Annotated in this window: 90 protein-coding genes and 6 pseudogenes (1 of these 96 cut by a window edge); 35 read left to right on the plus strand and 61 right to left on the minus strand. The window is 65.6% G+C overall.

Annotated elements, in window-relative coordinates:
• The 20 genes from AC1Q5S_RS09655 to AC1Q5S_RS09750 form a co-directional block, all read right to left on the minus strand.
• On the minus strand, positions 1-435 hold the 5' end (the start) of the coding sequence (locus AC1Q5S_RS09655; protein ID WP_492238725.1) for a hydrogenase maturation protein. 1,314 nt of this gene lie to the left of the window's left edge; only the first 435 of its 1,749 coding nucleotides appear in the window; it begins with the start codon at positions 433-435; its stop codon lies off the left edge, out of view.
• A gap of 12 nt (positions 436-447) precedes the next feature.
• Entirely contained in the window at positions 448-762 is a 315-nt protein-coding gene (locus tag AC1Q5S_RS09660) for a hypothetical protein (protein WP_492238726.1), read from the minus strand.
• Positions 763-797: 35 nt separating this feature from the next.
• Complete coding sequence (gene hypE / locus AC1Q5S_RS09665; protein WP_492238727.1) at positions 798-1,853, minus strand: hydrogenase expression/formation protein HypE; 1,056 nt, start codon at positions 1,851-1,853, stop codon at positions 798-800.
• An 82-nt stretch (positions 1,854-1,935) separates the two neighbouring features.
• The gene (hypD, locus tag AC1Q5S_RS09670) at positions 1,936-3,078 is read right to left on the minus strand and encodes a hydrogenase formation protein HypD (protein WP_492238728.1); all 1,143 of its coding nucleotides are present in this window, start codon (positions 3,076-3,078) and stop codon (positions 1,936-1,938) included.
• Positions 3,075-3,320: a HypC/HybG/HupF family hydrogenase formation chaperone gene (locus AC1Q5S_RS09675; protein WP_492238729.1), complete on the minus strand. Its 246-nt coding sequence runs from the start codon at positions 3,318-3,320 to the stop codon at positions 3,075-3,077. Before AC1Q5S_RS09675 ends, hypD begins: the two co-directional genes overlap by 4 nt.
• Entirely contained in the window at positions 3,311-4,492 is a 1,182-nt protein-coding gene (locus AC1Q5S_RS09680; protein ID WP_492238730.1) for a Kae1-like domain-containing protein, read from the minus strand. Before AC1Q5S_RS09680 ends, AC1Q5S_RS09675 begins: the two co-directional genes overlap by 10 nt.
• Before the next feature lie 16 nt (positions 4,493-4,508).
• Entirely contained in the window at positions 4,509-5,567 is a 1,059-nt protein-coding gene (hypB, locus tag AC1Q5S_RS09685) for a hydrogenase nickel incorporation protein HypB (protein ID WP_492238731.1), read from the minus strand.
• A 13-nt stretch (positions 5,568-5,580) separates the two neighbouring features.
• Positions 5,581-5,928: a hydrogenase maturation nickel metallochaperone HypA gene (hypA, locus tag AC1Q5S_RS09690; RefSeq protein ID WP_492238732.1), complete on the minus strand. Its 348-nt coding sequence runs from the start codon at positions 5,926-5,928 to the stop codon at positions 5,581-5,583.
• Positions 5,921-7,123 carry a hypothetical protein gene (locus AC1Q5S_RS09695; RefSeq protein ID WP_492238733.1) on the minus strand — a complete coding sequence of 401 codons (1,203 nt, stop codon included), beginning with the start codon at positions 7,121-7,123 and terminating at the stop codon, positions 5,921-5,923. The genes hypA and AC1Q5S_RS09695 overlap by 8 nt, the downstream gene beginning before the upstream one ends.
• Entirely contained in the window at positions 7,120-7,779 is a 660-nt protein-coding gene (gene hybE / locus AC1Q5S_RS09700; RefSeq protein WP_492238734.1) for a [NiFe]-hydrogenase assembly chaperone HybE, read from the minus strand. Before hybE ends, AC1Q5S_RS09695 begins: the two co-directional genes overlap by 4 nt.
• A 12-nt stretch (positions 7,780-7,791) precedes the next feature.
• Positions 7,792-8,028, minus strand: coding sequence for a rubredoxin (locus AC1Q5S_RS09705; RefSeq protein WP_492238735.1), 237 nt, complete (start codon positions 8,026-8,028; stop codon positions 7,792-7,794).
• Positions 8,025-8,897 carry a hydrogenase expression/formation protein gene (locus tag AC1Q5S_RS09710; protein WP_492238736.1) on the minus strand — a complete coding sequence of 291 codons (873 nt, stop codon included), beginning with the start codon at positions 8,895-8,897 and terminating at the stop codon, positions 8,025-8,027. The genes AC1Q5S_RS09705 and AC1Q5S_RS09710 overlap by 4 nt, the downstream gene beginning before the upstream one ends.
• Before the next feature lie 13 nt (positions 8,898-8,910).
• Complete coding sequence (locus AC1Q5S_RS09715) at positions 8,911-9,414, minus strand: hydrogenase (protein WP_492238737.1); 504 nt, start codon at positions 9,412-9,414, stop codon at positions 8,911-8,913.
• On the minus strand, positions 9,411-9,743 hold the full coding sequence (locus AC1Q5S_RS09720) for a HypC/HybG/HupF family hydrogenase formation chaperone (RefSeq protein ID WP_492238738.1): 333 nt from the start codon (positions 9,741-9,743) through the stop codon (positions 9,411-9,413). The genes AC1Q5S_RS09715 and AC1Q5S_RS09720 overlap by 4 nt, the downstream gene beginning before the upstream one ends.
• Positions 9,744-9,757: 14 nt before the next feature.
• The gene (locus AC1Q5S_RS09725; RefSeq protein ID WP_492238739.1) at positions 9,758-10,426 is read right to left on the minus strand and encodes a HyaD/HybD family hydrogenase maturation endopeptidase; all 669 of its coding nucleotides are present in this window, start codon (positions 10,424-10,426) and stop codon (positions 9,758-9,760) included.
• A 24-nt stretch (positions 10,427-10,450) separates the two neighbouring features.
• A complete protein-coding gene (locus tag AC1Q5S_RS09730; protein ID WP_492238740.1) occupies positions 10,451-10,801 on the minus strand; it encodes a HigA family addiction module antitoxin in 351 nt (116 codons plus the stop codon).
• Between the two features lie 5 nt (positions 10,802-10,806).
• Positions 10,807-11,550, minus strand: coding sequence for a Ni/Fe-hydrogenase, b-type cytochrome subunit (gene cybH, locus AC1Q5S_RS09735; RefSeq protein ID WP_492238741.1), 744 nt, complete (start codon positions 11,548-11,550; stop codon positions 10,807-10,809).
• 36 nt (positions 11,551-11,586) lie between these two features.
• A complete protein-coding gene (locus tag AC1Q5S_RS09740) occupies positions 11,587-12,177 on the minus strand; it encodes a HupE/UreJ family protein (protein ID WP_492238742.1) in 591 nt (196 codons plus the stop codon).
• Between the two features lie 65 nt (positions 12,178-12,242).
• Entirely contained in the window at positions 12,243-14,099 is a 1,857-nt protein-coding gene (locus tag AC1Q5S_RS09745) for a nickel-dependent hydrogenase large subunit (RefSeq protein WP_492238743.1), read from the minus strand.
• 29 nt (positions 14,100-14,128) lie between these two features.
• Positions 14,129-15,223 carry a hydrogenase small subunit gene (locus AC1Q5S_RS09750; protein ID WP_492238810.1) on the minus strand — a complete coding sequence of 365 codons (1,095 nt, stop codon included), beginning with the start codon at positions 15,221-15,223 and terminating at the stop codon, positions 14,129-14,131.
• Between the two features lie 796 nt (positions 15,224-16,019).
• Here AC1Q5S_RS09750 and AC1Q5S_RS09755 point away from each other — a divergent pair.
• Complete coding sequence (locus AC1Q5S_RS09755) at positions 16,020-17,357, plus strand: sensor histidine kinase (RefSeq protein WP_492238811.1); 1,338 nt, start codon at positions 16,020-16,022, stop codon at positions 17,355-17,357.
• 332 nt (positions 17,358-17,689) lie between these two features.
• On the opposite strand, the gene rpiA is transcribed toward AC1Q5S_RS09755, so the two are convergent.
• From rpiA to AC1Q5S_RS09865, 22 genes and pseudogenes are all read right to left on the minus strand, one after another.
• Positions 17,690-18,349: a ribose-5-phosphate isomerase RpiA gene (rpiA, locus tag AC1Q5S_RS09760; protein ID WP_492238744.1), complete on the minus strand. Its 660-nt coding sequence runs from the start codon at positions 18,347-18,349 to the stop codon at positions 17,690-17,692.
• Positions 18,346-19,137 (minus strand): triose-phosphate isomerase, encoded by a 792-nt coding sequence (gene tpiA / locus AC1Q5S_RS09765; protein WP_492238745.1) that lies wholly within the window; start codon positions 19,135-19,137, stop codon positions 18,346-18,348. Before tpiA ends, rpiA begins: the two co-directional genes overlap by 4 nt.
• Positions 19,130-20,125 (minus strand): cytochrome d ubiquinol oxidase subunit II, encoded by a 996-nt coding sequence (locus tag AC1Q5S_RS09770; protein ID WP_492238746.1) that lies wholly within the window; start codon positions 20,123-20,125, stop codon positions 19,130-19,132. The genes tpiA and AC1Q5S_RS09770 overlap by 8 nt, the downstream gene beginning before the upstream one ends.
• On the minus strand, positions 20,122-21,507 hold the full coding sequence (locus AC1Q5S_RS09775; protein ID WP_492238747.1) for a cytochrome ubiquinol oxidase subunit I: 1,386 nt from the start codon (positions 21,505-21,507) through the stop codon (positions 20,122-20,124). The genes AC1Q5S_RS09770 and AC1Q5S_RS09775 overlap by 4 nt, the downstream gene beginning before the upstream one ends.
• A gap of 40 nt (positions 21,508-21,547) precedes the next feature.
• Positions 21,548-22,966, minus strand: coding sequence for a pyruvate kinase (gene pyk, locus AC1Q5S_RS09780; RefSeq protein ID WP_492238748.1), 1,419 nt, complete (start codon positions 22,964-22,966; stop codon positions 21,548-21,550).
• A gap of 18 nt (positions 22,967-22,984) precedes the next feature.
• Complete coding sequence (gene fba / locus AC1Q5S_RS09785; RefSeq protein WP_492238749.1) at positions 22,985-24,022, minus strand: class II fructose-bisphosphate aldolase; 1,038 nt, start codon at positions 24,020-24,022, stop codon at positions 22,985-22,987.
• Between the two features lie 74 nt (positions 24,023-24,096).
• A complete protein-coding gene (locus AC1Q5S_RS09790) occupies positions 24,097-24,897 on the minus strand; it encodes an HAD-IA family hydrolase (RefSeq protein ID WP_492238750.1) in 801 nt (266 codons plus the stop codon).
• A gap of 37 nt (positions 24,898-24,934) precedes the next feature.
• Positions 24,935-25,954, minus strand: a complete 1,020-nt coding sequence (gene gap / locus AC1Q5S_RS09795; protein WP_492238751.1) for a type I glyceraldehyde-3-phosphate dehydrogenase — start codon at positions 25,952-25,954, stop codon at positions 24,935-24,937.
• 135 nt (positions 25,955-26,089) lie between these two features.
• Positions 26,090-27,282: pseudogene (locus tag AC1Q5S_RS09800) on the minus strand (phosphoglycerate kinase).
• Positions 27,279-27,653, minus strand: a pseudogene (locus AC1Q5S_RS09805) (type I glyceraldehyde-3-phosphate dehydrogenase); the annotation flags it as partial. The pseudogenes AC1Q5S_RS09805 and AC1Q5S_RS09800, both read right to left, overlap by 4 nt.
• 242 nt (positions 27,654-27,895) lie before the next feature.
• Positions 27,896-28,585 carry a ribulose-phosphate 3-epimerase gene (gene rpe, locus AC1Q5S_RS09810; protein WP_492238752.1) on the minus strand — a complete coding sequence of 230 codons (690 nt, stop codon included), beginning with the start codon at positions 28,583-28,585 and terminating at the stop codon, positions 27,896-27,898.
• A gap of 20 nt (positions 28,586-28,605) precedes the next feature.
• Entirely contained in the window at positions 28,606-29,673 is a 1,068-nt protein-coding gene (gene fba, locus AC1Q5S_RS09815; protein ID WP_492238753.1) for a class II fructose-bisphosphate aldolase, read from the minus strand.
• Positions 29,674-29,703: 30 nt separating this feature from the next.
• Positions 29,704-30,897, minus strand: a complete 1,194-nt coding sequence (locus AC1Q5S_RS09820) for a phosphoglycerate kinase (RefSeq protein WP_492238754.1) — start codon at positions 30,895-30,897, stop codon at positions 29,704-29,706.
• A gap of 19 nt (positions 30,898-30,916) precedes the next feature.
• The gene (gene gap, locus AC1Q5S_RS09825; protein ID WP_492238755.1) at positions 30,917-31,918 is read right to left on the minus strand and encodes a type I glyceraldehyde-3-phosphate dehydrogenase; all 1,002 of its coding nucleotides are present in this window, start codon (positions 31,916-31,918) and stop codon (positions 30,917-30,919) included.
• Between the two features lie 12 nt (positions 31,919-31,930).
• The gene (gene gph, locus AC1Q5S_RS09830) at positions 31,931-32,626 is read right to left on the minus strand and encodes a phosphoglycolate phosphatase (protein WP_492238756.1); all 696 of its coding nucleotides are present in this window, start codon (positions 32,624-32,626) and stop codon (positions 31,931-31,933) included.
• 8 nt (positions 32,627-32,634) lie between these two features.
• On the minus strand, positions 32,635-34,707 hold the full coding sequence (gene tkt / locus AC1Q5S_RS09835) for a transketolase (protein WP_492238757.1): 2,073 nt from the start codon (positions 34,705-34,707) through the stop codon (positions 32,635-32,637).
• 22 nt (positions 34,708-34,729) lie between these two features.
• The gene (locus AC1Q5S_RS09840) at positions 34,730-35,614 is read right to left on the minus strand and encodes a phosphoribulokinase (protein ID WP_492238758.1); all 885 of its coding nucleotides are present in this window, start codon (positions 35,612-35,614) and stop codon (positions 34,730-34,732) included.
• A 31-nt stretch (positions 35,615-35,645) separates the two neighbouring features.
• A complete protein-coding gene (locus AC1Q5S_RS09845) occupies positions 35,646-36,740 on the minus strand; it encodes a class 1 fructose-bisphosphatase (protein WP_492238759.1) in 1,095 nt (364 codons plus the stop codon).
• A gap of 27 nt (positions 36,741-36,767) precedes the next feature.
• Positions 36,768-37,496 (minus strand): HAD-IA family hydrolase, encoded by a 729-nt coding sequence (locus AC1Q5S_RS09850; protein WP_492238760.1) that lies wholly within the window; start codon positions 37,494-37,496, stop codon positions 36,768-36,770.
• A complete protein-coding gene (cbbX, locus tag AC1Q5S_RS09855; protein ID WP_492238761.1) occupies positions 37,493-38,446 on the minus strand; it encodes a CbbX protein in 954 nt (317 codons plus the stop codon). The genes AC1Q5S_RS09850 and cbbX overlap by 4 nt, the downstream gene beginning before the upstream one ends.
• A gap of 20 nt (positions 38,447-38,466) precedes the next feature.
• Positions 38,467-38,907, minus strand: coding sequence for a ribulose bisphosphate carboxylase small subunit (locus tag AC1Q5S_RS09860; RefSeq protein ID WP_492238762.1), 441 nt, complete (start codon positions 38,905-38,907; stop codon positions 38,467-38,469).
• Positions 38,908-38,921: 14 nt separating this feature from the next.
• On the minus strand, positions 38,922-40,376 hold the full coding sequence (locus AC1Q5S_RS09865; RefSeq protein WP_492238812.1) for a form I ribulose bisphosphate carboxylase large subunit: 1,455 nt from the start codon (positions 40,374-40,376) through the stop codon (positions 38,922-38,924).
• A gap of 134 nt (positions 40,377-40,510) precedes the next feature.
• On the opposite strand from AC1Q5S_RS09865, the gene AC1Q5S_RS09870 reads away from it, so the two are divergent.
• The 3 genes from AC1Q5S_RS09870 to AC1Q5S_RS09880 all read left to right on the plus strand — a co-directional run bounded on the left by AC1Q5S_RS09870 (position 40,511) and on the right by AC1Q5S_RS09880 (position 44,257).
• Positions 40,511-41,440, plus strand: coding sequence for a LysR family transcriptional regulator (locus AC1Q5S_RS09870; RefSeq protein ID WP_492238763.1), 930 nt, complete (start codon positions 40,511-40,513; stop codon positions 41,438-41,440).
• Between the two features lie 172 nt (positions 41,441-41,612).
• Positions 41,613-42,424 (plus strand): IS5 family transposase gene (locus AC1Q5S_RS09875; RefSeq protein ID WP_492238764.1). Its coding sequence is split into 2 segments (ribosomal slippage): positions 41,613-41,943 and positions 41,943-42,424, totalling 813 coding nucleotides; the frame shifts between segments, so codons are not numbered across the junction.
• Positions 42,425-42,568: 144 nt separating this feature from the next.
• A complete protein-coding gene (locus AC1Q5S_RS09880; protein ID WP_492238765.1) occupies positions 42,569-44,257 on the plus strand; it encodes an IS1634 family transposase in 1,689 nt (562 codons plus the stop codon).
• A gap of 73 nt (positions 44,258-44,330) precedes the next feature.
• Here AC1Q5S_RS09880 and AC1Q5S_RS09885 read toward each other — a convergent pair whose 3' ends face one another.
• Entirely contained in the window at positions 44,331-45,164 is an 834-nt protein-coding gene (locus AC1Q5S_RS09885; RefSeq protein ID WP_492238766.1) for an ATP-binding protein, read from the minus strand.
• A gap of 418 nt (positions 45,165-45,582) precedes the next feature.
• Between AC1Q5S_RS09885 and AC1Q5S_RS09890 the strand changes: the two are divergent.
• Positions 45,583-46,314: pseudogene (locus AC1Q5S_RS09890) on the plus strand (IS110 family RNA-guided transposase); the annotation flags it as partial.
• Between the two features lie 173 nt (positions 46,315-46,487).
• On the opposite strand, the gene AC1Q5S_RS09895 reads toward AC1Q5S_RS09890, so the two are convergent.
• From AC1Q5S_RS09895 to hypF, 3 genes are all read right to left on the minus strand, one after another.
• A complete protein-coding gene (locus AC1Q5S_RS09895) occupies positions 46,488-47,510 on the minus strand; it encodes a hypothetical protein (RefSeq protein WP_492238767.1) in 1,023 nt (340 codons plus the stop codon).
• A gap of 144 nt (positions 47,511-47,654) precedes the next feature.
• Positions 47,655-47,936 carry a HypC/HybG/HupF family hydrogenase formation chaperone gene (locus AC1Q5S_RS09900; RefSeq protein WP_492238768.1) on the minus strand — a complete coding sequence of 94 codons (282 nt, stop codon included), beginning with the start codon at positions 47,934-47,936 and terminating at the stop codon, positions 47,655-47,657.
• Positions 47,937-47,954: 18 nt separating this feature from the next.
• Positions 47,955-50,297 carry a carbamoyltransferase HypF gene (hypF, locus tag AC1Q5S_RS09905; RefSeq protein ID WP_492238769.1) on the minus strand — a complete coding sequence of 781 codons (2,343 nt, stop codon included), beginning with the start codon at positions 50,295-50,297 and terminating at the stop codon, positions 47,955-47,957.
• 156 nt (positions 50,298-50,453) lie between these two features.
• Between hypF and AC1Q5S_RS09910 the strand changes: the two genes are divergently transcribed.
• Entirely contained in the window at positions 50,454-50,873 is a 420-nt protein-coding gene (locus AC1Q5S_RS09910) for a MerR family transcriptional regulator (RefSeq protein ID WP_492238770.1), read from the plus strand.
• Here AC1Q5S_RS09910 and AC1Q5S_RS09915 read toward each other — a convergent pair.
• The 3 genes from AC1Q5S_RS09915 to AC1Q5S_RS09925 are packed head-to-tail and all read right to left on the minus strand — an operon-like array spanning position 50,870 to position 54,303.
• Complete coding sequence (locus AC1Q5S_RS09915; protein ID WP_492238771.1) at positions 50,870-51,682, minus strand: ABC transporter permease; 813 nt, start codon at positions 51,680-51,682, stop codon at positions 50,870-50,872. The genes AC1Q5S_RS09910 and AC1Q5S_RS09915 overlap by 4 nt on opposite strands.
• The gene (locus tag AC1Q5S_RS09920) at positions 51,679-52,650 is read right to left on the minus strand and encodes an ABC transporter permease (protein WP_492238772.1); all 972 of its coding nucleotides are present in this window, start codon (positions 52,648-52,650) and stop codon (positions 51,679-51,681) included. The genes AC1Q5S_RS09915 and AC1Q5S_RS09920 overlap by 4 nt, the downstream gene beginning before the upstream one ends.
• 9 nt (positions 52,651-52,659) lie before the next feature.
• On the minus strand, positions 52,660-54,303 hold the full coding sequence (locus AC1Q5S_RS09925) for an ABC transporter substrate-binding protein (RefSeq protein ID WP_492238773.1): 1,644 nt from the start codon (positions 54,301-54,303) through the stop codon (positions 52,660-52,662).
• Positions 54,304-54,413: 110 nt separating this feature from the next.
• Here AC1Q5S_RS09925 and AC1Q5S_RS09930 point away from each other — a divergent pair, with 110 nt between their 5' ends.
• From AC1Q5S_RS09930 to AC1Q5S_RS09980, 11 genes are all read left to right on the plus strand, one after another.
• Positions 54,414-55,664 (plus strand): NADH-quinone oxidoreductase subunit B family protein, encoded by a 1,251-nt coding sequence (locus AC1Q5S_RS09930; RefSeq protein WP_492238774.1) that lies wholly within the window; start codon positions 54,414-54,416, stop codon positions 55,662-55,664.
• Complete coding sequence (locus AC1Q5S_RS09935) at positions 55,661-55,957, plus strand: hypothetical protein (RefSeq protein WP_492238775.1); 297 nt, start codon at positions 55,661-55,663, stop codon at positions 55,955-55,957. The genes AC1Q5S_RS09930 and AC1Q5S_RS09935 overlap by 4 nt, the downstream gene beginning before the upstream one ends.
• 15 nt (positions 55,958-55,972) lie before the next feature.
• Positions 55,973-56,302 (plus strand): hypothetical protein, encoded by a 330-nt coding sequence (locus AC1Q5S_RS09940; protein ID WP_492238776.1) that lies wholly within the window; start codon positions 55,973-55,975, stop codon positions 56,300-56,302.
• Positions 56,303-56,313: 11 nt separating this feature from the next.
• Positions 56,314-56,601 carry a hypothetical protein gene (locus AC1Q5S_RS09945; protein WP_492238777.1) on the plus strand — a complete coding sequence of 96 codons (288 nt, stop codon included), beginning with the start codon at positions 56,314-56,316 and terminating at the stop codon, positions 56,599-56,601.
• A gap of 1 nt (position 56,602) precedes the next feature.
• A complete protein-coding gene (locus tag AC1Q5S_RS09950) occupies positions 56,603-56,923 on the plus strand; it encodes a hypothetical protein (RefSeq protein WP_492238778.1) in 321 nt (106 codons plus the stop codon).
• Positions 56,920-57,192 carry a hypothetical protein gene (locus tag AC1Q5S_RS09955; RefSeq protein WP_492238779.1) on the plus strand — a complete coding sequence of 91 codons (273 nt, stop codon included), beginning with the start codon at positions 56,920-56,922 and terminating at the stop codon, positions 57,190-57,192. Before AC1Q5S_RS09950 ends, AC1Q5S_RS09955 begins: the two co-directional genes overlap by 4 nt.
• 45 nt (positions 57,193-57,237) lie before the next feature.
• The gene (locus tag AC1Q5S_RS09960; protein ID WP_492238780.1) at positions 57,238-59,115 is read left to right on the plus strand and encodes a nickel-dependent hydrogenase large subunit; all 1,878 of its coding nucleotides are present in this window, start codon (positions 57,238-57,240) and stop codon (positions 59,113-59,115) included.
• Between the two features lie 21 nt (positions 59,116-59,136).
• Positions 59,137-59,817, plus strand: coding sequence for a hypothetical protein (locus AC1Q5S_RS09965; protein ID WP_492238781.1), 681 nt, complete (start codon positions 59,137-59,139; stop codon positions 59,815-59,817).
• Complete coding sequence (locus AC1Q5S_RS09970; protein WP_492238782.1) at positions 59,814-60,194, plus strand: hypothetical protein; 381 nt, start codon at positions 59,814-59,816, stop codon at positions 60,192-60,194. The genes AC1Q5S_RS09965 and AC1Q5S_RS09970 overlap by 4 nt, the downstream gene beginning before the upstream one ends.
• An 87-nt stretch (positions 60,195-60,281) precedes the next feature.
• Positions 60,282-60,959: a Rieske (2Fe-2S) protein gene (locus tag AC1Q5S_RS09975; protein ID WP_492238783.1), complete on the plus strand. Its 678-nt coding sequence runs from the start codon at positions 60,282-60,284 to the stop codon at positions 60,957-60,959.
• A 6-nt stretch (positions 60,960-60,965) separates the two neighbouring features.
• Complete coding sequence (locus AC1Q5S_RS09980; protein ID WP_492238784.1) at positions 60,966-61,529, plus strand: hydrogenase maturation protease; 564 nt, start codon at positions 60,966-60,968, stop codon at positions 61,527-61,529.
• Positions 61,530-61,978: 449 nt separating this feature from the next.
• On the opposite strand, the pseudogene AC1Q5S_RS09985 reads toward AC1Q5S_RS09980, so the two are convergent.
• The 3 genes and pseudogenes from AC1Q5S_RS09985 to AC1Q5S_RS09995 form a co-directional block, all read right to left on the minus strand.
• Positions 61,979-62,215: pseudogene (locus AC1Q5S_RS09985) on the minus strand (transposase domain-containing protein); the annotation flags it as partial.
• A complete protein-coding gene (locus AC1Q5S_RS09990; RefSeq protein WP_492238813.1) occupies positions 62,206-62,331 on the minus strand; it encodes a hypothetical protein in 126 nt (41 codons plus the stop codon). The pseudogene AC1Q5S_RS09985 and the gene AC1Q5S_RS09990, both read right to left, overlap by 10 nt.
• Positions 62,332-62,342: 11 nt before the next feature.
• Positions 62,343-62,834: pseudogene (locus AC1Q5S_RS09995) on the minus strand (IS91 family transposase); the annotation flags it as partial.
• Positions 62,835-62,890: 56 nt separating this feature from the next.
• On the opposite strand from AC1Q5S_RS09995, the gene AC1Q5S_RS10000 reads away from it, so the two are divergent.
• Positions 62,891-63,702 (plus strand): IS5 family transposase gene (locus tag AC1Q5S_RS10000; RefSeq protein WP_492238764.1). Its coding sequence is split into 2 segments (ribosomal slippage): positions 62,891-63,221 and positions 63,221-63,702, totalling 813 coding nucleotides; the frame shifts between segments, so codons are not numbered across the junction.
• Positions 63,703-63,815: 113 nt separating this feature from the next.
• Here the strand turns inward: AC1Q5S_RS10000 and AC1Q5S_RS10005 are convergent.
• The 7 genes from AC1Q5S_RS10005 to AC1Q5S_RS10035 form a co-directional block, all read right to left on the minus strand.
• On the minus strand, positions 63,816-64,805 hold the full coding sequence (locus tag AC1Q5S_RS10005; protein ID WP_492238785.1) for a tyrosine-type recombinase/integrase: 990 nt from the start codon (positions 64,803-64,805) through the stop codon (positions 63,816-63,818).
• Positions 64,802-65,653: a tyrosine-type recombinase/integrase gene (locus tag AC1Q5S_RS10010; protein ID WP_492238786.1), complete on the minus strand. Its 852-nt coding sequence runs from the start codon at positions 65,651-65,653 to the stop codon at positions 64,802-64,804. The genes AC1Q5S_RS10005 and AC1Q5S_RS10010 overlap by 4 nt, the downstream gene beginning before the upstream one ends.
• Before the next feature lie 515 nt (positions 65,654-66,168).
• A complete protein-coding gene (locus AC1Q5S_RS10015) occupies positions 66,169-66,774 on the minus strand; it encodes a hypothetical protein (protein WP_492238787.1) in 606 nt (201 codons plus the stop codon).
• Positions 66,775-66,978: 204 nt separating this feature from the next.
• The gene (locus tag AC1Q5S_RS10020; RefSeq protein ID WP_492238788.1) at positions 66,979-70,080 is read right to left on the minus strand and encodes an error-prone DNA polymerase; all 3,102 of its coding nucleotides are present in this window, start codon (positions 70,078-70,080) and stop codon (positions 66,979-66,981) included.
• A 15-nt stretch (positions 70,081-70,095) separates the two neighbouring features.
• Positions 70,096-71,415 carry a Y-family DNA polymerase gene (locus tag AC1Q5S_RS10025; RefSeq protein WP_492238789.1) on the minus strand — a complete coding sequence of 440 codons (1,320 nt, stop codon included), beginning with the start codon at positions 71,413-71,415 and terminating at the stop codon, positions 70,096-70,098.
• Positions 71,357-72,175 (minus strand): translesion DNA synthesis-associated protein ImuA, encoded by an 819-nt coding sequence (imuA, locus tag AC1Q5S_RS10030; protein WP_492238790.1) that lies wholly within the window; start codon positions 72,173-72,175, stop codon positions 71,357-71,359. Before imuA ends, AC1Q5S_RS10025 begins: the two co-directional genes overlap by 59 nt.
• Positions 72,176-72,305: 130 nt before the next feature.
• Entirely contained in the window at positions 72,306-73,271 is a 966-nt protein-coding gene (locus tag AC1Q5S_RS10035; RefSeq protein WP_492238791.1) for an SOS response-associated peptidase family protein, read from the minus strand.
• A gap of 339 nt (positions 73,272-73,610) precedes the next feature.
• Here AC1Q5S_RS10035 and AC1Q5S_RS10040 point away from each other — a divergent pair, with 339 nt between their 5' ends.
• The 17 genes and pseudogenes from AC1Q5S_RS10040 (at position 73,611) to AC1Q5S_RS10120 (ending at position 89,498) form a co-directional block, all read left to right on the plus strand.
• A complete protein-coding gene (locus AC1Q5S_RS10040; protein ID WP_492238792.1) occupies positions 73,611-73,832 on the plus strand; it encodes a hypothetical protein in 222 nt (73 codons plus the stop codon).
• 10 nt (positions 73,833-73,842) lie between these two features.
• Positions 73,843-74,496 (plus strand): hypothetical protein, encoded by a 654-nt coding sequence (locus tag AC1Q5S_RS10045; RefSeq protein WP_492238793.1) that lies wholly within the window; start codon positions 73,843-73,845, stop codon positions 74,494-74,496.
• 370 nt (positions 74,497-74,866) lie between these two features.
• Positions 74,867-75,514 carry a response regulator transcription factor gene (locus tag AC1Q5S_RS10050; RefSeq protein ID WP_492238794.1) on the plus strand — a complete coding sequence of 216 codons (648 nt, stop codon included), beginning with the start codon at positions 74,867-74,869 and terminating at the stop codon, positions 75,512-75,514.
• Between the two features lie 12 nt (positions 75,515-75,526).
• Positions 75,527-76,178: pseudogene (locus AC1Q5S_RS10055) on the plus strand (LysR substrate-binding domain-containing protein); the annotation flags it as partial.
• A gap of 349 nt (positions 76,179-76,527) precedes the next feature.
• Positions 76,528-77,334 carry a LytTR family DNA-binding domain-containing protein gene (locus AC1Q5S_RS10060; protein ID WP_492238795.1) on the plus strand — a complete coding sequence of 269 codons (807 nt, stop codon included), beginning with the start codon at positions 76,528-76,530 and terminating at the stop codon, positions 77,332-77,334.
• A gap of 168 nt (positions 77,335-77,502) precedes the next feature.
• Entirely contained in the window at positions 77,503-77,886 is a 384-nt protein-coding gene (locus tag AC1Q5S_RS10065; protein ID WP_492238796.1) for a thioredoxin family protein, read from the plus strand.
• Positions 77,887-78,215: 329 nt separating this feature from the next.
• On the plus strand, positions 78,216-79,079 hold the full coding sequence (locus AC1Q5S_RS10070) for an FAD binding domain-containing protein (RefSeq protein WP_492238797.1): 864 nt from the start codon (positions 78,216-78,218) through the stop codon (positions 79,077-79,079).
• A gap of 37 nt (positions 79,080-79,116) precedes the next feature.
• Positions 79,117-79,608 carry a (2Fe-2S)-binding protein gene (locus AC1Q5S_RS10075; protein ID WP_492238798.1) on the plus strand — a complete coding sequence of 164 codons (492 nt, stop codon included), beginning with the start codon at positions 79,117-79,119 and terminating at the stop codon, positions 79,606-79,608.
• 28 nt (positions 79,609-79,636) lie between these two features.
• Positions 79,637-82,036 carry an aerobic carbon-monoxide dehydrogenase large subunit gene (locus AC1Q5S_RS10080; protein WP_492238799.1) on the plus strand — a complete coding sequence of 800 codons (2,400 nt, stop codon included), beginning with the start codon at positions 79,637-79,639 and terminating at the stop codon, positions 82,034-82,036.
• 30 nt (positions 82,037-82,066) lie between these two features.
• The gene (locus tag AC1Q5S_RS10085) at positions 82,067-82,648 is read left to right on the plus strand and encodes an SRPBCC family protein (protein ID WP_492238800.1); all 582 of its coding nucleotides are present in this window, start codon (positions 82,067-82,069) and stop codon (positions 82,646-82,648) included.
• A 14-nt stretch (positions 82,649-82,662) separates the two neighbouring features.
• Positions 82,663-83,574: an AAA family ATPase gene (locus AC1Q5S_RS10090; RefSeq protein WP_492238801.1), complete on the plus strand. Its 912-nt coding sequence runs from the start codon at positions 82,663-82,665 to the stop codon at positions 83,572-83,574.
• A gap of 13 nt (positions 83,575-83,587) precedes the next feature.
• Complete coding sequence (locus tag AC1Q5S_RS10095; protein ID WP_492238802.1) at positions 83,588-84,742, plus strand: vWA domain-containing protein; 1,155 nt, start codon at positions 83,588-83,590, stop codon at positions 84,740-84,742.
• Entirely contained in the window at positions 84,729-85,877 is a 1,149-nt protein-coding gene (locus tag AC1Q5S_RS10100) for an XdhC family protein (RefSeq protein WP_492238803.1), read from the plus strand. Before AC1Q5S_RS10095 ends, AC1Q5S_RS10100 begins: the two co-directional genes overlap by 14 nt.
• A gap of 2 nt (positions 85,878-85,879) precedes the next feature.
• Positions 85,880-86,560 (plus strand): nucleotidyltransferase family protein, encoded by a 681-nt coding sequence (locus tag AC1Q5S_RS10105; protein WP_492238804.1) that lies wholly within the window; start codon positions 85,880-85,882, stop codon positions 86,558-86,560.
• 13 nt (positions 86,561-86,573) lie between these two features.
• Entirely contained in the window at positions 86,574-87,275 is a 702-nt protein-coding gene (locus tag AC1Q5S_RS10110) for a putative 2OG-Fe(II) oxygenase (protein ID WP_492238805.1), read from the plus strand.
• Between the two features lies 1 nt (position 87,276).
• A complete protein-coding gene (locus AC1Q5S_RS10115) occupies positions 87,277-88,497 on the plus strand; it encodes a hypothetical protein (protein WP_492238806.1) in 1,221 nt (406 codons plus the stop codon).
• Positions 88,494-89,498 carry an XdhC family protein gene (locus tag AC1Q5S_RS10120; RefSeq protein WP_492238807.1) on the plus strand — a complete coding sequence of 335 codons (1,005 nt, stop codon included), beginning with the start codon at positions 88,494-88,496 and terminating at the stop codon, positions 89,496-89,498. The genes AC1Q5S_RS10115 and AC1Q5S_RS10120 overlap by 4 nt, the downstream gene beginning before the upstream one ends.
• 170 nt (positions 89,499-89,668) lie before the next feature.
• Here the strand turns inward: AC1Q5S_RS10120 and AC1Q5S_RS10125 are convergent, their stop codons facing one another.
• Both AC1Q5S_RS10125 and AC1Q5S_RS10130 read right to left on the minus strand, forming a co-directional pair.
• Positions 89,669-90,040 (minus strand): FCD domain-containing protein, encoded by a 372-nt coding sequence (locus tag AC1Q5S_RS10125; protein WP_492238808.1) that lies wholly within the window; start codon positions 90,038-90,040, stop codon positions 89,669-89,671.
• A gap of 101 nt (positions 90,041-90,141) precedes the next feature.
• Positions 90,142-90,459 carry a hypothetical protein gene (locus AC1Q5S_RS10130; protein WP_492238809.1) on the minus strand — a complete coding sequence of 106 codons (318 nt, stop codon included), beginning with the start codon at positions 90,457-90,459 and terminating at the stop codon, positions 90,142-90,144.
• Positions 90,460-90,666 lie beyond the last annotated feature (207 nt).

A 90,666-nucleotide genomic window follows, 5' to 3' on the forward strand; every position in this document is an offset into this window, starting at 1 on the left:
GGCGAGCAGGCAAGCCGTGACGGCCGCCTCGGTGACTTCGGCGCGGTACAGGCTGCCCTTGCTGGCCGCGCGCAACGCGAAGGCCGCATGCGCCCAGACGGGCCCGGCGTCGAACTCGTCGTTGGCCTGCAACACTGTCACGCCCCAGAGTTGCCGCGACTCGAGCACGGCCCAGTCCAGTGCGGACGGCCCGCGATCGCCTGGCGGGCCAGGATGGACGATGAGGCAGACCCGCGCGCGCCACACCGAGGCCGGGATGCGGCGCTTCAGGAACGGCGCGATTACCAGGTCGGGCTGGAACAGCGCGACCGCCTCCTCGGTCACGGAGTCGGCCACGTCGAGTTCGATCGAGACGCCGTGGCCTCGCCCATCGAGCTCCACGAACAGGCGCTGCGTGAGGCTGTTGAAGCTGTGGCAGAGCAGGAGGATGCGCATGGGGGGACGATCTCAGGGGTGCAGGCCGGCCAGCAGCTTGATGGCCTGCTTGCGTCCGAGGTAGGCGGACAACTTGGTTTCGAGCACATTCAGCGCCGCGTCATAAGTGTCGAGCGTTTTCGCCCGGAAAAGCGGGTCGGCGACGACGGCGGCATCCGGACTGTTGTGCGTCGCCAGCCGCGCCGGCGCCTCGCGGCGTGACGAGTTCCAGCTGCCCCGGGGCCGCCAGGCGTTTAGTAAACGGCCCTGCATCCGGGGTCCGATCCTGTCGCGCAGTAGGGCGACGCTGTCAACGCCCATGTCGCTCTCGCCGAAGACACGGTCCAAAGGATTCTCCATCAGAACCTCTCACCACGGAGGTTTCAACAAATGCGCGGCAACTGCTCTCCACTGAGCCAGTCGACGACGCGGCGTCCACCGAAGCGGGTGTCCATTTGCACGAAACGGTGCGGGTCTTCGGTCACGCAGCCGATGCGCACCGCCCGTGCGCCCAGCGGGTGCGCCTGCATCGCGGCCAGCACGGCGTCGGCGGCCTCGGGCGAGCACACTGCGACCAGCTTGCCTTCGTTGGCGATGTACAGCGGGTCTAGCCCCAGCAGCTCGCAGGCGGCGTCGACCTGGGGCAGCACGGGAATGGCATCCTCCTGCAGCAGCATTCCGACGCCGGACTGGCGGGCAATCTCGTTGAGCGTGGTGGCCAAGCCGCCGCGGGTCGGATCGCGCAGCACGCGCACGCCCCCTGGCGAGGCCTGCAGCATCGCCGCCACCAGCGTGTGCAGCGCGGCGGTGTCGGACTGGATCGTGGTTTCGAACTCCAGCGACTCGCGCTGCGACAGCACCGCCACGCCGTGCTCGCCGATCGTGCCGGACAGCAACAGTACGTCGCCGGGCCGCGCGTTCACCCCCGAGATGTCGACCCCGGCCGCCACGACGCCGATGCCGGTGGTGCTGATAAACACGCCGTCGCCCTTGCCCTGCTCGACCACCTTGGTGTCGCCGGTGACGACCGGCACGCCGGCCTCGCGCGCCGCGGCCGCCATCGACTCGACAATGCGTTTGAGCTCACTCAGCGGAAAGCCCTCTTCGATGATGAAGCTCGCCGCCAGGTAGAGCGGCCGCGCGCCGGACATGGCCACGTCGTTGATCGTGCCGTGCACGCTGAGACAGCCCACGTCGCCGCCCGGGAAGAACAGTGGCGACACCACGTGGCCGTCGGTCGCCATGACCAAGCGTTCGCCTGCAGGCATGGCGAAGGCCGCGCCGTCGTTGCCCTCGCGCAGGTAGTCGTTGTCGAAGGCCGCGAGGAAGAGCTCCTCGATCAGCTGCGCGGCCGCGCGCCCGCCGGCGCCATGCCCCATGTCGATGCGACCGTTCCTGATGTCGAGCGGCCGGATATAGTCTTTTTTCACTGCGCTCATGTCAGTTCCTTGCCCGGCGAATACGCCGTCCGACTCGGGGCGTCGCGGCGCTCGGCCCACCGGGGATAAGTCGAATCTGCTTTCATGCCGCCGCCATGATCGCGATGTCCTTGAACCGTCCGTAGGAGTAGTGCGCCGCGCAGGCGCCCTCGCTCGATACCATGCACGAGCCCACCGGGTTCTCGGGCGTGCACACCGTGCCGAAGATCTTGCAGTCGGTGGGCTTCTTCACGCCGCGCAGGATGGCGCCGCACTCGCAGGCCTTGTTGTCGGCCACGGGCTGGTAGCCGAGCTTGAAGCGCTGTTCGGCGTCGAACTGTGCAAAGGCAGGCCGGATCTTCAGGGCGCTGTACGGCACCTCGCCTAAGCCGCGCCACTCGAAGCTCGGCCGCAGTTCGAATACGTCGGACACCAGCGCTTGCGCGCTCAGGTTGCCGTCGCGATTGACGGCGCGGCTGAACTCGTTCTCCACTTCGGCGCGCCCTTCGTTGACCTGGCGCACCAGCATCAGCACCGCCTGCATCACGTCGAGCGGCTCGAAGCCGGCGATGACGACCGGCTTGCGGTATTCCTGCGCGAAGTGTTCGTAGGGGCCGGAACCGATCACGATGCTCACGTGCGCCGGCCCGACGAAGCCGTCGATCGGCACCGTGCCGAACTGCCGCACCTCCGGTGACTCGAGGATGTGCGTAATCGCCGAGGGCGTGAGCACGTGGCAGCAGAGCACGCTGAAGTTTGCGAGGCCTTCTCGGTGGGCATCGCGGATCGCCAGCGCCGTCGGCGGCGTGGTGGTCTCGAAGCCGATCGCGAAGAACACCACCTCGCGCTGCGGATTCTGGCGGGCGATCTGCAGCGCATCGGCCGCCGAGTACACCATGCGGATGTCGCCGCCGCGCGCCTTGGCGCGCACCAGCGACAGGCTGTCGGAGGCCGGCACGCGCATCGTGTCGCCGTAGGTGCAGACGATGGCGCCGTGCTCCAGCGCCAGCTGGATGGCGAGGTCGATGCGGCCGATCGGCAGCACGCAGACCGGACAGCCCGGCCCGTGGATCATACGCACATTGGCCGGCAGCAGTTCGCTTACGCCGTAGCGCGAAATCGCGTGGGTGTGGCCGCCGCAGAACTCCATGAAACTGTATTGCTTATCGGATCGCGCCTCGACCGACAGACGGTCGGCAATCTTGCGGGCGACGGCGCCATCCCGAAATTCATCGATGTACTTCATGGCGTGAGCTCTCTGCGGGGTTCGCTGTAACGGGCCATTTCGCCGAACAGGGCCAGCGTGCGCTCCGCTTCCTCAGGGTCGATCTGGCCGATGGCGTGGCCGACGTGAACGATCACGTAGTCGCCCACCGCGACACCGGGAACGAGCGCAATGGAGATTTCCTTGCGGATGCCTCCGAGATTGACGACCGCCTGATCGTCGGATCGAATTTCGACCAGCTTGGCGGGAATGGCTAGGCACATGGCAGGCTTTCGGTTGTGAGGTGGGTCTGGTTCTTCTGGCTTTCGTGATGCGGCAGCGGGATGCCCGCGCGAACCTGGTGGCCCGCCGCCCAGGCTTGGCCTAGAGCCAGACCCGCGTCTCCGCACGAATGGGCTTGGGGCAGCAGAACCCGCAGACCGTGGTGTTGCAGGCGCCGCGTAACGCGCCGCGTGAGCACCGCGTTATAGAAGCACCCACCGCCCAAGCACGCGATACGGGTTTCGGCCTGTGCCGCGGCCAGCGCCGCCCAGTCGGCCAGCGCGTCGGCCAGCGCCACGTGATACCAGGCTGCGGCCGCAGGCACGCTGTCGGCGTGGTGTGGGCTGTCCAGCAACCTGGCCAGCAGGGGGCGAATATCGAGCACGTCCAGACGACTGGTATCGACTTCGTTGGTGTCGGTCGGTGCGTCGTTCTCCAGCAGCCACTGGTGGGCCAACCGCTCCAGCGCCATGGCGGCTTCTGCTTCGTGCTGCTGGCGCACACTCAGGCCCAGCGCTGCGGCGGCGGCATCGAACCAACGGCCCGCGCTGCTGGTGGCCGGGCAGTTCAGGCCGCTGGTCAGCATGCGCTCCACGAGGCGCGCGGCCGTGCCTCCCGCCACATCCGAAAAACGACCGCTGATTTCTTCCGTGCGGCCCAGTGCGTGCATCGCCGATGCCGCCATGCGCCACGGCTCGCGCGCTGCCACATCGCCCCCGGCCAGGGCCAAGGGCCACAGGTGCCCCACACGCTTCCACCCTTCGAGGCTGACCCAGAGCAACTCGCCGCCCCACGGCTTACCGTCGGTGCCCAGACCGACACCGTCCAGCGCGAGACCAACCACCGGTTCCTGCACATCATGCTCGGCCATGACCGCGGCGATATGTGCGTGGTGGTGCTGCACGCCGACGGCGGGCACTTGCAGTTCGTGGGCCAACGCGACAGCCAGGCGTGTGCTGTAAAAGTCGGGGTGCAGATCGTGCGCCACTGCCACCACGGGCTGGCGCGCCTGGCCCAGCAAGCGACGTGCAGAGTCCTCCAGCGCGCGGCAGGCGTCGGGGTTCCCCAAATCACCATGCAAGGCTGACCAGACGGGTGTGCCCGCATCCAGCAGGCACGCGGCGTTTTTCAGCCAGGCACCGCAGGCGAGCACAGTGGGATAGCCGGTGTTCATCACTTACTCTCGCCGGTCACTGCCGTGTGACCGCCTGACCGGCCTGCTGCGCCAGCGCCGCTTCCAGTTCGGCAATGCGCTGGCGCAATGCCGTTTCGGTGTCGCTTTGCGATGCATCACGACCGTGCTCCTGGTGGTGGCGGGCCGCGGTCTCTCGCTCGGCCACCGCATGCCCTAGCCAGTGCAGCCACGCGTCCATGCCTTCGCCGGTGGTTGCCGAGAGCTTCAGCACTTCGATGTCAGGATTGACGCGGCGGGCCGCCTCAATGCAGCGCTGCACATCGAAGCGCACATGCGGTAGCAGGTCGACCTTGTTGATCACCATCAGCTTGGCGGCGGCAAACATGTCGGGGTATTTGAGCGGCTTGTCCGCGCCTTCCGTCACCGACAAGATGGCCACCTTGGCCGCCTCGCCCAGATCCCACACGGCCGGGCACACCAGGTTGCCGACGTTCTCAATGAACAACAGGCTGTGTGCCTGGACCTGCCCCTGATGGTGGTGATCATGCAGTTGGGCGAAGGCTTCTGCCACCATGGGTGCATCAAGGTGGCAGCCCTTTCCGGTGTTGACCTGGATGGCTGGCGCCCCGGTTTCACGAATACGGTCGGCGTCAAAGCTGGTTTGCTGGTCACCCTCGATGACGGACACGTGCAACGCTGGCTCACGCAACTTCAGCGCGTGGATGGTGGCGCACAGCAGCGTGGTCTTGCCCGAGCCGGGACTCGACACCAGGTTCAGCGCAGTGACGCCGTGCGACTCGAAATGCCGGCGGTTTTGCTGGGCAATGCGATTGTTCTCGCCGAGGATATCGCTCTCCAGCCTGATCGCACGGGCCTGACTCATCCCCGGCACCGAAACACGTGCAGCGCCCGATCCGAAATGCAGGTCACCGCTGCGCGGATCGACGTGCACATGCGCATGGTCGGGAACAGGCGCTTGTTCGTGCCCGTCGTGGTGATGGTCTCCATGGTCATGATCGTGCGAATGGTGGTGGCCATGCGCATGGTCCTGCGCGCCCGTGCCAGCGATCTCACCCGTTTTCCCAGTATCGGCGCAGCCGCAAACTACACACATGGTTCTGTCTCCTTCATTCGTCTTCCACCAGCATGTCCACGACACGCAATTCGGTGCCGCCGGTGGCCTGTAAATGGTAACTGCCACACAGCGGGCAGGCGTCGCCCCGCTGCGCGATGTGGACGGTCTGACTGCAGCCGAGGCACCAAGCCCGTGCCGCAGGTTCCTCAATGTCAAAACGTGCGTTCTCCAGGCAGGTGCCCGGCGCCAGGGCCTCCAGTGCGAAGCGCAGGGCCCGCACCTCCACACCGGCTAACCGCCCCGCCTCCAGCCGCAACGCCGTGACGCGGCGAAACCCTTCACGTTGCGCGGCGTCCTCCACCAGCTTGAGGATGCCGCCGGCCAGGCTGGCTTCATGCATGACGCATCTCCATGGTATCTCTCACTGTGACCGCTGGCATTCCGCTCCAGTCAAGTCCATGCTTCACACATGGATCGTACGCACTCATCAACACTTGCACCTGCCGCCGCAATTCAGGCGTTGCCCCGGCCGGCAGTCTCTCTAATGCGGAGGCGACCGCGCCCCGCGGATGAAAATTCCATTCCGTCGGGGCCAGGACGTGGCACTCGGCCACGCGCGCCACGTCTCCCGAGCCTTCCAGTTGCACACGATGCACCAGCAGCCCGCGCGCCATTTCCACCCAGGCCAGGGCTTCACCGCGGCCGAGCGCAATGCTGCCCTGGGCGAGCCACTGCGCCCCGCAACGAGCGGGTTCGTCGGCCAGCGCCAGCCTCACCAGTTCAGCCAGGCGCGCGCCCAGGCGCAACCAGGGGGTGTCAAAAACCTCCGGGTTGCTTTGGTGCAGGCGCGTCCATGGCCCGGTTTCGGCGCACTGATCCTGCCAGCAAGGCTGGCGGGTGAAGCCCGGTTGCTCACGCAGGCTGGAAGCCAGCAACATCAGGCCGGCTGCGCTGGCATGTACGCGCAGAGGGGACGCCGCTGGCGCCGGGACATCAGCGAACGGCCGGACATCGAGCAGCAGCGCGGGTAGCCAACCCGCTGTCTGCTCACTCCATGCCTGCAACCACGCGGCCGGGTCCAGCTCCCAGCTCGACAGCCATGACGCGGGAGACACACCCAGCACCTGTGTCTGCAACCATTGTTGCAAACAGGGCCAGGGTTGTGCTTCCGCCGATTCAGGCAGCGGCGCTCCCGTGAGGCGGCTGCCGAGCAGGGGGCATTGCTGCAGTGCCTGCCGAGCCTGCACGCCAAGCTGCGCGCGGGCTGATTCGCCTGTAAGTTGCAAGGGCCAGTCCAACCCGATGCGGCGCACATGCTCGTACAGCGTTTCACGCTGCAGACCTCTGGCCGCGTGTTGCCGGACGGGCTCTGGCTGCCCATTCGCCGCCGCCACAGCCATGCCTGCACAAAGACGGTGGGCATGGCCGCACAGGCTGTAGAGACTGCCCAGGGTGGCAGCCAGAGCCGCTGCGGGTTTGCCGCGCGTGAGCCGGTTCGCCCAATCGGCTCGGGTGCTGACCAGGTTCTGCGGGCGGGCGCGCCCGGGGCGCACGAGCAGGGTGCCGCCGAGCTGCTCGAGCATCGGCAGGCTCATGTCGCCGCCTCCGGTGCGGTACGGCGGCCCAACAGAAAGGCGCGGCGCGCCGGATGGGCGGGCCCGACGACTTGCTGCAGAGCCGGGCTTGTTGCCGCGACAGGTGGTGCGGGCAGTTGCGGCCGCAGCGCAGCGAGAACCGCGTCTGCGGTGGCTCGGGCTGCCGCATGGTCGGCGAACTCGAACATGGGCGAGAACAACGAGCAGGCTTCGTAGGAGCCAAAGGCGGCTTCGTGCCCACCGATGAAGTCGAAGCATTCGCCGCCCACACAACGAGGCCGGCTGCGCCCCACGCCGCCCAGATCGTCCATGCGCTGCAGCGGAAACCAAACCAGGTTCATGAACCAGGGGGTGATGAGCACGCCCATCGCGCCGGCCGTGCCCTCCCCGCCCATACCGTCCCTGGCGCCCATTTCGCTGGTGCTGCCACCTCGGGAAGGGCCCGCCGCTGCCTGCGTCTGGAACCCCACCGCTTCTACCTGCAAGGTTGGATGCAGTATCGGCACGCCCGCCATGCGAGTGTGCGCGATGGTTCGAAAGAGCGCCACAAGCGCATTCGTGCGGTCGGCCAACACGGCCGGTGGGGCCAACGTAATCGGCGGCGCCATGGGAACCGTTGGCGCCATCGTGTCCGCGAATGAGGCAGCTGTGTTCATGGTCGGTCAGCGTCAGGCCGTGTCCACCAGCACCATGAACTGCTCGGCATCACCATCACACTGCGGGCACCGCCAGTGCGCAGGCAAATCGCAGAACGACGTGCCGGGCGGCACCTGCCAGACCGGGTCGCCCAGCGCCGGGTCATAGATCCACCAGCAGATCTTGCATTCCAGTCGTGCGGCGGCCGGCAGACGGGCGCTGTTGCCGAGGTAGCTACCTTCAAAGCGGGGCGGGCTCGACGAGTTCATGATTGCTCTACCCACTCGAGCACTTCCCGCAGTCGATCGTGCGAATCGTCCAGGTCTTCCTGTGCGGCCTGCACCACCTCGGGCAGCTCGGTCACCTCCACCGTGTTGAGGATCACCACATCCTGCGAATTGTAGTAGACAACACGCCAGCAGTTGGGCGCGCAGGTATTGGTGATGCGGCAGTTGCCATAGCCGCGTGAGAGGATCAGCGCCCGCCCGGTGCCGAGATGGTGATCGAGGAAACCGATGTCTTCGGTCGACATGGGTAGCAGGGTCAGGTTCACAACATGCGCGGGCTGGCCGGGCCGCCACTGGCGCCACTGGTCTTCGATTTCGGCCAGCAACGCGGGCGCGTTCTGCACGCCGGGCGGTAGCGCGCCCTGCCAGCGCGGCACGGTGGGCCACACGTCTTCGAGCGCCGTCGCCTTCAGCACCTGCGGCACCGCACCGAGTTCGATGGTGTCGGACACGACCTGTCCGTTTACCGAGCTGACCACGCGCCAGACGCCGGCAAACACCGACTCCTGCACGCGCAGTTCATACTGCGCATCGCCTTCGCTTTGCACCAGCGCGCTCACCTCACCCTCGCCCAGCACTTGATTGACGAGTCGCAGGTCCGCAGGTGGCAAGCCACGCAGGTCGATGCTGCGGTTGGTGCCGCCGCGGCGCACCTCGTCGAGCACCACCAGAGCCTCGCGCAACGCTCGGTGGGCTTGTTGGCACAAGGCCACCTCCTCGGGCTCGGGAAGCACCGGCGGCCGGAAGGTTTCCATACCTTGCGGCATGGACATATATTCCAGCGTTTCCTCCTCTACCTGGCTGCCGGGGCCGATGCCGACGCTGATGACCGGAATGGGAAAGTCTTTCATGGTCACTTTCTTTTCAATGGCAAGACGTACCAGCTGCGGTAGCGCTGACGACCGGGATGCCGACGGTGGGCGCGCGCGAGGTGGGCATGGCGAGGGCTTGCGCCACCCGCTCCAGGTACACGTCCCAGTCCAGCATGCCGCTGATCGTTGTCACGTACTGCCCGTCGCGCAGGAACAGCAGCGTCGGCCAGCGCTGGGAGCCATAGCGCCGCGCAACAGCCTCTTCATGCATGCGTGGCACCACGGCAACGACGAAACGACCGGGAAAGCTGCGTTGCAACTCGGGCAGTATTACGGCCACATCCAGGCCTTCAGGGAAACGGACCGGGTCACCAGCGAACAGGACCACGCGATCACCGCCCTCGGCCGCCCAGGCGTCGATGGTGTTTTCGTCCACCCAGGTGGCACCATGAACGCTCACCAGGCGTTCGATCAGGGGGGACGTTTCAGGTGTGGCCTTCGGTGGCTGGACGGGCAGCTTCACCAAGGCGTCGATGGCTGCGGCTTCAGTGTTCATGGAAAAGTCTCCTGGGGTTGATGAACGGAGGCACCTGACAAGCACAGCAGTTGCTCGCGGCTCATGCTTGATGGCAAGGCAAAGGCGGCCTCGGCTTCGGCGACGTGCCCCTGCGCGGCAGCTTCGAGCAGATCGAGTGTGGCGTTGATTTCCTGGGCGCGCTCCAGGCTGATACGCTCCTGCGCGCTATCAATGAATACCAGCACCCATTCGCCGGGAGTCACCGCACCGACCAGCGCCGTGCGCACACGGCGCGACTCACCGCGGCCCTCGCACTGGGCATGGCCAGGGTCGATCGCGATGACCTTCATGGGAACACCGATGCACATGGTTTTTGGGTTCCTCAGGCTGGTGTAGAGGTGGGGAAGAAGCGCACATCGCCGACGCGGCAGGCCTCGTCTTTCGTCGGGCGCCGCCCCTCGTAGTGCGCCAGGCCCAGTTGCGAGAAGGTCACGGCCTCCTGCTCGCTCAGCGCCCGCCTGCGCGGCACGGGCTCGCCCCCCCAACGCCGCAAGGTATCCACACCGTGCGCGAGTGCATCCTCGAGCGACAGCTTGACACTCGGGCGGAGACTGCCGCCATAGTCTTCCAGTTCCTCGGGCTGACAACCGATCAGGAGCACCTCCTTCGGGTACTGCTCGGTCAGCAGCGCCAGCATCAGCACCTCCTGGAAGCCGGTCTGGTGCAGGCTCATCTTCTTCGCGCCCATGAAACGCGGCACGTCGTCGTTTTCCACCAGTTTCAGCGTGCCAGGCGCGAGCCCGTAGTCGATGGCGTCGAAAATCAGGAGACGGGACGCTGCCTGCACGTGCTGGATGAGGTGCAGCCCTTGGGTGCCCCCGTCAATCAATTGCACCTGCGGCGCAAACTCGTAGCGAGTTTGCAGTGCCTCAACGCAGCGCACGCCAAAACCTTCATCGGCCCATAGCACATTGCCAATGCCGAGAACACAAATCGTGCCGGGGCTGTCACCCTTGGGGTGACAAGCGGTTTCAGGCGAGATGGGGCGCATGGGATTGACGTTTCAATAACGGGGTTACTGGAAGCCGCGTGTGCGGCTGATGCCTGGACGCAGCAGCTTCCAGGCATGAAAGCTGTCCCAGGCAGACTGCAGGGCCAGCCAGAAGGCGGTGTCGGCGCCAAATACCAGCGCGCAGCGAATCGCGGTGTCAGGTGTCATGCCGCGCTGCTCTTGCACGATTTCGTGCAGGCGGCGGCGCGATACGCCCAGCAGGCGTGCCGCATCAGATTGCGACAGCCCGAGTGGGGCGAGATAGTTGCGGCTGAGAAAGCGCCCAGGATGCCACGGCGCACGGGCCGGCACGCCCGCGGGCACGATCACCGCACCGGCGGGCGTTGAGCGGCGCGAAATGTCCTGGGCGGCCATGATGTTCAGTCCTTGAACGTCCGGTGACCGGAGATCATGGTGCTCACCACACTGGAGCGGCCCATGATGTCCTCGCGGATGGCAGCGTACACATGGATGATGACAAAGACAATGAGCAACCACATGCCCAGGTGGTGCCATGTGTGCACATCCTGCGATTGACCGAACAGCGGGATCACCCAGCCGAACAGCCGGTCGGCCCAGGAGCCGGCCTGCGCACCTTCGGCGTAGAGCGCGAACCCGGTGACGCTCATGAAAACTGCAGTCAGCAGAAACATGGAAAACATCGCAAATCGTGCCACTGGGTTGTGCCCCACGTACTGGCCGGGCTGCTTGCTCACGAAGGCATACCACTTGAGCATGCCCCACACCTCAACCCAGTAGGCGCGCTGGAAAACCGGAACCCAGAATAGTTCGCGGGCATGGTGGTTGCCGACGATCGCCCAGTAGAGGCGTCCGAGCAGGCCAATGGCCAGCATGTAGCCCGCAGCGAAGTGGGCGAAGCGGATGTAGCCCATCACGAAGTGGTCGCTGGCCTCGCCTGGCATGGTGGGCAGCGGGGAGCCGATGAAATAGCCCGTCATCGCCAGCACGGTGATCGCCGCCGCATTGATCCAATGCCAGAGTCGCACCGGCGCCTCGTACACGTAGACCGATTTGATCGATGACGCCCGGGCGACCTCGCGTGCATCGGTGTCCGTGCTTCCAGCCGCCGACGCGTCGAAATCGTTGGCAGGTGTAATAGCCATGGTGCTTCTCCGTTCGAGGAATGGGAGGCGCGCGCCTCACAGGCGCGTGGCCAGCAGCATCAGGCCAGTGCTGCCCACCAGGGCGGCGGCGAGTTGCCCGACCCAGGCCGGCAGGCGCTGCAACGCAAAGCCAGCCGCGAGGCCGGCGCCATGCAGCAATGCCGAGCCGAGCATGAAGCCGGTGGCGTAGAGCGCAAACGAATCACCATGGGCCATCTCGCTACCATGCGCATAGCCGTGCGCAGCGGCGACCAGCGCCACCAGGGTCAAGCCCGGGGCGACCGGGATGCGGCGTCCGAGCAGCAGCATGGCACCCAGCAGCACCACACTCATGGCGGTAACGAGTTCGACCAAGGGCAGCACCGCACCGGCCAGCGCCACCAGCGCACCCGCCACCAGCATCGCGACAAACAACGCCGGTGCGGCAAGACGCCGACCGGGCGGCAAGACGGCAGCGGACCAGATGCCCACAGTCACCATCGCCATGAGGTGATCCCATCCCATGAAGGGGTGGGCCAGACCGGCACCGAACCCTTCGATACCGTGACCGGTGTGCGCCCGGGCGGCAGTGGCGGTGAGCGACAAGGCTGCGGCCGCCAGCGGCCATAGAACTTTCTTGTACGACATAGCGAATCTCCTTTGAACTTTGAATACAGGGAAGGTCGGGAACAACTTTTCTGACGGGGCGCTCTTCAACGCACCTTGACGCTCGTCAGTTCGTGCCCATCGGGACTCATTACATGGGTCGAACAGGCCAGACAGGGATCGAAGGAGTGCAGCGTGCGCAGGATCTCCACCGGCTGCTCGGGATTGACCATGGGCGTGTTCATCAAGCTCGCCTCGAACGCCCCGATCTGCCCCTTCGTGTCGCGCGGACTCCCATTCCAGGTGGTGGGCACGACGCATTGGTAGTTCTCAATGCGGCCGTTCTTGATGCGTATCCAGTGTCCCAGCGCACCACGCGGCGCCGCCACCGTGCCCACGCCTTTGGCCTCCGTGGGCCAGGTCGAAGGGTCCCATTTATCGACATTGGCGGTGGCCGTGTCGCCCGCCTTGATGTTGGCAACCATCTCCTTGAAGTCGTCATACATCATTTCGGCGCAGTACTGCGACTCCAGGGCCCGTGCCAGCGTACGGCCAATCGTCGTAGGCAGCAACTGCTTGACGCTGTAGTTCGTTTGGGGAATGCCAAGAGCCTTGGGTATCCCTGTGTTGATCATCATGGCCGACCGGTCCACCTGCTTCTTGACACGCTGGGAAAACTTGTTGCCCTTCGTGGCGTGCGCATAGCCCAGGATATAGCGCGACAGCGGCCCCACTTCCACAGAATGCCCGCGCCAGCGCGGCGACTTTATCCAGGAATACTTGGCACTCTCGTCAAGCTCCTGGATGTTGGTGCGTGTTCCCTTGGTCTTGTCGCCCAGCACGTAGTTGGGCTCGGTCACCCCGTCCCACGGGTGCAGACCCTTGGATTCATCCGCATACTTGTACCAGCTGTGCGGCACGAACTCCTGCACTTGCTCCGGGTCGCGCGGGTCGATCGGGTGAATCTTGTCCCAGTTGCCGTTCAGAATCACGCCGCCGGGCAGCTTCTGCGTGCTGCGGTCACCCATGATTTTTTCGTAGGTTCCGTAGTCCATCACGTTGGTGGCAGCCAGCCCCCCGCCGTAGAGCCATCCTGCCTGCTTGTAGAGGGTGCCAATGGCCAGCACGTCGGGCACATAGACGTTGTCGTTGAACTCGATCATTTCCTTGATGCGCGCTTCGACAAAGTTCAGGCGCTCCATGTTGACCGGCGCGCCGGCAGCCCCGTCCTTGTCCAGGTTGATCGCACAGGGCATGCCGCCCACCAGATAGTTCGGGTGGGGGTTCTTGCCGCCGAAGATGGTATGGACCTTGACCCATTCCTTCTGTAGGTCCAGCGCTTCAAGGTAGTGCGTCACCGCCATCAGGTTCGCCTCGGGCGGCAGCACGTAGGCCTTGCTGCCCCAGTACCCATTCATGAACGGCCCGAGCTGACCGGACTCGACAAATTTCTTCAGCCGGTTCTGGATGTCGCGAAAATAGCCGGGCGAAGACAGTGGGTGGCTCGGCGAGACCAGTTGCTGCAGTTCGGAAGTCTTCTTCGGATCGGCCTTGAGTGCCGACACCACATCCACCCAGTCGAGCGCGTGCAGATGGTAGAAGTGCACGGCGTGGTCGTGCACCTGCAGCGTCTTGGCCATGATCTCGCGGATCAGGTAGGCGTTCTTCGGAATCACGATACCGAGCGCATCTTCCACCGCGCGCACCGACGTCAGCGCGTGGCAGCCGGTGCAGACACCGCAGATGCGCTCCACGAACGCCCAGGCGTCACGCGGATCGCGCCCCTTGAGGATGACCTCCAGGCCACGCCACATGGTGCCGGTGGAGACCGCATTGCGGATAACGTTGTTGCTGTCGAGGTTGACCTCGCAGCGCATGTGCCCTTCGATGCGGGTGACCGGGTCGACCACCACGCGGCGGCCCGTGTTGTCCAGCTTGAAGCCTTGAGTTTCGTAAGCACCCATGGGTTATTCCTTTGTTTCTGTCCAATGCCTCAATGGTCAGCCTGGGCCGGCTCGCTCGTTGGAGCTTCGGTTTTCTGCGTCGCCCGCTTGATGGCGGAAACAGCAGCATGGGCTGCGGCAGCCGCACCCACCACAACGGCTGCAGCGCCGCCAACCGTGTCGGCGTTGGCTTCGACGCCGAACTGTTGAATGTTGGTCAGGCGGTCGTAGAAGGAACCCTTGTCCCAGAAGCCGTCTTCCGAGCATCCGATGCAGCCGTGACCGGCCTGAATCGGGAAGCTGGTTCCTTCGTTCCAGCGTGTCGTGGAGCAGGCGTTGTAGGTGGTTGGACCCTTGCAGCCGACCTTGTAGAGGCAGTAGCCCTTGCGCGCCGATTCGTCGTCGAAGGCTTCGACGAACTGGCCGGCGTCGAAGTGGGACCGGCGGTAGCACTTGTCGTGGATGCGCTGGCTGTAGAACATCTTCGGGCGGCCCTGACGATCCAGCTCCGGGATGCGGTCGAAGGTCAGCATGTAGGTGATCACGCCGGTCATCACCTCAGCAATGGGTGGGCAGCCGGGCACCTTGATGATGGGCTTGTCGAAGATCACTTTGTGCACCGGCGTGGCCTGCGTCGGGTTGGGTTTGGCGGCCTGCACGCAGCCCCACGATGCGCATGAGCCCCAGGAGATAATTGCCTTGGCATCCTTGGCAACATGCTTGAGCTGCTCGATGAAAGGCCTGCCACCGATGATGCAGCTCATGCCATCCTGGTTGAGGGGCGGGTTGCCTTCCACCGCCAGGATGTAGTTACCCTTGTACTTGACCATGATCTCTTCCAGGATCGCTTCGGCCTGGTGTCCTGCAGCAGCCATCAACGTGTCGTCATAATCGAGTGAGATCATCGACAGCACCACATCTTTGGCCAGCGGATGCGCTGAGCGTATGAAGGACTCCGAGCAGCAGGTGCACTCCAGGCCGTGCAGCCACAGCACCGGCGTGCGCGGCTTGGTTTCCATGGCATGTGCGATCTGTGGCACAAAGGCCGGACCCAACCCCAGCGAAGTGGCGGTCAATGAGCAGTATTTCAGAAAGCTGCGGCGGGAAATGCCTTGGCGGCGCATCACCTCGTAAAAGGTTTCCATCGTGAAATGTCTCCGGTTGCTTTTCATGTTCGGTAACCACTGCCGTGTCAATGCGTCTGTCGGCGGTGAAGACCTGCTCGTCGTGAGGCGGCAATATCTCTTCGCAATTCGCGGGCCAGCAGGAGGCATGCCGAGGGAAAACCCCAAATGAGTCTTTTAAGCCGTTGTTTTCATTGATGAAATTTCGATGAGAGCCGTGGCACCCGGAAAGTGCCGCGCGCGCAATGGAAACGTATCTTTCAGCCCGGACCGTTTGGTGGAAGCGTTTTATCCGTTTTCCCTCGTTGAGCCAGCACGATGAATACCTGAGTTTGATTCGCGACTGTCCGGCTAAGCTGAACTCTGACGGATCAGCGAGCGCAACTCGCTGATCCTGCGGGGTTTATCCTGGGCAAGGGGCAGGTGTTTATACGGAGGACAGGCGGGACTGGCCTCGAGCTTGCTTGAAGACCTTGTTTGCAGCGGCGTGAGTCGCGTGGCGATCCTGGCTTTGGGGGTTCGCGCTCATGCGGGTGGTGTTGTAGGCCAGCGTGCCCAGGCCTTGCAGCAGCATGCGCAGGCTACGCAGGGGCAGGCCTCATCTGCGCTTTGCCGACGCGGAATATGGCTACGCGTCGCAGCGCCCTAGCGCAAAGCTCCCTCGCGCAGTGGCGCTTGTGAGTGATCGCTAGTATCATTTGAATGAAAGGTAGAGCGTTCGCCTCTGTATTGAGAACTTGACTGAGATCCGAGCCTTTCTGCGAGGCCCCCATATTTCATGGTCCACCGACTGTCGCGCGAAGCTTCACCGATCCGGATGCCTGGCGTGAAAGGTCTGATGCCGCACGGTCCGATGGAGGGCGTGGACGAGTCGGCCTGGGTCGATGTCATTCAGAAGATGGACGAGGTGTACTCCCAGCTCATCGAGGACGAAATCGAGCTGGAGAAAAAAAACACCGAGCTGGACCAGTCGCAGCAGTTCATCTTCAGCGTGCTGTCCGCGATGTCGGACGTTCTGCTGGTGTGTAACGAACGTGGCGTTATCGAGGAAACCAACGCTGCCCTGTGCGATCTGGTAGGCCGCAGCGCCGCGGAATTGCGTGGCACCTCTTTCTATGATTTGCTGGCTGATGCGGAAAGTGCGGATCACGCCCGCGCGGTGCTAGCCAACGCCAACCCGCCACGCCGCGGGGAAGGTCTGGAATTGAAGCTTCTGGACACACAGCATCAGAGCGTGCCGGTGGATATGAACTGCACTCCTCGTGTGGCCGACACCGGTCGGCGCCAGGGGACGGTCTTTGTGGGCCGACCTACGGCGGAGCTGAAACGGGCGTACCATGAATTGCGCTCTGCGCACGAAGCGCTCAAGCGCACCCAACAGCAACTGCTGCACTCCGAAAAAATGGCGTCGCTTGGCCGCCTGGTCGCTGGCGTAGCGCACGAGTTGAACAACCCGATCAGCTTCGTGCTGGGCAACGTGCACGCCCTGAGCCGCTACAGTGACCGCCTGCGCCGTTACCTGGCTGCACTTCACGCCGGCGCCCCCTCCGAGCAATTGATGGAAATGCGCGGCAAACTGCGCATCGAACATATACTGGCCGACCTGCCGTCGCTCATTGAAGGCACGCTGGAAGGCGCACAGCGCACCGCCGACATCGTCAATGGCCTCAAGCGTTTTTCTGCCATGGATCCCGAAGCGCGTGTGCCGGTGGACCTCAATGAGGTGATTGAGCGCGCCATCCATTGGGTGCGCAAGGGCGTAGCCCCCAGCTTCGAAGCGAATTGGCAACCCGGCCCGCCGTGCATCGTTATGGGCAGTGCAGGGCAGCTGCAGCAGGTCCTGATGAATTTGCTGCAGAACGCGCTGGATGCATCGACCGGATCGGGGTCCGGACACCCTGTGCTGTGGATCGAAACCGAACAGAGTGACACCAGGGTGCTCCTTCGTCTGCGCGACAATGGCCCGGGCATCCTCCCGGAACACCTGTTACACATTTTCGACCCGTTCTTCACCACCAAGCCGGTGGGCAAAGGCACCGGCCTGGGGCTGTCCATCAGCTATGGCATTGTGGAGCAGCACGGCGGCAACTTGAGCGCCCGCAACCACCCCGAGGGTGGCGCGGAGTTTTCCATGGAGCTGCCGCTGGCGCGGTGACTGCGCGCCGGGTACGCTCACTTGTGCATTTCAGCCCATCGCGGACGCCCGTTTCAACCGTTCATGGACGGCGATTCATTCTGATCGTGAACGATTGCCGGTGGCGCGTGAGTGATCTCTGGCACCTCGGTGCGTAGCGACTGCTCGAACGGGTGCCGGCGCGGCGCCAATAGTCTCGCACAAGCGTGTGGTTGAGCCGCCCTGCGCGAGCAGCAGCTTGAGCACGCGCTGCTGCGCAGCGCGGCGTCGGCGCCTGATGCGGCGCTGGCGCCGAATCGAGTCCGCACGAGAGATTCCGTAGAGCACGTCGCCACGAACGGGCGTCGTCCAAGTCAGAACCGCAACGTGCGGATACCCTCGGCGGTGCCGAGTAGGCACAGGTGGGCCCTGTGGCGCGCGAACAGCCCCACGGTGACGACGCCGGGCCATTGGTTGATCTCGGTCTCCAGCATTGCCGGATCGGTGATGGACAGGCCATGGACGTCGAGGATGGGGTGGCCGTTGTCGGTCATCACGCCCTCGCGCAATACGGCACGGCCGCCGATCTCCTCGAAGCGCCGCGTGAGTCGAGCTGCGGCCATGCCGATCACCTCGACCGGCAGCGGAAAACGCCCCAGCACGTCGACGCGCTTGGAGGCGTCGGCGATGCACAGGAAGCGATGCGCCAGGTCCGCGACGATCTTCTCGCGCGTTAGCGCCGCTCCGCCGCCTTTGATCATGTGGCCGCGCGGGTCGATCTCGTCGGCGCCGTCCACGTACAGCGGCAGTGCGTCGACCTCTTTGGTCTCGAGCACCCGGATTCCGTGCTTGCGCAGGCGCGCCGTGCTCGCGTGGCTGCTCGACACCGCGCCCGCGATGCCGTCCCGCATCGTGGCCAGCGCGTCGATGAAGTGATTCACGGTCGAACCGGTGCCCACGCCGATGATGCTGCCGGGGGCCACATACGGCAATACCGCTTGCGCGACGAGCGCCTTGATATCGTCTTGTGTCATTGCTCTGTCCCCTTCGTAAGTTTCTGGGCTGTCGCCGCGATGGCGAGAAATTCGCCGGCGTCCAGTGAGGCCCCGCCCACCAGGCCACCGTCGATGTCGGGCATCGCAAGCAACTCCGCCGCGTTGGCGGCCTTGACGCTGCCGCCGTAGAGGATCCGCAGCGACGCCGCCACGACCGGGTCGGCCTCGGCGATCCGGCCGCGGATGAAGGCGTGAATCTCCTGGGCCTGATCCGGCGTGGCCGTCTTGCCGGTGCCAATGGCCCAGACGGGCTCGTAGGCGACGACGGCATTCTCGAAACCCCGCACCCCGGCCAGATCCAGCACGGCTCGCAACTGCCGCGCCACCACGGCCTCGGTTTCCCCTTGCTCACGCTCCTGCAGCGACTCGCCGACGCACAGCACCGGCGTCATGCCGGCCTGTCGGGCGGCGAGGAACTTGCGCGCCACGACGGTATCGCTCTCGCCGAACAGCGCGCGCCGCTCGGAGTGGCCGATGAGCACACAGGCGCAGCCGAACTCCCGCAGCATCTTGGCCGACACTTCGCCGGTGTAGGCCCCGCCTTCATGCTCCGAGACGTTCTGCGCGCCCCAGACCATGCCGCTGCCACCCAGGTGGCGCTGCGCCTCGGCCAGGTACAGGAAGGGCGGGAACAACACCAGTTGCACGCGGTCCAGGCGCGCCACGGCACCGTCGGCGATCGCCGCCGCCAGCGCCTGCACGCCGGCCAGGCTGCCGTTCATCTTCCAGTTGCCGGCCACCAGCGCCCGGCGGCGTCGGTTATCCATAGTGCAACTCCGTGGCCTTGCCGCCGAACACCCGGTACGAATAGGCGGTGTAGGCGGCGATCGCCGGCACCGAGATGCATACACCGACGAGCGTCACCTTCAACGTGGCCGGGCTGCTGGCCGCCTGCCACATGGTCAGCTTGTCGATGACCACGTAAGGATAGATGCTGTAGGCGAGTCCGACGAAACCGAGCACGAACACGGCCAACACCAGCACGAACGGCAGCCAGCACAGCTCGCCGCGCACCAGGCGCGTGGGCAGCACGCAGCGCAACACCAGCAGCGCGACCGCGGTGGTGGCGGGAATGACCAGCAGCGCGATGATCTGCGGCAACTCGAACCAGCGCTGGCGTACCGTGGCGCTGATCCACGGCGTGGCCATCGAGATCAGCACCATGCCCAGCACCACCGACCACCAGGCCTGACGCGCCCAGCCGATGGCCTTGTCCTGCAACTCGCCCTCGGTCTTCATGACGAGCCAGGTGGCGCCGAGCAGCACGTAGGCGGCCGGCAGCGCGAGCGCGATGGCGGCCGCGAACAGCGGGTAGTTCCAGCCTTCGCCGAAGCCGCTGACGTAACGCCCGAGCATCCAGCCCTGCGCCATCGACGCGAGCAGCGAGCCGCCGAAGAAGAGCCGGTTCCACGCTGCCTTGTGGCTGTCGTGCGCCTTGACGCGGAAGTCGAAGGCCACGCCGCGCAACACCAGTCCGACCAGCATGAGGGTCACCGGCAGGTAGAGCTCGGTCAGGACGAGGCCATGCGCTCTCGGGAAGGCGATCAGCAGGATGCCCACACCCAGCACGATCCAGGTTTCGTTGGCATCCCAGAACGGCCCGATCGAGGCCACCATCGTGTCCTTCTCGGCATCGGTCGCGCGCGGCAGCAGCATGCCCACGCCGAGGTCGTAACCGTCGCTGAGCACGTACACGAGCATCGACAGGCCCAGCAGGGCGACGAAGATCAACGGAAGGGCTTGATCGAAGCTCATCGCTGCTCGCTTCCGGGTAGCGGGAACATGGCGGCAGCGGCCGGCGCCCCGCGCGGGGCGGGGATGGCCGGCGACGCGTCCTCGGGCTTTTCGGCCATGTGCTTCAGAACGACCACGTAGGCGACGAGCAAGGCCAGGTACAGCGTCACGTAGATCGCGAGCGTGAACGCGATCATCGAGCCGGGTACGTTCGAGGCGACGTCGGCCACGCGCAGCAGGCCGTACACGATGAAAGGCTGGCGGCCGATTTCGGTGACGTACCAGCCCGCGACCGTGGCCACCCAGCCCGAGAAGGTCATGCCCACGAGGACCCAGAGCAGCGGGCGGTTCCAGGCCGCCGCCCGCCAGCCGGCGCGACGGCCCATCCACCAGGCCGCCCAGCTCACGAGCAGCATCAGCGTGCCGACCCCGACCATGACGCGAAACGCCCAGAACACCGGCGCCACCGGCGGGTGCCGATCACGGAACTCGTCGAGGCCCTTGATCTTGCCGTCCCACTCGTGCGTGAGGATGAGGCTGGCCCCTTTGGGGATGCCGATCTCGTAGCGGTTGCTGCGCGTTTCCTCGTCGGGCCAGGCAAACAGCAGCAGCGGCGCGCCGCGCTGGGTCTGCCACACGCCTTCCATCGCCGCGACCTTCTGCGGCTGGTGCTCGAGGGTGTTCAATCCATGCAGATCGCCGACGAAGATCTGGACCGGGATCAGCAGTGCCGCGCAGGTGATGCCGACGCGCAGCACGCGGGGAGCCATCTGCGGGGCCGAGCCGCGCAGCACCTGCCAGGCGCTCACGCCTGCCATCACGAACGCGCAGGTCAACCCCGAAGCCAGCAGCACATGCGTGAAGCGGTAGGGGAACGAAGGGTTGAGGAGCACCTCGGCCCAGCTCTTGACGTGGAACACGCCGTCCACCACTTCGTGCCCGGTGGGTGTCTGCATCCAAGAGTTGAGCACCAGGATCCAGAACGCGCTCATGGTGGTGCCGAAGGCGACGAAGAAGGTCGCGAAGGCATGCACCCGCTCGCTGACCCGCCCGTGACCGAAGAGCATGATGCCGAGGAAGCCGGCCTCCAGAAAAAAGGCAGTGAGCACCTCGTAGCCGAGCAGGGGGCCGGCCACGTTGCCCGCGCGCTCCATGAAACCGGGCCAGTTGGTGCCGAACTGGAAGCTCATCGTCACGCCGCTGACCACGCCCAACGCGAAGGTCAACGCGAACACCTTGGTCCAGAAGCGGTAGGCCGCGAGCCATGCGCCGTCCTGGGTACGGCGCCAGCGCCAGCGGAAGAACATCAGCAGCCAGCCCAGCGCGATGGTGATGGACGGGAAGAGGATGTGGAAGGTGATGTTGGCCGCGAACTGAGCACGTGCCAGTAGGATAGGGTCCATCGGATTGATTGAGTCGTGTTCGGTTGAGACGCGGCAGGATTCACACCGTCGCGATGCGCATGAGATTCGTCGTGCCGGGTGTGCCGAACGGCACCCCGGCGATGGCGACGATGGTCTGCCCAGCCTGGGCAAAACCTTCCTGCCGGGCGACGGCGCAGGCTTTCGCGGTCATCTGATCGGCATCGGCCACGTCCTCGATGTGCACTGAATGGATGCCCCAGGCGAGCGCCACACGGCGCGCGACGTCCAGATGCGGCGTCAGGCTCAGAACCGGCGCCTCGGGGCGCTCGCGGGCGACGCGCAGACTGGTGTGGCCCGAGCTCGTGTAGCAGACGATGGCGCTCGCATGCAGCAGCGCGACGGCATGGCGCACGGCACAGCACACCGCGTCGGCGGTGCCCACGCCGGCGGGCGCGCTCGGGCGCGACACGTTCATCAACTGCTGGTACTGCGGGTCGGCTTCCACCTCGGTGATCAGGCGGCTCATCATGTCCACCGCCTCGACCGGATAGCGGCCCGCAGCGGACTCGGCGGAAAGCATCACCGCATCGGCGCCATCGTAGATGGCCGTGGCCACGTCGGAGGCTTCGGCGCGCGTGGGCACCGGGCTCGTCACCATCGACTCGAGCATCTGCGTGGCTACGATCACCGGCCGTCCGAGCCCGCGGCAGGTGCGGACGATGCGCTTCTGTATCCCGGGCACGCGCTCGGCCGGCAACTCCACGCCCAGGTCGCCGCGCGCCACCATCACGGCATCCGCGCACTCGGCGATGGCCTCCAGTTGCTCGACGGCCGAAGGCTTCTCGAGCTTCGCAACGATGGCCGCGCGTTTGCCGATCAGTGTCCGCGCCTCGGCCACGTCTTCGGGCCGCTGCACGAACGACAGGGCAATCCAGTCCGCACCGAGGTCCAGCGCCAGGTCCAGATCGCGCCGGTCCTTCGCGGTCAGTGCGCTGATGGGCAGCAGGACGCCCGGCACATTGACGCCCTTGCGATCGGACAGCTTGCCGCCGGCCACCACGCGCGTATCAGCGAAGTCCGCACCGCAGCGTTCGACGATCAGGCGCAAGCGGCCGTCGTCGAGCAGCAGCCCGGCACCCGGCGCCAGGGCCGCGAAGATCTCCGGATGGGGCAGGCCGACGCGTCGCGCGTCACCAGGCGCCGCGTCGAGATCGAGGCGGAACGGCTGCGATTCGGCCAACATGACCGAGCCCGCGGCGAACGTGCCCACGCGCAGCTTCGGACCCTGCAGGTCGGCCAGGATGCCGATCGGACGGTCGGCTTCGCGCTCGAGTTCGCGCAGGATCGCGAAGCGGGCCCGATGCGCCGCTGCGTCGCCGTGGCTGAAGTTCAGGCGAAAGACGTCGACACCGGCGGCGAACAGCCGCCGGATCGTGTCCGGATCGGAACTGGCCGGGCCGAGCGTGGCGACGATCTTGGCGTTGCGGTTGCGGCGCATGCTGAGGCGGGCACGACTTCAGGCGTATCGGGCCGAAGTGGCTTCGAGCGGCAGCGGCTTGATGCGCGCCCCCTGCCCGGCGCAGCCGAAGGCCTCGAAGCGCGCCCTGACCACGCCGCGCGCGGCTTTCTTCGCCGCCTGCAAGGCCTTGCGCGGGTCGAACTCGCTCGGCTGCTCCGCGAACACCTGGCGCATCGCCGCGGTCATCGCCAGCCGGATGTCGGTGTCGATGTTGATCTTGCGCACGCCGCTCTTGATGCCGCGCTGGATCTCTTCGACCGGCACGCCGTAGGTTTCCTTGATGTCGCCGCCGTACTTTCGGATGATCGCCAGCCACTCCTGCGGCACGCTGGACGAGCCGTGCATCACCAGGTGCGTGTTGGGCACCGCGGCGTGGATCTGCGCGATGCGCTCGATGGCCAGGATGTCGCCGGTGGGCTGGCGGGTGAACTTGTAGGCGCCATGGCTGGTGCCGATGGCAATGGCCAGCGCATCCACACCCGTTCGGGCGACGAAGTCCTTGGCCTCGTCGGGGTCGGTGAGCAGCATGTCGTGCGTCAGCTTGCCCGCGGCTCCCACGCCGTCCTCCTCGCCGGCCTCGCCGGTTTCGAGCGAGCCCAGGCAGCCCAGTTCACCTTCCACCGAAACGCCGATCGCATGCGAGAACTCGCACACCTTGCGCGTGACCTCGACGTTGTAGTCGTAGCTCGCGGGCGTCTTCGCGTCTTCGAGCAAGGAGCCGTCCATCATCACGCTGGTGAAGCCCGAGCGGATCGACTGCTGGCACACCGCCGGCGAGGCGCCATGGTCCTGGTGCAGCACGATCGGGATGCCGGGGTGCATCTCCACGGCCGCCAGCACCAGGTGGCGCAGGTAGGGTTCGCCGGCGTACTTGCGCGCGCCGGCCGAGGCTTGCAGGATCACCGGCGACTGGGTTTCCTGCGCCGCCTCCATGATGGCGTGGACCTGTTCGAGGTTGTTGACGTTGAACGCGGGCACGCCGTAGCCGTATTCGGCGGCATGGTCGAGCACTTGGCGCAGTGAGACGAGGGCCATGGGGGTTCTCCGGGGAAGTCGTTGAAGGTTGAGGAGGTCGGTCGGTCGAGCGGAAATGCGCTGCGGTGAGTGCGCTACGGGTAGTCGCCGATCGTGTCGCGTTGGGCGAACCAGTCGGCGATGTCGGCAAGGCGGACACGTTGCGCCTGCGACTGCCCATGCGCAGGAGCCCGCGCGTCGAGTGCCGGTCGCCAGCCCTCGCGGGTGTGCAGGCCGGGGCCGACGGCAATGGCGCCCTCGATCGGGGCCTCGGCGAAGTAGACGCTGCGCGTCACTACCACCGGGCAATCGGCGGCGCGCGCCGCCGCAACGCCGCCGGGCGAGTCTTCGATGGCGACGGCCTGGAGCGGGCCGACGCCCAGCGCCTGCATGGCCTTGACGAAGACCTCGGGATCGGGCTTCTTGCGCTGCACGTCCTCGCCGCAGACGACGGCACCGAACCAGCCGGCCCAGCCGTTGCCCATGTGCTTGCGCAGCAGGGCTTCGAGGTTGGAGCGGCTCGTCGTCGTGGCGATGGCCATGCGCACGCCGCACTCGCGGCACTCGCGCATCAACTCGAGCACACCCCCACGCAGCGGGATGCCGGCACCGGCGACCAGTTCGGAATACAGGCTGTTCTTCTTCGCGTGCAGGGCGCGCGCCAGCGCGTCGCGCTCGCCGGCCAAGGGCGGGGCGTCGGGCCGGCTGTCCATGTCGTGCATCAGGCGCTCTCGCCCACCGGTCACCTGCAAGAGTTGCCCATAGCGGGCATCGTCCCAGCGCCAGGGCAGGCCGAAGGCCTCGAAGGCGATGTTGAACGCGACCCGATGTCCGTCGCGCTCGGTCTCGGCGAGGGTGCCGTCGACGTCCCACAGCAGGGCTTCCAGCTGGGTCATGGCCGGTGTTCCGTCACAACGCGCAAGATGCGGACGTTCATGCCGGCGCCCTCATCAACGCGACCGCGGTGTCGAGCATGCGGTTGGAAAATCCCCATTCGTTGTCGTACCAAGCCAGCACTTTGACCAGACGACCGTCTGATGAGACGCGCGTCTGCGTCGCATCGAAGATGCTCGAGCGCGCGTCATGGTTGAAATCGACGCTGACCAAGGGTTCGTCGTTGTAGCCGAGGATTCCAGCCAGCTCGCCTTCGGCAGCATCCTTCAGAAGACCATTGATCTCCATCACGGTCGTGGCCCGCTGCGCCGTGAAAGTGAGGTCGACAACGGAGACGTTGATCGTCGGCACGCGGATCGCGAACCCATCGATCTTGCCGTTCAGCTCCGGCAACACGAGGCCGAGCGCGGCGGCAGCACTGGTTGTGGTCGGGATCAAGTTGTGCCCGGCTGCCCGCGCCCGCCGCAGGTCCCTGTGGAACACGTCGGTCAGCCTCTGATCGTTGGTGAACGCGTGGATGGCCGTCAGTAAGCCCGAAGCAACGCCGATCTTTTCGTGCAGCGGCTTGACCAGGGGCGCCAGGCAGTTTGTCGTGCAACCGGCATTGCTGATCACGGTATCGCCGGCCTTGAGCACGTGATGGTTAACGCCATAGACGACCGTGGCGTCCACGTCGTTGCCGCCGGGTGCGGAAATGATGACTTTGCGCGCGCCGGCGCCAAGGTGTGCCGAGGCCTTTTCCTTCGTGGTAAAGAAACCGGTGCACTCCAGCACAACGTCCACCTCCAGCTCGCGCCACGGCATCAACGCCGGATTGAGGTTGGAAAGCGCGCGGATGCGCTCGCCGTTGACGACGATGTCGCCGCCATCCACCGCCACGGAGCCGGAGAATCTCCCATGGACCGTGTCGTAGCGCGTCAGGTGCGCGTTCGTCTCGGGTTTGCCCATGTCGTTGATCGCCACGATCCGGACGTCGCGCTGCCTGACACCCTCGTAGTGGGCGCGCAGCACATTGCGACCAATTCGGCCGTAGCCGTTAATGGCAATTCGAATGGTCATCGCCGTAGCTCTCCGTGACAAGTGATCATTGGTAGTTGCGCAGCGCCGTGGAGTCCCAGAGCAGCGCTTGCAGGCTCGCTGGAGTACCTTCGCGCTGCGCGCTGCGGTATGAGCCCTTCGGGCGGCCGGGCGGGCTCATGCTGCGATTCGTTCGTGCGCACGCCGCGCGAGGATTTCGAAGGCCGGCAGCGTCTTGCCCTCGAGCACCTCGAGGAAGGCGCCGCCGCCGGTCGAGATGTAGCCCATGTCAGCCTCGATGCCGTATTTGGCGATCGCGGCCAGGGTGTCGCCGCCGCGGGCGATCGAGAACCCATCGCTGGCCGCGATGGCGTCCGGGATGCTCTCTGTGCCCTTGGCGAACGCGTCGAAGTCGAACACACCGACCGGGCCGTTCCAGACGATGGTGCCGGCGGCCGCGAGCTTGTCGGCCAGCAGTGCCGCGGTCTTCGGGCCGATGCGAGGATCAGGTCGTCATCCACGTCCTTCACGGTGGCCCTCGCGTCGGCCTTGAACGCCTTGGCGCAGACGACGTCGACCGGGATCGGCACCTCGGCGCCGCGCGCCCTCATCGCGTCGATCACGGCCTGCGCTTCGCCGACGAGGTCGGCTTCGGCCAGGCTCTTGCCGATCTTCATCCCTGCAGCCTTCATGAAGGTGTTGGCGATGCCGCCGCCGACGATCAGGCCGTCGACGTTCCTGACCAGGCTTTGCAGGATCGTGAGCTTGGTGCTGACCTTGCTGCCGGCGACGATGGCGACCAGCGGGCGCTTCGGGGCGGCCAGCGCCTTGCCGATCGCGTCGATCTCCGCCGCGAGCAGGGGGCCGGCACAGACCAGCGGCGCAAACTGCGCGATGCCGTAGGTGGAGACTTCGGCGCGGTGCGCGGTGCCGAAGGCGTCGTGCACGAAGATGTCGCACAACGCCGCCATCTTGCGGGCGAGCGCTTCGCTGTTCTTCTTCTCGCCCTTGTTCAGGCGCACGTTCTCGAGCATCACCAGCTCGCCCGGTGCGACCTTCACGCCGTCGAGCCAGTCGCCCGCCAGGCGCACCTCGCGGCCCAGCAACTCGGCAAGGCGCGCGGCCACGGGCGCGAGCGAATCCTCCGGCTTGAACTTGCCTTCGACCGGGCGGCCGAGGTGCGAGGTCACCATCACCGCCGCGCCGGCATCGAGCGCCATGCGGATGCATGGCACCGAGGCGCGGATGCGCGTGTCTTCGGTGATGTTGCCCGCGTCGTCCTGCGGCACGTTGAGGCCGGCGCGGATGAAGACGCGCCGGCCCTCGACGGCGCCCTGTGCGATGAGGTCGGCAAAGCGCAGCACCTTCACCGCGCCGCTCCCATCACGCGCACCATCTCGAGCACCTTGCTCGAGTAGCCCCATTCGTTGTCGTACCAGGCCACCACCTTGACGAAGGTGGGGTCGAGCATGATGCCGGCCTTGGCGTCGAACACCGAGGTGCAGGCCTCGCCGCGGAAGTCGGTGGAGACCACCTTGTCCTGCGTGTACGCGAGCACGCCTTTCATGGCGCCCTGGCTGGCGGCCCTCATCGCCGCGCAGATTTGCTCGTAGCTCGTCCCCCGGGCGAGTTCGACCGTCAAGTCCACCACCGGCACGTCCGAGGTCGGCACGCGCAGGGCCATGCCGGTGAGCTTGGTCTGGGCGAATGCCGGGAAGGCCAATGCGGCGCCGACTGCGCTGAACTGCTTGATCGCGTCACGACGGTTCATGGGGCGGTCGTCAATGTGGTGTGTCCCTGGGGGTTCCGTGCGCGGTGCACTCCTGCGGACGACGGACGCCACCCTGGCCACACTCTTGAAGTGTGTCACCGCGAAAGTGAATCGGCGCGTGGGCCCGGCTCGCCCGCGAGAGCTTGAAAATGGCGTCGAGTCCATTCATGTTCGAAGACTACACTGACCCCGGATTGGCGCCCACAGCACGCTCAACCGGCGGCCGAATCGGCCGCCGCGCGCAGCGCGGCGATCGTGGTGCCCCAGTCCGGGCTGCCGAACACAGCCGAGCCGGCGACGAAAGTGTCGGCCCCCGCCGCCGCGATAGCGGCGATGTTGTCCGTCTTGACGCCGCCGTCCACCTCGAGCCGGATCGGGCGACCGGTCTTGCGGACGTAGGTGTCGATGCGCGAACGTGCCTCGCGCAGTTTGGGCAGCGTCGAGGCGATGAAGCTCTGGCCGCCGAAGCCCGGGTTCACCGACATCAGCATCACCAGGTCGAGCTTGTCCAGCACATGGTCCAGCCAGTGCAGCGGTGTCGCAGGGTTAAACACCAGCCCAGTTTGGCAGCCATGCTCCCGAATCAGCGCCAAGGTGCGATCGACGTGCCGGCTGGCTTCCGGATGGAAGCTGATCAGGCCGGCACCGGCCTTTGCGAACGGCGTCACCAGCGCGTCGACATGTTCGACCATCAGGTGCACGTCCATCATCGCCTGCCCAGCGAACGGGCGCAGCGCTTCGCACACCATCGGGCCGACGGTGAGGTTGGGCACGTAGTGGTTATCCATCACGTCGAAGTGGACCCAGTCCGCGCCGGCCGACACGACCCGCGCCACGTCATCGCCCAGGCGGGCAAAGTTGGCCGAGAGGATGCTGGGCGCGATGATGGTGGGCTGGCGCATGCGATGGCTCCGTGGTGGCGTCACGCGGCTTGGCGCAGCGATGCGTCCTGCAGCGCGTAGCGCCGCGCCATCGCCGTCAGGGAAAGCACCTTGATCTTCGAGGCCTGGCCCGCGCAGCCGAAGGCCTCGAAGCGCGCCTTGCAGACATCGCGCGCCGCCGCCGTGGCGGCCTTGAGGAATGCGCGCGGGTCGAACTCGCCCGGCTTCTGGAACATCAGCTGCCGCATGGCGCCGGTCATGGCCAGGCGGATGTCGGTGTCGATGTTGACCTTGCGCACGCCGCTCCGGATGCCGCGCTGGATCTCCTCGACGGGAACCCCATAGGTTTCCTTGATGTCGCCGCCGTGCTTGCGGATGATCTCTAGCCATTCCTGGGGCACGCTGGAGCTGCCGTGCATCACCAGATGGGTGTCCGGGATTCGCGCATGGATGGCCGCGATCCTGTCGATGGCCAGGATGTCGCCGGTGGGCTGGCGGGTGAACTTGTAGGCGCCATGGCTGGTGCCGATGGCAATTGCCAGCGCGTCGACGCCGGTGCGGTCCACGAAGTCGGCCGCCTGGTCGGGATCGGTCAGCAGCTGCGAATGGTCCAGCGTCCCCTCGGCGCCGACGCCGTCTTCCTCGCCGGCGGTGCCCGTTTCCAGCGAGCCCAGGCAACCGAGCTCGCCTTCGACGCTGACGCCCACCGCATGCGACATCTCCACGACGCGGCGGGTGACGGCCACGTTGTAGTCGTAGCTCGCCGGCGTCTTCTGATCCTCCATCAGCGAGCCATCCATCATCACGCTGGAGAATCCGCTGCGGATCGCCTGCTGGCACACGGCGGCCGAAGCGCCATGGTCCTGGTGCAGGCAGATCGGCGTCGCCGGGTATTGCTCCAGGGCAGCTTCGACCAGCTTGCGCAGAAAGGGCTCGCCGGCGTACTTGCGCGCGCCGGCGCTGGCCTGGAGGATCACCGGCGCATCGCAGGCATCGGCGGCCTCCATGATGGCGTGGATCTGCTCCATGTTGTTGACATTGAAGGCGGGCACGCCGTAGCTGTTCTCGGCAGCGTGGTCGAGCAGTTGGCGCAGGGAAATCATGGGCATGGTGGGTCTCCGTTCAGGGGGTCTGGGGATTCAGGGTGCGGCGCGCTTTTGCAGGATCTCGAAGGCCGGAAGCTGCTTGCCCTCGAGCACCTCGAGGAAGGCGCCGCCGCCGGTCGAGATGTAGCCGACCCGCTTCTCGATGCCGTACTTGGCGATCGCAGCCAGGGTGTCGCCGCCGCCGGCGATGCTGAAGGCCTGGGATTCGGCAATCGCCTGGGCAATCACCTTGGTGCCGTTCTCGAAGGCCGGGAACTCGAACACGCCGACCGGGCCGTTCCAGACGATGGTGCCGGCGGCCTTGAGCTGCTCGGCCAGGCGGGCCGCGGTGTGCGGGCCGATGTCCAGGATCAGGTCGTCGTCTTCGACTTCGGTCGCCAGCTTCACCGTGGCCGGGGCGTCGGCAGCGAATTGCTTGGCGCAGACCACGTCGGTCGGGATAGGCACCTCGGCGCCGCGCGCGCGCATGGCCTCGATCACGGCCTTGGCCTCGTTCACCAGGTCGGGCTCGGCCAGGCTCTTGCCGATCTTGAGGCCCGCGGCCAGCATGAAGGTGTTGGCGATGCCGCCGCCGACGATCAGCTGGTCGACGTTCCTGGCCAGGCTTTGCAGTATGGTCAGCTTGGTCGAGACCTTGGAGCCGGCCACGATGGCGGCCAGCGGGCGCTTCGGGTTGGCCAGTGCCTTGGAGATGGCGTCGATCTCGGCCGCCAGCAGCGGGCCGGCGCAGGCGATCGGCGCGTACTGCGCAATGCCGTAGGTCGTGCCCTCGGCGCGGTGCGCGGTGCCGAACGCGTCGTGCACGAAGATGTCGCACAGCGCGGCCATCTTCCTCGCGAGCGCCTCGCTGTTCTTCTTCTCGCCCTTGTTGACGCGGCAGTTCTCGAGCAGCACGACCTGGCCCGGCGCGACCTGCACGCCGTCGACCCAGTTCGAGACCAGCGGCACCTCGCGACCGAGCAGCTCGCCCAGGCGCTGGGCCACCGGGGCCAGCGAGTCCTCGGGCTTGAACTCGCCCTCGGTCGGGCGGCCCAGGTGCGAGGTCACCATCACGGCCGCGCCGGCATCGAGCGCCATCCGGATGCAGGGCACGGAAGCGCGGATGCGCGTGTCCTCGGTGATGCGGCCCGCATCGTCCTGCGGGACGTTGAGGTCGGCGCGGATGAACACGCGCTTGCGGTCTGCGAAGCTGCTGGACACCACGTCTGAAAATCGAAGTACTTTCATCGTCTGGCTCCCCCGTCGCTCACTTGGCCGCCACCACGCGCGCCATTTCCAGGCACTTGTTGGAGTAGCCCCACTCGTTGTCGTACCAGGACACGAGCTTGACGAAGCTCTTGTCCAGCGCGATGCCGGCCTCGGCGTCGAACACCGAGGTGCAGGACTCGCCGCGGAAGTCGGTGGCCACGACCTTGTCCTCGGTGTAGCCCAGCACGCCCTTGAGCGCGCCCTGGCTCTGGGCCTTCATCTCGGCGCAGATCTCGGCATAGCTGGCCTCGCTGTTCAGTTCCACGGTCAGGTCGACCACCGACACGTCGGAGGTCGGCACGCGGAAGGCCATGCCGGTCAGCTTCTTGTTGAGCTCGGGGATCACCACGCCCACGGCCTTGGCGGCGCCGGTGGAGCTGGGGATGATGTTCTCGAGGATGCCGCGGCCGCCGCGCCAGTCCTTGTTCGAAGGGCCATCGACGGTCTTCTGCGTGGCCGTGGCGGCATGCACCGTGGTCATCAGGCCGCGCTTGATGCCCCATTTGTCATTCAGCACCTTGGCCACGGGGGCCAGGCAGTTGGTGGTGCAGGAGGCGTTGGAGACGATGGCCTGGCCGGCGTAGCTCTTGTCGTTGACGCCGTAGACGAACATCGGCGTGTCGTCCTTGGACGGGGCCGACATGATGACCTTCCTGGCGCCGGCGGCCAGGTGCTTCTCGGCGGTTTCCTTGGTCAGGAACAGGCCGGTGGACTCGATCACGACATCGGCGCCGACCTCGTTCCACTTGAGCTCGGCCGGGTCCTTGACGGCGGTCAGGCGGATCTTCTTGCCGTTGACCACCAGGGTGCTGCCCTCGACGCTGACCTCGCCCTTGAAGCGGCCGTGCACGCTGTCGTACTTGAGCATGTAGGCCAGGTAGTCGGGCTCGAGCAGGTCGTTGATGCCGACGACCTCGATGTCCTGGAAGTTTTGCACGGCGGCACGGAACACCATGCGCCCGATGCGGCCGAAGCCGTTGATGCCGATCTTGATGGTCATGAAAGTGCTTCCTCAAACAGTTTGTAAATGGTCTTTTGCTTCGATGAGCGCCGAGAAATCGGCAATCACGCGGTCCGGTCCGCAGGCCGCTATCGGCTGGCCCATGTTGTAGCCATAGGGGAGTGCCCACACACGCACACCTGCGTTGCGTGCCGTGGCCACGTCGATCGACGAGTCGCCCACGAACAATGCGCGATCGCGATCGACATGAAACTCATCCAGGCAGGCGTTGATGCCGGCTGGGTCCGGCTTCTTGGTCGGCAGGCTGTCGCCGCTGATCACGCGATCGAACAAGGGCGCGAGGCCATGCGCATCGAGCACCGTCCGGGTGTAGCGCTGTTCCTTGTTGGTGACCACCGCGAGCTTGCTGCCCCGGTCGCGCAGCTGTTGCAGCACTTCACGCACATGGGGGTAGGGGTGGCTGTTCGTCCCGCAACGCCGTTGGTAATGGCGACCGAATTCGGCCGAGACCAGCGGCAAGCTGGACGATGCGCGGACCAGTGGTGCGGCGGTCCTGCCGGCAAATGCCAGCGCCTGGATCAGCAGCTCGTGCGTGCCGTGGCCGATCCAGCTGTCTACGCATTCCTGCGGCACTGCGGGCAGCTCGAACCTGGCCAGCGTGTCGTTCACGGCGTCGGCTATTTCGGGCGCGGTCTCGACCAGCGTGCCGTCGAGGTCGAACATGAATAGCTTGAAAGAGTTGGTCATTGGACACCTCAGGAGACGGAAGCGGCGGCCGCCAGGGACCGTTCGCGATGGACCAGGGCACGGACGGCCTCCGCCACGCGCTCGGCGGTGATGCCGAAATGCCGGTACAGGTCCTTCGCCGGGGCCGACTCGCCAAAGCTCGCGATCCCCACCACCGCGCCGCTGCGGCCGACGTACTTGCGCCAGAAGTCCGGCTGCGCCGCCTCCACGGCCACCGCGGGGAGCGCGGGCGGCAGGACCGCCTCCTGGTAGGACAAGGCTTGCCTGTCGAACGCCTGGGTGCAAGGCATGGACACGACACGCGTGGCAATGCCTTCCTGCGCCAGCACATGGTGGGCTTCCAGCGCCAACGAGGTTTCGGAGCCCGTTGCCAGGATCACCGCCTGGGGACGAGGCAGTTCGGCGAGCACATAGCCGCCTCTGCGTATCCGCTCCACCATGGCGACATCGGTCAGGCGCGGCAGGTTCTGGCGCGACAGCGCGAGCACGGTCGGACCATCCCGGCGCTCCACAGCGCAGGCCCAAGCCACCGCCGTCTCCAGGCCGTCCGCAGGGCGCCAGACGTCCAGCCCCGGGATGATGCGCAGCGAAGGAACATGCTCGACCGATTGATGGGTCGGGCCGTCCTCGCCCAGGCCGATGGAGTCGTGCGTGAACACATGGATCACGCGCTGCTTCATCAGCGCCGCCATGCGGATCGCGTTGCGGCTGTAGTCGCTGAAGGTCAGGAAGGTGCCGCCGTAGGGGAGGTAGCCGCCGTGCAGCGCGATGCCGTTCATGACCGCGGCCATGCCGAACTCGCGCACACCGTACGACAGATGGTTCCCCCACGCATCGCGCCGCGCCTTGGTACAGCCCTTGAAGTTGGTCAGGTTGGAGCCCGTCAGATCGGCCGAGCCACCGAACAGCTCGGGCAGCAGAGGGGCCAGGGCGTCCAGCGCGTTCTGGCTGGCCTTGCGCGTGGCGACAGACTCGGGATTGCCTGCAATGGCCTCGAACAAGGTGCCCAACTGCTTGGCATAGGCGTCTCCCAGATCGCCCCGGACACGGCGCTCGAACTCGGCAGCCTCGTGAGGGAAGTGCGTGCGGTAGGACTCGAAGCGCGCCCGCCACGCGCGTTCGGCGACGGCGCCACGCTCCACGGCATTCCAGGCAGAAGCGATGTCTGCGGGGATCTCGAAGGGAGGGGAGGTCCAGCGCAGCGCTTCGCGGGTTGCCGCGACTTCCGCGGCCCCCAGCGCCGCACCATGAACATCATGCGTGCCGGCCTTGTTGGGCGCACCTTGACCGATCACGGTCTTGCAGCAAATCAGCGTCGGCCTGCCGTCCGGCAGACGGGCCTGGTCTTTTGCGGCGCGCAGCGCGGCATCCACCGCCGCCGGATCGTGGCCGTCGACCGCCGGAATGACGTGCCAGCCATAGGCCTCGAAGCGCTTGGGCGTGTCGTCGGTGAACCAGCCGTCCACATGGCCGTCGATCGAGATGCCGTTGTCGTCGTACAGCGCGACCAGCTTGGACAGGCGCAAGGTGCCGGCGAGCGAGCAGGCCTCGTGGCTGATGCCCTCCATCAGGCAGCCGTCGCCGAGGAACACATACGTGAAGTGGTCCACGATGTCGTACCTCTGGCCCTCATGCTCGCGATTGAATTCGGCCGCCATCAGCTTCTCGGCCAGGGCCATGCCCACAGCGTTCGCGATGCCCTGGCCAAGAGGGCCGGTCGTGGTTTCCACACCCGGCGTGACGCCGACCTCCGGATGCCCCGGGGTCTTGCTGTGCAACTGGCGGAAGGCCTGCAGCTCGCTCATCGGCAGGTCGTAGCCGGTGAGGTGCAGCAGGGCATAGATCAGCATCGATCCGTGTCCGTTGGACAGCACGAAGCGGTCGCGATCCGGCCAATGGGGGTTGGCCGGGTTGTGCTTGAGATGGCGGTTCCACAGCACTTCGGCGATGTCGGCCATGCCCATCGGGGCACCGGGATGGCCGGACTTGGCTTTTTCGACGGCATCGACGGCGAGCATGCGCAGCGCGTTGGCCATCAGACGCGCCAGCTCGGGCGTGGGTCGGGGATGATGCAGGCTCATGTTGTTTGCCTCGTCCTTGGCCTCAGTGGCTTCCCAGCGCGCGCTTGCGGCGCTCCATCATCCGCCAGATGAAGGGCGTGAAGATCAGCTGCATCGCCAGATCCATCTTGCCGCCCGGCACGACGATGGTGTTGGCGCGGCTCATCCAGGAGTTGTTGATCATGTTCAGCAGGTATTGGAAGTCGATGCCCTTGGGATTGGCGAAGCGAATGACCACCATGCTCTCGTCGGCCGACGGGATGTCGCGCGAGATGAAGGGGTTGGAGGTGTCCACCATCGGCACTCGCTGGAAGTTCACATGCGTGTGCGTGAACTGCGGGCAGATGTAATTCACATAGTCGGGCATGCGCCGCAGGATTGTGTCGGTCACCGCTTCGGTGCTGTAGCCGCGCTGCGTCTTGTCGCGCCAGAGCTTCTGGATCCACTCCAGATTGATCACGGGGACGACGCCGATCAGCAGGTCGGGATGCTGGGCGATGTCCACCTCCGGCGTCACTACGGCACCGTGCAAGCCCTCGTAGAACAGCAGGTCCGTGTCCTTGGGCAGGTCCTCCCAGGGCGTGAAGGTCCCGGGCTCCTGCTTGTACGGTGCGGCCTCGTCGGCGTTGTGCAGGTACTTGCGATGGCGGCCAGTGCCGCCGGCCGCATAGTCTCGAAACAGCTCTTCGAGCTCGGGGAACAGGTTGTTCTCGGGGCCGAAGTGGCTGAAGTTCTTGTTGCCCGCACGCTCGGCGTCGGCCTGGCGAAGCTTCATTTCCTTGCGGTCGTGGCGATGGAAGCTGTCGCCCTCGACGATGGCAGCATTGACACCTTCGCGACGGAAAATGTTCTGGAAGGTACGCGTGACCGATGTGGTGCCCGCGCCGGACGAGCCGGTGATGGCGATGATGGGGTGGCGTTCAGACATGGTGCGTTCCGTTCTCTAGGCAATGAATCTCTCAATCGCGAAACAGGCTGCGATCGGCGAACAATGGGATTTCCGCGTGAGCCCTGGCGGGCTCGGCGTGGTATTGCTCGATGCGCTCGACCTCGTTCTTCGAGCCGAACACCAGGCCGATGCGCTGGTGCAGCGCACTTGGCTGCACGCCGAGGATCGACCCGCGTCCGGTGCTGGCTCGGCCCCCGGCCTGCTCCATGATGAATCCGATCGGGCTGGCCTCGTACAGCAGGCGCAGGCGACCCGGCTTGGACGGGTCCTTGCTGTCTCTGGGGTACATGAAGACGCCACCACGCATCAGGATGCGGTGCGCCTCGGCCACCATGGAGGCGATCCAGCGCATGTTGAAGTCCTTGCCGCGCGGACCGGTCTTGCCGGCCAGGCACTCGTCGACGTAGCGCTTGATCGGCGCTTCCCAGAACCGGCTGTTGGAGGCGTTGATCGCGAACTCCTGCGTATCGGTGGGAACCTTCAGGTCGGGGTGGGTCAGCATGAACTCCCCCAGGTTGGGGTCCAGCGTGAAGCCGGCCACGCCATTGCCCACGGACAGCACCAGCATCGTGGTCGGGCCGTAGAGGGCGTAGCCCGCGGCCACCTGGTGTGAACCCGGTTGCAGGAAGTCGGTCTCGCTCACGTCGCGGCCGCTGTCGATCACGTCCTGCGGCGCACGCAGCACGCTGAAGATGCTTCCCACCGAGACGTTCACGTCGATGTTGCTGGAGCCGTCCAGCGGGTCGAACACCAGCAGGTACTTGCCGCGTGCATGCTGAGGAGGGATCTGGTAAGGGTCATCCATCTCCTCGGACGCCATGCCCGCGCAATGTCCGCCCCATTCGTTCATGCGGGTGAAGACCTGGTTGCTGATGACGTCCAAGGGCTTCTGCGTTTCGCCCTGCACGTTGATGTTGCCGCCCATCTTGCCGCCTGGCTGGGCCGGCGGGTTGCCCAGTTCGCCGAGCGCTACGGTGCGCGCGATCGCCTTGCATGCGAGTGCCACGTCCAGGATCAGTGCGTTGAAGTCGCCGCTGGCGCCTGGAAAGCGTCGACGCTGCTCGATCAGGTATTGCGTGAGGGTGGATCGTTGGGACAGGGGCATGGTCGTCTCTCGGGTCGTTGGTTCGGTTCAGTGCGGGGCCGCCGCATGCCAGGCCCGCAGGTCGGCCACGGTGGTGCCTTCGAGGCTGGGGAGGACGCGCAGGGCACCCGTGAAGTCGTGATGCGCGGTGAATGCGTTCGGCGTCACGATCGTCGCAAGGCCGGCGCCGATGGCCGCCTTGAGGCCGTTGGCCGAATCCTCGAAGGCCAGGCACTCGCAGGCGCGCAGCTGCAGGCGCTGCAGGGTCTGCCGGTACACCTGGGGGTCCGGCTTCTTTCTAGGGGCCGTGGAGGCGTCCTCGACCAGCTGGAAGATGTAGGTCCAGTCCGGTCCGATCGCCTTTCGCAGCAGGGCCGCGATGTTGACCGGCGACGTCGTGGTGGCGATGGCCAGGCGCAGCCCCTGGGCCACCGCCGACTCGATCAGGCGGAGCACGCCGGGACGCAATTGCACCGCGCCGTCTTGCACCATGCCTTCGTAAGCCGCCGTCTTGAGGTCATGGATGCGCTGTACCGTGTCGGCCAGCGCGCTGGCGTGGAGCGCCTTGACCTCGTCGCGCACCTGTCCCCAGTAATGCAGGATGCGCTCCTTGCCCCCGGAGACTTCCAGCAGCCGGGTGTAGAGCGGCTCGTCCCAATGCCAATCGAGGCCCACCTCGGCAAAGGCGTGGTTGAATGCCGCGCGATGGGCGCTTTCGGTGTCGGCGAGCGTGCCGTCGACGTCGAAGATCAGGGCGCGCAATTCAACCGGCGTCATGGCGCGTCTCCTTCCTTGTGGGCAAACACTCGGCTGGCCAGGATGTCGCTGGCGGCCAGGGTGCTGAGGTCCTCGGCGCTCAGGGCGCGCTCGCGGTCGGCATACAGCCGGCTGGCCTGGCGCAGCCGGGCGCGGTCGAGTGCATTGCGCACGCTGCGCGCATTGGCGAAATGCGGCTGCGCGATGCGTCGCTGCAGGTAGGCGTCGAAGGCCTCTTGGGCGCCGGGACCGAAGCGGTACTGCGTGCTTGCCAGCATGCGATCGGCAATCTGCAGCAACTCGCCGGTGTCGTAGTCGGGGAAGTCGATATGGTGAGCGATGCGCGAGCTCATGCCGGGGTTGGACTGGAAGAAGGTGTCCATCCGGTCCTTGTAGCCGGCGAGGATCACCACCAGGTCGTCGCGCTGGTTCTCCATCACCTGCAGCAGGATCTCGATCGCTTCCTGGCCGTAGTCGCGCTCGTTCTCGGGACGGTAGAGATAGTAGGCCTCGTCGATGAAGAGCACGCCGCCCATCGCCTTCTTCAGCACTTCCTTGGTCTTGGGCGCGGTGTGGCCGATGTACTGGCCCACCAGGTCATCACGCGTGACGCTGACCACGTGGCCTTTTCGCACATAGCCCAGGCGGTGCAGGATCTCGGCCATGCGCAAGGCCACCGTGGTCTTGCCGGTGCCGGGGTTGCCCGTGAAGCACATGTGCAGCGAGGGCGCCTGTGCGGCCAATCCGTGCTGCGCGCGCAGCTTGTCGATCACCAGCAGCGCGGCGATGTCGCGGATGCGCGTCTTGACCGGCACCAGGCCGATCAGATCGCGGTCCAGCTCGTCCATCACCGACTCGACCTGGCTCTGCGACAGAACCTCGGCCACCGTGCGGGCCGGCTCGGCCGGCGCCGCTGGCGCGGCGGCAGCCGCCGCCGTGGCGCCGGGAATCGAGTACAGCGGTGCAGTCATGGGAAGCGTCCGATGGGAGGTTAGGCGCTGTAGCGCTGGGCTTCGGGGTCGTCGGTCGCGTAGCTGTGCACCGTGTAGCGCATCGAGCGGCCTTGGACCTCCTGCCGCACCAAGCCGAAGCCGGGCTCCTTGGCGGGCCGATTGACGATGAAGCTCATCGTGATGGTCTCGACGCCGCGCGTGGAGTCGAAAGCCATCAATCGGATGTAGTGGTTGGGAAAGGTCTTGCGGCAGGCCTGCACCTCCAGCATCACACCAGCGGCGTCCTGCAGGTCGAACATCGGCATGCCGTACATCTCCCAGTAGGTATTGCGCGGATGCGGGTCGTCGGTGTATTCGACACTCCAGGCGTAGCCCCGCTTGAGGCCGTATTCGATCTGTAGGGCGATTTCGGCGTCCGTCAGGTCGGGCAGGAAGCTGAACTGGCCCTGCGTGAGGCGGGTGGTGGGGTTGGTCATCATGATCTTGGTCTCCTTCAGGCCACCGACGGCGTGGTGGCGAAATCGCTGGTGTCGGTGGATGCGTAGTTGAACGACACGTCCTTCCAGGTGTCGAGCGCCTGCTTCAGCGGCGTGCAGAAGCGGGCGGCGGCCTGCAGGATCTCGGGCCCCTCGTGCTTGATGTCACGGCCCTCGTTGCGCGCCTTGACCATCGCCTCAAGCGCGACGCGGTTGGCCACCGCACCGGCCTGGATGCCGGCCGGGTGGCCGATCGTTCCGCCACCGAACTGCAGGATCACGTCGTCACCGAACAGATCGATCAGCTGGTGCATCTGGCCGGCATGGATGCCGCCGGAAGCCACCGGCATGACCTTGTTCAGGTCGGCCCAGTCCTGGTCGTAGAACAGGCCGCGTGGCAGGTCCTGCTTCGTGTAGCTGTCGCGGCAGACGTTGTAGTAGCCCTGCACGGTCATCGGATCGCCTTCGAGCTTGCCGACCGCGGTGCCGGTGTGCAGGTGGTCCACCCCCGCCAGGCGCAGCCATTTGGCGATGACGCGGAAGCTCACGCCGTGGTTCTTCTGCCGCGTGTAGGTGCCGTGCCCGGCACGGTGCATGTGCACGATCATGTCGTTCTTGCGCGCCCAGTTGGCCATGCTCTGGATCGCCGACCAGCCAATCACGAGGTCGAGCATGATCACGACCGAGCCGAGCTCCTTCGCGAACTCAGCGCGCTCGTAGATGTCTTCCATCGTCGCGCCGGTCACGTTCAGGTAGCTGCCCTTGACCTCGCCCGTCGCCGCACTGGCCTTGTTGACGCCATCCATCACGTAGAGGAAGCGGTCGCGCCAGTGCATGAAGGGCTGGGAATTGATGTTTTCGTCGTCCTTCATGAAGTCCAGCCCGCCCTTGAGGCCCTCGTAGATCACGCGGCCGTAGTTGCGGCCCGAGAGACCCAGCTTGGGCTTGGTGGTGGCGCCCAGCAGCGGACGGCCGAACTTGTCGAGCCGTTCGCGCTCTACCACCAAACCGGTCGGGGGGCCCTTGAAGGTCTTGACGTAGGCGACCGGAATGCGGATGTCTTCGAGCCGCGCAGCCTTCAACGGCTTGAAGGAGAACACGTTGCCGATCAGGCTCGCTGTCATGTTGGCGATCGAGCCCTCTTCGAACAGGATCAGGTCGTAGGCCACCCACGCAAAGTACTGTCCCGGCTGGCCGGGAACGGGTTCGACCTTGTAGGCCTTGGCACGGTAGCTGTCGCAGGCGGTCAGGCGATCGGTCCACACCACGGTCCAGGTGGCGGTGCTCGATTCACCGGCCACTGCGGCGGCGGCCTCGATCGGGTCGACACCGTCCTGCGGCGTGATCCGGAACAGGCACAGGACGTCCGTGTCCTTGGGCTGGTAGTCGGCGTCCCAGTAGCCCATTTGGCGGTACTTGAGGACGCCGGCTGAGTAGCGCTGCTTCTTGTCCAGGATCTGTGCGTCGGCGATGACGGTGTCTTCGATGGGTGCTTTCACATTGGCCTCCAAGCGGGGGTGAGTAAGTCGATGGAGGGACTGTAGGGATCGGCTCAAATAAGGTAAAGTCAAATAAATTTCTCTTTTGAGTAAGTTTTTTCTTAATCATGAACATCACATTCCGCCAGTTGCGGGTGTTCGCCGAGGTGGCGCGCCGGGGCAGCGTTCTGCGCGCCGCGGAGGCGCTGCACCTCACGCCGCCTGCGGTGTCGATGTCGATCAAGGAGATCGAGACGCAGGTGGGTTTGCCGCTGTTCGACCGCGCCGGACGCCAGCTCTCGCTGTCCACCGCCGGCGAATACTTCGTTGTCTACGCTCGGCGTCTGCTCGGTACGCTCAAGGAGGCCGAGGACGCGATGGCGCGCTTGAAGGGCGTCGAATCGGGTGTGCTGACGATCGGCATGGTCAGCGCAGCCAAATATTTCCTGCCACAGCTACTGGCGCAGTTCCATGCCGAGCACCCCAGCGTCGAGGTGCGGCTGCGCCTGGGTAATCGCGAGCAGTTGGTGGCGCTGATGCAAGCCAACGAGGTGGACATGTCGGTGATGGGCAGGGCGCCCAAGGAATGGCCCAACCGTGCCGAGCCCTTCGCGATGCATCCGCACGTGCTCGTGACTGCGCCGAGTCATCCCTTCGCGCAGAGCGAAGGCGTGCCTGCCGCCGCGCTGGCGCGTGAGGGCTTCATCGTGCGCGAGCCAGGCTCGGGGACGCGCGCGGCGCTGGAGGAGTACCTGGCTGCTCACCATCTCGAGCCGATGTTCATCATGGAAATTTCAAGCGACGAGGCCATCAAGCAGGCGGTGATCGCCGGCTTGGGCGTGAGCCTGGTGTCGCTGCATACCATTGGGCTCGAGTGGCAAAACGGCTTGATTGCCGCGCCGCATGTGGAGGGCCTGCCGCTGATGCGGCGCTGGCACTTGGTGAGCGCCGCGGCCAAGATGCTGTCGCCGGCGGCCGAGGCCTTTCGCTATTTCATGCTTGAGCGCGCCGAAGCGCATCTGGCGGCGATGTTCGGCGGGGAGACAGCACTGGGATGAAACTCGTCGGGGCAAGCACAATAGGGCGCTTTGCACATCCGTTCCGGCGAGTTCCGAGAAGGCTGCTGGGAGCACCCGTGCGGGGGCGCCCAGCCGGGCTCGCCCACAATGCATTAAGAGCGGCTAACAAAACGATGTCATCGCCAATCGCGCCAGAGGCGTTTGACGAGGCATGGCAAAAAACAAAAACAAAGAAGTCAGCGCGGCGCTATGGAAAAAGCTCAAGCCGTTGCTGCCCGTGGTGCAGCGTTCACCCAAAGGGGGAAGGCCGCGGCTGGACGATGAACTTGCCCTCAATGGCATCCTGTTCGTGCTGCGCACCGGTATCCCGTGGGAAGAGCTCCCGCAGGAACTGGGCTTTGGCAGCGGCATGACCTGCTGGCGCAGGCTGCGTGACTGGCAGGCTGCGGGGGTGTGGCATCGCCTGCACCGGGTATTGCTGGCCGAGCTGCGTGGTGCCGACCAGCTCGATCTCAGCCGTGTCAGCCTGGATGGAGCCAGCGTGCCCAGCCCCCGGGGGGCCCGCACACAGGCCCCAACCCCACGGACCGGGGCAAGCTCGGCAGCAAGCGCCACCTCGTCACGGACCGCCAGGGCATCCCGCTGATGTTCTGCGTCACCGGGGCCAACCGCCACGATTCGGTGGTCTTCGAAGAGTTGGTCGATGCGCTGCCGGCCGTCGGCGGCAAGCGGGGCAGGCCCCTGCGCTGGCCTGAGAAGCTGCATGCCGACAAGGGCTACGACTATCCGCGCTGCCGCGCGCATCTCAGACGCCGGGGCATCCAGGATCGCATCGCCCGCAAAGGCATCGAGCGCAATGACAGGCTCGGGCGTCACCGCTGGGTGGTCGAGCGCACGCATGCGTGGCTGGCCGCCTTCGGCAAGCTGCGCATCCGGTTTGAGCGTCGCATCGATACTCATCTGGCCTTGCTGTCTCTGGCATGTTGCGTCATCTGTATTCGCACATTGCACACGTTTTGTTAGCCGCTCTAAGGGCCGCTGTGCTCAAGCCGCCCTAGCCCGACTTTCGCAAGCTTCTGGTCGTCTTGCAGGGGCGGCAAGGCGAAACGTGGCGCGGATGTTGGATTTCTCTTGATTCTTGGGCGCGAAGATGCTACATGAAAGAACATGCATATCTTCGAACGAGAAGTCAACGGCCATCGCTACCGTATTGCCGCGCAGTCGGTGTGGGACGCGGAGCGGGGCCGTTGCGTCGCACGCCAATTCGTGCTGGGACCGGCCGAGCCGCCGCGAGTGGCGGATCTGAGCGCGACCCAGACGGTGGGCACGCGCGGGGTCGGCGACGTCGGAGCCTTGATCTGGGTGGCCGAGCAGCTGGACTTGGTCGGGCAGATTGATCGCGCGTGCGCAGGGGTCGGCGCCAAGGACGGCCCGTCGGTGGGCGAGTTGGCGGTCGCTGTGGCGATTCAGCGTGTGTGTGCGCCGGGACCCAAGTGCGAGCTGGGCGAGTTTCTTGACGCGAGTCTGCCGCGCCTGTCGTGTTTGCCGGGGTCCGGGTTCACCGGCCAGGCCTTTCATCGCGTCGCGCAGCAGGTGACCGATGAGCAGTTGGAGCAGGCTCAGGTGGCCATCGCGAACGCCGCGGTGGCCCGCTTCGAGCTGTCCGCCGACGTGCTCGCGTTCGATACGACGAACTTCGATACCCACATCGACACGCAGACGCCCAGCGAGCTGGCCCGGCGCGGCCACGCCAAGAGCAAGAGAAGCGACCTGCGTGTCGTCGGGCTGGGCGTCCTGGTCAGCGAGACGGGGCATGTGCCGTTGCTGTATCGGACGTATCCCGGCAACGGCTCGGACCAAGGCGTGCTCGCGGCCTGCCTGGGTGGGTTGGCGCAGCTGCACGAGGCACTCGACAGTGGTGAGGGCCGCCAGCGGCCCGCGCAGCGGACGGTGGTACGAGACGGCGGGTTCTGGAGCCCGCAACTGGAACTCGATCTCGATGCCGCCGGCTACTACAGCCTCATCTCGTTGCCGTTGGGACACAAGGCCGCAGAGGAGGCGCTGCAGATGGCAGCGCAGCGCGGCGCGATGAAGCCGCTGTCGGGCAAGCTCAGCGACGTGCGGGCGGCGCGAGTTCGGACCACCGTGGGCGAGTTGTACCGCACGCTCGTCGTGGTGGAGAGCCAGGAGTTGCTGGCGGGCCAGAAACGCGGGATCGCGGTGACGCTGGGCAAAGCGAAGGTGGAACTGAGCACGCTGCAGGGGTTGATCGAAAAGGGCTGCATCACGCGCAGCCGGCTGGAGCTGCGGGTCAAGAAGGCGCTCGCTCGGGAACACCTGTCGAGCTTCGTCGTGACCACCATCGCCGGAAGCGAAGCGCACCCGACCTTGCATTGGAACGTCGATGCCACGTTGCGCCGCGAACTGGAGAGAACGCGGCTGGGCCGGCGGGTGCTGTGTACGGATCGGCACAACTGGAGCACCGGGCGAATCGTTTACGCCTTCCGAGGTCAGTGGAACGTCGAGGAGCTGTTGCGCAGGGCCAAGAAAGGCGGCGTGGTTCCCTGGGGACCGTCACACCAGTGGGCCGATGGATCGTTGCGTCTGCATACCTTCGCGACCGTGCTTGGCCTGATGCTCGTGAGCTTGGCGCGGATGGCGCTGAGGACCGACGCATCGGCGCGCCGGATGATGGAAGGACTGGCCGAGATCAAGGTGACGCTGGTGAAGACGAAGACCGGGGCAGCGGGACGACGGCCAACGGCGATGCTGGCGCCGGACCTCACGACCGAGCAGCGCCGCGCGGTGAAGGTCTTCGAGCTGCAGAGGTGGGCACCAATATTGTTTCATGTATGACATCCGAGCCCATTCAGTCATGATTTACGGGCCAAGAGCCGCCGATCCGGCGCCTTGCTTTGCGAAAGTAGGGCTAGGGACGTAGCCGGGCCGAAAGGTTGGCCTCTTGAGGGACAGCCATTGCAGGGGTTGCAGCGAAGCGCTTGAGTTTGCCCGCTATCGCGCGAATCGCCTGCACACCTGGACTGCTGGGCGCGTAGTCTATCGGCGCTGCCCCGTGACGTTCGGCTTCGGCGAACAGCGGCTCATCGGGCACGGCGCCAATCTGCGTCATCTCGTGTTTGCGGCAGAACTCATCGATCGCTGCCTGGTCCTCTTTGTTCTTGACCTTGTTGGCCACAGCGTAAAGGTGCGGGATCTTCAACTCCCTTGCCAGCACAAAAGTACGGGCTGCTGCCTCCATCGACCGAAAATATGGTTCTGTCACCACCAGCATCACATCCACGTTGCGCGCTGTGCCGCGTTTCAAATGCTCGAGCCCCGCCTCCATGTCGGTGATGGTGTATTCGCCATAGCCACTCATCTCCGCAATCAGACCACGCACAGCGCGGTGCGATGCGCACATGCAACCGCTGCCGGCGCTGCCGTCCGCCGGCTTTCCCATCAGGATCAACTCGATGCCTTCCGGCGCAGCGGCAGCGTATTTCCCAATCAACTCCTGATGCGACACCGTCATGTACAACTTGCGGCTGCCATCGCTTTCTTCCCTGAAATCCACCACGCTGGACGGAATGTTGGTGATCTTGTCAGCCTCCTCGCTTGGCATTCCGAGCGTCAGCGCCAGGTTCGGGTTGGGGTCTCCGTCAATGGCAAGGACTTTGCACCCTTCTTCAGCCAGTATGCGGGCAAGCGTGCCAGCCAGAGTAGTTTTGCCAGACCCCCCTTTGCCTACAGTTGCAATTTTCAATTGGCGACTCCTGCTTGCGGACGGCTTGCCCCGCAACCGATCTAGCAAGGCTGCGGAGGTTCAGCAGCGAGGTATCGGTGGCAAGGATCGAAAGTTATTCTACGCTTGACGCAACGTCCTGCATACTCCGAGTCTTGTCCACCGAGGTATGAGCGTAGTAATCGGCCCACTGCCGCAAATCGCGCCGAAGAAACACGGCGTGCCTTCGTTCTGACAAAGTGGGAAGCGGCGCCGCTGAAGACCGATCAGGCAATGGTGCGTAATGCCCGCGTGTGAGCGTCGTCCTGCGTGACGTCATCGACATTGGTGAATCGGCTTGGCGGTTCGCAGCCGCTGGGCCGATATCCCGTTTAAGAGAGTGAGCAAGACGAATTACTCCATGGGGCGCCATCTTCCCAACCGAATGATGAAGCAAGCCATGGCCCAATGCAATCGAAGCGTCAGCCTCAAGCCCGGCAAGTCCCGGGCAGCCCTGACGATCACCCACGCTAACGCCGCCGGCATCGACATCGGAAGCGCCTCCCACTTTGTGGCCGTGCCGCCGGACCGAGACGACGTGCCGGTGCGCGAGTTTCCCAGCTTCACGGTCGACCTCAACGCCATCGCCGACTGGCTCAAGGCCTGCGGGGTCGACACCGTCGCCATGGAATCCACCGGCGTGTACTGGATTCCCTTGTTCGAGCTGCTGGAGTCGCGCGGCTTCACGGTGCTGCTGGTCAACGCGCGCCACGTGAAGAACGTCTCCGGGCGCAAGTCCGACGTGCTGGACTGCCAATGGTTGCGGCGGCTCATGACCTACGGCCTGCTCAGCGGGGCGTTTCGCCCAGCCGACCAGGTGTGCGTGCTGCGCTCGCTGTGGCGCCAGCGTGCAATGCTGCTGCGCAGCCAGGGCCGCCATGTCCAGCACATGCAGAAGGCCTTGACCCAGATGAACGTTCAGCTCGCCAATGTCATCTCCGACGTGGTCGGCGAGACGGGCCAGAAGATCCTGCGCGCCATCGTGGCCGGCGAGCGGGACGGCCAGGTGCTGGGCTCGATGAAGAACGCGCGCATCCGCGCCAGCGTCGATGAAATCGCCAAAAGTCTGCAAGGCAACTGGCGGGCCGAACACCTGTTCGCGCTCAAGCAGGCGCTGAGCGCGTTCGATTTCATCGGCACGGGGTAATTGTGCTTTTCGTGCGGATTGATACGGTTGCTACGGAAATTCGTCGAAAAATCAACAACTTGCAGAAGGGCAGCGGCTGCATAACTCGGTTTCTTCCAAGCCCTTGATACCAAAGAGATTTTATGGTCGAGGCGCACCTTTCTACATTGAAAGTACGATCACCCCGAATCCGAGTTGTTCCTCAGGTAGCCGAGCAGTTCAACTGTGAGCTTGCGGATCAAAGGGGCGGCCAGCCTGCGTGCCACCCCTGGTCTTCCCAGAACATGAAGCATTGCCTCGAGGCGACGCCTGGCCTGTGCGGCCCGACCGTGCCACAGCCGCCACTTCAGGCCACCAGCGAGTTCCGACAATCGGTCATGGTCAACCGGTTTGAGCTGGCTGGCCGTCGCCTTGCTGTGCACGACGGCGTTGAGCTTGCTGACGCGTCGTCGCAGGTGGTACCAGTCCAGTATGTGAGTGGCCCGGGGCAAAGTCTTCAGTTGCCACTGGCGCAGCTGGGTGTCGCCATCGGTGAACACCTCCATCGATTTGTCGTTTCTGCCGAAGGCAGAAAGCACGCCTCGCACCCGCTCTCGCGAATGCTCATCGACGATTCGAACGAACGCCAGGCTGCGCTGACCGACGCCGGCGCGCATGGCCCGGCCAGCGACGACTTCAAAGGATTTCTCTTGGTCGGGGTGGCACAGCCGCAGGTAACCGCTGTCCAGGCCGACGGTGGTGGTAGCTGGCGCGCCCTTCGGATCCGGCGTCGCGGGCTGAACTTCCAGCCCTTGCGCATCCAGGCGACGACCAACGCTCAGCGTGTGCTGTCGAACTGTGCTCGGAGCGTTGGACCCGGCCACCGGCAACAGCAGCCCGAGAAGTTCGGCCGACTTCGCATAAAGGATCGTAGCGGCCAGCCGGCTCTGCACGAACTCCAGTTCCGCCGAGATCCAGCGCCGGCCACGATGGTCGACGATTACCGCGCCGCCGGCCGCGCACCTGCAGCGACGCCATCGCGGCACGCGAACTCGAACGTTGCCGAACAGGCTGCTGTAATGGACGTCGTGGTAGTCCTTGACGGCGCGCCTCGAACCGCACTGCTCGCACCGGCGCTCTTTGGCCACCATCATCTCGACCTGCCGCGTCACGATTTGGGTCTGCAACCGCACGAGCATCGCCTTGCCATCGGCAAGGCTCAAGCCCAGAGTCGCAATGGTGGGTTAAGCGTCCACGGCCAGCGTGAGGAGTGGCTGTGGCCCGGACTCGGGCATGTCGTCACAAACAACAAGGCTGAGTTTGATCTGCATGGCCAACCTCCGGGAGAGCACGGGAGCCCCATTCTTCTACTTGTCCTGCCGTCGGATGTTAGTGGCCACCGACCCCACCAAATCGAACGCTCTCTGGAGCAACTGCAGGGTTTTGGCGGCCTCCGCCTCGTCGATGCGGCTGATGGCAAAGCCCACGTGGATCAGCACCCAGTCTCCAATGCAGGACTCCACCGGGTGCTGCTCGTCCACGATGCACGAGATATTGACCTCCCGTTTCGCACCGCTGACGTTGACGAGCGCGAGCCCGTTTGCCGCATTGGTGATCGTGACGATCTGGGCGGGAACGCAAACGCACATATTGGTCGGCCCTCTTGCTTACAGCTGCATGGCCCGGGTGGCCGCCACCACTGCCTGACCGAGCGACAGGCCGCCACCATTTGTAGGAACGCGAGAATGAGAATAGATTGTCAGCCCTTGAGCCTCCAGACGCGTAATAACTCCGCGAAGCAGAATATCATTCTCAAAAACGCTCCCCGATAAGGCGATTCGGTTCTGCCACGGGTTGCCATGGTGTTGCGCCAATCGGCCCACCATCGCCACGATCGCCTGGATAAGGCCGTTATGAAAGCGTGCCGCCATCTGCCCTGCGGCCACGCCCTGTGCGGCGTCATGGAGCAGGGCGGGCCACATAGGTTTCGTTTCAATCCATGCCAGGCCCGAGTCATCCACCTGTCCTACCGTCAAGGAGTAACTCTCGTCGCGCCGTAGCGCTTCTTGATCGGTGCACGCTTCCAGTTCGATGGCTGCCTGTCCTTCGTAACTCCCCCCGCTGCGCGCACCCACGAGCGACGACACCGCGTCGAACAGGCGCCCGCAGGAACTGGTGAGCGGGCTGTTGACGCCGGCGCGGATCATGGCATCGAGTTCCGGCAAGGGTTTGGCCTGCAGCGCGCGGAAGAATTCCAGGCCGGCGTATTCGCGATGCAACTCATGCCAGTCGAAATGCTGGATCAGGTAAGCGTAGGCCATGCGCCACGGCTCGCGGATGGCCTGGACGCCGCCGGGGATCGGGACCGGCCTGAACGCCGCCAGGCGCCGACTGTTACGGTAATCCGCCAGCACAAATTCTCCTCCCCAGAGTGTGCCGTCGCTGCCGTAGCCAAGCCCGCCCAGCGCCACCCCCAGCACCGGCGGCGCCTCGAGCGGGACCCCGTTTTCGGCGATGCAGGCCGCGATGTGGGCATGGTGATGCTGCACCTCAACCAGGGCGACGTTCTTCGCGGCCGCCCATTCGCGGCCCAGTTTGCCGGACAGGTATTCGGGATGCAGATCAACCGCGAGCACCGCTGGCGTGTGGTCGAACAGCCTCAGGTACTGCGCCAGCGTGTCACGGTAGGCGGCCCAGGCCCGTGCGTTTTCCAGGTCCCCCAGATGGTGGGACAGGATAGCCTGGCCCTCCCGTAACAGGCAGAAAGCATTTTTCAGTTCCCCACCCAGCGCCAGCACCGGCGGCACCGCCTCAAAACCGGGGGGAAGCGGCAACGTAGCCGGCGCAAGGCCGCGGGCCCGCCGCAGCCAACGGGGCTTGCCATCGGGTACGCGCAACACCGAATCGTCCACCCGGTTGACGATATCGCGGTTGTGCAGCAGCAGAAAATCGGCGATGGTGCCCAGTTGCTTACGTGCCTCCGCGTTGTCGATGCACTGCGGTTCATCCGACAGGTTGCCGCTGGTGAGCACGATGGGCGCGTCCATCCCTTGCAACAGCAGGTGGTGCAATGGTGTGTATGGCAGCATGAAACCGTATGCCTGCTGCCCCGGGGCAATCGAAGTTGCCAATTTTTCGGACCCAGTGGCCGGGAGCAGCAGAATCGGCGCCACCGGGCTTTGCAGCAGGGCCCGCTCACAGAGTGAGGGACTGCAGTAGCGTTCGATCACGCCCAAGTCGCGGGCCATCAGTGCGAATGGCTTCTCATTGCGATGTTTGCGCGCACGCAGGCGGGCCACTGCCGCCTCACTGGTGGCGTCGCAGGCCAGATGAAAACCGCCCAGCCCCTTGATCGCCACGATGTGACCTGCCAGGAGCAGCATGCGGGCCTGCTCGACCGACTCGGGGCCAGTGGAAACTTCTGCCGGCGGCATGTCGCCGCATCGCTCGAGCGACACCTGCGGCCCGCAGGCCGGACAGGCGTTGGGCTGCGCATGGAATCGCCGGTCGCGTGGATCGTGATATTCGCTCGTGCAGGCTGGACACATCGGAAATGCGTCCATGCTGGTATTGCGCCGGTCGTAGGGGACGGCGCGCAGAATTGAAAAGCGCGGTCCGCAGTGGGTGCAGTTGGTAAACGGGTAGCGGTAGCGCCGGTTGGCTGGATCAAAGATCTCCGCGAGGCAGAGGGCGCAGGTGGCAGCGTCGGGAGTTACACCGGTGCGCGCCATTCCGGCCTGGCTGTCGATGATGTGAAAACCGGGGGCCGGTACTTCGGAGCTGGGTTCGCGTTCGATCCGGTCAATTCGCGACAGCGGCGGTGGCGCGCTCTGCAGGGCGTGCACGAAATCATCCACCCGCTCCCGTTTTCCGGCAACCACAATGCAAACCCCGGCTGCGTCGTTGCGGACCGTGCCGCGAAGTCCTCGTTCGCTGGCCAGGAGAAAGACCCACGGACGCAACCCAACGCCCTGTACGATGCCTGACACGCGAATTCGTTCGGTCCACATGGCAACAGGTTCCGTTAGCGTTCCTGGCAGCGTCAAAGTTGCTCCTCTGATAATTGTGCCGGATTCTTATGCCCTTCGCGGAACCACCCGGCATGAACATCTTTCATGCTATTGTATGAACCATGAAATGATTCAACGACCCTTGGGAGCGCTGCCATGGCGCAAAATGGGATCCGCATCGGCCAACTGGCCAAGATGCTCGACACCACCACCAAGACGCTGCGGTTTTACGAAGGTATAGGGTTGCTCGATCCACCCCTGCGCAGCGCGTCGGCCTACCGGCTGTACGACGATCCCGCAGTGGCCAAAGCACGATTGGTAATCGACCTGCGACGTCTCGGGCTGACCACCCACGAGCTGCAGGAGCTGCTAAGCGAAGACCACCAGATAACGCGGCGCCAACGCCTGCTAGCCCTGATGGACGAGAAACTGCGAGAGATGTATCTCCAATTGAGTATCTTGCAAGGCCGCTGCGATGATCTGTCGGCACGCCACGAGGCGCTGCTGGCAACCCCGCGTGACCGCCCGCCAGAGTGCATCTGCGACGCCCTGTTTCGCCCTTGCACCTGTCGCTAATCCGGTGCTTTCTCGCCAGAGTCCCGGGTCATGGACAAAAGGGTGAGGCCGACCGAGGCAAGGGCCAGCACCAAGCCCGGAAACAGCGCCAGCCACCAGGCGCGCAGCCCGTGGGATTGCCCGGTCTGTACAAGCAGCCCCCAACTCAGCCGGTTCGGATCGCCTGCGCCGAGGAAGCACAGCCCCGCCTCGATCAGCAGCGCACTGGAGAAGATCAGCGGCAAATGCGGCAGCGCCAGCGGCACCATGATCGGCACAAGGTGGCGTCTGGCCACCGACGCGGGGGTCGAGCCCAGCAGCGTCGCGGCTTCGATGAAGGGCGCGCTGCGCAGGGAGAGGGCTTCGGCGCGGACCTGGCGCGCCAGCGGAGCCCAGCCGGTCAACGTCAGGATGCAGGCCAGCTGCACCCAGCCCGGGCCCAGCCACGCGCTGGCCAGCAGCGCCAAAAAGAAGCGCGGCACGATCTGGCTCGTGTCCATGAGCCTGACGATCAGCCGATCCAGCGGACCGCTCGCAAGTCCGGCAGTCGCACCCAGCAGCACGCCCAGCAGCGCCGAGCCAAGCGCGACAAGCCCGCCCGACAACATCGAAGCGCGACCACCGTGGGCCAATGCCGCCATCATGTCGCGTCCCAGATCGTCGGTACCCAGCGGGTGGGCCCATGAGGGTGGCAGAAAAGGAGCGCCGCCTGGGGCACGCGCATCGCCCGGGAATAACAGCGGCGCGAGTAGAACAACCGCCAACGGCAGTGCGAGGAATAGGGCCCCGACCAGTTGTTGCGCGCCGCGCTCACTGGGGTTGCGCGTCATGGGCCGTGGTCCGGTGCAATGCGGGGATCGAGCCACGCCTGGACGACGTCGGCCAGCACGCTGGTCAGGATCACCGTCGCGGTGATCAGGCCGAACACGCCCAGCAGTACCGGATGATCGCGGTTGAGAATGGCCGCGGACAGCAGCCGGCCGATGCCTGGCCACGCGTACAGGGTTTCCACGAGGACCGCGCCGGTGAACAACATGCCCACGCGGTTGAGTGCCGCCGTCGCGATCTGGGGGCTGACATTGCGGGCCAGATGACCCCACAAAATGATGGAGTCGGGGATGCCACGCGCCTGTGCCGCCCGCACATAACCCTTGACGATTTCCAGTCGTGCCTTTGCGAACACGATCGTCGCGAAGAATCCCGTCTGTTGCACCACCAGCGTCAGAACTGGCAGCACGGCGTGCCAGGCGATGTCGACGGTTGCCGGCCAGCCGGTCGCGTCGAGCCGCGGGTCGCTTAGACCAGCCAGCGGAAACCATTGCAGTTCCAGCCCGAGGCCGAGCATCAGCAGTTGCCCAACCCAGAACACCGGCAAGGCATACGCGGCGGCGGCCGCTGCCGCGACCACCGCACCGCCGCGTGGCCGCGCCGCGGCCCACAGACCGAGTGCCCGCCCCGCGATAACCGCGATGACAAGCGCCCCGCCCATGAGCATTGCCGTGGGCAGCAGGCGTTCGCCGATCAGCGCGACGACCGGGCGGCGGAAATGGTAGGACATGCCCCAATCGCCCTGGCCCATGCGCGCGATGAACGACGCATACTGGAGCGCCATTGGACGATCCAGCGCGAAGCTGCGTGTGACCGCTTCCTGCGTTTCAGCCGTCGCAAAGTCACCGGCCAGAGCGGCCGCAGGTCCGCCCGGGGCCGACTGCACCAGCCCGAAGATCGCCGACTGGATCAGCAGCCAGGCCACCATGCCCGATGCCAACGCGCGAAACACCGTCGTGAAGGCTCGCATGGGAATGCGTCAGGGGCGAATCCAGGCCCGTTCAGCGACCTGTCCCGACCAGGGCCGGAATCCCTGGAACCGGGAACGCCAGGCCGAGGTCACCACCGTCTCCGCCAGCCACCAGTAAGGCAGGTCCGCAGCCACGATGCGCTGGATCGACGCGTAATGGCGCGCGCGTTCGTCGTAGTTGTCGCTCTGCGCGGCCTGAACGAACAGGCGGTCGACCTCCGGATTGCGGTAGCCCGCCGCGTTCGAGAACGGCACGCTGCCGATGTTGTCAGAGACGTACATCCGCCGCACGCCCGAGTCCGGATCGGCACCATTGCAGTAGGAAATGATGTTGGTGTCGAACGCGCGTTTGCTGAATACGGCTTCGACGAAGGAGGCGCGATCCAGCGGCTTCTGAATGACGCGGATGCCAACTTTGGCCAGGCTTAGCCGCATCACTTCACCGACGCGGTTGAAGGTCGGAAAATGCAGCACATCGAGAGTCAGCCGAACGCCATCCGGCCCCGGCTTCAGCCCGGCAGCGTCAAGCAGCTCGACCGCTCGCTGGGGGGCCAGCGGATAGCGGTCCAGCGTCCCGCTGGCATGCGCCCAAGGCAAGCCCGAGGAGATGGGCGCGGTCGGGACCTTGCCCAGACCAAACTGGACATCGCGCAAAATCTGTTCGCGGTCGATGGCGAGCGCGATGGCCTGCCGCACCCGCAGGTCGGCGAGGCCAGGGCGGTCGAGATTGAAACTCAGCGTCGTGATGCAGTTGCCGCCGCCGGTACCGAACGCAGTCTGCGCCGTGACCAGGTCGTTGCGCGCGCGCAGGCGCTCGACATCGGGCGGGTTGACCGAGCCGAGGTAGTCGGCCTCGCCCGACAGCAGCGCCAGCGTCTGTGCGTTGCTGTCGGGGATGATGCGCAGTACCAGGCGGTCCAGGTGCGGCAGCCCGGGCTTGAAGTAGCTCGGATTGCGCGTCAGCACGATCTGCTGGTCGGTGCGGTACGAGTCAAACTTGAAAGGGCCCGTGCCCACTGGCTTGAGATTGACCGGGTTGGTCAGCGGGTCGCTGCCCTGGTACAGGTGTTTGGGCAGGATTGCGGCTTCGGTCACGTTGAGCAATTGCAGCAGCGCGCCATAGGGCTTGCGCAGCCGGAATACCACGGTGTCCGGTGCTGGTGTTTCGATCGCCGCGAGCACACCGCCCAGACCCGCCTTGGTGCGTGCGTGGTGCTTAAGCAGCACCTCCTCGAACGTGTACTTGACATCGGCGGAACTGAGCGGTGTACCGTCATGCCAGCGCACGCCCGGCGCAAGATGGAAGGTGTAGACGGTGCCGCCATTGCTGATTGTCCAGCGCTGTGCGAGATCAGGCTGGGGCCGCAGATCGCTATCCAGTTCCACCAATGCGTTGTAGACCGAATCAGCGGCCGCGTGCACATGCGAGCCGGTTGAAATGGCTGGATTCAGATGGCCTGGGTCGGCAGGCAGCGCGATCACGGCGACACCGCCACGGGTGGGTGTTTGTTGCGCCGCACAAAGACCCGAGAGGCTCAGGAGCAGGATCATCAGTAGCCGGATCATGTGGTGCTCCTTTTCTGCTTGCGCGGAATGATTGACTGTGCACCCTCCGAACGGTTCGCGCCAGCGGCGCACGCCGTCGCCGTTCACGGGACGCCGCTGCAAGGCGGCGTTGGCAGCACGGCAATTATTTCTTGACTTTCACCTGGGAGCAAGGTTCATTATTGAATGGGGTTGTCTATAGGCGGAAGGACATAGTCATGAACATGTCAGCAGGCTCGGCGCTTAGCAACGCCCACACACCCGCGTTCGGGCTCGAGCCCGGCCCGATTACCGAAGTCCACGCCTTCTGGCTTGCAGGCATGAGTTGCGACGGTTGCTCGATCGCCACGCTGGGCGCACAGCATCCCAGTGTTGAGCAGTTAATTACCGGCGACATTCCTGGTCTTCCCAAGGTTATCCTGCATCACCCCGCGCTCGATGTTGATGCCGGCGAGGCGTTCATGAAGCCCTACCGTCAGGCCAAGGAAGGCAAGCTGGGCGCGCCTTACGTGGTCGTTTATGAGGGTTCGGTGGCGAACGAAAAGATCGCGGGGGCGCACAGCGGCTACTGGTCAGCCATGGGCGTCGACATCGCCTCCGACGGCAGCCTGCAGCCGATCCCCACCGCGCACTGGCTGCGCGATCTGGCGCCGGGTGCGGCTGCCACCATAGCCATCGGCACCTGCGCCAGCTGGGGCGGGGTTCCGGCGGCCGCGGGCAATGTCACTGGCGCGATGGGGGTGATGGACTATCTTGGCCAGGACTATCTCAGCGCGCTGGGGCTGCCCGTAATCAATGTGCCCGGCTGCTCGCCGGTGGGCGACAACTTCACCGAGACCGTGGCGACGGTATTGATGTTCCTCGCCGGCGTGGGACCGCTACCGGCGTTCGATGAGCTTGGACGGCCAGCCTGGATGTTCAAGGACACCGTGCACCGCGGTTGCGTGCGCGCCGGCAACTATGAGGAAGGCATATTTGCGAAGCGGTACGGCGACAGCGAGTGCCTGGTCGAACTGGGTTGCTGGGGGCCCGTGGTGCAGTGCAACATGGTGTCGCGTGGCGCCATCGGCCACGCGGGCGGCTGCATGAACACCGGGGGTATCTGTATCGGCTGCACCATGCCCGGATTTCCCGACGCGTTCGCGCCGTTTTACAAGGCGCCGCCCGGCAAGACTATTTCCGGCAACGCGAGCCGTATCGTGGGCAGCTTCATCCGTCCGCTGCGGCGGATCAGCCAGCGCAAGAGCAACCTCACCGCTCGCTGGACGAAGACGGGCTCCATCCCGAGCGGGTGGGGGCATGTCGCTGGACCCGGGTTGCTGATGCGGACCGCGCACTACTTCTACCGCAAGCTACAGTATTCGGGACAGTTCTCCCCCGCTTCGGCCCGCCAGCAGCAGCTTCAGGCGGAATCCCACTCGTACATCGGCGAGGCGAAGAAGAGAATCGAGCAAGAGGCAGGCCTATGAGCGCGCCAGAAATCTACCAATGGTGGACCATTTGGCTTGTCATTGCCGGGAGCATCGTGGTCGGGGCGGTGGCGCTGCTGATTACCATTCTATTGTTGGCGCGTCGCATCGCCACCTTGGCGGGGACTGCGCTGGCAGTGGTCGAGCAGATCGAGCAAAACACCAAGCCAATCTGGCAGCTCAATGCGACCAGCAAAGTGGCCAAGGACTTGCTGGACGGCGTCAAGGCCATTGAAAGCAATTCCGGGGTCATTGTTGGGGCCCTGGAGGCGGACCGACGCCGTGTCGCCTGAACTAGGAGATCACATATGAATGCCCTTCCCACGTCACCGGAACAGGCGGCTCAGTTCGTGTGGTGGGTTTCGCTGGCGCTTGGGTTGGTGGTGAGCTTGGTGGTGACCCTGCTGCTGTCGCTGATCCACCATATGGCGATCACGATCAATGGCCTCGTCGCGCGAATTTGGGATGTGGGTCAGCGGGTCGCCAACAATACAGTCCAGATCCCCGCGCTGTACAAAACCAGCGCACTGACAGGGGAAATCCTGGCCAGCGTCCTCGACATCAACGCCGAGGCCGCGGCCATCGAAGCCCGCGCCAACAGTTGCCCGGGTTGCCCGCAATTCATGTGCGAACGTTAGAAAGCTGAGCCATGGTCCTGCTCACCGTGCTGACTGCTACTTTGGTGCTGGCCTTCTTCGTCATGCTGGCCGCGGCGCTGGCGCACATCGGCACAGCGCTGCGGTCCATTGGTGGCACGCCCATCAGCTTTCTCGCCAAGCTGCGGCTGGGGCTGCGTGCCATCGAAAAGGAGACCAGCCATTTGACGCCGCAGGTGCTCGAGATCAACGCCGGCCTTTCCCAGGTTGCAGGCGGGCTCGGCTCAGTCGACAAACATCTGGTCGGCACGATCGAGGCGATGACGAGACAGGACACATGAGATGGACCAGAGCACAAGCCTGCCGGCGGTGGTTTATGCGATCTGGTGGATCGTCCTGGTCGTGGTTGTTCTGGTGATCGTGCCGCTCGCCGTTGTGCTGCTGCACCGGACGTTGCGTGCCGCGTGGTCGATCCGTCGCTACCTGCGCGAAATGCTGCAGGCCGGCGTGGGGATCACCGGCAACACCAACTCGATCAGCACGTTGCGCGAAACCGTCGGCGTGGCGGGGTCCATGGTGAGCACGGCCGGCAGCATCAAACAGCACACCGGCACCATCGCCGTGGTCTTGTCGGAGCGGGCGGCGCGGGGGAGAGCGTCATGACGGCATTGTTGTTGTACCTGACCCTCGCAGTCACGGCGCTGATCGTGCTGGTCCTCGTGGCCTACCTTGTCGGCATCATCGTCGCGCTGTGGGGCGCCGGGAACAGCCTGGCCCAACTTGCCGGCGGTCTCGTCGCGATCCGTGATAACACGCAACCTCTTGGGGACCATGTGCAGGCGATCAATGGCGGCCTGTCCACCTTGCTGAAGGGGTTGTTGGCGGTCAATGAGGACCTCGCTGCCATCGTCAGGGTCACCCAGGGAAAATAGCGTAGCGTCTGTCGAAATATTCAAATCCATCAGAAGGAAACAGACATGTGCTTCAAGAATCTGCCAATCGAGTTCGACGAACAAGGTCGTGCGCACCTGATTGAGGGGGTGGCCGATCCCTACGCCTACACCACCCAATCGCTGGACGAGCGGGACAGAAAACTGAAGGAGATCGCCGGCAAGGGCGGCCAGCTGCGCGATGTGGATTTCGATCCGGTGACCCGGGTGGCCGGCGCCCTGGCGTTCCATAGCACGGTGGACTTGAAGCAACGCAAGGTGCTCGACACCAGTTCCATGGCGACGCTGTTTCGCGGCTACGAAGTCATCCTGCGCGGCCGCGATCCGCGCGATGCGGCGTTCATCAGTTCGCGCGCCTGCGGCGTGTGTGGCGGAGTGCACTCGACCGCCTCGGCCTTGTCCGTGGAGATGGCGCTGGATATCAGGCCGCCGCCCATGGGCATCCTGATCCGCAACCTGCTCCTGAGCTGCGAGTACCTGTATGACAATCCGCTGCACCTGTTCGTGCTGGCAGGCCCCGATTTCTCGGAGGCCCTGGTGCGCGACACCAACCCCGAGGTGTGGGAGCAGGCCGTGGCCGCTCCGGCGAAGTATTCCCACATGCACGGCTATTCGACGATCGGCGCCATCATGACCGATCTGAACCCGCTGACCGGCAAGCTGTACCTGGAAGCGCTGGAGATGACGCGGGTGGCGCGCGAAGCCTATGTGCTTTTGGGCGGCAAATACCCACACCCCGAGACCATCATCCCGGGTGGCGTGGCCACGACGTTGACGCCGACCACGTTCAACGAGTTCTACGTGAAACTGGCCCCATTCTTCGATTACTGCAAGAAATGCATCGGTATCTGGGACGATGTTTACGACTTCATGTACACCTGCAACCCGGACTATTGGCGTTGCGGCGAGCTGCCCGCCACCATGCTTGACTTCGGACAGTGGGACCATGAGGACTACTACGATGCCAGCTATGCCAACTGCAACCAGTGGGGCGAGCACCGCTGGTCGACGCCCGGTGCCGTGGTGAATGGCAAGCTGGTGACGACCAGGCTGCAGGACCTCAATGTCGGCCTGGAAGAGTTCATCGAGCACTCGTACTACCAGCAATGGCACGACTATCCATTCAAGACCGACCCCTTGGGCGCGCCTTTGAGTCCTTACCATCCATGGAACAAGACCACCATCCCCCGGCCCGGGGCACAGAACTGGAAGGAACGCTACAGCTGGTCAACCACGCCCACCTGGGACCGCCGCACGTTCGAGGCAGGCGCCTACGCCCGGGTCTACATCTCGGCGCTGGCGCAGAAGCTGCCGCCCAGCCCGTACGTGGAATCCACCGGACACAGCCTCAAGCTCAATGTCCCCAAAGGCAGCAAGCTGCCGGCGATGATGCTGGAGTGGAAAGTGCCCGCAGTCTGGAACGCGTTCGAACGCAATCGTGCCCGCGCTTACGCAGTGGCATTCAACCTGATGGTCACCATGGAAAACTGGGTGCGGGCTATGGACCTGCAAAAGCGCGGTGAAACCCAGGTGCACACCCCGTTCGAGATCCCGCCCAATGGTCGCCATATCGGCGTAGGTTTCTGGGGGGCGGGCCGGGGGTTTCTGGCCCATTGGTGCGTGATCGAGGATGGTCTGCTGGCCAATTACCAGATATGCACCCCGTCCACGGTGAACGCCTGCCCGAAAACACCTTGGGGCGAATCGGGGGCGTATGAGCAGGCGGTGCTCAACACGGTGCTGGTGGAGTCCAGCTTCAAGGATGCCAGCGACTTCAAGGGCATTGATATCCTGCGCGCCATCCGCAGCTTCGACCCGTGCATGCCGTGTACCACGCATGTGATGGTTGAGGGCTCGGACCGTGTCATCACGCGGGAAGTCACCACCTGCGCCTGCGGAGTCTGAGCAGGGACACAGAGGGGATATATGGGGCGCGTTGTCATCGGCATTGTCGGCTACTGCGAGTTCATTCGCGGCTACCCACTTGGCCCCGGGCTGATGGCACGATTGCGGGCCGGACCTTGGCCCCAGCCGGTCGAGATTCGCGAGATGAACTGGGGCCCGATCGCGATCGTCCAGGATTTCCAGGCGAGCGCCGAAAAGTATGACCGCGTGGTTCTGGTGGGCGCCGTTGACCGGGGCCTGGCGCCGGGTACAGTGATCTGTCGTCGCTGGGCGGGACGCGTGCAGGATGCGTTCGCCGTACAGCGCCGCGTGTTCGAGGCGGTGACGGGGGTCATCAGTATGGACAACCTGCTGGTGATTGGCGCTCACTTCGGTGTCTGGCCTGATCAATTGATCACCGTGGAGGTGCAGCTGTCGCAAAGCAGCCTGGGCGACTTCGTCCTCGCCGAGATCGAGGCGGGCCCGCAGGCCGGGCAACCGCCGGTCATCGGCGAGCGGGCGCTGACGCCGGGTTGCCTCGAACTGGTGGAGCGCATCGTTGAAATGAGCCGGTGTGCCGCGCTCGACGGCGCAGCGGCTGCGCAGGAAGTAGTGTCCCTGGCCACAGCTCAACTAACCCCTGTTGCCAGGGTCTGTCACTATGATTTCATGAACGAGGGCCGGTATTTCCGGCCAGCGGATGGCCAGGAGCAAGCTCAATGAACGCCGTGATGTCAGCCCATGGAAACAGCGCCTTGGACCGGCTGGTGGACCGGGAAGAGGTGCTGCAGATCTGCTACTGGTATCAGGGTGAAGGACTTGGGGACGTTTACACCCCGAAGCTGCTGGGTCCCTTCTTGAATCGGCCGCCTATGGAGATCGATGCCTCGCTGCAGGAACTTGCGCAGCTGGGGGACCTGGAGCCAGTGGCGCAGCCGACGGCGGGCTACCGTCTGACTGCAGCCGGAAAAAAAAAGGCCGGGCAGTTGTTTGCCGAAAGTTTTGCCGACTTCCAGAAACAGGGACACGGTGAATGCGATGCCGGTTGCTGCGACGGCGACGATCACTCGAAATGCGGCGACGAGTGCACGCTGCACTGAATCCGCCACTTGGTCACCCCGATGGCTAGCACTAGTCAAGTCAAATCCCCGCCAGCCCCGGAAGGTTTGCAGGCGCTTGTTGACTTCATGTCCAACGACGAGTGGGATCGCCTACTGGCTGACGTCAACCGGTTGGTCCAGAAAATGGAGGAACTGCCCCCTGGGGAGGTCAAGAGCGCGGTGTTTGAGCTGCTCCAGGGCGTCGACGCGATCCACCGGGAGGCCTTGCGGCGTCTGGTACGGCTGTTCAAGGAGGGAGTGCTGGAGAAAGTCGTTTCCGACCCGGCGATCCATACGCTGATGGAACTCTACGACCTGCTGCCGCAGCAGCCCGAAGAGGCCGCACCGGATAAGCCGAAACACAGGTACCCAACGATCCCGATCAAGGCCGAGTACGCGGCGCCCCTGGCCAAGACCCGTTACCCGCACTGGGTGCCGGTTTTGCAGTCCAGTGACGAGCTGGCGCCGCATGCGACACGCGAATTCGAGTTGGATGGACTCCCCGTGTTGCTGGTCCGACATGCAGACCAGCTGTTTGCTCTGGCATCCCGGTGCGCACGGGACGGCTCCTCGCTCCGGGGCGCCACGTTGAGCGGCTACACGCTGACTTGCCCGAACCACTACGGTTGTTATTACGATGTCCGCCAGGGCAGCCGGATCGGCAGCAGCGAGACGATCAACTGCTACCCGGTGAAGCTGGACGAGGACGGCAAAGTGCTGGTTGGGCTGGACATGGATTTCACGCCCCGCCTTCCGAGCTTCTAACGACGCATGAGCCCGGTCCGTCCAAGGATACTGATTGTTGGCGTTGGCAACGTGCTGCACGGCGATGATGGCTTCGGCGTGGAGCTCGCTTGGCGCCTCGCGAAGCAAGAGCTCCCGCCGGACGTCAAGGTCATGGAAACGGGCATCGGCGGGATGAGCGTCGTGCAAGAGTTGATGCGCGGCTACGACGCGGTGCTGCTGCTAGACGCCCACCAGTATGGCGGGCAGCCCGGCGAGTTGCGCCTGTTACAGCCGGTGTTGCCCGATCTCTCGGCGCTCGACGCGCATGCCCTGCGCGATTATTTCGCCGACACCCATTACGCCACGCCGATCCGCGCCCTGACGCTGCTTGAGCACCTGGGGCATCTGCCGCCATGCATTGCGGTCATCGGCTGCGAGCCAGCTCGGCACGAGGCCTTGGGGATGGGGCTCAGCACAGCGGTCGTACTGGCGCTCGATGAGGCCGAGCATATGGTGCACGAGTGGGTGGCCCGGCGACTGGAACTCATAGGTGCTCGCAACCAACACGCACCAGCAGGAGCCAGAACAGATAGGAAAGGCGGCGGTTGAGCTTGAAGTGACCGGCCGGTGAAGCCGGGGCCAGCATGGGCGATTTGCGGCCGATGGTCAGGAGGTTGCCGTAGTCCGTGTCGCGGTACGGTGGGGCATTCTAGTGCCAAGGTGGCCGGTCTGGCCTGCTTGGTTCAACGCTCGTGCGCGTCAAGCGCAACGCTGGCTACATAGAGGTTCGGCTCGACAACATGAGAAGCTGTTGATGGCCGCGTTGTCTCGGATCTCCCCATCACACGATTTGCAAGCTTGATCCTCCCATCTGCGACACGGAGGGCGGTCCTCGGTGTCGCAAGCCTACGCTGCTGTCTACGATTCCGGTATCAGCCCAGAGCGGCTGCCTCGACTTACTTTCCGCAGGTGGGGAATCCAATATGGCGCGAATTACCGTAAGCGATCAATTAACCGCGCCCTTGCGGGCCGGCACCGTCTTGTGATGGGTTCGCTGCTCAGTGTTGGCCGTCTGATCGGCGCTCGATCAGGGCAATCCGCCAGGGCAGCAAGGCCTCGTAGTCGTCGACGGTCTTTGCGTGCGGCAGTGCGGTCAGCAGCGCCGTGAGGTAGCGGTAGCCGTCGATGCCATTGACCTGGCAGGTCTGCAGCAACGAGTACAGGTTGGCGCTGGCGTTGGCTCCAGCCACGGTGTCGGCGAACAGCCAGGCGCGGCGCCCGACTATCATTGCGCGGTCATTCTGCCCATGTCGGGCAGGAAGTCGAGGTTTTCTACCGTTGGCACCCGCTGTACGGCCGACGGGTACGTCTGCAGTACCGGGAACGAAGAGCCACCGGCGAGATCGTTCACGTCGAGTTGCCGAAGGCAACGGGATCCTGTAGCGCAGCCAGGCCGTTGAAGAAGCGCAGATCCCCATTGTCGAAGGCGCTGCGCAACTGCGCCAGGAACAGGCGGCGAAACAGCCGCGACAGCACCCGCACCGGCAGGAAGAAGCCCGCTCGGCAGGCGATCCAGCGCTCGCCGTCCGGAGCCACCCCGCCGCCGGGCACGACGCAATGCAGATGCGGGTGATGCAGCAGGTTCTGGCCCCAGGTATGCAGGATGGCGATGAAGCCGATCTCGGCCCCGAGATGTTTGGGGTCGGCGGCGATGGTGCGCAGCGTCTCAGACGTGGCGTGAAACAGGATGTCGTACACCACGGCCTTGTTCTGGTACGCGATCGCGGCGACCTCCTGGGGCACGGTGAAGACGACGTGGAAGTACTCGACCGGCAAGAGCTCGGTCTGCCTGTCATGCAGCCACTGGGCGCGCACCAGCGACTGGCACTTCGGGCAGTGCCTGTTGCGGCACTTAGAGCGGCTAACAAAACGATGTCATCGCCAATCGCGCCAGAGGCGTTTGACGAGGCATGGCAAAAAACAAAAACAAAGAAGTCAGCGCGGCGCTATGGAAAAAGCTCAAGCCGTTGCTGCCCGTGGTGCAGCGTTCACCCAAAGGGGGAAGGCCGCGGCTGGACGATGAACTTGCCCTCAATGGCATCCTGTTCGTGCTGCGCACCGGTATCCCGTGGGAAGAGCTCCCGCAGGAACTGGGCTTTGGCAGCGGCATGACCTGCTGGCGCAGGCTGCGTGACTGGCAGGCTGCGGGGGTGTGGCATCGCCTGCACCGGGTATTGCTGGCCGAGCTGCGTGGTGCCGACCAGCTCGATCTCAGCCGTGTCAGCCTGGATGGAGCCAGCGTGCCCAGCCCCCGGGGGGCCCGCACACAGGCCCCAACCCCACGGACCGGGGCAAGCTCGGCAGCAAGCGCCACCTCGTCACGGACCGCCAGGGCATCCCGCTGATGTTCTGCGTCACCGGGGCCAACCGCCACGATTCGGTGGTCTTCGAAGAGTTGGTCGATGCGCTGCCGGCCGTCGGCGGCAAGCGGGGCAGGCCCCTGCGCTGGCCTGAGAAGCTGCATGCCGACAAGGGCTACGACTATCCGCGCTGCCGCGCGCATCTCAGACGCCGGGGCATCCAGGATCGCATCGCCCGCAAAGGCATCGAGCGCAATGACAGGCTCGGGCGTCACCGCTGGGTGGTCGAGCGCACGCATGCGTGGCTGGCCGCCTTCGGCAAGCTGCGCATCCGGTTTGAGCGTCGCATCGATACTCATCTGGCCTTGCTGTCTCTGGCATGTTGCGTCATCTGTATTCGCACATTGCACACGTTTTGTTAGCCGCTCTTAATGGGTCGCACTCCATTACTTGCCTTATGGTGACTGCTCCGTTGCGGAGAGCACGGGCGCCGAATCGGCTTGAAGGCGGGGTCCGGCGTGCGTGCAGCTCTCCATTACTTCTTGGCCTTCAGCAACGCGATCAGCCGGTCTGGCGGTCGGAATTTGCCCTTGCGAAGGTTGGGCGGAACGATCTGCTCGATGGCCTCCAGCTTCTGGCCTGGGTCGGCGCGAACGTAGACCTCGGTCGTGGCGAGGTTGGCGTGTCCAAGCCAGAGCGATACCTTGCGGATGTCCTGCGTGGCCTGCAGCACCATCATTGCGCAGGTGTGGCGCAGGACATGGGGAGACGCCTGCTTGCTGGCCAACGACGCGCATCGCTCACTGGCCGTCAGGACATGGCGTCGAAGAATGTACGCCACGCCCCAGCGACTCAAGGGATCGCCGCGGGCGTTGACGAACACCTCCGGCGTTGCGAGGGCGCCGCGCTCCGCCAGCCACGCCCGCAATGCGGCTGCGGCTGGCTTCCACAAGGGCAATACGCGTTCTCGACGGCCCTTGCCAAGCACACGAACGCTCGCCGACTGCGCGCCCACGTCGGCGATGCACAGGCCCGTCAACTCCGACACCCGCAGGCCAGCACATACCGCCAGATGCAGCATCGCCCGATCCCGGACTCCCTCTCGGGTCGTCGGCTCAGGTGCGTCGAGCAAGGCCTGAACCTCGTCCCTGTCGAAATGCCCGACCAGCCGCGTATCGGTTCGCTTGAACGGGATTGCAAGGACGCGGCGGATTTGCTCGAGCGCTGCCGGCTCACGATGTTGCAGGAACCGGAAGAATGATCGAATGGCCGCCAAGCGGACGTTGCGCGTCTGCGCGGAATTGCCCCGGTCAATCTCCAGGTGCCGCAGAAAGGCCGCGATCAAGGTCGCGTCCAGTTGGTCCAGCCGAAGAGCCGACGGTGCGACCTTGAGCTTGGACGCCGCAAACTCGAACAACGCCTGGAAGCTATAGGCGTAGGAGTCACAGGTGTGGCTGCTCGCGCCGCGCTGTTGAGCTAGGTGATCACGCAGGAAGGCTTCGATATGAGGGGCGATCGAGCTCATGACCGCTCTCCTGTAAAGAACCGCTCGCCGGCGGCGGCGATATCCATGAGCAACTCGGCGGTGGTCTGCAAGTACCAGTACGTCGCATCGATGTTCGCGTGCCCGAGATAGGTCGCCAACGCCACCATGTGCTGTCCGACGCGTTGACGACCCGTGGGCGCTGACTCCAACGCCCTGACAGCGAACGTGTGCCTCAGCTCGTGCAGCCTCGGGCGGTGCCCGTGCGACCCCTGCACGCCCGCAGCCTTCAGCATTGTTCCGAAGACCGGGTACACCGCGCGATATGTCAACGGCTGACCGTTGCTTCCGACGAAGACATGGTCGCCTCCAGGGTGCATCCGCCGGCGCTTATTCAGGTAGCTTCGCAGGGCCGCCAAAGCGGTGTCGTGCAGCGGGACCAGGCGCGTCTTCTGGAACTTGGTCTTGCGGATCAGCAGACCCTCCGACGTGACGTCGCCCACACGCAGGCCCAAAGCCTCGGACACCCGCATGCCAGTGGCGGCCAGCAAGCCGATCAGGGTGGCATATGTGTGCGGCCGCAACGTGCCTCGTGGAGTGAGCCGGCTGGCGGCCAGCATGAGCCGGCGAATCTCGTCAGGTGAGTAGATGTGCGGGACGCGGCGAGTCTTCTTGTGGCCGAAGTAGTTCGGCGGCGGCAGTTCATGGCCGGGGTCTTCCAGGCGCAGTTGACTCGCAAACTTGCAGACGGCCCGATGGCGGGTGTGCCGTTGTGCGACCGACGGGCCCTGGCTGGCCCACTCGATGACCGTTGTCGTTCGCACATGTCGTTCTCCGCGCGCGGCGGCAAATCTGGCGAAGCTGCGCAGCAGGTACTCGGCATTGCTCATCGCAAATCCGGCCGCCCGCCGCAGCGCCAGATAGCCCGGAACACGTGGCTTGGTGCGCTGAGCTCCGTGCGATTCCCTTCAGAAAGACGGCCAAAGCGACCTTGACCTACTTGGACAAGCCGGAAATGGACGCATTACTGGAAGCTCCCGATCGGTGTATGCCATTGGGCAGTCGCGATTAGCTTGGCGGAGTTGCTCACCGCGGTCGTTCCCGACAGGGTTCGCCGCCAGCGGCGGGATGCCGTACTGGCCTCAAAGGCAGAACTGAGTCTGCTGCTCGACTCTGACCTCGTACCGGTACTGGCAGGGGACAGACCATACCGAACGACCGCTGTTCTCGAACATCGATTCCGAGGCGCGATTGCCGGAAGGCAGCTTTCTGGGTGGAGCCGTCAGTCGGCTCGAGAATCGCCAGAGACGACTTTGGGCACCTAAGAGCCAGTCAAGTCTCTGACCTCACTGCTCGGTAGCTGCCCTTCGCATGCAGGGAAACGATAGCGGATCGCGCTGTGCGCTCACCTGGCAGTTACGCCCGTAGGCTTCAGTTCCACGCGATCACCACTGAGGTCCAGGTAGTTGGGATCGTCACCGCAGATCCAGCGCAGCACCTGGCCCGGCGGCTGCGGGTTGCGGCTGAACGCAGCGACGGCCCTACGGTATTGCTCGGCGGTGGTCCTAGACGCGAGCAGCCGCGGGAGAAAGGCTTGCAGCCAAATCAAGCTGTCTTTGCCGACGTCAGAGCCGAAGACCTGCACGTCGCCGTCGTAGTCGAGCACGAGGATGAAGTAGTTGCCGCTGTCGAGCATGTGTCCAAGCACGCTGCGTACGACCGGGCTGTTGGGATTGAGCAGCACATGGTAGGTAGCGAAGCCTCGGAACTCGAACGTCAATTGCACGACCTCGAAGTTGTCGCCGCCAAGCACGCATTGCCCCAATTCGAACCCTCGGCTCGACACCGTTGCGGGGATGATCTCATGCGGGCGGAGTGCGATCAGGCCGAAGGCCTGCTGGCGCTCCTCGATCATGCCGAGCGCGCAACTCGGCTCCTCGGCCGAGAGCAGCGTTTCGACAAAGGCGCGGTTCATGGCCAGGCCGGGCAACGAGGGGGAGATGTAGCTCATAGGGCTCCAAAATCTGCGGCGGGGGAAACGTCTTCCATGCGGTACGGCATCACGGTCGAATCGACTGCGATCGCATCGGCTGATTGCGCTCGACCAGACCTATCGCGCACGGTAGCATTTTCGCGCGTGCGGAAGTAACTGTTGGGGACGCCGTGGCAGCGGAAGGCTCAGGGGGTGGCCAACACATTGGCGGGTGGGCACCGTCTACCGGAAGTTGCGGCTTGCGGCGCTGCCTGCCAAGCGACCCAGCAGGGGCGTCAGGTCCTCAAGGTGGCCGGCAACGACGTTCCGGACCTCCCCCTCGCGCTGCCAGACGCCCCGCACCGCCAGAAGATGGGCACGCAGGAGCACGTCGCGCTGCCGCTCACGCAGGCTCTTCCAGCAGATGACCTGCACCACGCCCGTCTCGTCCTCGAGCGAGACGAAGATGGTGCCGTTGGCGGTGCTGGGTTGCTGGCGCAGCGTCACGATGCCGCAGCATCGGACCAGGCGACCGTTCGGGAGGTCGCGCAGATCATGGGCCGTCTTCCAGCCGCGCGCGGCCAGGGCCGGCCGCAGCAACGCGAGCGGATGCCGCCGCAGCGTGAGGCCCAAGGAGGCATAGTCCCAGACGATTTCCTCTCCCTCGGGCGCCTGCGGCAACTCCAGATACTCTTCGTCGATCGGAGCTGCGCGCAGCAGCGCCGGCGCGGGCTTCAGGGCCGCTGCGTCCCACACCTGCTGCCGCCGGTGCCCCGAAAGACTGCGCAGAGCATCCGCGGCGGCCAGCAGTTTCATTTCGTGCTGCTGCAGGCCGGCGCGACGCGCGAGGTCGTCGGCGCTCTCGAAGGGTGCCTGAGCCCGAGCGCGCATGATCCTTTCCGCGGCGTCCGCCTTGAGCTTGTCGACCATTCGTAGGCCCAGGCGCACCGCTGGAGGATGCGGCAAGTCCTCGAGGGTGCAGTCGATCTCGCTGGTCATCACGTCGACGCCGCGCACCTCCACGCCGTGGCGCTTCGCGTCCTGGACCAGCTGCGAGGGGGAATAGAAGCCCAGGGGCTGGCTATTCAACATGGCAGCCAGGAACTCCGCGGGGTGGTGGCACTTGATCCAGCAGCTCGCGTAGACCAGCAGGGCGAAGGATGCAGCATGGCTTTCTGGGAATCCGTACTCGCTGAAGCCCTTGATCTGCTCGAAGATGCTCTTGGCGAAGGCCTCGTCGTAGCCGCGCGCGGTCATGCCGTTCACGAGCTTGTCGTAGTACTTCTCCAGTCCGCCCTTGCGGCGCCAAGCTGCCATCGAGCGCCGCAGTGCGTCGGCCTCGCCGGCGGTGAAGCCGGCGGCCAGCATGGCGATCTGCATCACCTGCTCCTGGAAGACCGGCACGCCGAGCGTGCGCCCCAAGGCTTCGCGCAGGGCCTCGCTCGGGTAGGTGACGGTCTCCTTGCCCTGCCGGCGACTCAGGTAGGGATGCACCATGCCGCCCTGGATCGGGCCCGGCCTGACTAGCGCGACTTCGATGACCAGGTCGTAGAAGCAGCGCGGCTCGAGGCGCGGCAGCATGGACATTTGGGCCCGGCTCTCGATCTGGAACACCCCCACGGTATCCGCCTTGCAGACCATGTCGTAGGTCTCGTTGTCTTCCGCCGGAATGTCCTGCATCGCGAACGCGTAGCCCTTGCGCTGGCTGATGAACTCCAGCGACTTGCGGATCGCGGTAAGCATGCCCAGCGCAAGCACGTCGACCTTCAGCAGGCCCACGGCGTCCAGATCGTCCTTGTCCCACTCGATCACGGTTCGGTCCGGCATGGACGCGTTCTCGATGGGGACCATGCGGCAAAGAGGGCCCCGCGTGAGGACAAAACCACCGACGTGCTGCGACAGGTGCCGCGGGAACCCCAGGAGCTGCGAGGTGAGCTCCAGCAGCTGCTGGACCTGCGGGTCCTCGGCGGACAGGCCCAGTTCCGCCAGCTCCTCGGCCCGGACGGTGCCCGCGTCCCACCAGTGGTGGTCCTTGGCCAGCGCGTCGACCATGTCCGGGTCGAACCCCAGGGCCTTGCCCACGTCGCGGATCGCCGACTTGGGCCGGTAGCTGATGACGGCTGCGGTCAGCGCTGCCCGTTTCCGGCCGTACCGGGAATAGAGGTACTGGATGACCTCCTCGCGCCGCTCGTGCTCGAAGTCGACGTCGATGTCTGGCGGCTCGTTGCGCTCGCGCGAGATGAAACGCTCGAAAAGCGTGCTCATGCGGGCCGGGTCGACCTCCGTCACGCCCAGGCAGAAGCACACCACCGAGTTGGCAGCTGACCCTCGACCCTGGCACAGGATCTGGCGCGATCGCGCGAACCGGACGATGTCGAACACCGTCAGGAAATAATGCTCGTAGCGAAGCTCGGCGATCAGCTCGAGCTCGTGCTCGATCTGGGTCTGCACCTTCTCCGGGACGCCATCCGGCCAGCGGCGCCCAGCCCCTTCATAGGTGATCCGGCGCAGGTAGCTCGTAGACGTCTCGCCGGCGGGTACAACTTCGTCCGGATATTGGTAGCGCAGTTCGTCCAGCGAGAAGTCGCACAGGGTGGCGATGCGCAACGTCTCCTGAAGCAAGTCCTCCGGATAAAGCTGCGCCAGGCGAAGCCGGGTGCGCAGGTGCCGCTCCGCGTTGGGCTGCAGGGCCTCGCCGCACTCAGTGAGCGGCCTGCGCACGCGGGTGGCGGTCAGCACGTCCTGCAGGGGTTTGCGCGATCGCACGTGCATGTGCACGTCGCCGGCGGCGGCCAGCCGGATACCGCATCGCGCGCTGGTCTGCCGGAGCAGATGCAGCCACATCTCATCGCCCAGCTCCCGCTCGCGCAGCGCGATCATCCACGTGCGGCCCTCAAAGTGCCCCAGGGCCCACCGGGCGATCTCGTCCAGGTCCTGCTGCTGCAGGCCTCGGTGCGGAGCCACCAGCACCAGGCAATCGTCGAGCTCGGGGCCCGCGATCTGCTCGATGGGCAGCGCATAGGTGCCCTTGTCGGAGGCACGGCGCAGGCGCGTGATGAACTCGCAGAGGTTGCCGTAGCCCTGCAGGTTGCGCGCCAGCACGACCAGCGTGAAGGGAGCCTTCGCGGCCACTTCGAACTGCGCGCCCACGAGCAGCTTCAGGCCGACCTCCTTGGCTGCGACGTGTGCCCGCACGATGCCTGCCATGGAGCACTCGTCGGTGATGGCCAGCGCGGCGTACCCGAGCGCGTGCGCGCGCTTGACCAGTTCCTCTGCCTGGCTGGCGCCGCGCAGGAAGGAGAAGTTGGACAAGCACCAAAGCTCGGCGTACTGGGTGAGTTTCATGGCGGCGCCCTACTCTCACGCGAACACGCCCTGGAGGTACCAGGCTGATTTGTCGCTGCCCAGGCGTGCCTGGAAGATCCAGAGCACGCCGGCATGCTGGCTGAGGGCCACCCAGTAGTCGCGAACGACGATCTGCGCCGCGGGCCGGCCGGCCGCGTCGGGAATGCGATGCCACCAGCCGCCTTCGACACGATGTGGGCCAGACAGAAGCACCAGGGGGCCTTGGTACATCGGGCGGTCCCCGCGGCTGGCCAGCTTCAGCGGCGTTGGCAAGGCGAACGTCGGCTGCGGAAGCTGAGACGTGTGCGCCGGCTGGCGCGGCAGCGGCTGCTGCGCGGGCTGCCAGTGCACCATCCACTCCATCCGGTGGTCGGCGGCCGCCACGGGCCGCAGCACCCGCTCGGGTCCAAGCCGCGCGGCGACGCGCTCCAGGACCAACGCCAGCGACTCGCTGGACTGGGCCGGATCCGGCAGGAGGGCTGCACTCTTCTCCTCCATCGCGTGGACCTCGTCGGCCACGAGCTCAAGGTCGCCCACGGGCGCCTTCAGTTGCACCTTGGCTAGGTTCTCGGCGAGCAGCCGGCTCAGGTGCTCGATGTTGCGCGTGACCTCGGCCGTGCGGATCGTGATCTCGCCGCCGTCGCCGGCCGTCTTGGAGCGCATCACGTCGTGGCACCAGCGCAGGGTGAAGGCGGCGATCCCGCCGCGCCTGGCAGCCAGCCACCCGCAAAGCTGCAGCAGCAGGCGCCTCGCGCCGAAAAGCAGCGCCGGCGCGACTTCCACGCGGGAGAGCAGCTCGAGCCGCTGCGCGAACCGGTCCGGGAGGGGCACCCAGGCGTGGCTTTCCGGGCGGGTGCCGTAGGCCTGGTCCAGGGCCAGCAGGAGGGCGGCGTCGAACCGCCGAGCGATCCCGCCGCGCGGCAGCGCCCGGACGTCGGCGAGCGTGCGGCAGCCAAGCCGCGACAGGGTAGCCTCATGCACGCGGGCCGCGCGGACTGTCTGGAAAGGCAATACGTCCAGCACCTGCTGGAGCGGGCCGGAGAAGCCGTTGGTCAGACCGGCGCGCGCGAGCGCGAGCGCCGCCAGGCTGGTGGGGGCCCAGCTCGGGGGCGACAGGCCCAGCTCAGCGCACTCTGCCTTGAGCCGCTCGACCAGCCGGCGCTTGCCGCCGAACAGGCGCGTGCTGGCCTCCAGCTCCACGGCGACCGCCGACGCCTCCAGGATCGCGACACGGGGGGTGTATTGGAGAGCCCAAGTCGCAATGCCGTTGAGGTCATCAGTGGACGGCGAGCTGCTTGGCGGGTCGACTGCGGGGAGCAGCGCTGCCCACAGCATCGACTGCCTCCGGGGTTTGAAACATGCGGCTGGGGGTGCTCAGGCGCGGCGTGAGGACCGCAGCGAGCCCGCCGGGCACCGACGGCAGCTGCAGCGGAGCGGCATGGACCGGCCCGCGGCGCTTGAAGACCTCGACCTGCAACTCCCAGTCCAGTCCATAGGTGGCGTGCACACGCAGCGGCGCCGCCGAGGATTCGTGGCGGGTGGCCTCCGGCCGGCACAGGAAGATGGGCGCGTCGCAGGCGAGCGAGCAAACCTGCAGGCGGCGGATCTGCTCCTGCCTGGCCTGCGGCAGCCAGGCGACCACCGCGCCCACGGAGTTCGACTTGATCAGCTGCTCGGTGACCCACAGCCGCTCGGCCGGCGTGTTCGCCTGGATCCACACCAGCTTGCGCTGGTCCAGCCCGGCATGCACCAGGCCCGGAAGGTGTGGCGATTTCGGGGGGGCAACCAGGATCACCTCTCCGCCGCGAGCGACAAGTGCGGCCAAGCCGCCGCAAAGCAGGCGCCATTCCACCACGGCCGGTTGCGGCGTCAGGATCTCGGTGAGCGAGCGAAGCGGCCAGCCGCCACCGGGCAGCTCGCGATCCAGCGTGTCCCAGCCCGTGGTGATCGTGTCGGTGACATTGGAGCCCAGCTCGCTTCCGCGCCACACTCCCTGGGGAATCTCACCTTCGATGACCTGCGGCCGCCCGCGCCGTACCGGCTCGGCCGCGGCGTCGGGGTCTTCCGACCAGTGAGGTACTGCAATGGCGGGCATGGCTCGAATACTGGTGTTTCATACAGTATCCCACATTCCGGCCAGCCAGGGGACAGTTTTCCCGGTCGGGCTGCCTCAGGAGCCCGGCAGCCGGCAGGGTTCTTGGGCGTTCGTCCGAGCCGCTGTGGTGCTACGCCGCCTTCAGCCAGCGGTGCTCGTAGTACGGCCGAGCACGGTCTTCCAGGATTGCGTCCAGCGAGGCCAAGTCGGACGCGACCGGGCTCAGCCAAGCCCGCAGGTTCTCCGGTTTGATGGGCACGGGGCATCGGTCGTGGCCGGCAGCCGACACCTCCGGGGGCGGCTCGTCGGTGATGGCGGCGAAGGACAGGAGGTCAGGTTGGCCCGCGCCCGTCCACCGCGACCAGAGGCAGGCCACCAGCATGTCCTGTTGCGGCCGTGGCTTGAACTCCAGCACCACGTTCGAGGGCGCTTCCCCGTCGGCGAGCTCGCGGCCTTCGGCGCGGTGCCGGTTAACGTTCTCAAAGAACGAGTTCATCACGACGATGCCGTGAGAGTAGCCGTACAGGCCCTTCCAGAACCCTTTGAGGTTGTCACGGCGCGCGTTGTAGGTGCCCGGGTACTTCGTGTCATAGAAGGCAGGCTTACCGGCGGGTCGGCACTGGTAGCGCATCGGTTTCACCACCAGCTGGCCGTTTTCCATCACCAGCACCGGCGCGTACCACTGCGGGAAGATCCGCGCGTCTCGCTCCTGCGGCTCGGTGCGCTTCAGGTCCGCGATACGCTCGAGCGCCCGATCGACCTTGTCGGTGGCGATCCGCTTGCTCTCAGCGGCCGCCTTGGTGGTCTTTTCCGCGAGTTTGCGTTCAGCGTCGGCAAGACGCCGGCGCTGTTTGAAAAGCTCCTGCTCCAGCTGGGCCTGCTGCCGAGTGTTGAATTTCCGGATGAGGGCACGGATCTCCTGCACGTCATCGTCGTCGGAGCTCGTGAAGGCATCGCACATGGCCTTCGGCACTTTGACCTTCGGGTCAACGGGAAGTGTCCAGACGAACTTCACGAATTCTTTGATGTCCAGGATCGCTCCGTACGCCTTCACGTACTTTCGGTAGTCGGCCCAAATCTGAGCGGAGTAGCACATGGAGGAACCCTCATGGAAATCAGGAGATTAACGATACAGGAAAGCGCCCTCCTCTACTCGAACAGCGTTACCGCTCTGGGATCCCGCGCGCAACTGGCTGCATACTTTCAATTGGCCATTGGTGCGCCCAGGCCTGGGCCAAGTAAGCTATATCGTTGTCTCAACTGGATGTTTCAGAGAGGATCGGTGGGCATGCAAAAAGAGATTTGGCGAAGCAGGAGTCCTGTTCCGATGGCCCCCTCTATAACTGCTAAAACTAGCCGGGGGGTTCGATGGGTATTGGCCGCTGCATGTGGGTTCGGTGTGCTGTCAATTCTTGCGATCTGCGCAGCGAGCAGCATGGGTTTCCTGCGCCTAAGCCCTTCCCATGTGGTTGGCCTGGCCGTAATCATCGGGTTGATGGTGTTGGCCGGGTTGATGTTGGTGCTCGAGGCGGTCAGTTCGAGCTACGGACGCGACGAGCTTCACTACGACGAAGGACTTTCGACTATAACGGTGCCGCCAGCGCCGCTTGGCTCTCAGAAGCCGCGCCGCCGGGACCACCTCACGCTCATCAAATAGGCCTGTGCTCATGCCGACCATTCAGTTCCAGGAAGCCGCGCCTGTGCTCTGGTTCGTTCTGATTCATGCGGCGCATAGGGGGACAGAACGAGAACGACTGATCCACAACTCGGGACTGCCGCGAATGCTGAACGTCACGGGGCGCTGGTCCTCGCATCCGACCCGGGAAGTTCCTGTGCTTGTCTGGCGTGATCGCGCGGCTGCCCAGGAGGCTGAAGCGCAGTGCCGAGTGCGTCGGGGGAATGGGGTCGTCGTCAGTAGCTTTGGGAGCTCTGGGATAGAACTCGGGAGGGAACTGACTCTGTTCACGCCCACCCATCTCGCCGCGCTTGCGGGGTATCTGCCCTACGCCGCAACCGCGGCGGTGAAGGCGGAGGCTGCGCGCGTGAAGGCGCTTGCGAGCGCTGCATTCCTTGTCGCGCGGGCTGCGGGCAACGAGCAGTTGGCGCAGCGCGCCCGCGAACTGTCTCCGAAGGCTGGCGCCGGCGCGGCCGATTACCTCACGGGAAAGGCGGGAGGTGCGGTGGCGCAGGCCATCGTATCGGGCATGGTCGCAGCAGACGCTATCGTGACGCGCGAGCACGTGGCCGCCGCCGTAGAGATCGCCGAGGTTGTGGTTGCGGAGCGGCTAAGGGCGGCCGGTTTCGGCCGACCCGGCTACTAAGGGGCTGCCGGACGCACCGGTGCTGTGTCCGCCCATCGTGCGAGGCGCCCTTCCCAACGTTTGGGCCGGCATCTTACCAACACAGTTTTGTGACAGCCAAAAGAAAAAAGCCCCGGCAGCTGAGTGCTGTCGGGGCTTTGAGGTTCTGGTTCGGTCAGGCGATGGCCGGGACCTTCACCTTGCGCGCCGGCTTCTGGACGGTGACCTTGGCCTGCATCCAGGGGTGATCTCGGTTTCGGTGCAAATCGTAGCGGTTTGAATCCAGGGTAAACCCTTGGTTTTTTGCGACTTCATGGTCAGTGTTTCGCGGACGCCAGTCCCCTGTCATGATCCTTGCGCCCGCGCCGCCCGGCGCTGACGGAGAAACGCAGTGTCGAGTTTCCACCTGAGCTTTGTTGCGGCGGTCGAGCAGGCGGGCACGGCAAATCAATGCGGCGTTTGCGGCGAGGTAACGAACGGGCGAGTGCTTCGCTGCCAGCAGGCAGGGTTTACCCTAGATTCAAACCGCTACGATTTGCACCGAAACCGAGATCACCCCCTGGTGCTCGACGTGCGGATGCCCGGCCTGAGCGGACTCGAGCTTCAGCGCGAACTCGCCGACGCGGGCCATCGGATCCCCATCATTTTCATCACCGGCCACGGTGACATCCCGATGACCGTTCGCGCGATGAAAGCCGGGGCGGTCGAATTCCTGCCGAAGCCCTTTCGCGATCAGGACCTGCTCGACGCCATCGCGCAGTCGCTCGAGCGAGACGAGGCGGCCCGGCAACAGCGCACAGAGCTGGCCGATATCCAGGCCAGATACGACACGCTAACAGCGCGCGAGCGGGAGGTGATCGTCCTGATCGTCCGCGGCATGCTCAACAAGCAGGCCGCCGCCGAACTCGGCATCACGGAGATCACGATCAAGGTCCATCGCCACAACATCATGGAGAAGATGAAGGCCCGATCGCTGCCGGAGCTGGTGCGAATGATCGAAAAGCTCCGCCCGATCGATGTGGCGAACAAGAGCCGCTGAATCCGACTGGCGTTGCGGGTCGGCGCAGTAACCACAGCCGAGTACCTGCTTCCGCCGCTGCTGGTGACCTTCGGAACACCCGAACGTGAAGGTCAAGCTGCAGGTCGGCAATCGCGCCGAGATCGTGCGCATGCTCGCCGGCCACGAGGTCGACATCGCCATCATGGGGCGGCCACCCGGCGAGCTGAAAACGGTCTCTACCGCGTTTGCGAAACACCCCATGGCCTTCATTGCGACGCCCAAGCACCCGCTGATGTCGCAGCGAAAGCTCACACTGACAGACCTTGTTGGCGCGAACCTGCTGGTGCGTGAGCGCGGTTCGGGTACGCGCACGACCCTGGAGCGACTGTTCAAGGACGAAGGCATTCCCTTGCGCATCGGCTCGGAACTGTCGAGCAACGAGGCCATCAAACAGATGTGCGCCGCCGGTTTCGGGGTGGCATTCCTGTCTTTGCACACTTGTGGCCTCGAGCTGGATGCCGGCCTGTTGAAACTGCTGCCACTGGCGGGCAACCCCGTCGAACGCGAGTGGTTCGTGATGCACCTGGCCTCGACACAACTGGCTCAGGTGGCGGCGGCGTTCGAACGGTTTCTTGTCGAGCACGGACAGCGTCATATCGACAAGCAGTTGCGGCGCACACCCCACCGCTCCCCCCGCCCCTGAGATCAACATCAGCATCACTGGTGTGGCCGGTGCAGCACCGATGCCGCGTGCCAATGAAGTCGGATGGTGGCTCACGACGAGGCCTGGCAGCGCGCAGGGACAGCACAAAATGGCTCGCGGGTCGACCCGGTGGCCCCGCCCAATGAACGCGACGGGACTGCCGAGGCGCATCGTGCTACCATGTTATGAAACCATTTTTTCATGGGCAAACTTGTAAAGATATCCGCTGCTGCCACGCAGGGGGAGACGAGTACACGAAGTTACATCGATCTTGCATGAATGCCCATCTGGACGCACGAACGAACTCGTTCCAGGTCCAAGGGCAACCGGAGCACTGAAGGACGCATTTATGGAACCCGCCTGCCCTCATGCTGAAGCGCGGCCCTCGTCGTCGGGCTCGTGGCTCTACCTGCTCGAACGCTTCGACATCGGCGTCATCCAACTCGATCGCGAAATGCGGGTGGTCGGCATGAATGACTTCGCGCGGCGCAGTCTGCCGGTCGACGAAAAAATGCCTTTCGGCAAACTCTTGACCTCGTTCCACCCGGAAGTATCCCGGGCCAAAGTGGAATTTCTTCTGGGTCAGGCCGAATGTCCGGTGAACAATGCGCCGCCCATGACGATGATGATCAACTTTCCCGATCGGGTGCTGCTGATCAAGGTGTCAAAGCTCAGTGACGAACACGGTGCCACGACCGGCTACTCGCTGGTGTTCTACGACATCACCGAGGTGATCAGCCAGGAAAGCGATCGCGGATCGGCGCGCGGCGCAGGCGAAGGTGCCGGCACCGGCAAACGCCTGCTTCGCAAGATCCCGACCATTCGGCAAAACCGCGTGCTGCTGGTGGACGTGCCGGAGGTATCGTACATCCGGTCCGAGGGGCACTACACGTGGGTGCACACCGGCCAGGGCAGTCAGTTTTGCAACATCAACATCGGCGATCTGGAAAGCCGCCTCGACCCGAGCCAGTTCCTGCGAATCCATCGCAGCTATATCGTCAATCTGTCGCATGTGGATGAAATCGTTCGTAGCGAGGGGCGGGTGACGCTTCGCATGATAGGACCGGCACCGGTCGAAATTCCGGTGTCGCGCTCCAGTGCACCCGCGCTGTTGCAGCAACTCGGCCTGGCTGGTGTAACCCCGTCGAAACCCTGACCTCCTGCAGGCGGCCCCGCGAACTCTCTGAGGCAGCCATGCTGCTCGTGCAAGCAGACGGCCGTTCGTGCGCGCTCTGTGGCGGTTGATTGATGCGGGGCCGCAGGGCGCAGGGAAGTTTCTACACTTTGGATTCAAAGCGGCCAGCCAGGCCGCACAGGAGACAAGGTGATCACCGACGCCCATGGTTGCGCCCCCTCTGTTCTCGTGGCCTGCCTGTGCGCACAGTGGTGCGGCACCTGCCGCGACTACCGCGCCGTGTTCGATCCGGTGGTGCGCCGCTTCGACACCGGCCTGCTGTCCTTCACCTGGGTTGACATCGAGGACCATGACGAGGTCGTCCGCTCGATCGAGGTCGAGAGCTTTCCGACGTTGCTGATCGCGCGCGGAGACGATGCGCTGTTTTTTGGCTCCGTCATGCCACATGCGCACACGCTTTGGCGCCTGTTGCGGGGCGCGCTGGATGGCAGCCTTCGCGCCGTCATCGATGACGCCGAGGCTCGCGCCCTGCCCGCCCGCATCCGCGCGCTGCAGAACGCTGGCAGCGCCTGAGCAGACCCGAAGCGGGCTCAGACCGAAACGAGGCGCCGACAGCGGGCTTGACGCTGGCGGGGCATGGCTTGACGCGGCTGACGCCGCTGTTCAGGCGACACGGCGCTGGACACCCGGCCTGGGCCGGTATATGTCGGGGAAGCTGGTCGCGATGCCATGTCGAGCGGGACGCCCTGGCGGGCCATCCGGGGAAGCCGTGCCGTTCGTGCAACCAAACGGCTGTTCGTGCGCGGTCTGGGGCTGTTGATTGATGCAGGCCCCCACGGTTCAAGGCCGCTCCTACACTTTGGACTCAAATCGGCCAGCCAGGCCACAAAGGAGACAACCAAGTGATCCCACCGGCTTTCGAATACCACGCGCCGCAAACCGTCGGTGAAACCCTTTCGCTGCTCGGCAAGCTCGGCGGCGACGCCAAGTTGCTGGCCGGCGGGCACAGCCTGCTGCCGATGATGAAGCTGCGCTTTGCGCAGCCGCTGCACCTGATCGATATCACTCGCGTTCCCGAGCTGCGCGGCATCCGCCAAGAGGGGGGCGAGATCGTGATCGGCGCGATGACGGTCGAGAACGAGCTCATCAGCTCAAAGCTGCTGCGCGAGCACGTGCCCCTGCTGCCCGAAGCGGCGCAACTGATCGCCGACCCGCAGGTGCGCAACCGCGGGACCATCGGCGGCGACATTGCGCACGGCGACCCGGGCAACGACCACCCGGCGATCTCGATCGCGCTCGATGCAAGCTTCGTGCTGCAAGGCCCCAGCGGGCGTCGCACGGTCAAGGCCGACGGCTTTTTCCACGGCACCTACATGACCGACCTGGCGGAAGACGAGATCCTGTGCGAGATCCGCGTGGCCCCATTGGCCAAGGGCACCGGCTGGGCCTACGAGAAGCTCAAGCGCAAGACCGGTGACTTCGCGACCGCCGGCGCGGCCGTGGTCATGCGCATGAGCAGTGGCAAGGTCGACAGCGTGCGCATTGCCCTGACCAACGTGGCACCCACCACGCTGCGCGCTGCCGACGCCGAGAAGGCGCTGACAGGCCGGGTGCTCGACGATGCGGCGATCGAAGCCGCGGCGCAGGCCGCCATGGCGATCTGCGATCCGGCCGAAGACCTGCGCGGCGACGCCGCATACAAGACCGCCATGGCCGGCCAGATGGTCAAGCGCGCGCTGCGCAAGGCCGCATCGCGCTGCAGCTGACCCGCAGGCTCGACACCACTACAACGGAGACACCGCAATGCCCAAGAAACTTATCACCGTCAAGGTCAACGGCCGCAGCTACGAGAAGGCGGTCGAGGCGCGCACCCTGCTCGTGCACTTCCTGCGCGAAGAACTCCACCTCACCGGCGCGCACATCGGCTGCGATACCAGCCATTGCGGCGCCTGTACGGTGGACGTGGACGGCCAGTCCATCAAATCCTGCACGGAGCTGGCAGTGCAGTGCGACGGCAGCGAGGTGCTCACCGTCGAAGGCCTGGCGCAAGGTGGCGTGCTGCATGCAGTCCAGGAGGGCTTTTACAAGGAGCATGGCCTGCAATGCGGCTTCTGCACGCCCGGCATGCTGATGCGCGCTTACCGCTTCCTGCAGGAAAATCCGAATCCCACAGAGGAGGAAGTCCGCATGGGCATGAGCGGCAACCTGTGCCGCTGCACCGGCTACCAGAACATCATCAAGGCCGTGCTCTACGCCGCCGCCAAGCTGCGCGAGCCGCAGGCCGCGATCGCCTGAGCACTGATCAACACAAGGAGACGAACCCATGAATGCACCCGTGGACCGTGCAGTGGCCCTGGCCGGTATCGGCGAATCGCGACTTCGCAAGGAAGACGCCCGCTTCATACAAGGCAAGGGAAACTATGTCGACGACATCAAGCTGCCCGGCATGCTGTACATGGACATCGTGCGCTCGCCGGTGGCCCATGCGCGCATCAAGAAGATCGACAAGAGCGCGGCGCTGGCGATCCCCGGCGTGCACGCCGTGCTCACCGCCGACGACCTGAAGCCGCTCAAGCTGCACTGGATGCCGACGCTGGCCGGCGACGTCGCCGCCGTGCTGGCCGACGAGAAAGTGCACTTCCAGATGCAGGAGGTCGCGATCGTGGTCGCCGATGACCGCTACATCGCCGCCGACGCGGTGGAGGCGGTGGTAGTCGAGTACGACGAACTGCCCGTGGTGGTCGATCCGTACGAGGCGCTCAAGCCCGATGCCCCGGTGCTGCGTGACGACCTTGCCGGCAAGACCGAGGGCGCGCACGGCAAGCGCGACCACCACAACCACATCTTCACCTGGGAAGCCGGCGACAAGGCGGCTGCCGACGCTGCGTTCGCCGCCGCGCCGGTCACGGTGAAGGAGCACCTGGTCTACCAACGCGTGCACCCCTGCCCGCTGGAGACCTGTGGCTGCGTCGCATCGTTCGACCCCGTGCGCGGCGACCTCACCACCTACATCACATCGCAGGCGCCGCACGTGGTGCGCACCGTGGTGTCAATGCTGTCGGGCATCCCGGAATCGAAGGTGCGCATCGTCTCGCCCGACATCGGCGGCGGCTTCGGCAACAAGGTCCCGATCTATCCCGGCTATGTCTGCGCGATCGTGGCCTCGATCGTGCTAGGCCGGCCGGTCAAGTGGGTCGAGGACCGCATCGAGAACATCTCCTCCACCGGCTTCGCCCGCGACTACCACATGGACGGCGAGCTCGCCGCCACCGCCGACGGCAAGATCACCGGCCTGCGCGTGAACGTGATTGCCGACCATGGTGCGTTCGACGCCTGCGCCGACCCGAGCAAGTTTCCGGCCGGGATGTTCCACATCTGCTCGGGCTCGTACGACATCCCTGCGGCCTACGCGAACGTGAAGGGCGTCTACACCAACAAGGCGGCGGGCGGCGTGGCCTACCGCTGCTCGTTCCGCGTGACCGAGGCGGTGTACCTGATCGAGCGCATGGTCGACGTGCTGGCGCAAAAGCTCGGCATGGACAAGGCCGAGATCCGCGCCAAGAACTTCATCCGCAAGGAGCAGTTTCCCTACAAGTCCCCGTTCGGCTTCGAGTACGACTCGGGCGACTATCACCCCGCGCTGCAGAAGGTGCTCGACGCGGTGGACTACAAGGCCTTGCGCGCCGAGCAGGCCGCCAAGCGCGCCGACCCCAACAGCCCCACCTTGATGGGCATCGGACTGGTCACCTTCACCGAGGTGGTGGGTGCCGGCCCGAGCAAGATATGCGACATCCTCGGCGTGGGCATGTTTGATTCCTGCGAGATCCGCGTTCACCCCACAGGCAGCGCGATCGCGCGCATGGGCACCATCACCCAAGGCCAGGGCCACCAGACCACCTATGCGCAGATCATTGCCACCGAACTCGGCATCCCGTCCGAGGTGATCCAGGTCGAGGAGGGCGACACCAGCACCGCGCCCTACGGCCTGGGCACCTACGGTTCGCGCTCGACACCGGTGGCCGGAGCGGCCATCGCGATGGCCGCGCGCAAGATCCACGCGAAGGCCAGGAAAATCGCGGCGCACCTGCTCGAAATCGGCGAGGGCGACCTCGACTGGGAGATCGACCGCTTCAAGGTCAAGGGCGACGACAGCCGCTTCAAGACCATGAAGGACATCGCGTGGACGGCCTACAACGCGCCGCCCGCGGGGCTGGAGCCGGGGCTCGAGGCAGTGCATTACTACGACCCGCCGAACTTCACCTTCCCGTTTGGGATCTACCTGTGCGTGGTCGACATCGACCGCGCGACCGGAGAGACCAAGGTGCGGCGTTTCTACGCGCTCGACGACTGCGGCACTCGCATCAATCCGATGATCATCGAGGGCCAGATCCACGGCGGTCTGACCGAGGGCTACGCGGTGGCGATGGGCCAGCAGATGCCGTTCGACGCGCAGGGCAACCTGCTCGGCAACTCGCTGATGGATTACTTCCTGCCGACCGCGGTGGAAACACCGAAGTGGGAGACCGACCACACCGTCACGCCGTCGCCGCATCATCCGCTCGGCGCCAAGGGTGTCGCCGAATCACCGCATGTCGGTTCGATTCCGACCTTCACCGCGGCGGTGGTGGACGCTTTTGCGCACCTCGGCGTGACGCACATGCAAATGCCGCACAACGCCTGGCGCGTGTGGCAGCAACTGAAGAGCAGTGGCGTGGCGCTCTGAGCCGCCGGGAAAGAACCTTAGGAGATCGAAATGGAAGTCAAACTCGAGAAGCGCTACCCCCTGGACGTCGATGCCGCGCGCGCCTGGGCTGTGCTGCGCGACGTGCGCGCGGTGGCCGGCTGCATGCCCGGTGCTGAGATCACCGAGCAGCTGTCTGAGACCCAATACAAGGGAGCGGTCAAGGTCAAGGTCGGCCCTGCGGTGGCGGCGTTCGGCGGCGACATCGAGGTGCGCGGCCTGGACGAGACGCAGCGCCGGGTCGTGCTGTTCGGCAAGGGCGCCGACAGCGGTGGCTCGACGGCGTCGATGGACCTCACCGCGACCGTGGTGCCGGCCGACGATGACCCGCAGCGCTCGGTGCTGGTGGGCCAGGCCGCCGTCATCGTCAGCGGCAAGTTCGCCCAGTTCGGCGGCCGCATGATGGTGTCGGTGTCCGACATGATCCTGGGCCAGTTCGCCGACAACTTCCGCGCTGCGACGGCTGCCACGCCTGGCGGCGAGGTCGCCCAAGGCGCCGCGCCGCCGCCCGTGGCGAAGGAACTCAACGCGCTGGCCATCCTGTGGGGTCTCATCAAGGGCTGGTTCGCCGGCCTGTCCCGCAAGCACGCCTGAGGGCGCGGACCGCCATGAACGACCAGACGCTTCGCGAACGGCTCCAGCAGGTCGGCTACATCTGCGACGAGGCGCTGGCCACCACGCTGTGGCTCGCGGGCGAGCTGTCGCGGCCACTTCTGGTCGAGGGCGATGCGGGCGTGGGCAAGACCGCGCTGGCCAGCGCGCTGGCGCGCTCGCAGGGACGGCGGATGATCCGACTGCAGTGCCACGAGGGCATCGACCTGTCGCAGGCGGCCTACGAGTGGAACTACGGCCGCCAGTTGCTGGCGATCCGCCTGCATGAAACGCAGCCCAACACGGTGCACGAGAGCGACCTGTTCGCCCGCGAGTACCTGCTCGAGCGGCCGCTGCTGCAGGCCATCGCCAGCCCCGAACCCTGTGTCCTGCTGATCGACGAGGTCGATCGCGCCGACGAGGCCTTCGAGGCCTTCCTGCTCGAGGTCCTGGCCGATTACCAGATCACCGTGCCGGAGCTCGGCACGCTCACGGCGCGCCATGTACCGCAGGTGCTGCTCACCAGCAACGGCACGCGCGAGCTGTCCGACGCGCTGCGCCGCCGCTGCCTGTACCACTACCTCGACTATCCGACCCTCGCGCGCGAGGTGGCCATCGTGCGCGCCACACTGCCCGAGGCCGAGAGCGCCCTGGTCGAGCAGGCCGTGACCTTTGTGCACCGGCTGCGCCGCGAGGATCTCGGCAAGACGCCGGGCATCGCCGAAACACTGGACTGGATCCGCGCGCTGCACAAGTTTGAGATGAAGGCGCTGCCCGATGATCCGCAGCTGCTGTTGGCCACGCTGGGATGCCTGCTGAAGACGCGCGACGACCGTTTCCAGATCGGGCCCGAGCGCGTGCGCCAGCTGGTCGAAGGACGGCGCAGCGTTGGCGTGGCCGAGAAGGCCCCTGCCCGGCTTGAGGCATAACAGGCCCTCTGCCATGGTGCCGCGTCCGCTCGAAGCCATCGCCGGGTTTGCCGCGCTGCTGCGCGACCACGGGCTGAAGGTCGGGGTGGCCGAGCAGCAGGCCATGGTGCAGGCGGCACTGCGCGTTCCGATGAATCGTGCAGCGCGGCTCAACGCCGCCTGGCGCTCGATCGCCTGCCACGACGTACGCGACTGGCGGCGCTGGCCTGAACTGTTCGAGCGCTACTGGCACCCTCAGCGCGTGAAAGGCACCGTGCGGGTGAGCGGGCAGACCCGCCCGTCGCGCGACCTGCGCCAGATGGTGCAGTCGCTGCAAGAGGCGATGGCCGGCACGCCGCCTGACCAGGCGTCGCGCCGGCTGGGGGACACGGCGCTCGATGCAACGCTGGCGCCCGCCGAAGAGGCCGGCACGCCGCAAGCGCAAGGCGGCGCCAGCCGCACCGACGCATTGCACGACCGCAGCCTGTCGCAATGGTTGCCACAGGACTTGGCGCAGCTCGAACGTATCGCCGAGCGCATTGCGCAGCGACTGCGACAGCGCCTCACCCGGCGCTGGCACGACGACCCGCGCGGGCGCCGGCTCGATGTGCGCCGCACGCTGCGCGCCAGCCTGAAGACCGGCGGCCTGCCACTGGCGCCGGCCTGGCGCCAGCCGCGGCGCGAGCGCCCGCGTCTGTTCATCCTGGTCGATGTCAGCCGCTCGATGGAGACGCATGCGCAACTCTTCCTGCGCATCGCCCGCGCCTTCGTCGGCGCGGTGGACGCACGCGTGTTTGTCTTCCACACCCGGCTGGCCGAAATCACACCGCTACTGCAGCGCGACTCGGCGGCGGTGCAGGAGAAGGTCAACGCCGTCACCGCCGGTTTCGGCGGCGGCACGCGCATCGCCACCAGCATGGCCGATTTCGTCGGCGTGCATGCTCGCGCACAGCTCGGCCGCAGCGCGCGCGTGTGGGTGCTGTCCGATGGCTTCGATGCCGACGAACCGCATCGCCTGGCCGAGGAACTCGCGCGCGTGCGCGCGCGGGGCGCCCGCATCACCTGGTTTCACCCGACGGCGCTGCCGCCGGCCTCGCAGGCGATGCAGCCCTGCACCGGGCTGATCGAACGTTTTGTTCGGCTGAACAGCTTGCGCGACCTTGCGCAGGCGGCCGATGTGTTGTACTGAAGGAGAACCCCCCATGAGCCCCTCGTCGCTCGACCTGGTCGCCGCAGCCCAGCGCCTGCAGCAGCAGGACCAGCCCTATGCGCTGGTGAGTGTGGTGCGCGCGCAGGCCCCCACATCTGCAAGGCCGGGCGACAAGGCGGTGGTCACCGCTGACGGCATCGTGCACGGCTGGATCGGGGGCGGCTGTGCCCAGCCTACGGTGCTGCGCACGGTGCGGCAGGCGCTGATCGACGGGCGCGCGCGGCTGATCCGCATCGCGCCGGCCGAAGAGGGCGAGGTGCGCGATGTGCATGAGGTGTTGGGTGACGTGCTCGAGTTCGGCATGGCCTGCCACTCCGGCGGCACGCTCGAGCTGTTCATCGACCCGATGCTGCCGCGCGCCCGGCTCACCGTGATCGGCGATTCGCCGGTCGCGGTGGCGCTGGCCGGGCTCGCGCCGCGCGTGGGACTGCAGGTGACGGTGATCGCCCACGGCGCCGATGTGCAGCGCTTCCCGGACGCCGGGCAGGTGATCGCGAGCGACGACGCCGGTACCGTGGCCGCCCAGGTGGCACCGGGCAGCTTCGTCGTGGTGGCCACCCAGGGTCGGCGCGACGTGCAGGGCCTGCGTGCTGCGCTGGCGCTGCGCGCGCGCCAAGTCTCGTTCGTGGCCAGCGCCCGCAAGGCGCAAGTGCTGCGCGAGTCGCTCATCGAAGCCGGTCAGGATGCGGATGCGGTGCGCGCCATCATCTCTCCGGCGGGCCAGCCGATCGGCGCGCAGACGCCCGAGGAGATCGCGCTGTCGGTGCTGGCGGCCGTGGTGGCGGCGCGGCGCAGTGCTGCACAGGGTAGCAGCGCACCAGCCGACGCCGTGGTGACGGCAAGCTCAGCCACTGCGGACTCCACCCCCACGACGCCGCCGTCGGTCGCAGCGCGCCGCGCGCCCCAGAGCACGGCCACTGCGAAGCCGGTGCTGCCGTTGCCCGATCTGCCGCCGATCGCGGGGTCGTGCTGCGGCGGTGGTGAACCTGCCAAGGTGGCAGCGACGCCGGCCACCGCCACGGCGCCACTGGCTGCGCCGACGGCGGGCGGCGAGGCGCCGCTGGCTGCGCCGACGGCGGGCGGCGAGGCGCCGAAATCGTGCTGCGGAGGCTGAGCATGGGCTGCATTCTCAAAGGTGGTGGTGGGCTGCACAGCCGCCTGGTCGTAGGCGCCGTGCTGCTGGCCGCGGGAGCCGGCTCGCGGATGGGCGGACGACCGAAGGCGCTGCTCGAACTCGGTGGCGTGCCGCTGATCCGCCGCCAGTTGATCGCTCTGTCCGGCGCTGGCGTCGACGAGGTCGTCGTGGTGCTCGGCCACCACGCCGAACACATCGAGCCGGTGGTGCAGGACTTCCCGGTCACGCTGGTGCGCAACCCGCAGCCCGACGATGGCCAAGTCTCGTCGCTGCGCATAGGCCTGCAGGCGCTGACCGGCAAGCTCGATGCAGTGCTGGTGGCGCTGGCCGACCAGCCGCTGATCAATGCGCAGGACATCGGTGCGCTGATCGGTGCCTACAAAAAGCGCTCCGAGGGCATCTCGGTCGTGGTGCCGCAGGTGCACGGCGAGCCGGGCAATCCGGTGATCTTCAGCGCCGACGTGCGCGAGCAGATCCTGCAGGGCGACGCCAACGTCGGCTGCCGGCAGTGGCGGGCGGCGCACCCGGAGGCGGTGGCGCCCTTCGTCACCGACAATCGGCGCTTTCTCGTCGATCTCGACACGCTCGATGACATCGAGCGCTTCGAGCGCGACACCGGCCACGCGCTGCGCTGGCCTTCCTCGCTCATGGCAACGTCGTAGGACGGCGCTTCGCATGTCGCTCACGCCGGGTTTTCTTGCATTGTGGCCCACGCCGATGGGTCTGCACCGCTACGCGCATGCCGAGGCGCTGAACCCGTTGCTGGTGCGGGTGTTCGGTGCGCTGCGCGCGACGCAGTCGCATGCGCGCCATCAAACCCCGGGCGCCTTTTTCGCCAGCGACGACGACCTGCTGCAGCGCGTACAGCTGCCCGAATGGGAAGGCTTGGTTCGTTTTATCGTCGAGAGCCTGCGCGACACCGCATCGCGGGCCAACCACGGCGCGTGGCCGGCTGAAGGCGTGGACCTGCAGGTGGCGATCGAAGGGATGTGGTTCCAGACCGCCAACCGCGGCGCTTTTCACGATGTGCACACGCATGGCAATTGCTCCTGGTCGGGCGTCTACTGTGTGCAGGTCGACCCGGCCGCGCGGCGCACGGCGCATCCGGTGTACGGCGCGGCCAACGGCGTGACACGGTTCTACGGCCCGCCGTTTGTGCAATTGGGCGGCGCGCATGTCGATCTCGGCAATGCCTACCTTCAGCCGCCGCACATAGATGTCGAACCTGTGCCGGGGCAGTTGGTGCTGTTCCCGTCGTGGCTGGCGCATCAGGCGCTGCCTTATGACGGCGAGCTCGACCGCGTGATCGTCTCGTTCAACGCCAGCGTGCATGCCGCGAGCGGCAGCGACCGCTTGCACCGCTACAGCGCCGCCTAGGATGAAACTCACCCCCAGGCTTCGCGCACTTCGTGTCGCTGCGCCACCCCCCTCACCGGGGGCAACGCCAGGCGCCGCGCTGCGTCTGTGGATCGCGCGCACGCTGGCCTGGTCGCTGCTGCTTTCGGGCTGGCTCGTGCTGGGGGCGCTGGGCCGTCAGCACGCCCTGTTGCTCGTCTCCGGCTACGCGCCGCTGGCCTTGTGGCTCGCGTGCACCGGAGCGCTGCTGGTCGGCACGGCCTTCTGGCCGCTGTCGCGTGGGGTGCTGGCCGCAGTGCTGATGGGCGCGGGCGGCCTCACCGTGCTGGCCTTGCATTGGGCGGACCGCGGTGCCCCGGCGCTGGCGTTGGCGGCGTTGGGGTGGTCCGTGCTGCTGGTGGCCGCGTCGCGTTGCGTGCGTTCGCTGCGCACCGCCCTGCCGCGTTTGCCACCGGCACCGCTGGTGCCGGCGTTGCTGGGCGGTTCGTTGGCGTGGGGCGTCGCCGGCGATCTGCCGGCACTGCCCACGCACACCGTGGCACTGTCCGTCGCATTGCTGGCGACGGCAGTGGCCCTGGCGCTGCTGGTTCCGCGCGGCGTCGGCCACGCCCTGGGTTGTCGCGCCGGTCTCTTCGATTGTTCGCTGCCCGTTCCTGCGCTCGTGCGCTGGCGCAACATGGCCGACTGGCCCTTGCATGCCGCGTCGCTGACGATGTTGCCGATGATGACGGCCCTGCCGGCCATGGCTGACTGGTGCAGCGCAGCAGGCTGGTCGGCGCCCATGGTGACGGGGCTGCACCTGGCGGCGATGCTGCTGCCACCGGCCCTGCTGCAGCGTGCGTTGCCTTCCGTCTCTGCGTCGCAGCTGCGCCGGTGGGTAGCGCTGCTGCTGGCCGTGGGCGCGCTGCTGTTGGTCGCCTGGCCCGGCGTGCAAGGTCTGATGGCGGCATCGCTTTGGCATGCGTTGGCCTGGGGCGTGGCCTGGGCCGGACCGATGGTAGCCCGCACGCCGGTGCCGGCCGCGCCGTCGAAGCCGTGGGGCGCGGGCATGGGCCATCAGCTGGCGGCGGTGGCGCTGGCCGGCAGCGCGGTGCTGGCGTTGGGCGCAGGCATCGGTGCCGCGGGGCCCGCCGCGTTGACGTCAGCGCACGCCGGCCTGGCGCTGCTCGGACTGCTGGGGCTGCTCTTGGCGCCCGCGCTGCGCCATAACACGACGATGGACACGAAGGAGTTTGGACGATGAACTGCATGGACGTGGAAGTGATCCGCACCGCTATGGACTGGCTCGACTGCGGCCACCGCGTGACGCTGGGCACTGTGGTGCGCACCTGGGGCTCGGCGCCGCGCCCGCCCGGCTCGTTGATGATCATCCGCGACGATGGTCAGGTGGCCGGTTCGGTGTCAGGGGGCTGCATCGAGGACGACCTGATCGGCCGCGTGCAGCGGGGGGAACTCGCTGCCCGCCTGCCGCAGGTCACCACCTACGGCGCGACGGCCGAGCAGGCCCGGCGCTTCGGCCTGCCCTGCGGCGGCACCGTGCAGGTGGTGCTGGAGCCGCTTTCGGTGCAGTCGCAGCTGCGCGAGCTGCTGATGGCGATCGAGTCGCACCGGCTGGTGCAGCGCCGCCTCGAGCTGGCCACCGGCCTGGTCAGCCTCGGCGATGCCGGTGACGGCGACGCGGTGCGTTTCGACGGCGCGGTGCTGCACACGGTGCATGGTCCGCGCCTGCGCCTGCTGATCGTCGGCGGCGGGCAGCTGTCGCGCTATCTTGCCGCGATGGCGGTGATGCTCGACTACCGAGTCACCGTCTGCGATCCGCGCCAGGAATACCACGAGGGGTGGGAAGCGATGGAAGGTGTGACGCTGTCCCGGGCGATGCCCGACGACCTGGCGCTCGCGATGAACCTCGACGCCAACAGCGCGGTCGTGGCCGTCACGCACGACCCCAAGCTCGACGACCTGGCGCTGATGGAGGCGCTGCGCACGCCGGCGTTCTATGTCGGTGCGCTCGGCTCCCGGCGCAACAACGACGCGCGGCGCGAACGCCTGCTGCAGTTCGACGTCAGCCCCGAGGAGGCGGCGCGGCTGCGGGGTCCAGTGGGCCTGAACCTCGGAGGACTCACGCCGCCCGAAATCGCGATGAGCATCGTCGCCGAGATGACCGCCACGCGCCGGGGCGTCGACCTCGACGGCCCGGTGACCGACTGGAGCCGCTCGAAGACCGAGTGCCGCGCCGTGGCCTGACACGCAGCGCCGCGGAGTTGGTGCTTGTAGCTGGACAACCCGCCGCTCGTCACCTGCCAACGATCAACCAGCCGTCAAAGACTGATTTCAAAAGAAAAACAGGCCTCGAGTCCATATGAACAGGGCGTTAGGCGCTATATATTTCATAGCATCCTGAAACGGCCGCCAGCTCAGGCGAAGACCGCTTCGAAGTCGATCTCCTCGCCGGCCGGCATTTCCAGGCGCAGCGCATTCTCCACATGCGTGAGGTGCTCCACCATCAGCGCGCCGGCGCGATCGGCATCGCGCGCCTCCAGCGCATCGACGATCTCGCCATGTTCGTGGTGCGGGCAGGGGTGATCTCGGTTTCGGTGCAAATCGTAGCGGTTTGAATCCAGGGTAAACCCTTGGTTTTTTGCGACTTCATGGTCAGTGTTTCGCGGACGCCAGTCCCCTGTCATGATCCTTGCGCCCGCGCCGCCCGGCGCTGACGGAGAAACGCAGTGTCGAGTTTCCACCTGAGCTTTGTTGCGGCGGTCGAGCAGGCGGGCACGGCAAATCAATGCGGCGTTTGCGGCGAGGTAACGAACGGGCGAGTGCTTCGCTGCCAGCAGGCAGGGTTTACCCTAGATTCAAACCGCTACGATTTGCACCGAAACCGAGATCACCCCATCCACGACTCATCATCGATGCAAACTTGCAATGCGTCGCCCAACTCGTCGAAGTAGATGTCGGTCATGAGGAGGCCGTCTTTGCCCGGCTGTGCCGGGGTGAGCCGGATGCCGTACGTGTCGGCGGCCCGGTCATAGAAGATCTCCACACCACCGGCGAATTTCTTCGTTTCCACTTGGGCGCGGATGGCCGGAGCCGTCTCCGCGCTCTTCTCTTCCGGCGGATCGACAAAGTCGAGGTCCTTGGCGCCGGCGTCGACGAGCACGTTCACGACGCGCCGCATGCCGCCGTTGACTGGGATGCGCTCCATCTGCGTGATCAGGTCCCGCCTGCCTGTCTTCGTTGACGCACTCCATCGCGCACTCGCAGTGGGGACAGAGCCGGACCGGAACAGCGATCTCCAGGCGCATACCTAGTACAACATCCCTGAAATAGCTTTATGGGGTCTCCTCGTTTTCAGTGCAATAAGTGACGGTACGAAAAGCTAGCACTGGCGCGGAGGTGGTGTTGGTAGATC

This window comes from Acidovorax sp. GW835-FHT14B10 (genome assembly GCF_058793725.1).

Bases quoted from the DNA above. Each gene is read 5' to 3' on its own strand.
- hypE (WP_492238727.1), bottom strand. From the start codon at position 1,853: ATGAGCGCAGTGAAAAAAGACTATATCCGGCCGCTCGACATCAGGAAC.
- hypD (WP_492238728.1), bottom strand. From the start codon at position 3,078: ATGAAGTACATCGATGAATTTCGGGATGGCGCCGTCGCCCGCAAGATT.
- AC1Q5S_RS09675 (WP_492238729.1), bottom strand. From the start codon at position 3,320: ATGTGCCTAGCCATTCCCGCCAAGCTGGTCGAAATTCGATCCGACGAT.
- AC1Q5S_RS09680 (WP_492238730.1), bottom strand. From the start codon at position 4,492: ATGAACACCGGCTATCCCACTGTGCTCGCCTGCGGTGCCTGGCTGAAA.
- hypB (WP_492238731.1), bottom strand. From the start codon at position 5,567: ATGTGTGTAGTTTGCGGCTGCGCCGATACTGGGAAAACGGGTGAGATC.
- hypA (WP_492238732.1), bottom strand. From the start codon at position 5,928: ATGCATGAAGCCAGCCTGGCCGGCGGCATCCTCAAGCTGGTGGAGGAC.
- AC1Q5S_RS09695 (WP_492238733.1), bottom strand. From the start codon at position 7,123: ATGAGCCTGCCGATGCTCGAGCAGCTCGGCGGCACCCTGCTCGTGCGC.
- hybE (WP_492238734.1), bottom strand. From the start codon at position 7,779: ATGAACACAGCTGCCTCATTCGCGGACACGATGGCGCCAACGGTTCCC.
- AC1Q5S_RS09705 (WP_492238735.1), bottom strand. From the start codon at position 8,028: ATGAACTCGTCGAGCCCGCCCCGCTTTGAAGGTAGCTACCTCGGCAAC.
- AC1Q5S_RS09710 (WP_492238736.1), bottom strand. From the start codon at position 8,897: ATGAAAGACTTTCCCATTCCGGTCATCAGCGTCGGCATCGGCCCCGGC.
- AC1Q5S_RS09715 (WP_492238737.1), bottom strand. From the start codon at position 9,414: ATGAACACTGAAGCCGCAGCCATCGACGCCTTGGTGAAGCTGCCCGTC.
- AC1Q5S_RS09720 (WP_492238738.1), bottom strand. From the start codon at position 9,743: ATGTGCATCGGTGTTCCCATGAAGGTCATCGCGATCGACCCTGGCCAT.
- AC1Q5S_RS09725 (WP_492238739.1), bottom strand. From the start codon at position 10,426: ATGCGCCCCATCTCGCCTGAAACCGCTTGTCACCCCAAGGGTGACAGC.
- AC1Q5S_RS09730 (WP_492238740.1), bottom strand. From the start codon at position 10,801: ATGGCCGCCCAGGACATTTCGCGCCGCTCAACGCCCGCCGGTGCGGTG.
- cybH (WP_492238741.1), bottom strand. From the start codon at position 11,550: ATGGCTATTACACCTGCCAACGATTTCGACGCGTCGGCGGCTGGAAGC.
- AC1Q5S_RS09740 (WP_492238742.1), bottom strand. From the start codon at position 12,177: ATGTCGTACAAGAAAGTTCTATGGCCGCTGGCGGCCGCAGCCTTGTCG.
- AC1Q5S_RS09745 (WP_492238743.1), bottom strand. From the start codon at position 14,099: ATGGGTGCTTACGAAACTCAAGGCTTCAAGCTGGACAACACGGGCCGC.
- AC1Q5S_RS09750 (WP_492238810.1), bottom strand. From the start codon at position 15,223: ATGGAAACCTTTTACGAGGTGATGCGCCGCCAAGGCATTTCCCGCCGC.
- AC1Q5S_RS09755 (WP_492238811.1), top strand. From the start codon at position 16,020: ATGCCTGGCGTGAAAGGTCTGATGCCGCACGGTCCGATGGAGGGCGTG.
- rpiA (WP_492238744.1), bottom strand. From the start codon at position 18,349: ATGACACAAGACGATATCAAGGCGCTCGTCGCGCAAGCGGTATTGCCG.
- tpiA (WP_492238745.1), bottom strand. From the start codon at position 19,137: ATGGATAACCGACGCCGCCGGGCGCTGGTGGCCGGCAACTGGAAGATG.
- AC1Q5S_RS09770 (WP_492238746.1), bottom strand. From the start codon at position 20,125: ATGAGCTTCGATCAAGCCCTTCCGTTGATCTTCGTCGCCCTGCTGGGC.
- AC1Q5S_RS09775 (WP_492238747.1), bottom strand. From the start codon at position 21,507: ATGGACCCTATCCTACTGGCACGTGCTCAGTTCGCGGCCAACATCACC.
- pyk (WP_492238748.1), bottom strand. From the start codon at position 22,966: ATGCGCCGCAACCGCAACGCCAAGATCGTCGCCACGCTCGGCCCGGCC.
- fba (WP_492238749.1), bottom strand. From the start codon at position 24,022: ATGGCCCTCGTCTCACTGCGCCAAGTGCTCGACCATGCCGCCGAATAC.
- AC1Q5S_RS09790 (WP_492238750.1), bottom strand. From the start codon at position 24,897: ATGACCCAGCTGGAAGCCCTGCTGTGGGACGTCGACGGCACCCTCGCC.
- gap (WP_492238751.1), bottom strand. From the start codon at position 25,954: ATGACCATTCGAATTGCCATTAACGGCTACGGCCGAATTGGTCGCAAT.
- rpe (WP_492238752.1), bottom strand. From the start codon at position 28,585: ATGCGCCAGCCCACCATCATCGCGCCCAGCATCCTCTCGGCCAACTTT.
- fba (WP_492238753.1), bottom strand. From the start codon at position 29,673: ATGCCCATGATTTCCCTGCGCCAACTGCTCGACCACGCTGCCGAGAAC.
- AC1Q5S_RS09820 (WP_492238754.1), bottom strand. From the start codon at position 30,897: ATGAAAGTACTTCGATTTTCAGACGTGGTGTCCAGCAGCTTCGCAGAC.
- gap (WP_492238755.1), bottom strand. From the start codon at position 31,918: ATGACCATCAAGATCGGCATCAACGGCTTCGGCCGCATCGGGCGCATG.
- gph (WP_492238756.1), bottom strand. From the start codon at position 32,626: ATGACCAACTCTTTCAAGCTATTCATGTTCGACCTCGACGGCACGCTG.
- tkt (WP_492238757.1), bottom strand. From the start codon at position 34,707: ATGAGCCTGCATCATCCCCGACCCACGCCCGAGCTGGCGCGTCTGATG.
- AC1Q5S_RS09840 (WP_492238758.1), bottom strand. From the start codon at position 35,614: ATGTCTGAACGCCACCCCATCATCGCCATCACCGGCTCGTCCGGCGCG.
- AC1Q5S_RS09845 (WP_492238759.1), bottom strand. From the start codon at position 36,740: ATGCCCCTGTCCCAACGATCCACCCTCACGCAATACCTGATCGAGCAG.
- AC1Q5S_RS09850 (WP_492238760.1), bottom strand. From the start codon at position 37,496: ATGACGCCGGTTGAATTGCGCGCCCTGATCTTCGACGTCGACGGCACG.
- cbbX (WP_492238761.1), bottom strand. From the start codon at position 38,446: ATGACTGCACCGCTGTACTCGATTCCCGGCGCCACGGCGGCGGCTGCC.
- AC1Q5S_RS09860 (WP_492238762.1), bottom strand. From the start codon at position 38,907: ATGATGACCAACCCCACCACCCGCCTCACGCAGGGCCAGTTCAGCTTC.
- AC1Q5S_RS09870 (WP_492238763.1), top strand. From the start codon at position 40,511: ATGAACATCACATTCCGCCAGTTGCGGGTGTTCGCCGAGGTGGCGCGC.
- AC1Q5S_RS09880 (WP_492238765.1), top strand. From the start codon at position 42,569: ATGCATATCTTCGAACGAGAAGTCAACGGCCATCGCTACCGTATTGCC.
- AC1Q5S_RS09900 (WP_492238768.1), bottom strand. From the start codon at position 47,936: ATGTGCGTTTGCGTTCCCGCCCAGATCGTCACGATCACCAATGCGGCA.
- hypF (WP_492238769.1), bottom strand. From the start codon at position 50,297: ATGTGGACCGAACGAATTCGCGTGTCAGGCATCGTACAGGGCGTTGGG.
- AC1Q5S_RS09910 (WP_492238770.1), top strand. From the start codon at position 50,454: ATGGCGCAAAATGGGATCCGCATCGGCCAACTGGCCAAGATGCTCGAC.
- AC1Q5S_RS09915 (WP_492238771.1), bottom strand. From the start codon at position 51,682: ATGACGCGCAACCCCAGTGAGCGCGGCGCGCAACAACTGGTCGGGGCC.
- AC1Q5S_RS09920 (WP_492238772.1), bottom strand. From the start codon at position 52,650: ATGCGAGCCTTCACGACGGTGTTTCGCGCGTTGGCATCGGGCATGGTG.
- AC1Q5S_RS09930 (WP_492238774.1), top strand. From the start codon at position 54,414: ATGAACATGTCAGCAGGCTCGGCGCTTAGCAACGCCCACACACCCGCG.
- AC1Q5S_RS09935 (WP_492238775.1), top strand. From the start codon at position 55,661: ATGAGCGCGCCAGAAATCTACCAATGGTGGACCATTTGGCTTGTCATT.
- AC1Q5S_RS09940 (WP_492238776.1), top strand. From the start codon at position 55,973: ATGAATGCCCTTCCCACGTCACCGGAACAGGCGGCTCAGTTCGTGTGG.
- AC1Q5S_RS09945 (WP_492238777.1), top strand. From the start codon at position 56,314: ATGGTCCTGCTCACCGTGCTGACTGCTACTTTGGTGCTGGCCTTCTTC.
- AC1Q5S_RS09950 (WP_492238778.1), top strand. From the start codon at position 56,603: ATGGACCAGAGCACAAGCCTGCCGGCGGTGGTTTATGCGATCTGGTGG.
- AC1Q5S_RS09955 (WP_492238779.1), top strand. From the start codon at position 56,920: ATGACGGCATTGTTGTTGTACCTGACCCTCGCAGTCACGGCGCTGATC.
- AC1Q5S_RS09960 (WP_492238780.1), top strand. From the start codon at position 57,238: ATGTGCTTCAAGAATCTGCCAATCGAGTTCGACGAACAAGGTCGTGCG.
- AC1Q5S_RS09965 (WP_492238781.1), top strand. From the start codon at position 59,137: ATGGGGCGCGTTGTCATCGGCATTGTCGGCTACTGCGAGTTCATTCGC.
- AC1Q5S_RS09970 (WP_492238782.1), top strand. From the start codon at position 59,814: ATGAACGCCGTGATGTCAGCCCATGGAAACAGCGCCTTGGACCGGCTG.
- AC1Q5S_RS09975 (WP_492238783.1), top strand. From the start codon at position 60,282: ATGTCCAACGACGAGTGGGATCGCCTACTGGCTGACGTCAACCGGTTG.
- AC1Q5S_RS09980 (WP_492238784.1), top strand. From the start codon at position 60,966: ATGAGCCCGGTCCGTCCAAGGATACTGATTGTTGGCGTTGGCAACGTG.
- AC1Q5S_RS10005 (WP_492238785.1), bottom strand. From the start codon at position 64,805: ATGAGCTCGATCGCCCCTCATATCGAAGCCTTCCTGCGTGATCACCTA.
- AC1Q5S_RS10010 (WP_492238786.1), bottom strand. From the start codon at position 65,653: ATGAGCAATGCCGAGTACCTGCTGCGCAGCTTCGCCAGATTTGCCGCC.
- AC1Q5S_RS10015 (WP_492238787.1), bottom strand. From the start codon at position 66,774: ATGAGCTACATCTCCCCCTCGTTGCCCGGCCTGGCCATGAACCGCGCC.
- AC1Q5S_RS10020 (WP_492238788.1), bottom strand. From the start codon at position 70,080: ATGAAACTCACCCAGTACGCCGAGCTTTGGTGCTTGTCCAACTTCTCC.
- AC1Q5S_RS10025 (WP_492238789.1), bottom strand. From the start codon at position 71,415: ATGCTGTGGGCAGCGCTGCTCCCCGCAGTCGACCCGCCAAGCAGCTCG.
- imuA (WP_492238790.1), bottom strand. From the start codon at position 72,175: ATGCCCGCCATTGCAGTACCTCACTGGTCGGAAGACCCCGACGCCGCG.
- AC1Q5S_RS10035 (WP_492238791.1), bottom strand. From the start codon at position 73,271: ATGTGCTACTCCGCTCAGATTTGGGCCGACTACCGAAAGTACGTGAAG.
- AC1Q5S_RS10040 (WP_492238792.1), top strand. From the start codon at position 73,611: ATGGGTTTCCTGCGCCTAAGCCCTTCCCATGTGGTTGGCCTGGCCGTA.
- AC1Q5S_RS10045 (WP_492238793.1), top strand. From the start codon at position 73,843: ATGCCGACCATTCAGTTCCAGGAAGCCGCGCCTGTGCTCTGGTTCGTT.
- AC1Q5S_RS10060 (WP_492238795.1), top strand. From the start codon at position 76,528: ATGGAACCCGCCTGCCCTCATGCTGAAGCGCGGCCCTCGTCGTCGGGC.
- AC1Q5S_RS10075 (WP_492238798.1), top strand. From the start codon at position 79,117: ATGCCCAAGAAACTTATCACCGTCAAGGTCAACGGCCGCAGCTACGAG.
- AC1Q5S_RS10080 (WP_492238799.1), top strand. From the start codon at position 79,637: ATGAATGCACCCGTGGACCGTGCAGTGGCCCTGGCCGGTATCGGCGAA.
- AC1Q5S_RS10085 (WP_492238800.1), top strand. From the start codon at position 82,067: ATGGAAGTCAAACTCGAGAAGCGCTACCCCCTGGACGTCGATGCCGCG.
- AC1Q5S_RS10090 (WP_492238801.1), top strand. From the start codon at position 82,663: ATGAACGACCAGACGCTTCGCGAACGGCTCCAGCAGGTCGGCTACATC.
- AC1Q5S_RS10095 (WP_492238802.1), top strand. From the start codon at position 83,588: ATGGTGCCGCGTCCGCTCGAAGCCATCGCCGGGTTTGCCGCGCTGCTG.
- AC1Q5S_RS10100 (WP_492238803.1), top strand. From the start codon at position 84,729: ATGTGTTGTACTGAAGGAGAACCCCCCATGAGCCCCTCGTCGCTCGAC.
- AC1Q5S_RS10105 (WP_492238804.1), top strand. From the start codon at position 85,880: ATGGGCTGCATTCTCAAAGGTGGTGGTGGGCTGCACAGCCGCCTGGTC.
- AC1Q5S_RS10110 (WP_492238805.1), top strand. From the start codon at position 86,574: ATGTCGCTCACGCCGGGTTTTCTTGCATTGTGGCCCACGCCGATGGGT.
- AC1Q5S_RS10115 (WP_492238806.1), top strand. From the start codon at position 87,277: ATGAAACTCACCCCCAGGCTTCGCGCACTTCGTGTCGCTGCGCCACCC.
- AC1Q5S_RS10120 (WP_492238807.1), top strand. From the start codon at position 88,494: ATGAACTGCATGGACGTGGAAGTGATCCGCACCGCTATGGACTGGCTC.
- AC1Q5S_RS10130 (WP_492238809.1), bottom strand. From the start codon at position 90,459: ATGGAGCGCATCCCAGTCAACGGCGGCATGCGGCGCGTCGTGAACGTG.